Raw genomic sequence first — 80,959 nt, 5'->3', positions numbered from 1 at the left:
CCTCCCGCTCCCGATTCCCCCGTCGCCTGAAGGCGACGGTCCCCTCGGGAGGATCTGATGGACCGGAACCGGCTGCTGGTGGTCGACGACGAGCCCGTGGTGCGGGAGCTGCTCTCGGCCACCCTGCGCTTCGCCGGATACACGGTCGGCTCCGCCGCCACCGGATCCGAGGCGCTGGACGCCGCCCGGCACGCCCCCCCGACCTGGTGCTGCTGGACGTGATGCTGCCGGACATGGACGGCTTCGAGGTCGTCCGCCGCCTCCGGGAGCTCCCCAGACCGCTGGGCGCCGGTCACCCGGGCCGGATCCCCGTACTGTTCCTCACCGCCCGCGACGCCGCGGCGGACAAGGTCAACGGGCTGCGGCTGGGCGGCGACGACTACGTGACCAAGCCGTTCGACCTGGAGGAGCTGCTCGCCCGGATCCAGGCCGTGCTCCGCCGAACCGGGCTCGCGCCCGACGACCGGACGCTGAGAGCGGGCGACCTGGAGGTCGACCCCGACGGCCACCAGGTCCTCAAGGCCGGCCGGCCGGTACGGCTGTCGCCCACGGAGTTCAGGCTGCTGCACTATCTGGTCCTGAACACCGGGAGGGTGGTCACCAAGGCCCAGATCCTGGAACACGTCTGGCAGTACGACTTCGCCGGGGACTCCAGCATCGTCGACACCTACGTGAGCTACGTGCGGCGCAAGGCCGACACCACCGAGCCCAAGCTCATCCACACCGTGCACGGCGTCGGATACGTCCTGCGCAGGCCCAGGACGTGAGCGCCTCCACAGACGTGAGCGTCCGCGCGGTCCCCGGCGGGGCGGAACCGGCATGAGCGGCTCCACAGGCTCGGACCAGACCGGGACGAGCGCATCGGCGAACCCCCGGAGAGGGGGGCGGCGCCTCGGGGGCCTCTCGCTCCGCGGCCGCCTCCTGCTGATCACCTCGGTCCTGCTGGCGGCGGGCCTGCTGGTCAGCGGCACGGTCGCGATCGCCACCCTCCGCGCCCACCTGGTCGGCCGCGTGGACGAGCAGCTCAGACCGCTCTCGGCGCTGCTGGCGCGCCTCCCGGCCGCCCTGGTCCGGCGGCCCCTGCCCGGGGAGGGCGGCGGAGACCTGCGGCCGCTTCCCGGTGTGGGCCTGGTCGACCGGGTGCACGTCGCCTACCTCGCGCCGGACGGGACCGTCCTGCACCGGGAGAACCTGTCGGCCCGGGGCCCGGACGGGGGCCCCCGGCTCCCGCCGCTCGACGCCGGAGCCGTCGCCCGGCGCGCCGGACGGCCCTTCGACGCACCGGGACATGCGGGCGGCGCGAACTGGCGGGTGATCGCGGTGCCGTGGACCGGGGTGCAGCCGTCCTCGGAACGCCCGTCCGCAGAACGGCCGTCCTCGGAACGGCCGTCCGCAGAACGGCCGTCCTCGGAACGGCCGCCTCCCTCGGAGAGCGGCGCCGTCGTCGTGGCCGCGTCGCTGAACGGCGTACGGTCCACGATCACCCGGTTGGGCCTGGTCTGCCTGGTCACCGCGGTCGTGCTGCTGACCCTGCTGACCGTCGCCGGCTGGTTCGCCGTGCGCGGAGGACTGCGGCCGCTGCGCGAGATCGAGGAGACCGCGGCGGCCATCGCCGGAGGCGACCTGTCCCGGCGGGTGCCCGGCACGGCCGCGCCGGGCACCGAGATCGGCCGTCTGTCGGCCGCGCTCAACGGCATGCTCGGCCAGCTCGAGACGGCCTTCGCCGAGCGGGAGGCGTCGGAGGCGCGGATGCGGCGCTTCGTCGCGGACGCCAGCCACGAGCTGCGCACACCGCTCTTCGGCATCAAGGGCTTCTCCGAGCTGCACCGGATGGGCGGCCTGTCCGACACCGACCGGGCGATGAGCCGGATCGAGAGCGAGGCGTCCCGTCTGGCCCGGCTGATCGAGGACCTGCTGCTGCTGGCCCGCCTGGACGAGGGCGAGAGCGCCCTGCCGATGGACCTGGCGCCCATGGACCTGCGCACGCTCGCCGCCGACGCCCGCCACGACCTGCACGCGCTGGACCCCACCCGCCCGGTCACGTTGACCGGCCCGGACAACGGCCCTCCGGCGGAGGCCCCGGTCCACGGCGACGAGGCCAGACTGCGGCAGGTGACGAGCAACCTCGTCGGCAACGCGGTCGCCCACACTCCGCCGGGCACCCCGGTGCGGATCGGGGTCGGCACGGCCGGAGACGAGGCCGTGCTCGTGATCGAGGACACCGGCCCCGGGATGACCGCCGAGCAGGCGACCCGCGTGTTCGACCGCTTCCACCGCGCGGACGGCTCGCGCAGCCGCGCCGCGGGCGGCGGAGCGGGCCTGGGCCTGGCCATCGTCCGCTCCATCGTCACCGCCCACGGCGGCCGGGTGGAGGTCCGTACGGCCCCCGGCCGGGGCGCCGCCTTCCGGGTGCTCCTCCCCCTCGCGGGCCCGGGACCGGCGGAACCGCCGCAAACCGGCTGACACGCCGCCGCGAACCGGTACGGCCGCTCCCCGACCCGGTCTCCGGTGAGCCGTGCCCTGGCCGGAGACGGCGGTGAGGGCGCCGGGCGGCACCGTGCCGACCCGCCCTTGTGAAAGTTTCAGTGCCGGTTGACGGATGTGAGGCGACCGTCCACGATCATGTTGCCTCCGGTCAGGGGGGGCGTCGAGTGAATACCGCCGTCCACTATGAGGTGCGCCGATGCCGAGAACCCTGTTACGGACCGCGTCCGCCGTCCTGCTGACGCTGGCCGCCCTGAACGCCCCTCCGGCCCACGCGGACGAGGGCGCCCCGGTCGCGGTGACCGTCAACGCCCGCGCCGCGCTGGCCCCGGTCCCCGAGACCGGCATCGGCACCAACCACGCGATCTGGGACAGCCGGCTGGGCACCGACGAGACCGCCGACCTGCTCAAGGCCGCGGGCATGAAGCTGCTGCGCTATCCGGGCGGCTCGTACTCCGACATCTACCACTGGGCCGACCACACCGCTCCCGGCGGCTACGTGGCGCCCGACACCGACTTCGACGCCTTCATGCGCGGCGTACGGCGCACCGGGGCGCAGCCGATGGTGACCGCCAACTACGGCACCGGGACGGCGGAGGAGGCCGCGGCCTGGGTGCGGCACGCCAACGTCACCAAGGGCTACGGCGTCAAGTACTGGGAGATCGGCAACGAGAACTACGGCAACGGCCGCTACGGCACCGCCTGGGAGGCCGACGAGCACGCCGACAAGAGCCCGGCCGAGTACGCGCGCCACGTCGTCGCCTACTCCGACGCGATGAAGGCCGTCGACCCGACCATCAAGATCGGTGCGGTGCTGACCACCCCGGCCAACTGGCCCGACGGGCTGGTCGCCGAGGGCGACGCCGGAACCTGGAACGAGGTCGTCCTGTCGACCGCCGGATCGAAGATCGACTTCGTGATCCTGCACTGGTATCCCGGCGCCCTCGACAGGACCGCGCACGTCCCCGACATGATCCACCTCACCCGGCAGCAGATCGCGAAGCACGCGGGGCCGGGCTCCGAGCGGATCGGCATCGCGATGACCGAGTTCAACACCGGGTCGAGCAGCAACGGCACGAACACCCAGCCCGGTGCGCTGGCCGCCGCCGACGCCTACGCGACGCTGCTGGCCAACGGGGTGTTCACGGTCGACTGGTGGAACGTCCACAACGGCATCGGCAACGTCACGCAGGTCGAGGGGCACACCGACTACGGCGACTTCGGCCTGCTGTCGAGCGGGACGTGCACCTCCGACGGCAGCGTCTGCGAACCGGAGGCGAACACGCCCTTCGCGCCGTACTACGCGCTCCAGATGGTGAGCAGGTTCGCCCGCCCCGGCGACCGGTTCATCCGGGCCGCGACCGACCAGGAGAAGGTCACCGCGCACGCCGTACGGCGCGCCGACGGCGGTCTGGCCGTCCTGCTGATCAACACCTCGTCCGACACGTCCTACCCCGTCACGATCGACTACTCCGGCTTCAGCCCGGCGTCCGGGGCCCCCACCGTGCTGACCCACACCAACGGCGCCACCGGCATCACGGAGGCGGCCACGGGCGGCGCGACCGGCCGGACGCTGCCCCCGCTCTCGCTGACCACGATCATCCTGCGGCCCGCCGCCGCCCAGACCGGCCTGCCGGGAGCACCGGGGCAGCCGGCGGCCTCGGGCGTGACGGACAGGGCCGCCACGATCTCCTGGCCCGCCGCCTCCGCCGGCGCGCGTCCGATCGTGAAGTACGAGGTCCACCTCCAGAACGGAGCCGTCAGCGAGCAGATCGGCGAGACCACCGGAACCTCGCTCACCGTCGGCAACCTGAGGCCGGGCACCCGCCACACGGTCAACGTGATCGCGCGCGACAGCGGTGGGGGCGCCTCGTCGCCCTCCGCGCCGCTGACGTTCACGACCGGCACGCCCGCCTCCAGTTCGTGCTCGGTACGGCTGGCCAAGCAGTCCGACTGGGCCAGCGGATACGTCGGCGCCATCGACATCACCAACCACGGTGCGCCGATCGACGGCTGGACCCTGGACTTCAGCTGGCCCAGGGCCTGGCAGAGCCTGGGCAGCGGCTGGAGCGCCGTCTGGACGCAGGACGGGCGGGACGTCAGGGTCGTCAACGACTCCGGCAACGGCTCACTGCCCACCGGCGCGTCGACCACGATCGGCTTCGTCGGCAACTACTCCGGCCCGAACGTGCTGCCCGCCGTCTTCACCCTCAACGGGACCGTCTGCACGACCCGGTAGCGGTGACCGGGGGCCGTCCTCCGTACGGACGGCCCCCGAGCCGTGATCGCGGCGGCCCGGTCACCGGCGGTCGCCCCGCGGAGTGATCACGGTGGTCAGGCCGTCGAGCATGGGAACGCCATCCCGGCGGCGGCTCCGGATAATCGATCTCGGCGAACGCGGCGTCGGCGATCAGCTGGGTGAGCTCGGCCTTGGCCTCGAGATGCCGGTAGAGGGCCATGGTGGCGACTCCGAGCTCGGCCGCCACCGCCCGCATGGACAGCGCGGTCAGGCCGTCGGCGTCGGCGATCTCCATGGCCGCGCGGACGACGCGGTCGCGTTCGATCCCCCCGGCCGAACGCGAGGGCAGTCTCCGGGTGGCGACCACGGCGCCGACCCGGGGCACGGACTCGATGGAGCCCGACTGTTTGAGTGCGGCCAGCGCCTTGGTGGCCGTGGCCATGGCGACGCCCCACTCACGCATGACCGCCCTGGTGGTGGGGACGGGATCACCGGGCCGCAGCTCTCCGTCGGCGATGCGCCGCTCGATGTCGGCGACGATCCGGAGGTACGGCGGTTGCGGATCGTTCACGACGTCATGCTGCCACGCCTCAGCGGTCGGGCAGCCAGTTGCCGTGCAGGCCGAGCGGCACCCTGGCGGGGAGGTGGACGCGTGCGACGGGCTCCCCGGTGAAGTCCCGGGCCGAGAGGATCACCAGGTCGCCGGCGCCCCTGGAGGCATCGTGCACGTACGTGAGCAGGTATCCCTCGTCCTCCTCCTGCCCCGTGGCGGCGAACACGGCCTCCCCGACCGCCTCGTCCCGGCCGAACCCGTGCACCTCGGTCGTCCCCCGTTCCAGGTCGTGCTTGACCAGGGCGTTGGTGAAGGCGTCGTCCGGCGGCATGCCCTCGGGCGCGAACGGGATCCCGTACAGGGCGGTCGCGGCCGAGTAGCCGTATCGGTACGGGCGGGTGGCACGCGTCTCGTTCACGCGTGGGAAGTCCTGCGGCCGGTCGTCGATGCGCCGCTGGTGGATCTTGTCCGGCGCTATCGTCCATCGGTCCAGCACGGGCCGGATCGCCCCGGGATCGGCGGGGTCGAACGGCCCCTCGGCCGTGACCAGGTCGACCACGACCGAGTCGCCGTCGTCGTAGGCGTTGAGCGTGTGGCTGACGTGGACCGGGTCGATCTCCAGCCAGCGCACGTCGCCCCCGGTCCGCGGCATGACGCCCACGCGCGTCGGATGCTCCGGCAGCCACCGGCAGTCGAACCCGTCGAAGCCCAGCGGCGTGTCCCACAACACCACGTGCTTCTCGGTGAGCGCGAAATCGTGCATGAACGGCGTCCGCGTCATGGGAACCGAGGTGGTCCGGACGACGCTTCCCCCGGGGTCGGTCACGATGTGCTGGACGAAGTCCCGGCCCACCATGTAAGACAGCGAATGCAGTTCGCCGGTGAGCGGGTCGTGCTTGGAGTGCGCCCCCGCCGTGAACCCCTCCGCGGTCCCTCCCAGGTCGCACACGCCCACGGTGTCCAGTTCCTCGTCCAGTTCGGCGGGCGGCAGGCCGCCCTCCGCCATGGCGAAGGTGCGCCGGGCGTGCTCGATCACATGCACCATGGGCGCGAAGCCCGGTACGCGCACGAAACGGTTGCGATACCACTCGGCCCGGCCGTCACGCAGCCGCACTCCGTGCACCATGCCCTGGCCCATGCCCCAGATGTGCACGACGGGATCCTCCACGCCCAGCGGGTTGGGTCCGTTGCGCAGGTAACGGCCGTTGAGCTCGGCCGGGATCCGCCCGGTGACCGGGAGATCGTAGGCGGTGACCTCTTCGGTGACGGGAGCGAAGCACCCTTCCAGATATCTCATGTGGACACCGTACGCACGAGAACGCCTGCGCCTTATAAAACAGAGGAAAACACCATCCTGTGCACTAGTGCAGCAGATTGGTGACGCCCGGAGGGGAATCTCGCGGCGGCGGCCGCCGCGGACGCCGGAGCACGCATCCCGCACCAGGCGGTGTCCACCGTTCCGCGGACGCGCCGCCGCACTCACCGGCAGTGAACGCGCCACCGCGTTCGCCGCGCGACGGATCCGGTTCTCCTCCGCACGGACGGATCCGGTTCTCCTCCGCACGGACGGAGGCGGACCCGGCCGTCGGCGTCACCACCGGTGCCACCGCCACCAACATCGAAAAAGCCCCGAACGATATTCGTTCGGGGCTTCCGTGCTGCTCAGCTGATGTGGTCAGGGGCGGGGTCGAACCGCCGACCTTCCGCTTTTCAGGCGGACGCTCGTACCGACTGAGCTACCTGACCTCGGTGGTGGATCGAACACCTACCAGAGCGGTCCTGACGGGACTTGAACCCGCGACCTCCACCTTGACAGGGTGGCGAGCACTCCAAACTGCTCTACAGGACCTTGCTTTGACCGGAGACTTTCGTTTCCGTTCTTTCTGCCTCGCTTAGCTTACCAGCTCTTCGGAGGTCTTAGACCTGCCGTTTCCCTGGTGAGCTTTCGCTCGACCGTGCCCCCAACGGGATTCGAACCCGTGTCGCCGCCTTGAAAGGGCGGTGTCCTAGGCCACTAGACGATGGGGGCTCAGGATTCTCATCCCGTTCCGTCGCCGTCTTCCGCTGGAGACCTCTGAAGCATAGGGGACGTTTGCCCCTGATGCCAAAGCGGCTTCCCGGATCACGGCGTCATCACGGCGTCGTGGTGCCGGCGGTCGAACCCGTCGGGGACGGGACGATCGTCGGCTCCGGTGAAATTGTACGCCCCGGGTCGTTCTCGACGTGACGCTGGATCTGCACCGACTGCTCGCCCAGCCCTCCGAGGGTGATGTCGTCCCAGGCCCGCAGGCGGTGCGTCTCCCGGTCGAAGTACAGAACCGAGGCCATGACCGGGGTGGGCTCGTCGTGCTCCAGAGCGCGCAGCCCGGCGCCGCCGGTGGAGCCCTGGACCAGCACCCGGGTGCCCGAGGGCAGCAGCTCGGTGGAGCGGGCGTGGGAGTGGCCGGTCAGGACCATGGGGGCCGAGCCGGAGAATCCCTTGGCGATCGTCGGGTCGTGCACCGCCACCAGGTCCACCGGCTCGAACGCCTGCGTCAGCCGGGCGGCGTGGGCGCGGCCCAGGGCGGCGAGGGACTCCAGGTCGGAGTCGACCGGCACGGACTTGTCGGGGGTGAACCGGGGATCACCCAGACCGTAGATGCGCAGGCCCGCCACCTCCTTGACCGAGTCGTCGAGGACGACCGCGCCCTTCTGCTTCGCCACCGCCCGCTGGGTGGCCTTGGAGTCGTGGTTCCCGCGGACGAAGACGTACGGCACGCCGAGCCGGCCGATCTCCTTGACGAAGTTGTCCTCGGGGCCGCTGCCGTGGTCGGTCAGGTCACCGGTGTCGACCACCGCGTCGATCTTGAACTGGGCGGTGACCGAGCGGACGAGGTTCCACGCGATGGGGTTGAGGTGGATGTCGGAGACGTGCAGGATCCGGATCGAGGTCGGGTCGGCGTCGTAGACCGGCAGGGAGGAGACCGCGTCGTAGAGCTGGGAGACGTTGTCGACCAGCTTGACGAGCTGCCCGCGGTAGGACTCGAACCTGGTCACGATGGACTCGGCGTCGCCGACCAGGGAAGGCGCCCCGGCCAGCAGGCCGGTGTACTCCGGCTCGACCACGGAGCCCGGCCGGAACGTCAGCAGGGCGGTCGTGCCGATGCCGGCGATCATCACGACGCCGGCCAGCAGGCCCGCCAGCGCCGCCCTGAGACCGCGGAAGACGATGAGGGAGAAGATCAGGGCGCCGGCCAGGCCGCAGGCGATGGAGCGCAGCGCCAGGGCGCTCACCCCCTCCTTCAGCTCCTTCTCCAGCAGCGCGGGGAGCCGGTCGGAGAGGCGGGGGTCCTCCAGCATGGCGCGCGCCTGGTTGGAGTCGATGTTCTCCAGGGTGACGCGCAGCCGTACCGGGGCGTCGTGGGTGTCGAACAGCAGGCTGCCCAGCGGGTGGGCGTCGACGACGGTCTCCCCCCGCAGGGACAGCTCCGCGGACATCCCGACGTCCACCGGCCCCACGGTGGCCAGCACGGGGCCGCCCAGGGCCATGCCCAGCCAGACGCCGACGACGGCGACCACCGAGCCCGCCACGGCGCGCGAGATCAACCGCGCCGTCCGCCCGGTGGCGGCGCGGCGGATGCCCTGGGCCCAGCGCGTGAGATCCATGCGTCTCCTGTCTACCCGAAGTCCCGACAAGTCGGTTACCCGGAAACGCAGGGCAGAATGACTGTGTGATCGAGGTCTCGAGGGAGAAGTTCGAGGAGCTCGTGGCCGAGGCTCTGGACACGATCCCCCCGGAGCTGACGAAAGTCATGGACAACGTCGTGGTGGTGGTCGTGGACGACCCCCCGGAGCCTGATCTGCTGGGGCTCTACACGGGCATCCCCCTCACCGAGCGCGGCGACTGGTACGCCGGGGTGCTGCCCGACCGGATCGAGATCTACCGCAATCCCATCTGCGCGATCTGCGAGACCGAGGACGACGTGGTGGAGGAGGTCCAGATCACCGTCGTCCACGAGATCGCCCACCATTTCGGCATCGACGACGACAGGCTGCACGAACTCGGCTGGTGACGCCCGGAGCCTGCACGAACCCGGCTGGTGACGCCCGGAGCCTGCACGAACCCCGCTGGTGACGCCCGGAACCGGGTGATACGGCGGTGCCGTACCGCCGTCGTCCCGGCAGACGGCCGATGGACGACATTTCACAGTTTCCGACACACCCCGGATGCGCTTGGTCGCTTTGGGTTGCGAAGCCGACCCCCAACCGGCACTGTAGGTCACGTAGCAAACACCAACAGTCAGATGCGCCTGCAAGCTCACCGGAGTCCCATGGCGGCCATCAAGCCCGGGCGGCCAGGCGGTCGGCACCGTCGCCCAGCCGAACGTCAAGCCACCTACGGCGAGGTCCTCGCCATCGGCGAGTTCCGCGCGCTCTGGGCCGGGCAGGCGCTCTCCCTCCTCGGCGACCAGCTCTCCCGGGTGGCCCTGTCCGTGCTCGTCTTCGAGCGGACCGAGTCGCCCCTGGCCACCGCGTCGGTCTACGCGCTCACCTACCTGCCGCCGATCGTCGGCGGGCCGCTGCTGTCGGGCCTCGCCGACCACTACGCCCGGCGGCGCATCATGATCGTCTGCGACGTGCTCCGGGCCCTCCTGGTCGCGCTCATGGCGATCCCCGGCACCTCGTTCACGGCCCTGTGCGTGCTGGTCTTCTGCGTGGTGCTGCTCAGCGCGCCGTTCTCGGCCGCCCGGGCGGCGCTCCTGCCGGAGCTCCTCGAAGGCGACCGGTACGTCGCGGGCTCGGCCCTGCAGAACATGACCAACCAGGCCGCCCAGATGCTCGGCTTCGCCATCGGCGGCGCCCTGATCATGGGGATGGGACCGTACCGCGCGCTGGCCCTGGACGCGGCGACGTTCATGGCCTCCGCGCTCATCCTCGTCTCAGGGGTGCGACGGCGTCCGGCCCCCGCCCGCAGCGGCTCCGGCCGGCCCTCGATGTGGAAGATGACGCACGCCGGGGCCAGGCTGGTCTTCGGCGACCCCCGGTTGCGGACCCTGGTGCTCTTCGCCTGGCTGTGCGGGTTCTACGTGCTCCCCGAGGGCATCGCGACCCCCTACGCCGCCGCCCTCACCGACGACCCGCAGCGGGTCTCGTTCGTCGCCGGGCTGCTGATGGGCTCCATCCCGACCGGGACGGTCGTCGGCGCGTTCCTGTTCAGCCGGTACGTCAGCCCCTCCGGGCGGCTGCGCTCCATGGGCTGGATGGCGATGCTGACCTGCGCACCACTGATCCTCTGCGCGCTCCGGCCGCCGCTCGCCGTGGTGCTGGTGCTCTGGTTCGTCTCCGGCGTCGGCGGCGCCTACCAGCTGGCCGCCAACGCCGCCTTCGTGCGGTGCGTGCCCGCCGAGCGGCGGGGCCAGGCCTTCGGGCTCGTCCAGTCGGGCCTGCTGGCCGCTCAGGGCCTCGGCATCCTCGTCGGCGGAGCCGCCGCCGACGAGCTCGGCCCCGAGCCCGTCGTGGCACTGGCCGGCGCGGCGGGACTGCTCGTCGCCGCCGCGCTGGCCATGCTCTGGACCGACTCCCGCAAGGAGATCATCGAGAGGGTGCGCGCCGAGGCGCCCGCCTGACTCACGCCTGCGGCTTGGTCTCGTCGTCGCTCCGCGGCGGCACCGGGGCGGGGTACGGCTGCGCCGGGTCCTGGTGCGTCGGGTACGGCGCCGGGTGCTGCCCCGCGTACGGCGAGGCCTGGGAGTCCTGCGGCGGGACCGGGTAGGTCTGGCCGTGCCCGCCGGCGTGGCCGGTCCTGTCGTTCCAGCTCCGCTCGGCCTTCGCCCAGCCCTGCTCGGCCTTGGCCCTGGCGTCCTGCCAGACCGGGTTGTCCTTGTTGTTGTTCACCAGGTCCTGGAGGATCGAGGTGTCCTTGCCCTCGTCGGGCAGGAGGAGCCAGCCGATCGCGTAGACGCCCAGGCCGAGACCCCCGAAGAGGCAGGAGGCGGCCAGGACCGCGCGGATGATGTTCGGGTCGATCCCGACGTAGCGGCCGAGGCCCGAGGCCACCCCCGCGACGATGCGCCCGTCCCTGGTCCGGCGGAGCTGCTTGATGCCCGAGAAGTCGTTTTCGTTCATGTCTTCAGACTGCCCGCTGAACCTTTCCGGTCACATCGGGATTCCCCCTGGCCGGACCCTGAACTCCCCGCAATACCCTGGCAGGGTCATCACGGACGAGAGGACCTCCCATGGACGATCTCCTGCGCACCGACGACACGCTCTCCGAGGAGCAGCGCCTCATCCGCGACACCGTGAAGGAGTTCGTCGGCGACCGGATCCTCCCCCACGTCGGCGACTGGTTCGAGGAGGCCGTCTTCCCGGCCCGCGAGCTGGCCCCCGTACTCGGCGGGCTCGGCCTGCTCGGCATGCACCTGGAGGGGTACGGCTGCGCGGGACTCGACGCGGTCTCCTACGGGGTGGCCTGCCGCGAGCTGGAGGCCGGCGACTCCGGCCTGCGCTCGTTCGTGTCGGTCCAGGGGTCCCTGGCCATGTTCCCGATCTGGAGGTACGGCTCGGCGGAGCAGAAGGAGGAGTGGCTGCCCCGGATGGCCGCCGGGGAGGCGATCGGCTGCTTCGGCCTGACCGAGCCCGACCACGGTTCCGACCCGGCGGGCATGCGCACCCACGCCAAGCGGGACCCCTCCGGCGACTGGATCCTCAACGGCGCCAAGATGTGGATCACCAACGGCTCGGTGGCCGACGTCGCCGTGGTCTGGGCGCAGACCGAGGACGGCATCCGCGGTTTCGTGGTGCCCACCGGCACGCCCGGCTTCTCCGCCCCCGAGATCCACAAGAAGATGTCCCTGCGCGCCTCGGTGACCTCGTCCCTGTACCTCGACGACGTCCGCCTGCCGGCCTCCGCCGTACTGCCGGAGGTGCGCGGGCTGAAGGGCCCGCTGTCCTGCCTGTCGGAGGCCCGGTTCGGCATCCTGTGGGGCGTCGTCGGCGCGGCCCGCGCCTGCCTGGAGTCCGCCGTCGACTACGCCGGGAGCCGCGTCCAGTTCGACCGGCCCATCGGCGGCTTCCAGCTGACCCAGGAGAAGCTCGCCTGGATGTACGTCGGGCTCGGCCAGTCGCAGCTGACCGCCCTGCACCTGGGCCGGCTGAAGGACGAGGGGAAGATCACCCCGCAGCAGGTCAGCTTCGGCAAGCTGGCCAACGTCCGCGCCGCCCTGGACATCGCCCGCCAGGCCCGATCTATCCTGGGCGGCAACGGGATCACCCTGGAATATCCGGTGATCCGGCACATGAACAACCTGGAGTCGGTGCTGACCTACGAGGGGACGCAGGAGATCCACACGCTCGTCCTCGGCGAGGCCCTGACCGGCATCCCCGCCTACCGCTGACCCGCGTTCCTCCGGCCTTTCCGGCTTCCCGGCCGCGCGGTTCCCGCCGACCCCACGGCCTACCGCCGACCCCTCGGCCTACCGTCGGCGCGGGGCCCGCTGGGGCAGGCCGCACGGCCTCCACTCGGGGGCCTGCGCCGCCCGGCTCAGGTGCTCCTCCCAGGACGCGCCCCGGCTCATGAAGTGGCGGAGCAGCTCGGCGGTCGCCCGGGCGTCCGCCAGCGCGGAGTGGGCGTTCCGGAGCGTGATGCCCGCACGCTCGCAGCAGGCGGCGAGCGTCCACTTCCCGTCCGGGAGGAAGCCGGGGGCGAGCCGCTGCGTGCACAGGGTCTCCGTCACCCAGTGGCTGCCGGGGAGGACCTTGAGGAAGCGGAGGTCGAAAGAGGCGTTGTGGGCGACCAGGACCCGCCCGGCGATCCGCTGCCAGACCTCGTCCAGCACCTCGTCGATCACCGGGGCGTCGGCGACCATCGCGTCGGTGATGCGGTGGACGTGCGAGGCGCCGGTGTTCCGGAGGGGGTTGACCAGTGAGTGCCACTCGTCGGTGGTGGAGCCGTCCTCGTCCAGGGAGACCAGCGCGATCTCGCAGATCCGGTCGCCCTTGGCCGGGGAGAAGCCCGTGGTCTCCACGTCCACCACGACATAGCCGCCCCGCGCGGGCAGGCTGAGGGAGCGGTCCAGCTCCGGTCCTGATCTCGTCACAGATGCCACTGTAGGAACAGACCGGCCGTGCTCGCCCACTCCTGGGAAGAACGGCTTCGCGAACCACCGCCTTCCCTGACGGACGGACGACCTGCCACAGGCCTGGCGACGAACACCAACGGTCACTATCCTCTGTACCCTGTCTCCAGCGGGGCGTTAGCTCAATGGTTAGAGCTGCGGACTTTTAATCCGTAGGTTCTGGGTTCGAGTCCCAGGCGCCCTACCACTCGCACCCCGTCTGACCTGCGCTTTCTCGGGCCAGGCGGGGTTTTCGCATGCAGCAGGCCGCCGATGTTTGCTCCATGTTTGCTCGCGTGTACGGACTGCGCACATAGAAGATCACTTACGGCCGCTTCTTCAGATCAGACCTCCGAGACGATCACCAGAAGACCAAGGCCGAAGACCTCGCCGGACCGTTCTGTCCCAGAAGGACATGCCGACGGTCAACAGGTGACAGGCCTACTGAGCTGCGGCGACGAATAATCCACAGTGGCTCCGATCTGCTCCCTGACAGAACGGAAGCCCTCACATGCGCATCCGGGCCGCCTTCCTGGCCGCAGTCGTACTGCCCCTATGCACCGCCGCTTCTTCCGACACCGCCGCCTCGACACAGGGCTGGTCATTCGAGAGCCGGCAGGGCACCGTCTACGTGATGCCGGACCGCAAGTCGATCAGTGTCTGCGACAGCGACGCCGACAACCTGTACGCCGAGGTCAAGTACGCCACCTCCATGCTCCTGACCCACGCCTTGGCCGACAGCAACGGCGCCGCCGTCGGCTGCGGGGAGGACCGCGTCGTTCTCGGCCACATCGACGCTTTCAAGCTCTGCTACGGCACTCGCCGCATCACGGCGGAAAGATGCCACGACTCCGTCTGGACTCGTTGAACGGAAGTCGGTGGATCACCCTGGAGGAGCGATGGGAACAACTCGTGTTGCACACCGGATGACTGTCATCAGGTCGCATGCAGGCTGCGTCCACGGAACCCGCATCCACCTCGAGCCCGCCGTGACGGGCACCGGCCAGAGCACCGCCAGCAACGTAACACCGATGATCACCCCTTATGTGCGGCCAAGACCCCTGAGCAGCCCAATCACCCCTTCGGATCACATTGCCGACTTTCGAGAGACTTGCCCCGGAAGAGGGGTTTTGTCATAAACTGTCCAAATCAAGTCGACTGCGAGTGGAAAGTGCGCAGAACACTGCTCTCTGCGTAGTAGCTGGTTCCGTTCTCGCACTTCAGGGGGGATCCCTCGGTCCGCAAGTTCGAGCCCTCCGGGTCCGGGGGCAACCGGTTCCGCCGTAGACCGGATCCGGACTTCAGCTTGCGGATATCCCCACACGCCGCAAGCTCTTCGAGAGGACACATGGCCTCAGACAATCGCCGGGTGCAGACCGCGGTACTCGGCAGCTCTCACTCCGATCACCCCCTTTCGCTTCCGACGGACAGGAAGGAGGCGGACTGGTACCTGTCCCGGTATCGCGGGAAGGCGTTCTACTGCGGTGTGTGGCTCGGAGGCTGCGGATGGCGCCTCACCGGCAAGCTCTACGGTGATCGAGTCTGCCATTTCGCGCATCTTCCCGATCCGAAGGGACTGGCCCCCGACTGTGAGCGCCGAGGCGGAATCGATAGCGCGGATCACCTCTTCATCCATCGCGGCCTGGCGTCCCGCATAGGGGAGAATCAGCGCTTCGACGGTCGGATGGACAAGGAGCGCTGCACCGATCTTCTCGTTCGTCGCCACCAGAGCAGGTCCGCCATCAAGGTCCAGTTCGTCAACCTCACACCCGCCGAGTGGGAGGAGCGGGACGAGGTCCTGCATGCTCAGTTCGGGCACGTGGATTGGATCGTCGGTCCCACGGCGACCAGGACCGGCAGGTACCTGATAGAACGCGATGGCTATGCGCTGCGGGTCCGCTGCGAGGAGGGGGTGAACGGCACGCGGGCCGTCAGGATCGGCACAGAGACCAGCGACGGTGACCTCGAGTGGAGCAGCCTTCATGATTGCGAGATCACCGATAAGGGGCTCGTCACCCCGCTCCTGCGCAAGGTCCGCGACAGAGGCCGACCGTTGGCAGGCAAACGCGTTGCGGAGCTGCCCGGGTTTCCACTGGCGGTCAAGGGCATCATCATCCACCCGCAGGAGGCGACCACCAGGCCGGTCTCAGGGCCGAAGCTTCCGCCCCATTCCCATGTCGCGGCGGTCGATGTCGTCATCGGCGAACGCAAGCCGGTCAATGCTCGCCTTATAGTCTCCGACCGCCTTGATCTTGTCATTGGCGAGCCATACTCGCTGGTCGAGCCCGCCTCGGTCGACGCCGGCAGCTGGGAAGGACGACTCGCCCCAGTGTGGACGATCTTCAGCGCGGGAATCACTCCCACCAAGCCGATCGAGACGCCTGAGCGTGGTTCGGTACACGTACCCAAGCTGGCTCCCCCGCCCTCCGAGGAGGCAAGCAGGGCGAAGATCAAGCAAGTCGGTGGGGTCCGCGGGCCAGACGAGCTGATCCGGCACAAGCTGACAACGCTCATCGCTGGGCTGCGCAAGGCTCACAAAGCAGGCGATCGTCCCAAGGTTTTGGCCCTGCTCGAGGCCAACCGGACTCTCCTGAATGAGCTGAACCATCGGGAGTTCCGAGACGAACGCACGAAGGTCACCGAGATCGATCGCTGGGCGCGCGCGAAGACGCAGGCGCAGCAACCACGCGAGGGCTCCACGCACCATCAAGACGCCCCTATTCAGCGAGAGGCGATGATGGCCAGGGGCGGTGCGCCGAAGAGAGAGCCTGTCCGGGGGTCCATGGACCCGGTGCGGCACAAGCTCGCCCTGCTCCTCGCCCAGCTTCGAGGAGCGGGCGGCAAAAGGGACTACAAGCGCATCTCGGAACTACTCGAAGCCAACGCCAAGCTGATGGCGTCCGAAGCGACCGCAAGTCCGGATCTCCAGAAACTGATCAAGGAGATCGAAACGTTCCGACGACTTTGCCGCCAAGGGCCCGATGCCAGCCTTCAGTCGGACTGGAAGGTCATGCGCGCGTGCACCTCCCTCAACAAGCGAATCAACCGAGCCAAGTCAACGAGGGACGTGCCGACGGCGCGGAACGCGATTGAAGAGCTTCGCGCGGTCATTCAGGACGGGCGCAGCCAGAACCGTGATCTCAGGTATGAGGAGCGATTGCTGGCCGAACATGACCGGTGGTTGAGTCGGTTCCCGACACAGGAGCCGGCTCCGTCCTTGACTCCGAATGCGCAGAGTTCGTCGGCGGCGACATCTGCAGCCTCGGGAGAGACCCGTCTCCGGTAGATCATCGATCAGTTGCAGGAAGCACAGCGTGACGACCGAGTCGAAACCGCACAAGCTCTACTGAACGAGGGGATGCGCCTCGTCATGCACCTCGGCGATGCGGTCGACCGTGAACAGCGGCAGGAGTTGGTGGACAGCGGCCAGTGGCTGGCGGAAGTCACCGAACGGGCAAGCGGCCGGGCGTAGCGCTTGACCTCGTAGATGTCGGCCTCTCCTCGGAGTGCTGGGGATCCGACTGTGGCTGCTGCTGGGCTACCCGGCCCTGCCGATCGATCTGATCCACGACTTCATCCCAGCTCTCGGCTGTGCCGACGACCCCATCGCGATCGCCGCGATCTTCCGCGCAGATCATCACCCTATCGACCGAAATCATGATTCTATAGAACAGTCTTATGATTTAGGGCATACATGGCAATATGTCCGAAAAGAGTCTCTAGTGACCTACCAACCACAACCGGTACCGCCCCAACCATCACCCGGCCCTGCAAAGCCGTACGTGAAGGCGCTGGAGCTCGCACCCTTCGTCGCACCCGTGATCATGATCCTGTGCACGTTCCTGCCCTGGGTATCCATCGACTTCATCGTCTCCGCTTCCTTCGCCGGCGTCCGCAGCAACGAGGGGAAAGTCGTCATCGCCTCGGGCATCCTCGCCCTCGTGTGCGTCGTGGCGGCGCGAGCCCTGCAGCAGGCCTGGTTCACCTGGGGCGCAACGGCGTTCGGCCTGGTGGCCACGTTCCTGCACATCCTCTTCGCGATGAAGATGGAAGAAGCGTTCTCCGAGGTGGAGCAAGCCCCGACCACCGAGGCAGCCAACTCCTTCGCCAACGGGCTGGCGGAACTCGCCACCACGGCGGTCGGCGTGGACATCGGATGGTTCCTCGGCCTGATCGCCGCGTTGATCACCGCCGGAACCACCATCTACCACTTCTTCTTCCAGCGCAGGCAGAGCCAGGACATGGCTTGACCTTGCCCATTCGAGGCCTTCAGCCGACCCGGCGCGACCGGCTGAAGGCCTCACGGCTGAACTCGCTGTTCGGGTCGCGCAGGAAGGGCATCCTGTGCGCCCGATCCTTCACACCGGCCGCCACAGCACCGAGTCACCGGTCATGAGAGAGGTCAGCCGCCGCTCCAGCTCTACCCGAACTGGTGGACGGTCGGCGGACCGGATGTAGGCGGCCAACGAGCGCACCTCCCGCGCGGTCCGCAGCACCTCGGCCGCCGGGTCGAGTTCGAGGTCGGGGTCGATGCCGTAGGCCCGGCAGAAGCGGATCCAGTTCGATCGGGGACGGCCGAAGCGGCGGTGGCCCATCATGGTCGGGGTCAGGTCTTGAAGAAGAGGTCCGCGGGCGACCGAGTCCCAGTCGGCCAGTAGCCACCGGTCGTGGTCGCGCAGGAGGTTGCGGGTGTGGGCGTCTCCGTGGAGCAGTCCTTCGCCCAGCGGGTGGCTCATGTGCTGGTAGTCGTGTTCCACCTGCCGGCAGCGTTCCAGCAGCCAGGAGCGCTGCTGCTCGGTGACGACGCCGTTGAGTGCGGCCAGGTCGGCCCGCAGGGTGCCCAGCGGTTCGAGGGCGGGGACCGGTACGGGGGGTGCGGGCAGGGTGTGCAGGTCGCGCAGGAGGTAGGCAAGGTCGGCGGTTTCTGCGGGGTGGCCGGGGGGTCGGTGACGTAGTGCCAGGCGGTGGCGATCCAGCCGTCGAGGATGGCGGGCTGCTCGACGTGGAGCGGGACGACGGCCGGGAAGTCCTGCTCCGCCAGATTGCGGGTGACGGCGATGGCGGCGGTCAGCCGGACGTGCACGGCGGGGTTGCCGGGGGCGTAGCGCAGGCGGACCACGGCGCCGCTGCCGGGTAGGTGGTAGACCGCGTTGGCCCGCACGTGCAGCGTGCGGGCGTCACGGGCGTTCAGGCCGAACAGCGCGCACGCGCGCTCCAGCGGCGGCGCGGGCAGCGGCGGGCGCGTCACCGGTTCAGCTCGCGAGTTCGGTGTGCAGGTAGTCGTCGAAGTCCCGGACCTGCCGCAGGGTGCGGTGGCGCTCCAGCTTGGCCGAGAAGCCGCACACGATCGCGACGCAGCGGGCGGAGGTGAGTTCCTTGGCCGCGGGGACGGCGTCGCGGGCGAAGGTCAGCGCCGCCTCCAGTTCTCCGAGGGCGAGATAGGCCTCGGCGGCATGGACCCGGTTGAACTGCTCGGAGCGGGCGAAGCGCCCGCCGAATCCACGCAGCGCCTCTTCGGCGCATTGCGCCGCGCGCTGGTGTTCGCCGACTCGTTGCCAGCAGTATCCGGCCTCCGCTGCGAGTTCGGCCTCGCCGAAGGGGCCGCTCCAGGCCGGGTCGAGGGCGCTGGTCTCGGCGGCGAACGCTCTGTCCGCCTCGGACAGCAGCGCGGTGACCTGCCGGACGGCGTGCCGGTCGCGCTGGTCGGCGCCGTCGGCCTCCACCGCGACCGCGCGGGCCTGACGGACCAGGAGCTGAGCCATCATCCGAGGCGAAGCCTGAGCTTGGCGGCCCGCGTCTGCGGCAGCGCGGGCCAGCCGCAGCGCCCAGCGGCCCTGCCCAAGGTCGCACGCCTGCTGAGCGAGGGTGGCCAGCACCCACGCCGCGGTCATCGCGTCGTCGGCGGCCTTGGCCAGCCGCAGGGCCTGCCCGAAATGCTGCTGCGCCTGGCCTTGGTGGCCGAGGTCGAAGGCCATCCAGCCGGCCAGCCGGGTCATGCGCGCGGCGGCGGTCAGCAGCTCCGCCCCGACCTGCTCGGTGTAGGAGCCGCGCAGCAGCGGCGCGAGGGTGTAGTTCATGAAGTCCGTGACCGCCGGGCGGACCAGCCCGGCCCCGAACTGGTGGTCCATCTGGGTGAACGCCTGGTGGGCTTCATGGACACGTTGGACGTCGGTCATGCCCACCGCCGGTCCGGGTCCGTGCTGTGCGGCTGAGCCTTCCCGGATGTCGTAGCTCCACGACAGCAGCCACTCTCCGAGCATCGCCGGGACGAACGGCAGTGCCGCCAGCGTGTGACGTCGTGACGCGTCCATCTCCCACCTCCACAACCGCCTGGCCGCCTCCATCGCCGCCGACGGAGGACCGGCTACGTCCTCTCCCAGCGGTGAGACGATCACCGCCTCACGGGGATCGGTCTGCAGCCAGCGCTCCACCTCCTCGGCCGGCACCTGCCACAGCTCGGCGATCCGAGCGCGGTAGACCGCACGGACGCCTTGCTCACCGCGCTCCCAGCGGGCCCAGGTGGTGGCCGATACCCCGATGGCTTCGGCGGCGGCTTCCTGGCTGAGACCGCGCCGCTGCCGTGCCCGGACCAGCTCGGGGCGTCCTCGACCACGTGACTGGTTCACATCGTTCTCCCTCTCTCCATAGGGGAGCACACAGTGTGGGCCGCGCGCCTGTCCATCGTCAGCTCCTCGCCGAAACGACCAGGAAACGACCAGCACGTTCGGCGTGCCGATCGCTGGCGGTAAACGTCCAGCTCACCGCGCTTCCCCTCACGTTGACCAGGCGGTTGTCTAGGGGCTGTGACCGATCGTGATCGACTGGGATGACAATCGCGACAACCCGGCGATCATCAGGCCACTCGCATCGCTCGCACCGCCGCTCACGCAGGCAGTGACGGTGTGAGACATGACCCTCGGAAAGGCCGGCGGGCGCAGCGTCGGCCTTTTCCGAGGCACGTGGCTCCGTCTCCTTTCGGAGGGGAGGAGACGGAGCCACCGTGTGACCGGCCAAACCATGGCTCGGCCGGTCCGATGCCCTTGTAGACGTCCGGCTCGGGATCGCCCCCGTGTTCCGGCCGGACGGCCCCCGATAGCGTCTCCCACCCCTATCGGGGGCCACCCCTCCCCACCGTCCTGTCCTCATCCGACCTGGGCCTCTCTCCTTGGCGAGGTCCCTTGCCGACATCGGAGCCAAGCATGGTCATGCTCACCGGTCCCGCCCTCGTCGATGCCGCCATCACCCATCTGGAGCGGCTCCGTGATCAGCTCGTCCAGCGGGGACTGCAGGCGCGCCTGCACACCAAGGACGGCCGGATGCCGCACCTGGTCGTGATCAACCCGGACGCCGCGGTCCTGTCCGAGAACATCTACGCCGCGCCACTGGAAGGAGATTGGCGGTACTGGTGGTCCTGGGCCGAGCCGATCACGTCCACCGAGCAGATCGGCGTCACCGTCGAGCGGATCCAGTACGTGCTGACCCCGCTGGGACGGAGCGAGTGATTGACCGCGCGGTCGCGTTCGCACGGCTCGTGACCTGCGGAGCTGGCCGCCGGGCTGATGATCGTGGCGACCGGATACGGCTGGTACCGCCCCAGGCGATCGTCTTGTGACGGTGCGAAAGACCGCAGGAAGCGGGAACGGCTTCCGGGCAGACCCTTCCCGCTTCCCACCCGGCCGCAAGCAGCGGCAAGGCCTGCTGGCGTGCCCCCAGCGGGCCTTGTCGCTCACCTGAGCCGATCAGCTGCGTATTCCCCGTGCTGCGGTCGGCAACATGGCCAGCCGCACCTTCGGCATCGCGGGATCGGCGGTGATGAGGGCGGCGGTGGACTCGGCCGCGGCCTGGGCGACCTCCGGATAGACGCTGGTGTAGGTGTCACGGGTGAACGCGCTGGAGACGTGGCCGAGGGTTTCCTGGACCACCTTGAGCTCCACCCCGGCCGCGAGCATCAGCGAGGCGGCGCCATGGCGCAGGTCGTGCAGCCGGACCGGTGGGAGTCCGGCCTGGTAGGCCAGCCAGTAGAACTGGTCGGTGGCATGCTGGGGGTGCAGCGGCTGACCTCGCTCGTCGGTGAAGACGAACCCGCTGTCGATCCACACCTCCCCTGCGGTGAGACGTTCGGCGGCCTGGCGCTTGCGATGAGCCTTGAGCACCTTGAGGGTCTCGGCGTCCAGGGCGATCACCCGGTCGCTGGCGTCGGTCTTGGGTTTGCCCTGGACCGCTTCCCAGCCGAGCTGGGTGATCTGCCAGTGCACCCCGACGGTGCCCGCGGTGAAGTCCACATCCTTCCAGCGCAGCCCGACCGCCTCTCCTCGACGCAGACCGCGCAGAGCGATCAGCCGGTACAGGGCGTGCAGCCGGTGGCGCTGGGCGTAGGTGAGGAAGACCGAGGTCTGGGCCGGGGTCCACACCATGACCGGCGACGGGCGCGGTGTGGCGATGTAGACGCCGATCACGTTGACCCGGTATCCCTCGCATCGCCGCCTCTCGGTCGCGAACTCCTCCTCCGCATCGGTGATCCACTGCGCGACCCGCTCCTCGGTCCACACCAGAGCCTTGGGCCGGACCGCGTCGGGCAGTTCCACGGCGGCAGCGGGGTTGAAGTCGATCAGCCGGTCCTGCTTGATGGCGATGTTGAGGGCATGGCGCAGCGTCGCGCGGATACGGTGCATGGTGGCGGGGCCGACCGGACGCCGATATTTGACCTTGGCCCGCTGCTCGGTGTCCCCACTGGCACGGGCATTGGTGATGACGTCGTTGAACTCCTCGATCGCGTCGAACATGCCCGCGATGTCGGAGACCCTCAGCCGATCCAGCCGGATATGGCCCAGATACGGGTTGAGGTAGAGCCGGATGTGGGACTCATACGCCCGCCGGGTGGTCGCGTCGATCCGGCGCTTGCGCTTGAGGAACTCCTCCAGCCACTCTGCCACGCTGATCTGCTGGTTGAGGTCTTGGCGGGTACGGACCTTGCGCCGCACCTCCTCGGTCGGCGGCAGCGCCCGGGTCTCCTTCAGCGTGACCAGGATCAGCTCGGTGATCTGACGGCGCACCTGCGGGTCCTCATCCAACGCCAGGAGCCCACGGGCGTGGTCAAGTTCGGCCTCAGCCTCTTCCAGCGTGGCGAACCCGCTGCGCCGCAGCGGGGTGCGGCGGCGTCCGTCGGCGTGGGCGGGCAACTCCAGTTGATACGCCCACCGGCCGTGGGTGCTGCTCCACCAATCGCCCCGGCCGCCGGGGCGCCGCAGTTTCGGGCACTGCTTGCCGAGTTGCTTACCGGTGGCCTCATCGCGGCAGCCGCAGGTCTTGTAGGTGGTTCCGTTCGCCACCGTGTCTCACCTTTCCGAAACGTCGGGACGGCGCAGGCCGTCGTGGTATCCCAGCAGCGCCAGCAGCTCGCAGGTGGGCACCAGGTACCGGCGGCCGATCTTCAGAACGCGGCAGGGGAACTGCCCGTCCTTGGCCAGCTGGTAGGCGGTGGTGCGGCTGATGCCCAGGATCTGTCCGGCGGTGATGAGGTCCATCACCACCGGGAGGTTGGCCAGGTCGGCCACCTTCAGCTCCGATGTCACCGGCCGCCTCCGTGCGGGTGACCGGGCGCACCGGAGCCGGTGGAGCGTACGGTCGCCGCGGCCCCGCCCGGCTGGGTGGTCCCGCCCCACCGCGTTCGCGTACGGCGGGGCATATACCACCCGGCCCGGCGGGCCGGGTGGTATCGACGCTCACCTCGGCGGTCCGGGTCAAGCGAAATCCGCTGGTCCGCCGCGTGACGCCGCCCAGGGGCCGAAATGGGAATCCTCACGCCGTCTCTCGCGCGTTGGAGCCTTCAGAGGTGGGGCCCGTGGTGGCCGACGGGGTGCGGAAGATGAGCAGGTCCTCGTGCGCGGTCGCGTGAATCGGCACCCCGCGCGCCCACGCCTTACGGGCCTCGTGCAGCTGGAAGAACGAGGCCCGGTTCAGCAGCCGGTTCTCGCCGATCCCGCACAGCAGGCACACGATCCGGTCGGCCAGCACCAGCCCGGCCTGCTGTCCCGCGGTGATGACCTCGCCGGGCAGGTCGATGAGCTCGCCGCGCTGACGGAACGGCCGGACGGTGACCGCCGCCACCCCGCCGGGCCGCAACAGCCGAGCACAGCCGGCCAGGATCTGGGTGAAGCCCTCCAGCAGAACCGGGAGGCTCTGGTGGGCGAGGTTGCCGCGGTCGCGCGAGTAGCGGTGGTTCCACTTGTGCACGCCCGGCTCGCCGGAGTCGCGGGTGGAGCGCACATGTCCGTGGGTCTGGGACCCGTACGGCGGGGAGGTGAGCACCAGCGCCACGGCCCCGCCCAGGTCCGGCAGCAGGCAGGTGAGGTGGCGGGCGTCCCCGGCCACCACCTTCCCCTGGCCGCTCGCGCCTTGGCGAGTAGCGTGGGCGAGGTTGGCGCTGGCCAGGTGCGCCCAGCCGTCCTCGTACTCCACTCCGGCCGCGTGCCGTCCCTGGTGGACGGCCTCGACCAGGGTGGTGCCGATGCCGCACATCGGGTCGAAGACCAGCTCGCCGGGGCGGGTGTAGGTGGCGATCACTTTCGCGGCGATGGCGGGCAGCATCTTGCCTGGGTGCCGCATCGACTCGGGCAGGTACCGGCCGCGCCGCTGGCTGCGCGAGGGCTTCTGGCCGGTGGCCCACACCGACGGGATCGGTTCGGAGGAGAGCGGCTCGGTCATGCCGGGATGTCCTTTCCTCGCTGGATGGTGATGACTTGGCGGCGAAGGGCGGTCGGCGGGTCGCGCCGCTGCCGGGCGGCGTGGGAGGTCAGCAGGCGGCCCAGCCGAAGAACAGCCAGCCGGCGTGACCGGGGCGGCTTCCGGTGAGGGTGACGGTGACCGAGCCGGAGACGATCCGTTTGCTCTCCTTGCAGGTGACGAAGTGACCGGTGACGTCCCGCAAGGCGTCGGCGATGTGCTCGCCCGGCTGGATGAAGGCAGCCAGCGCGGCCTCGACGGCCTGGGCCCAGGTGCGGTAACCATCGGCAGTGGCGGGAATCGGCGCGGTGATGCGCCGCTTGCTGTCGAGGATCGGGATCGCCCCGCAGGAGCCGCGCTTTTCGATGCGCGAGTCGCCGTCCAGGAGGGCGATGTGCCGGTCGAGGGCCTCCTGCAGCGGGACCGGGGTGTCGCTGAGGACGAGATAGCCGTCGGTGGTGGAGATGGTGCCGTTGTAGCGGCCGTGGCCGTACTCGGCGATAGCGTCGGCCACGGCGCGGTCGTAGGCGTCCTGGACGTCGGTTCCCAGGACGTAGTCAGTGAAGGGATGGGCGCCCACTCATGAAGCCCTTTCAACGTCACAGGCGGTGGTGATGGGCTTGGTGAACAGCAGCACGTCGGAATGCACCCGCACGCTGACCGGGACAGCGCCCGCCCCGGAAGCTCGGGAGGCGGTGCAGCGGGCCAGCGGCGGCACCGTGATCTGCCCGTGCCGGACGGTCGCGTGCAGGGCCACGATGTGCTGCAGGTAGACCAGCCCCACCTGCTGGGCCTGGCGGATCAGCTCCGGGGCCGGGTCGTAGAGGTGGCCGTCCTCGCGGTGCAGGCCGGTGACGACTCCCAGGTGCCCGCCGCTGCGAAGGAGCTCGGCGGCCTTGAGCAGGGATGTCTCCGTGGGTTCATCATCGAGCCTGCGGGCCGGTCCGGCCGTGTGGGCGAGCACGACCAGGGCCGCTCGGCCCCGGTAGTGCGCCAGCACCCGGTCGGTGCTCTCCTCGTGGGTGATGTGCAGCTCGGCGGCGCGCAGGTCTTCGGCGGGATGGGTCAGGGCCAGGCTCCTTCCGATGGTCTGGGTCGGGGTGAGGCCGGTGGTGACGGTCAGGGTGTGGCGGCCCAGCCGCAACGCGCTGGAGGTCAGCACGTGGTCAGCCGGGTACAGGTCGACGACCAGGTCCCCGAGCCGGGTGCAGGCCGTGATCAGCTCGCGGGCCAGCCGGGCGGTCACCGAGGCGCAGCAGCCGCTGCGGCACAGAGCGGGAGTCTCGTGTTCGGCGGTGGCCAGCCAGACGCTGAGCGGCAGGTGCCCGGTCCGGCTGGTGGACGAAGTGGGTGCGGAAGCGGAAGCGGTGGAGCGGGGTGGTGTGGTCACGGTGTGGTGGCCCGATCACCCCGGCCGTCTGATCCCTGTCACTGGAGGAAATACCTGCCGCGAGGTGCTCTTGGGGACACCGGGCCGCCGGAATAATCCGCTGGCCCACCCGGCGGCAACAGACCGTACCTACCACGAACACTCGATGTCTGCGCAGGTCAGCGCGTTTTCGTACAGGTCCCGTACAGGCGGCGGACAGAGTCCGGACGCCGTTACCGAGCAGGCGGTGACCTGTTCAGGCCAGTGGCCGGCCTTCACTCCGTTCCCGCGCTGGGCCTACCGTGGATCGCAGTTCAAGCCCCTGACGGAGCCGCGTGATGTGACCGAAGGGAGTGCGTGCCTGGATGCCCGCCCGTGACGATCTCGCCGATCGCCGGTTCCGCAAGCTGGTCGCTCACCTGCGCGTGCTGATGCAGGCATCACTCAAGCCGCAGTACCGGGGCTTCTACGGGCAGCTGATCCTGGAGGCCGACACAGTCGCTGAGCTCGGTGAGGTTGAGCAGGTGCGCCGGGCAGCTCGCACGGCCGGGCGGGAACTCGGTTGGAAGACCGTGACACACGCCTTCGACGGGCGGCTGCTGGTGGCCGACGACCGCCAGCCGCCCGAGGAGATCCGGCTACTGGCCGATCGCTCGGCGGCCGAGGCGGTAGCGGCGCTTCTGCGCCGGGGAGAGTGACCGAGCCTCCACTGTCCACAGGCTGTGGAAATGCGCCGGGTGTGCAGCACAAGCCCCGAAAGAGCGCTTTGCCGAAACTTGAACCCATCCGAGCCGGCCGGATCGTTTGCGCAGGCCAGACCGTTTCGGAACACCCGCGCCCAGCAGAGCCGCATCCTCGCCGTTTTCCTGCTGCACTCGCGTTTTCGCAGCTCAAATCCTCTTCCGGGGGCCGATAACGGCTTTTCCCGCTCCTTACCTCCTACGGTGTCCGTACCGAAGATGTCCGGTTCCTGTACCGGACCCCTGGCGGCATAGGCGGTGTCCACACCGATCCACCTCTCTGGGGGCCCGCCATGCCGCACACCGACCGCTCCACCCTCACCGCCGACTCCACCACCCGTTCCTCCTTCGTCTCCACCTCGCATCCGAATGACGGCTCGTCGCTCCCGCTGGACGTTGCTGAGAAGGCTTTCCGCCTGCTGGTGGCTGGACCGCGGCCGCTGGCCGTCGACGGGGCCGTACTCGGCCACGGCCTGCCCGCGCGAGCCATCCCGGTCGATGAGCTGCGGGCGATCCTGCTGCACCCCTCCTGCGGACGGACCACCCGGGACGAGGTCTGGCGGCACCTGATCACTCACGCCCGCACCCACCGGGGTGCGTGGATGGTCGCGGCGGTGGCCGTGGCCATGCCGCTGCTGCGCCGCCTGACCAAGACCCTCAGCGAGACGCTCCGCATGGAGCGTGAAGACCTCGAGGCCGAGGTGCTGACGTGCTTCATGGAGGCCCTGGAGCGGGTCAACCTGGCCTGGACGCATCCGCTGCTGCGGCTCGCCCGGCTGACGCAGTGCGCGGTGCTGCGCACGCACCCGGACAGGGAGCCGCAGGCCGCGGCCGAGCCCGACCTTGCCGGGCAACCGCTGTCCTGCCCGGACGGGCATGTGGACCTGCTGCTGGCCGGGGCGATCCGCCAGGGCATCCTCACCGCCGACATGGCGCAGATCCTCGGCGTCACCCGGCTGGAGAACATCCCGCTGAGCCTCTACTGCCGCCGCGAGGGCCTGGACTACGTCACCACCCGCAAGCGCCGCCAGCGCGCCGAGGCACGCCTGGTCGCCGCGCTGATCAGCGGCGAGTTGTCCAGCTTCTGATCAAAATCCCGGCGGCCGATGTCCCCAAACGACTCGGCGACCAAGTCTTTTCACAGATGCAAGGGCAGCGCGCACGCCCCTCACCGTTCCGCCGGGCCGCACTCCGGCCACCGGTCCCTGTCAGCACCGGCACCGGCACCTTTCCCGCACGCGAAGGAGGACGCCCATCCGGCCCCAGCCGAGCCGGAGGGGCGAGCGCGCTCCCTGACCTCCAGCCCTACCCGTCAGCTCATCGGCATTCTTGGGAGGCAGCAGTGACATCCCGCTCCACGACCCCGCGAAAGATCCTGCTGATCGTCGCCGCCGTAGCGGTCGCTATGGCACTCGGCGTGCTCATCGAGGCGGGCTTGGCCCACGCCGCCACCAGTCCCACCGTCCCCGCGGCCGGCGAGGTGCTGGCCGCGCCGTCCTCGCTCAACCAGGTCATCGACAACCTGCGCAACGTGATCGTCGGCCTGCTGGTCGGGCTGGCGACGCTGTTTCTGACCATCGGCGGAATCCGCTACATCCTGGCCGGAGGCGACCCCGGCGAGGTCGAGGCGGCCAAGAAGACCCTGCGCTATGCCGGGATCGGCTACGGCGTCGCCGCCCTCGCCCCGCTGCTGGTCAGCATCCTCCAGGGCATCGTGGGAGCCTGACGGTGACCTGCCACCCGCCGAGCCGGACGCCGAGTCCGACGAGCACGGCCCGCTACCTGGCGGCGATCGCCGCCGTGGTCGCCGTCGTGCTCGGCGGGATCACCGTCCCGGCGTTCGCCGACCCGGCTCCGACGCCGGTGCCGAGCCCGTCGCCGCAGGTGAGCTGGATCGCCCCGTCCCCGCCGCCGCAGGAGGGCGAGTGCGACCTGCTGGATGTCGGCTGCAAGATCAACGAAGCGGTCAACGGCTGGTTCACCGATCTGGTGACCGATGCCATCAGCCCGGCCTTCAGCCTGCTGGCCCAGACCCTGCTGTCGTCTCCGCCGCCCTCGATCCTGTCGCGGGTACGGGAGCTGACCGGACAGGTCACCGTGGTGGCCAACGCGCTGCTCGTGCTGTTCGTGCTGGCGGGCGGGGTCATCGTCATGGCGTACGGCAGCGCGCAGACCTCCACCACCGCCAAGGAGGTCGCTCCGCGCCTGGTGGTGGCGGCGATCCTGCTCAACGGCTCGCTGACCGTGTCGGAGTACGCCGTCCGGCTCGCCAACGGACTCGTTCACGGGCTGCTCGGGGACGGAGTCAACGCCGAGCGGGCCGGGAACCTGCTGGCGAGCAAGGTGCTGGACATCGTGCGCGACCCGGACGGCACCGTGCTCTACCTCGTGGTGATCGCCGGAGTCAGCGTGCTGATGGGCACGATTCTGGTGTTCATCGCGATCATCCGCATCACCCTGCTGCTGTTCCTGATCATCGCCGCGCCGCTGGCCCTGCTGTGTCACGCGCTCCCGCAGACCGAGGGCATCGCGAAGCTGTGGTGGCGTGGGTTCATCGGTGTGCTGGCCATGCAGGTGCTTCAAGCGCTGGTGCTCATTCTCGCCTTCACCGTTCATCTGACCGACTCCCAGGACGCCTTCACCTCCGCCGGCGTCACCACGACAGCGAACCAGACCACGACCACCGACGCCCTGGACGTGCTGATCCTGATCGGCTTGATGTACGTGCTGATCAAGATTCCCGGGTGGGTGGCCCGCAGTATCTGGCAGCAGGCCAAACCGCAGCTGCTGATGCGGATCGTCAAGGCCGTGGTCGTCTACAAGACCCTCGGCGCGATCGGCGGCGCCCTGCGCAAGAGCAGAACCGCGGCCAAGGCATCAGGGCGATTGCCCCATCGTGGCGGCCCTGCGGGTGGTGCGGGTGGGCGCGGTCCGAAGGGCACCGGCCCGCGTCCCTCCTCCCCGTCCTCTCCTTCTCCACGGCCCTCCCCAGGTGGGCCGCATGCTTCTGGAGGAACCCCGACGATGAACCCATCACCTTCGGGCGGATCCGCGAACGCCTCCGGCTCTCCGCGTCCGGCAAGCAACCGCACCGCGCAGCAGCTGCAGCTCCCGCTGGGCATCCCACCGGCCGCCCCGTCATCGGCGTCGGCGCGGCAGGGCCGTCAGTTGGCGTTGCCGTTCCCGGTAACCCGCCTGCCGCGCCCTACGGCCCCCGTGTCGGCCCCACCGCCGCCGACGGGGCCGTGGATCCGGCCGCGCCCGCCGTACCGGCAGGACCGGCTGCCAGGCATGCCGACCCGTCCGGCCCGGCCCCGCCAGCTGCACCTGCGGCTCGATCCCCCGCCCCGCCGCATCCTGAGGAACCGAGGTGAGCGATGAACGACGCTGAGCCGCTGGTCGCCCGGATTCCCGCTGATATCGCCCGGCCGGACAAGGTCGCCTACGGGATGACCTGGCGGCAGATCATCATCCTCACCGTCACCGGCGCGCTCGCCTCGGCCGTTTACTACGCCTTCCACCAGGTGCTGCCGATTGTGGTCCTGGCGGCGGTGCTGCTGCCGCTGCTCGCGCTCGGGGCTGTGCTCGCTCTCGGACGACGGGACGGGCTCACCCTGGACCGGTTCGGCCTGGCCGCCCTGCTCTTCCTGCGCTCAGGCAAGAATCTGGTCTCCGCGCCTGAGGGTGTCCTGCCTCCGCCTCGGTGGTGTCGCCTGCGCGGCAAGCTGCCCAGCCCGCTGCGCCTGCCGGTGCGGGCGATCCGCACCGATGGGGCGCTGGAGCTGGCCGACAGCGGCACGGCGGTGCTGGTGGAGACCTCCACCTTGTCGTTTCACCTGCGCACGGCCGCGGAGCAGGCGGCGCTGGTGGGGGCGTTCGGCCGGTGGCTCAACTCCCTGGACGCGCCCGCGCAGATCCTCATCCGCGCCCGGCCGGTGGACTTGACCGGGTTGATCGAGACGATCGAGCGGCGGATACCGAACCTCCTGCATCCGGCCTTGGAGCAGGCCGCCGCCGAGCACCTGGCCTTCCTGGATCAGCTCAACACTTCCCGGGATCTGCTGTGCCGCCAGGTCCTCATCGTCTTGCGAGATCCGCCGGTGGTCCGAGGCCACCGTGCTCCTTCCCGAGACGCCTCGGCCGCGGTGGTCCTGCGCCGGGCCGCCGAAGCCCAGCGAACCCTGGCCGCGCTCGGGGTGACCGCGACCGTGCTGGATGCCTCCGCCGCCAGCCAGGTGCTGACCGAGTGCCTCGATCCCGGCATCTGGCATCCGGTCGAGGCCGCCCTGCCTGACGAGCTGATCACCTTCAAGGAGGACCAGTGAAACTCCGTCGAACACCACCGGCCGCGAGCACGATGGCGCACCCCGGTGCGCTGCGCATCGGCTCACGGACCCTGGCCTTCCCCGGCGGGGTGGCTACCTCGTTCGCGGTGGTCGGCTACCCGCGAGAGGTGGGCGCGGGCTGGCTGGAGCCGCTGCTGACCTACCCGGGCCGCCTGGACGTCTCCCTGCACATCGAGCCGATCCCGCAGGCCGTGGCGGCGATGCGGCTGCGCCGCCAGCTCGCCCGCCTGGAGTCGGCCAGCCGCTCCGACGCCGAACACGGGCGGCTGGCCGACTTCGCCACCGAGGCCGCCGCCGATGACGCCACCGATCTGGCCGCCAGTCTCGCCCGGGGCCACGGCCGCCTGTTCGCGGTCGGGTTGTATCTCACCGTCCACGCCGCCACCCAAGAGGGCCTCGCTGCCGAGATCGAGCGGGTCCAGGCGCTGGCCGCCTCTCTGCTGCTGGACGCCCAGCCGACGACGTTTCGCGCGCTGCAGGGCTGGGTCACGTCCCTGCCGCTGGCCACCGACGCCCTGCGGCTGCGGCGCAGCTTCGACACCACCGCGCTGGCCGCCGCGTTCCCCTTCACCTCCCCGGATCTGGCCGCACCGGCCGGGGAGACGAGCGTGCTGTACGGCATGAGCGGCTCCGGGGTGGTGCTGTGGGACCGCTTCGCCCAGGACAACCACAACTCCGTCACCCTGGCCCGCTCCGGCGCCGGCAAGAGCTTCTTCACCAAGCTGGAGACGCTGCGGCTGCTGTACCAGGGCGTCGAGGTCGCCGTCGTCGACCCCGAGGACGAGTACGCCCGGCTGGCCCGCGCGGTCGGTGGCACCTACCTGCGGCTCGGGGCCGCCGGGGTGCGGTGGAACCCGCTGGATCTGCCCGCCGGTCACGGCCCGCACGATGACGTACTCGCCCGGCGGGCGCTGTTCCTGCAGACTCTCATCGCCACCATGTTGGGTACTCCGCTCACCGCGCAGTCCCGCGCGGCGTTGGACGCGGCGGTGCTCGCGACCTACGCGACGGTGGGCATCACCCGTGATCCGAAGACGTGGAGTCGGCCCGCGCCGCTGCTGGCTGATCTCGTCGCTCAGCTTGCCGCCAGCGCATCGGGGGCGGAGCTGGCCACGCAGCTCGCCCCGTACGTGACCGGCTCCTATCGGGAGCTGTTCGACGGACCGACCACCACCGCCCCGTCCGGGCATCTGATCGTCTTCTCCCTGCGGGACCTGCCCGAGGAGATCAAGTCGGTCGGCACGCTGCTGGCGCTGGACGCGATATGGCGGCGGGTGGCCAACCCCCGCGATCGCAGGAAGCGCCTCGTAGTGGTGGATGAGGCGTGGCTGCTCATGCGCGAGGCCGAGGGCGCCAGATTCCTGTTCCGGATGGCCAAGGCCGCCCGCAAGCACTGGGCCGGACTCGCCGTCATCACCCAGGATGCCGCCGATCTGCTCGGCTCCGATCTCGGCCAGGCCATCGTGGCGAATGCCGCGAGCCAGATCCTGCTCCGGCAGGCGCCGCAGGCGATCGGTGCGGTCGGGGACGCCTTCAACCTGTCCGAAGGTGAGCGGCAGTTCCTGCTCACCGCGGAGCGAGGCGAGGCGCTCATGGTCGCCGGCCCGGCCAGCCGGGTCGCCTTCCAGGTCACCGCCTCCGACGCCGAAGCCGCGCTCATCACCAGCGACCCCGCCGAACTGGCCCGTCTGGAAGCGACCGAGCCGCCGGTCGGCTTCTTCCCCGGCAGCACAGATGAAGAAGACGGAGACCCGCTGTGAGCCCGTGCCTGCTGTGTGATCTCGATGAGCACGACGTCGAGAACCTCCTCAGGTTTCTTCGGGAGCTTCCGCTACGGCTGCCGGAACTCCTACTCGCGTACGGCTGGCGCGTCGCCGCCACCGTCAGCATCTGCCTGGCCGTACTCGTGCTGGTCCGTCGCCTGATCGGCTGGCTGCGGCACGCCGAGCTGGAGCCGGATGCCCGGCTGATAGAGATCTCCTGCCCGCCCCAGGTCACTCCCGAGGGCGCGGTGGTGTTCTGGAGCCAACTGGTCGGGCTGCTGCGCCCGGCTTGGGCACGTCTCACCACCGGGCAGCCGCATCTGGCCTGGGAGTACGCCGCAGATGACTCCGGCGTCCGCATCCGCCTGTGGGTGCCCGGCACCGTCCCGTCAGGGCTGGTCGAGAAGGCCGTACAAGCGGCCTGGCCCGGTGCCACCGTCACCGCCCAGCCCGCGAGCCCGCCCTTCCCATCCGGTGCCCGGGTGACGGGCGGACGCCTGATCGTGGGCAGGACCGAGCACCTCCCCCTCAAGGCCGATCACCACGCTGACCCTGTGCGCTCGCTGCTGACCGCGATGAGCGGCCTGCGCAGCGGTGAGCAGGTCGTGGTGCAGATCCTGGCCCGACCCACCACCGGACGGCGCCTGCGGCGTGGCCACCGCGCGGCAGCGGCCCTGCGCGGAGCGAGAACCGCCAGCCCGGTCGGGCAGGTGCTGGACGAGCTTGTCCCGATGTCGGGCCATGACCGTCCCAGCGAGCTGGCGCGGATGTTCCCGGAGCGGGCCGAGCAGGTCCGCGCCATCTTGGCCAAGGCGGGCCAGCCCCGCTACCAGGTGGCCATCCGGTATGCGGTCGCCTCCACCGCCACCGGCGAGACGGTGGCCTGGTGGCTGCGCGGCCAGGCCCACACCGTGGCCGGGGCCTTCGCCCTGTTTACCTCCGGCCACCAGTACCTGCGCAGGCGCCGCCTGCTACGGCCCGCCTCACTGGTCGGCTCGCGCCGGTTGGATGCGGGGTTCCTGTTGTCGGTGAGCGAGCTGGCGGCGCTCGCTCACCTGCCCTGGGACATCGACGCCCCCGGTATCACCCGCGCCGGAGCCCGCCCGATCGCCCCGTCCCCGGCCGTGCCGCGCGGGTCGGCCGCCGGGCCGGTCCGCGTCCTGGGGGACGCCGACAGCGGCCCTGCGCGGCCGGTGGTGATGCCCGTCGCCGACGCCCGCCACCACGTGCACATCCTCGGCGGGACCGGGGTCGGCAAATCCACCCTGCTGGCCAACATGGTGCTCGCCGACGCCGAAGCGGGCCGAGGCGCGCTGGTCATCGATCCCAAAGGCGACCTGATCAACGACGTCCTTGCCCGCCTGCCCGCCTCGGCGATCGGCAAGACGGTGGTCTTCGACCCGCAGGACCGCGCCCGCCCCCCGGCGATCAACGTACTGGCCGGACCTGATCCGGCCTTCGCGGTCGACTCGATCGTCACCATCTTCCACCGCTGCTTCTCCTCGGCCTGGGGACCGCGGGTCGACGACCTGCTGCGCTCCACCTGCCTGACCTTGACCAAAGTGCTCGGGCAGCGGGCGACGCTGGCCGAGGTGCCCCGGCTGCTGACCGACTCCGGATTCCGCGCCCGCATCACCGCCCGGCTGGACGACGAGCTGCTGGCCGGCTTCTGGGACTCCTACCAGGCCCTCACCCCGGCCGGGCAGGCGACCGTGATCGGGCCGGTGATGAACAAGCTACGCGCGGTCCTGCTGCGCCCGTTCATCCGCCATGCCCTGGCCAGCCCGAGCACGACCGTGCCGATCGGTCAGCTCCTGAACGATGGCGGCCTGGTCTTGGCCCGCCTGCCCAAGGGCATCCTCGGCGATGACGCCGCCCGCCTGTTCGGCTCGGTGCTGCTCGCGCACACCTGGCAGGCCGCCACCGGCCGTGCTCGCCTCGCCGAGGCCAAGCGAGCCGATGCCGCGCTCTATATCGACGAGTGCCACAACTTCCTCAACCTGCCCGGCCACATCAACGACGTGCTCGCCGAGGCCCGGGGATATCGGCTCTCGTTGATCCTGGCCCACCAGCATCTCGACCAGCTCCCCGCCGACCTGCGCGAGGCGCTGTCCGCCGACGCCCGCAACAAGATCTATTTCGCGGCCTCACCCAAGGACGCGAGCGACCTCAAGGCCCACACCGCCCCCTTGATCACCTCGCACGACCTCACCCACCTGGGCGCGTTCCAGGCCGCCGCCCGGCTTGTGGTCGCCGGTCAGCAAACCCCTGCCTTCACCCTGCGCACCCGGCCGCTACCGCCCATCACCGCCGGACGGGAGAAGGCGATCCGGGAAGCGTCCCGCGAGCGCTTCTCCATCCCGGCCCCGACCGGCGGGACGAGCCGCAAACGCAAGGCCGCCGGGCACGACCCGCGCGCCGCCCACCGGGGCCAGTAACCGCACGCCCTGCACCGATCACTTCGCCGGAAGCAACGGTCCACCGCCCGACGAACAGGAGATGACGCATGCCGGTAACCCGCATCCCGCTCGGACTGCCCCGCCTCGATACCGCCGCGCTGGTCGAGCTGGCCGCACGCCTCACCCCGCGCGACTACGACATCCTCAGCCACCTGCACCAGCACCGCGTGCTGACCACCCACCAGATCCAGAAGATCTTCTTCACGCTGCCCCAACCCACCCGCCGCCGCCTCGGGATCCTGCACAAGCTGCACACCGTGACCCGGTTCCGGCCCTGGACCGCCTACGGCGGCGGCTCGGCCCCCTCTCACTGGATCCTCGGCCGCGCCGGAGCCGCCCTCCTCGCGGCCAAGGACGGCGTCACCGTCAGCCAGCTCGGCTACCACCCCGACGTGGCCATGGCCATCTCGATCTCCAACAGGCTCGGCCACCAGATCGGTGTCAACGACTTCTTCGCCGATCTCCACCACTTCGCCCGCAACTCCCCTGCCGCCGAGGTCCGCGCCTGGTGGCCCGAGCGCCGCTGCGCCCAGCTCTGGGGAGATCTGGCCCGGCCCGACGCCTACGGCCGCTGGGCCGAAAACGGCCGCGAGCTCGACTTCTTCCTCGAACACGACACCGGCAGTGAACCCCTGGCCAAGGTCGCCGCCAAGCTGACCGGCTACGCCGAGCTGGCCGAAGCCACCGCCATCACCACCCCGGTGCTGCTGTGGCTGCCCAGCCGCGCCCGCGAGACCCATCTGCGCGAGCTCATCGGCGAGGCCGACGTGCCGGTCGCCACCGCCGTCCACACCAGCGTCGGCGACGGCCCCGCCGGGCCGGTCTGGGCACCGGTCGGCCCGCCCGGTCCCCGGCTGCGGCTGGCGCAGCTCGCCGATGCCTGGCCCGACCTCACCCTCGGCGCCGCCCCCGACCGTCGCGACGCCAGCGCGTCAGGTGATGCCCTCGACGCGTCCTTCGAATCGGGAGCCGAGTCGAGGTGAAGTCCGCCGCGGCCGGCGCCGCCCTTCTCCTGCTTGTGTTCGCCGTCTTCATCGCAGCAGCCGCCAGCATCTTCACCGGCTCCTCCGGGGGCTTCGGTTGCGTGATGACGACCCCCGGCAGCAGCGGCACGCAGAAGGGCGGCCCGGTCGCGGGCTTGGACGCCGAGCAGGGAGGGAACGCCGCTCTCATCGTGCAGACCGGCCTGGAGCTCGGGCTCCCGGCCCGTGCCGCCGTGATCGCGGTCGCCACCGCCCTGCAGGAATCCCAGCTCCGCAACCTCCCCTACGGGCATCTCGACTCCCTCGGGCTGTTCCAGCAGCGTCCCTCGCAAGGCTGGGGCACACCCGAACAGATCCTCGACCCGCGCTACGCGGCCCGGCAGTTCTACACCCGTCTCATCGCGGTGCCCGGCTGGGAGCAGCTACCCCTGACCCGCGCCGCCCAGGCCGTACAGCGCTCGGCCTTCCCCGACGCCTACGCCCGCTGGGAGCCGCTCGCTCAGCAGACGGTCGACGCCCTCACCGCCTCCTGCGTCGCGCTCATCCCCGGCGAGCAGGCTGCCGCCGTCATCGCCTACGCCCAGGCCCAGCTCGGCAAGCCGTACCTGTGGGGAGCCGAGGGACCCGCCTCCTTCGACTGCTCGGGGCTGACCATGCGCGCCTACCAGGCGGCCGGAATCACCATCCCCCGCGTCGCCGCCGACCAGTGGCGGCACGGGCTACCCGTCCCGCCCGGCCAGGAGCAGCCCGGAGATCTGGTCTTCTTCCGGATGGAGGCGAGCGGGCCCGGCCACGTGGGCATCGTGATCGGCGGCGGCCGGATGATCCACGCGCCCCGCACCGGCGACTTCGTGAAGATCGCCCCGTATCAGCGGCCCGACCTGGTCGGCTTCACCCGGCCCGCAGCAGAGCGGGTGGGGCATCCGTCAGGCTGAGCTGGCGAAGAACTCTCCGGCTTTCGGACAAGATCGGGCAGGCAGCGGATACGCTCCGCAAAGGCATGGATACGGTTCTTGGTCGGAGGGACGGCAAGGTGAAGGACGACCGTGATGTGCTGCCGCTCAAGGTTCTCGTTCCCATCCCCGAGTACGGACCGTCAGAGGTGGTCGTCGAGCACACCGCACTACGGCTGGTCGTCGCCGACCGCCCCCTTCTCCGATCGCTGAACGACTCCTGGGAGGTCCCCGGGGCCTACCTCCTTCTGGACCGGCCGGACGACGGAGGAATCTGGGGCGCGTATGTCGGAAAGGCCTCGCCCGGCAAGCTCCGCTCGCGTGTCCTCGACCACCTCCGCAACAAGGATCACTGGTATCGAGCCGTGCTGATCCGGCGTGACACCGAGTACGGCTTCCACTCGGCGCAGGCGGGCTGGCTCGAAGGGCGGCTCTACGACCTCCTTGATGCCTCTCCCCACGTGCGCCTGCACAACGGGAACCGGCCGAACGACGAGACGCTTCCCCGGCACGAGCAGACCGCGCTGGAGACCAGCATCGAGCCGATCGTCAGTCTTCTCCACCTCCTCGGGCACGGGGTCGCCACCTCAACGAAGCAGAAGACATCGCGCCGACGAAAGTCCAGCTCTAGCGGGAGGGTCGAGCTCATCGACCTCATCACCGAGGGCCTGCTCTCGCCCGGAGCGAGGATCGTCTCCAGGACCCGTCTCGATCTCGGCCATGCGGAGATCAACGCCGACGGCACGATCTCAGTCAAGGACCAGATCTCCGACTCAGTCTCGGACGCAGCGAACAAGCTATGCGGAAAAGGATCTTGGAATGGCTGGGAGTTCTGGTACCTGGTGACCGACGAAGGCCTAGTGCAGCTGTACACCCTGCGTGAACAGGTGCGGCAGCGCCGGACCAGCGCGAGCCAGTGATCCGGCGGCCTGCCCGGTCGCAGTGAAGCTTGCCGGTAGCCTGCTCCAGTTGTCTCTGGGCCGCGAGCCGTGCCGTGTCCGGTGGTGCAGGAGGTGTACCCCAGCCACTTTCCCTGGCTGGGGTACACCACCTGCGTCACCGGGCCGCTATCGCCAGCCGTAGCCCTTCTCGCCGCCGTGGATGCGGCAGGCCAGCTCTTCCTCGGCCGTGAGGAAGATGACCGGGAGCCGCTCGACGCCGGTGGTCAGGGCCTTGTGGATGCGGTGCCAGCCGTCGATGACCAGCGGGCCACCGCCGTCGGGCACGGGTACGGCGATCACCGGTTCGGCCAGGTCAACACCCTCGGCGTGGTGCTCGTCGATGACGATCAAGGACAGCAGGCCCGCCCAGGTGGCGGGGTCGAGCTGCCTGTCCGGAGTACGGCCCGCCGCGTAGGACTTGGCGGTGGTGACGTTCCATCTCCAGGCCAGGAGCTGGAACATCTCCACGTCCGGGCTCACCTTGCCGGGGCTCGTCTGCTCGGGGCTCACTTGGCGGCCTCCTTCTCGGAGGTGCCGGCCGCCGGAGTCTCCGCGAGCAGCAGAAGCCTTCCGGCGTCGGCGAGGAAGTCGCGGGCGGCGACCCGCCGGACGTGACCGAGGCCGTGCTCGAAGAGCGTGTGTGCCAGGACCTGGTCGGTGAGGCGCTCGGGGATCGGCAGGCCGGGGCCGTTGGTGAGATGGCCGCGCACCCAGGAGCGGACCTTCTGGATCGCGCAGGCGGCGTCCAAGCCGTGCTTGCCGGTCTGGACGGCGACCAGGTTCCACCAGGTGCGCAGGGCCTGGGAGTAGGCGGCGGCGTACAAGTGCTGGACGGTGAGCCGCTGTCCCTGGTGGACACGACCGACCAGCTCGGCGGCGGTCGCCTCGTGGGCGTGGCGGGCGGCGGTGACCGCTTGGAGGAGCTGGCCGTCCAACCCGCCGGGGACGGCGGTGGAGGTAGAGGAATCCATGGTGATCCTTTCCTTTCGAGGTTGACGGGGTGGTGAACCCGGCTTGGGGTACCGCCGAGCGGACGGTGCGGTCATCGGAGCCGCGTTCACGAGGCCGGGACCTAAGCCGGGGTGGTCGAGGCCGAGGTCTGGGCCGGGGCCGGTCCCAGCCGCGTGGCGTGCTCGGCGAGAAGCTGTCCGCTGGTGAGCAGGAACTGGCGGGCGGCGGCGCGGGAGGCGTGGGCCAGTGCATGATCGAACAAGGTGCCCGGCTGGGCGGCGGCGGGCTCGCCGGTCAGGTAGTGCCGCGCCCACGAGCGGACCCGGCGCAGCGCGTGATCAGCGAACAGCTCCTGGGCGCTGATCTGCTCGGCGACCCGCTCCCACCAGGTGCGCAGCGCCTGGGAGTAGGAGGCGTCGTACAGCTGCTTGGAGGTCAGCCGGGTACCGCGCTGCTGGAGCTGGTAAGCCACCTCGGCGGCGGCCACGCAGTAGGTGCGCTGGGCTCCGGCCAGTGCCTCCTGCACCTGACGGCCGACTTCCTCGATCGGGTCGGCCGTACCTGAGCTGGCGGGGGCGGGCTCGGAGGTCGGCTGGCCGGTGATGGCCGTACGTATCGCGGGATAGGGAGCCGTGTGGCGGCCGGTAGGGGTGTCATCCATTGTGATCGTTTCCTTCCTGGTGAGGATGGGTTGCGAGCTGCCCGGTGGCGCGATCGCCCCAGGCGGGGAGACGCAGTGGGATGGGCGGCGGGGTGACGGGGCCGGTGGGGCGCGGGCCAGGCAGGTCCCTCGGCCCGGCCTGCGGGCCGTCACCGCGTCGCCGCTCACGGCCGGTGACCGGTGCCCGCTGGACCAGGGTTCACGTCCGGGCCGGGACCGTGGGCTGGGGCGGCTGCGTGCCCGGCACGGGCGTCGTGCGCCCGCTGGGCGGGGCCGGTGAGGGCCTCGGCGAGTTTCTGCGTGGTGGCCAGGAACTGCTGGGCGGCCTGCCGCCGGGCCTGGGCCATGGCCTGGACGAACAGGTCGCCGTAGCAGACCGGCTGAGAGCGGATGAGATGCTGCTCGGCCCGGTGCCGGGTCTGCAGGATCGCCTCGGCGCCGTCGAGCTCGTCGCCGTGGATCAGGTCCATAACCTGCTGCCACCACAGGCGGACGTTCTGGGCGACGGCGGCGCGGGCGATCTCCTCGGCGGTGAAGCCCTCACCTTCGCCCTCGTCGGCATAAGCGATCTTGCCGAGTGCCTCGCTCCACTCCTGGCTGGCCTGGCTGTGGTGGTCGGCGGCGAGGGTTTCGAGCTGTCCCATGATCTTCTCCTTCGAGAGTCAATAGCGGTGGAATGTCCGGCCCCATCCGCGCCTGTGGGCAGGGGCGGGGCCGTCTGGTACGTGCGGGGTCCGGTACGGCCCGGCGGTGGGCCGTACCGGACGCGGGGCGGTCAGGCGGCGAGGAGGTAGAACGCGCGGGCCTTGAGCTTGCTGTTGGCGTGGTCGTCCAGCAGGGCGCGCTCGGCGCGGACGATGGCGGCCTCGCGGCGGCCGACCACCGGGCTGCGGTGGTCCAGTCGCTCGGTGACGGCGTTGTAGGCGGCCCAGCGGGTGCCCCGGATGGGCTCGTTGGTGGGGGCGTCGGTGAACAGCCACTCCAGCTCGCGCATCGCCGTCTCGTGGTTCTTGCGGGTGAGGTCCTTGGCCTCGGGGTCCAAAGGCAGGAGCGTCGCGGTGAACTGGCGGAACTCCTTGAGGTCCATCGGGGTGGCCAGGAGCTTCTCGGCCTCGGCGGCGAAGGCCTCGCCGTGCCGCCAGGTCAGCTTGAGCGCCTCGCGGGCCTCGTTGATCCGCCCGGCGATGTGGCCGGTGTGGCGGACCTTGAACATGGAGGCGAAGTTGCGCAGCGCGGCGCGCTCGGTGTTGGCGCACACGACCCGGACCGGGGTGGCGACCGTGGTGAAGGAGCCCCAGCCGTCGTGCCGGGAGAAGGCCGCCAGGTACAGGTCGACCTGGTCGAACCCGCCGACCATCAGCGGCTCGGGGAGCTTCATGGTGACGAAGACCCTCCGTCCGCCGTTCAGGGAGCCGCCGGTGTCGAAGATCGCGCCGGACTCGTCGACGAGGGTCTGAAGGAAGTCGGCGACCTCCTCGTTCTGGACGATCTTGTAGTCCTTGCCGACCATGCCGAGCCGCTCCGGGGCTCCGGAGACAGGGTTGGTACGGACGATCAGGAAGTCCTCGTCGGCGGTGACGGGCTGGCCGGTGTCGGGGTCGGTGACCGTGCCGACCGGCACCTTGCGGACGTTCCATCCGGCGAGCTGGGCGTTGGACAGGAGTTCCTCGGCGGTCATCGGGCCGGGGGCGGTGTAGCCGAGCCGGTGCCAGCCGGGCTTTCCGGCGGCGGCGAATCCGGCGGAGCCGTCAGCGAAGATCTCGATCTCGTGGGCCATGACAGGTGCCTCCTTGGGCGTGATGAAACGGACAACATGAGGAGCGGTGGTTGGGGGTCGGGGGTGTTCGGCGAGCCGGACCGGTCCCGGAGTAGGCAAGGACCATCGGTTCGGGGGCGGGCGGGCCGTGTGGCGGCCCGCCCGCGCCGGGGTGTCAGTTGCCGGGGGCCGGGTCGGCGGTGAGGGCGAAGCGGCGGGGACGCTCGCAGGTCAGCTCGGCCTGGCCGAGGTTGACCAGCCGGTCGAGGGCGTTGGCCACCGCGCCGGAGGAACTCTCCAGGACCCGGCCGATCTCGTAGGGGGTGAAGTCCTTGCCCGGGTGGGCGGCCAGGTGGGCCAGGATCCGGTCGCGGAGCTGACCGGGACGGACCACCGCGCCCTCGGCACCGTTCCGGCCGTTGGTGCGGCCGGTGGCGGTGCGGGCCGGGCTGGTACCGGTCAGCACCGCGCGGGCGGTGCGGTGCGCCTGCGCGGTCTTGGCGGTGAACATCTCCAGCCGCCCGAGCGCCAGGATGGGCTCGCCGGTGTCCATCGCGGTGACCGTGCCGAGGATCAGGTCCGCGAGTTCGAGCAGCTCGGCGCGGGCCTGGGCATGGGCCGGGTCCTCGGGCTGGGCGGACTCCTCCTCCGCGATATCCGACCCGTCCTCCTCGGGGACGTCCGGGCCGTCGTCGGCCGGGCCGGGCTCACCAGTGGCCTCGGCCTCGCCGGTCGGCTCGGAGGCAAGATCGGGCTCGTCGTCCCCGGGCGGGGCAACCGGCTCGGCGGAGGTGTCCTGGGCCGGGTCCGCCGAGGTGACATCTCCCGGAACAGGGGCGGCGGTCGGCTCGGGGGTGGGCTCGTGCTCGGTGTCCCCGGACGAGGCAACCGGCTCCGCCTCGGATACCTCGGCCGGGCCGGGCCGGTCAGCGTCGGGCTCACCGGTGGCCTCGGCCTCGCCGGTCGGCTCGGGGGCAAGGTCGGGCTCGTCGTTCCCTGCAGGAGTGATCGGGGCGGCCGGGTCCGGCTCGGTGGAGGCGTCCTGGGCCGGGTCAGCGGGGGCATCGTCACGCGGGGCGGGTGCGGGCGTGTCGGCGATGACGGGGTGCCAACGGTCCGGGGTCCGGCCGCGCCCGTCGTGGCCGCCGGGGACACGGGTGGCACGACCCTCGGCCTCGAGCTGGTTGAGGATCTTGGAGGCGGCTGCGCGGCTCATTCCGGCCACGGCACCGATCATGATGGCGGTTCCGCCGGGGGTGGCCGTCAGGGCGGCCCACAGGGCCTCGGCGCGGGAGTTCGGGCCGGAGGTGGAGTCGCTGTCCGGGTCGGGGCCGTGGGGGGCGTCAGTAGCGGTTTCCGGGGTGATGATGGCGGCCATTGGTAGGGGTCCTTTCCTGTTGGGTTCCGGTAGCTGTTTTGCCGGTCCGGTTTTTGTTGGAGCTCGACCATGTCTCTGGTCGGGGGGCTTTTCAAGCGGTCGGGGAATGTTTTTTCATTACCGCAGCGGCTGGAGAGGCTTGCCTAACAAGACCTCGCCTGAGCTGCGGTTATTCTTCTCAGAAGAGTCGCGAGCTGCAGCTTGACTTCGGATGACCGGTGAGCTCGCCCGTTATTTACGCGAATGCAATCGGCTTCCATGGAGTGGAGGCGGATTGAGGTGGAGGGGAATGGTCGGCGGGCATGTCCGGATGAGGGGAAGCAGCCCGGTGCATCCGACAGGAGGGCACACTCGGCCGGTTGTACCGGTGGCGCGGCGCATTTCCCGGACGTGCGGCGGGGCACGCCCTGTCGCCGCTCCGACCCTGCCCCGGCGAGTAGGTCGGCGGATGGGTCCGGCCCGGCTCCCCGGCAACCCGTCCGCCGGGCCGGGGTGCCGGACGGCGGCCCCGGCCCGTGATCGGGCGGGGCACCGTCCGGCCCCCGGTTTGGGGCGGTCAGCGAAACGCCGGAACGGGGGCGGCGGGCACGTACCCGCCCACGCCCATGACCGGGCAGAGCGGCTCGCCGTCGAGGTGGTGCCAGTGCTGCGGCGGCATGCCCGGTGTGATCGTCCACGGCTGGCCGCGCCGCACCTGCTCCCAGCAAATCGGGCACCGGTAGATCACGTGCGGTTCCGGCCCCTCGGGGATCACCTCGGCGACGTGGCTGGTCATCAACTGACCATGGAGGGCCGGGTGGAGGCCGGGCGTGTCCGCGTCAATGGCGTCCAGGTCCTCGCGAGACATGATGACGAATGCGCCCGCTAGGTGTTTTTCATAATAGTCACCGTCCACGATCCATCCGCACCCGGAAACGGCCACGAGTAGCGTTCCGGCAGCGGCATCGGTGAATTCCTTGACGCATTGTTCCGATACGGTAGGCGCGTACGCCATACCTGCCTCCTTTCGCGTAGGGGAACCCACGTTTTTGCTGGTCAACGCGGGTTTTCGGGGTGTTCGGCTCGGACCGTATCTCGATCTGCCGCCAGCAGGCAACCCGAATCCGCTAACCGCAACGGATGGACCGACTTACCTTTTTGGCCGCCGAAAAGAATCATGGAAAGAAACGGCGGATCAGGTTGACACGAAACGGCCGGTCGAGCGTCCATGGAAGCGCACCGGGAAGCCCCGGAACGTTAATCAGGAAACGAAAGGACGAAACAATGCAGGCACGCAACGCGGTAGACGTGGCCCACATCCGGGAACTGTGGCTCTACGGCACCGGATCGGCGCTGATGTGGAACGGCACCAGCACCGTCATCAGGCCCTGCGCGGCGGGCAATGACGGCAAGCTGCTGGAAATCGCTACGTACGAGGACATACAGAACCTGCGGAAGTTTCGGGTCGAGGCGGGCCTGCCGTCCAACGATGAGGCGATCACCTACGACCTCGCGGACATCCTCGGCGACTACGAGAGGTCATGGGAAAAGATCAAGGAGTTGATGCCGCTGACCGTGCCCTACACCAAGGCTCTCGCCGCTCACGGGTTCCGCCGGTGGGGCCAAGGTGACGGCACCGTCGGGCCGAAGTTCACCCAGCGCTATGGGGTAGGGAACTCCCGCGACTTCACGATCACGGTTTCGGCCACCCCGGACGCCCCCGTGATCATCGAGCGGGACATCAGGGATACGGACGGGCGACTGGTCCGGACGGTTCCCGTGGCCACCGCGCCCCGTGACATGCCGCCCGCCGAGGTGGCCGCCCTGATCGCCGCCGCTGCGCAAACCCCGCCTACCGGTCCCGCTGACGCGCCCATGACCGCCTGACCCCGGACCGGCCTACCGGCCCCGGTGCGCCCCCTACAGGCGCACCGGGGCCGTACCGGCTTCTACCCCGTTTCCCGGCACCGGTTCCCCGGCCGCACTGAGGGACGGGCGCGCCCGTGCCCCTGACCGCCCCACCCGCGCCCCGCCCGTCCGCCCGTCCGGCGGGACAGCGGGACAGCGGGACAGCGGGACAGCGGGACAGCGGGACAGCCGTGCCCCGTCAGGGCCGGGCGCGCAACGAGTCGAACGGGATTCGGCTCGGCCGAGGCTGAACGCGGTTCGGCTCCGGGCAGCCTCGACAGGCCATCGAGGGCGGCCGGCGGGCCGCGCCGGGTGGGGTAGGAGCAGGCGGGCGAGAGAGGGGAAGCAGCGGACGGCGAGCAGCACCGCGAGGAAAACACAGGACCGCATGAGGACGTGCCCGCACATATTCACCGATCGCCCTTAGGCGAGTCGGGCGGCGCAACGCATCGTACGAAAGCAGCCCAGCCTGCAGGAACTTCGCTTTCCCGTCGATGCGGTCTAAGTGGCACCGCCGAACGCCACAGCAAAACACAACACCGGACGCGACACGCAAAATCACCGGGTGAGCAGGCCGAGCCGGGGTGGAGTCTCGAGGCCGGGCACCCCTGGGAAGCAACCTCCCCTTGGTGACGAAGTCCTCGGGCCGGGGCGGTCTGGGGAAGCGTGAGGAAGGCGCTGCTTCCTGCTGATCTCCGCAGCCGGTGCGCGGTCCCTGCCACGCCCCCTCAGCAGCGGGAACCCCGCACCGGCCACGACGATGGGCACCCGTCTCCGCAATGGGTGTCAAGCCCGCCCCGATGATCGGTGACACCAAGACCACAGCAACCGCCCCAGACGCGTTACGGCTGGTGAACGCCCCACGACGGCCCACGTGCCGGTACGGGTGGCCTGGGCGGGCAACACTCCGGCCGGGCCGGGTACAGCCGCCAGCGGGCGCGTCGTGGCCAGCGGGTACGCCACCGGCGGGTCGGCGGGGGCGGGTGGCAACGCGGCGCGCAGCTCCCTCGGCGTGGAGGCCACGACCACGATGTTCTTCCCCCGGACCGCGACCCAGACGTAGCTCAGGACCAGGAAACCCCAGTTGGGATAGTCCCGGCGCAGCCGCTGCAGCTCCTGGCGGGTCGCTTCTTCGAGGTTGTAGGCCAGCACCGATCCCGTGTAGCCGCCGTGACCGTTCATGAAGCGCTGCGCAGGGCGTCGCGCGGGTTCAGGGTGAGTCGCGCCCAGACCGCGTGTCCGACGACCGGGTCACCGGAGACTCCGGTCTTGTCTGCCAGTTCCGCCACTCCGCGCAGCCCGTGCCCGTGCTCGCCGACCTCCGGCCCGCGCGGGACCGCATTGAAGGCCGGGACGCCTTCGCCACCGAGGTCGTGGACGGTGATGCGCGCCGAGCGCGAACCACGCTGCACCTCTACTACGAAGGAGCCGTCCGGCTGGCCGGAACGGGTGTGCAGCAGGGCGTTGCTGACGAACTCTGCCGTGATCCACTCAGCGTCCTCGGCTCGAGGGGTGTCATCCAGCAGCAGCCGGACCAGCCGCCGGGCCGACGCCGCCTGATCGCCCCGGCCGGGGAAGCGCCTGCGCCACAGCAGCGGGCCGAAGCCGCGCCACAGCCGAGAACGGGTGATCAGGCCGGGGCGAGGTTCGGTGAACCTGCTGGTGTCGTCATGGTCGTTCATGGTGGGCCGCCTTCGCGTCGTCCCGGGGATCCGGGAGGGGCCAGCACCATGAATCGACTCGGCGTCCGAATCGAACCCCCACCACTACCCCGCCGACCCTCCACGAGCACCCTCGGCGGCCTGCGGAAACACCCGTCATCGGCGTACCGGCACCCAGCACCGCTGGAATCGATCACCCCATGCAGGCTCGATCAGCTTCGAGAGGCGACATACGATCCGCCCGCCGTTGACCAGCACGAACACCGGAAGGACGAATCGATCATGTCAGGGAAGGGCTACCAGACCCTGCTGGAGTGCCGCCGCCGCGGCTTCCTGCTGCGCGCCCACGGCTTCACCGTCGACCAGATCGCCATCGTGCTCTCGCTCGATCACCCGGTGAGCCCGCTGCGGCTGTACCGCTACGCCGCCGGGCTCACCGCCACCCAGACCGTCACCGCGTTCAACACCTTGGACTCCTCCGGGGCGGCATCTCTACGCGAGAGCAGGCTCTATGACTACGAGCTCTGGCCGGAGGCCGGACGACGTCCTCCGGTCTGGGCGCTTCGGCTCCTGGCCCGCATCTACGGCACCGCCCCCGGCCAACTCCTGTCCGGCGAGGCGCTCGCCGGGTACTCCGGTCGCGACCGGGACGCCCTGCGGGCAGCGCCTGGCCGGGAGGTCCTGACCGGTTCCGCAGATCAGGACCTCCCGGTCTTCAGTTGACGATGCGCTCGTAGGTCCGCCGCGCCTGCCGGCCAGGCTGCTCGTCGATCTCGTTGAGCCGGTCGGTGAGCCGCCGGAACGTCTTATGCACCGCGGCCAGACGGCCCAGCTCACCCTGGATGGTCATGATCTGGCACCACACGACCTCGTCGTACGGGTCGATCCGCTCGACCGCCAACGTCAGCAGATCCAGTGCATGCTCCGGCTCCGTCCGGCGCTCCAGATCAGCCAGGCGCATGATGGCGTTCATCGCCTGGCTGGCGGCGGACTGCCGTAGCGGCAGGCACCACAGATCCTCCCTGTCGGCGAACAGCGGCCCCCGGTACAAGGCGACCATCTGCCGGAGCGCCTGCACCCGCGCCTGGTCATCGATCGCTGTACTGGCCTGCAGGTGCGCCTCCTCAAACCGCCACAGGTCGATGTCGAAGTAGGCCGCGGGCAGGTGGCGGCGTCGACCGGTCTTCACCACGAACTTCATTCCGGCCGACAGTCCCGTCGCCTGCCGCAGCGCGGCGTTGATGTCACGCACCCCGGTCTCCAAGTGCCGGACCCCGCGCTCTCCGGCCTCGTCCGGCCACAACCGCTCGATCACGGTCTCCTGCAGTTCCCCGTCCTTGGAGGCGGCCAGCAGCGCGAACAGGTCCCGGCCCTCGGCTCGGCTGAAGGAGACCGGCCTGCCATCCACCTGCAACTGGGTCACGCCGAACAGCTGACCGGCGGCACGAGCGGTCGGCGCGGTGACGACCAGCTGGCGCTCGGCGGTCGCGACTCCGGCCTCGTGGAGTGGCTCGGCTGCAGCGCCCTCAGCCGGTGCGGGCTCCGGGAAGAACTCGGCGTCCATCTTCAGCGGAGCGGCCGACGGCACCTCGGCGTCGTCAGGCGCATCCCGGGGCGCAGGAGCTGCTGGCGTCTCGCGGCCAGGGATGGTCTTGCCCGTCCGGCCAGCCCCGGTGGAATCCACCGGGACCGCCGCTGGCGCCTCAGCGGGACCGGCCGCCAGCGCCCTGGCCATCGAGAACGTCCGGGCCCGGCGGATGAGCAGCGCGCTCACCAGCGCGACCGCGACACCGAACACCAGCGCCGTGCTTATCGGGGCCGGGGCTGAAGGGGTCTGCAGCGCCGTTTCCCCGAGATTCCCTATGGGCGGCTCGAACACCTTCTGGGGCTCAGGCAGCGCGTGCGCGGATTTCACCGGAGCCGGGCGGAGGCTGGGTGCAAGACGCCACCACGGGTGAGCTGTCGCGTTCGCGCTGGGAGAAAGCATCGGGGCCGGGAACGTGCCCGGTGTCTCTTCCCTGCCTTTACCGATGTCCAAGGCAGGTGCCTCACCCCGATCCGACCGCCCTCTCCCGGGGAAGGGCCACCGCCTGGCTGCTTCCTCGCCGTTGCCCGTCCAGTGAGCGATTCCATCCTTGGCCCGCTCCAGCGGTGCTTCCGTCCTCGGCAGTCTCGGAACGTTGGTGAGCTCTCTGATCCGCGAGCCGCTGTCTTGCCCGCCTTTGACGGCCGGTGGCCTCACCTGAGCTACCGGCCGTCTGGGCGTCTTCTTCTGCGCGGCTGGCACCGTCGTGGCAGGACGACGCCGGAACTCCTCCAGCCTTCCGGCGAAGTCCGGCATCCGGCCGCTGGCGAGATCCTGGTTGACCGCGGCGCACCACTGGTCGATGTCGTAGACCTGGTGAGCCCGCTCGGATACGGGCGGGCAGTAGGGCTCCTGGGCGCCCGCGAGGGCTGCCCCGCCCGAGCAGGCGACCGCTATGGCCCCTCCGGCAACACCGGCTCGAATCAGAAACGAGAGAAACCCAAAGCTTCTTTCTAGTGGAACGACCTTCCCTACGACCACTCGTCACCCCCGGCACCATCGATGTCGTCGAAGCCGACGCTCAATAGAGGTTTATCCGGCGATGATTACTTTCAGGATTCTAGATAACCAAGTTTCCACAAGAAAATAAATCAAGGAAGCAAAAACCTGCGCGCCGCGCGAATCAAGCATCCCCATCCAACAAAAATGGGTCACCGAGAATATAGGCCATCAAGGGACACGCATCCTGCCATCTCAAAGATAAGCCGCGAAGCGTTCGTCAGCGCCTCGCGCGCTAGTCCTGCCAGACGGGAATCATCGCGCTCGCGGCAAGAGCCCCGACCGGCGGAGCCGAGCCCCCCAGCCGCCAGGACCCGTCGGAGGCTCCGATCGCGCATCACACCTGTGCTTCTTGGCCAGCGATCAGACCGAGGTGCTCCTTGAAGGAGCGGCTGAGCGAGCCAAGGAGCATGCGCCCTTTCTCAGGCGTTCCCGCAGATGGGCGGCCGATGATTCCGCTCGGGGTATAGACAGGCATCCCCATGGTCAGCAGGTGCGGACGCGGGCCGGAGTCGTGATCGTCGCTCTCGTTCACCTGACCGACAAGCTCAGGGTAGGCGTGCAGGAGCAGTGATACCTCGAGTTCGCCGGCGTGCATGTCCTCACTCGCGCTCGTCACCAGCCCGGCATCTTGTCGCGCTGCCTCCCAGTCCTGCCGAGCGGGAAACAAGATCATCTCCGGGACAGAGACGTTAGCCTCCTGAACGATGTTAGACAGTACGTAGTTACCGCCGTGTCCGTTGACCAGGACCAGCCGTGTGATTCCCGACTGGCGCAGCGACCGTCGAATATCCGTGATGATCGCGGTCAGTGTGCTGTGGGAGATGCTGACCGTACCGGGGTAGGCCGCGTGCTCGTGGGAGCACGAGATCGTGACCGGCGGCAGGAGGAAGAGCCCGTAGTCGTCGGCGAGGCGCGCGGCGATGACGGCCGCGACCATGGTGTCGGTGGCCAGGGGGAGGATCCGGCCGTGCTGTTCGAAGCTTCCGACCGGGAGGACCGCGACGGTCGGCTGCGCCGCCGCGACGTCGGCGCTCGTGGCAGTGGGCAGCAGATGGCGAGGCCCATCAGGTCTGGCGGTCATGGCAACTCCCGCAGGGCGTGGTCGAACTCGGCGACACCGTGATCCGTCGTCAAGCCTACGAGCAGTCCGCGGACCCGCCGTAGTTCCCTGGTGATCCGTCCGGAGCCGGTGGCGCTCGCGATGGCGAGCGAGCGGTTCGCGACATCGCAGGCGTGTTCGGCGTCTCCGCGGGCCGCGAGCGCTTCGGCGAAATGGGCCAGATACCAGCCCCGATCCCTGAGCTGCCGCTGCGGCAGCGACGGGAGGGCCTGCTCGAACATGGCGACGGCCCGGAGCGGCCTGCCCATCTCCAGCTCGCAGAGGGCACTCTCCAGAGCGACGAACGCCGGTGTGCAGTAGTCGGCATCGGTGTAGTCGGCGTCCGCCTGGTCCGCGTCGGCGAGGGCCCGCTCCAGGTCCCGGGCGCAGGCGACACCGTCTCCGCGTAGCGCGTGCCCTCTGGCGCGTTGGCGGAGTACCACCGCGCGAAGCCGAGGAGGGAGAGAGCCCGCATCAAGGAGGGCGCCCTCCGCCAGCTCCAGCGTCAGAGCGGCGTCGCGGTCCTCCGCCGCCTGGTTGCTCTTGCGCATCAGGGTGTAGGCGGTCATGAGCCTGTCGTCGCTCTCCCGAGCCCACTTCAACGCCATGTCGGTCCAGTACGACGCCGCGATCACGTCCCCGAGGTCCTGGGAGAGCCAGCCGGCGAACTCGGCGAACCGCGCCCCGACCAGCAACAGGTCCGCACGCGTGTCGCCCTGCGCTCGGGGGATCACCCTGCGGAGGTGGGAGAGGTGCCCGCTGACGGCATCGATCACCTGGAGCGGCCCGAGTTCGTTCTCGGCGGCGGCGTACTGGCGGAAGACCGCGTCGAGGAAACCGGCGGTCCGGGCCGGCACGAGCGGTGTCACCAGATCCGGGGACAAGGCAGCCCATGCGGGAGGCTTCCGTCCGTAGGGAATCGTCCCCGTGCGGTCCGGCCCCATTACCGGAGACGGGTCAGAGCCGGGCCGGACCACCCGGACCACTCGGCGGGCGGGAACGAGCGGCTCAGAGAACGCGCCACCGTCCGTCACCGCGGCGTGGTACTCGCCTCTGTCCGCCTCCGGCATCGCCGCCAGATCCTCGAGGTCGACCAGCTCCACCCACGCCACCCCGTAGATGCGCGCCAGGATCCGCAGTGTCCGGACGGTCGGACGGGCACCGCGCGAAGGCCACTTCTCGTAGTCCCAGATCCGCCCCTTGCGCATCGGCGCCCTCGGATCGTCCAGCAGCGTGTTGAAGCGGGCGGCGACTTCGTCCAGGGACAGTCCGCACGCCAGCCGCCACGCTTCCCGAGGTCGGCACCCGCACTCGCGTACCAGTTCCTCATAGAGCTTCCGGGTGAGCCGCTCTCCGCTGAAGCCCAGCACCGCCAGCCGGGCGCGGAGCCGGTCCCGGTGGAGCTTGCTACCCGGCTTGGGTCCAACCCCCACGACGACCTCTCTGTCGATCGGAGACCTGTAAGCGTCCAAGTCTTCCCGGAAAGCCATCGGGACGCATCCTGTGGTCCGACCGATGCATACGGATACGGACAGCCGATGAGTACTTTTCTCGATCTCGCCGGAGAAACCCCTGCTCAGATCCGCGAGAACACCGGACAAAACGCCTGCGCCACCGGGGACGATCACGAGCACCCCGGCCGGGATGCTTGAGGCGGGACGGAACCGTGAACGGAGCCGGGAGGAGGCACAGCGGTGCGACGACGCGAACTCGAACTCCGCGCGGCCGAGTCACTGGGATGCGAACGCGCCGCGGTCGCGGCCAGCGGTTGCGCGGCGGTACTCGCGTTGACCTCCTGCCTCGCAGCCCCGGGCCGTACGGTCTTGATGCCGGGATGGATCTGCTCCGGTGTCGTGCACGCCGTACTTCTCGCCGGTATGCGGCCGGCTCTGGTGGACGTTGACGAGGCGTTCCTCATGTCCACCGCCCACGCCGACATGATCGCGGCGTCCACGGACGTCGGACTGGTCCTCTACGCACCGTACGGCGGGCACGCCCCCGACATGGAGACGTGGCGCGACTGGTCGGCTCGGCACGGGGTGTCCCTGGTGATCGATCTGGCGCAGACACCGGACACCGAGGTGTGGCGGCAGGCGGCCGTCCACTCGACGGTGCTGGTCTCCTCGTTCCGGAGCGGCAAGCCTCTTGGCGGGGCCGGAGGAGGAGTCGTCGCGGGCGGCGCCGACATCGTCGAAGACGTGCGGACCTTCCTCAACGGGGGGAAGGACGACCACGGCCGGAAGATCGCCTTCGGTCTCGAGCTGCACCTCCATGACGGGGCCGTCCGAGCCGCCCTGTCCGCTCTGACCCTCCACGGGCGGAGGATGGACGCCTGGCGGACGGCCACACGCGAGGCACTCCGCGACGCCGGGAGCGCCCTGCCTCCGGGATGGCGGAAGGCGGCGGTCGCCCTGTCGCGGTTCCCGCGGCTGGACGGTCGCGGAAAGCGACTCCACCCGGATACCACCTTCGGAGATCGAGCATGGCGGAGGACCGCCGCTGACAGGCTGGGACCGTGGTCTGACCCGCCGTTGCCCAGGCTCGGGAAGCTCTACGACCGCGTGACGGTCACCAAGATCCAGCCCCACAGGGACGGCGGTGACGACGTGACGTCCGCGACCAGTGAGGAAGTCCAGACATGACACAGCGACTCACCCCGAGCGACCTCGACTCACTCGCCCGTGACCTGAGCAACAAGCACTGGGGGCTTACCGAGCCTGCCGAACGGGTGGACATCGGCGTCAACAAGACGACCTGGCGCGTCGGCGACGCGTGGTTGTCCAGCGCTCCGCCCTCGATGCGGGAGTCCATCGACCGGCTCCGGGCGGTATGCGCCGCGGTGGCCCAGGAAACAGGTGGTGCCTACGCCGTTCCGGCGTTCCTGCGGACCAGGTCGGGAGAGCACTCCGTCGAGACGGCCGGATGGATCTGGTGGATGACCGAACATGTTCCCGGCCGCGCGCCGGTGGCGTCCTCCCCCGCTGACATGGAGGCGGTGGCGGCGGGCATGGCACGCCTGCACCGGCTGCTGAGGACGCTCCCGCCGACGCTCACCGTCTCGGACACGGACATGGTGACGCTGTTCGAGCGGGGAACCGCACTGGCCGCCGACCCCCGCCTCGGCTACGGCGCCGAGCAGAGGGACATCGTCGCCACGGCGGAGGCGCGGGTCCGCGAACGACTGGAGATCCTGACCCGGCAGCCGACGCAACTCGTGCACGGCGACCCTTCGAATCCCAACCTCCGGATGGCCGCGGACGGCGAGCCCGTGCTGACCGGACTTCTCGACTGGGACCACGCCAGGAGAGACCTCGTCCTAGCAGACCTGGCGACCATCGCCCAGACGATCGTGCTCCGCTCCGGCGCACCGGAACCGACCGTGCTCCTGGAACGGATGCTCGGGGCCTACCAGACCGAGGGGGGCATCTCCTGCTCCGTCGAGGACGTGCTGACCGGGCTGCTCATGGCCAAATTCGAGAGCGTCGCCCACCACGGCGGCCGTTATCTGCGAGGCGAGTGCTCACTGGAAATCGTCGCGAGCCAACCCGGAAAGATCCGGGAGATTCTCCGGCTCGTCGACGATCCGAAGACTTCCGGAGGGTGACGACGGATGAAGACGGCGCACCGGTTATGGCCGCCCGATCCAGAGCGGGAGGCACGTGCCGACAAGCTTCCGGGGCTTGTAGGAGAGCTGTTCAAGGCGGCGGGCGAGATGCCACACCAGCACCCGGAGACGCTGACGGCGAGGCTGGAGCAGACGAATGAGACCAGCGTGGTCTACGGCTGGCCGGCGGGGAGCCCACGCTGCGTCCTGGCCTTCCGGCAGACCGGCCGCGGGTGGCGGTCCCTCTTCCCCGGCGCGCCGGTCCTCGCCGCCTCCGACCTCGACCCCGGCATCCTGGAGCGCCTGCTCGGGGAGATCGCAGCCGATCTCGGCACCGGCCTCCTCTACTTCCCGCTGGCCTACCCCGAGAGTGCCGCCGCTGATCGGCTCGCGGCCGTCCCTCGCATGGCCGTCTGGCGGCGGAGCCCTTCCCCAGTCGTCCGTTGGGACGACGGAGGACACGGGGTCATGGAACGGTTCCGGGAGCGCCACGGCTCACAGGCCACCCGCAAGACACGGCGCTGGAATTCCTCGCTGCGCGCGGCCACGATGACCGGCACGGCAGCCTGCGCGGCGCTAGCGGAGATCGAACGCCACTCCTGGAAGGCCTCCGCACGACTCGACCTCGACAGCGAGGGACAGCTGGGGTACTACCAGCGGCTTCTCCGTCGACGGCTCGTCACCATGTCTGCCGCCGTACTCGGTGACCGCCCGGTCGCCTACCGGCTCGACGCTCGGCACCAGGACACGGTCTACGCGCTGGAATGGTCCTACGACGCCAGGTTCGGCGGCCACGCGCCCGGGATGTTCCTCATGGTCGACGGTCTCCGGCGGCGCTGGGGCGGCGTGCCACTGAAACGCATCGACCTGTTCGGTGGACCGGACATGCTGAAGCTGCTGGTGGCGACCGGTGACCGGGAGCGGATCGACTTCGCCTGGCCTGCGGGTCCCGCGGCGGATCGGCTCCGCCGGGAACGCCACGCCCACGATGCGCGACTCCGCCGGTGTCTCGACGCGGGTGTCGGCGTCCGCGCGGCTTACTCCGCTCCGGAGCCGTCATGACCCGCCGAAGCCGCGTCTCGGACGTCCCGCCCAGCGTGTGGGCACGGGAGAGCTGCCCCGGCGCCCTGTTCAACTCCGCCGACTGGTTCGGCCTGGCCGAGGCCAGCGGAACGCGCCTGACCTACCTGACGGTTCCGGGACGGTCTCCGGTGATGCTGCCCGTCCACCTGGAGGCCGTACGGCCCGGCGGGGGCTACGACCACGAGGGGAGCGTGCTCCGTCCGGCCCTGGGCCGGGCGGCCGATGATTGGGCCCCGTGCCTGACCGTCGGCTCGTGGAACAGCACGCTGTCCACCGGTCCCGTCAGACCGGAACCCGGTGCTGAGACGGACCCGGACACCGTCGGCGAACTGGTGGAGGAGGCCCTGCGCCTGGCGGACGAGCGCGGAGCCCGCTCGGTGGCCTGGCCCTTCCTCACCGGAGAGGCCGCCGCGTCCCTCACCGGCCTGCTGCCCGAACGTGTCCTGGCGCTGCGCTGCCGACCCTCGACCCTGCTGACCATCACCGCGCCGACCTTTGAGGATCATCTGGCGTCGTTGTCGCCGAGGAAGCGGCAGAACCTCCTCTACGAGGAACGCCGCCTCACCCGCGAGCCCTTCACACTCGGCGCCGAAAAACTCTCCGGCATCGTGGACGAAGTGGCCGACCTCATCACCCTCGGCCGGGAGAGACGCGACGGCCATGCCGACCGCGACCGGACCGCCTCGCTCCTCAATGCGCAGAGCACGGTCCTGGGCGAGCGGATGCTGGTCTTCACCGCCAGACTGCGTGGCCGGTTGGCGGCCGTGACCACCGCCGCGGCGAGCCACGGAGGGCTCTACATCCGCTCGTACGGCGCGTGTGACGAGCTGGTGGAAAGGAGCGGCGTCTACTTCACGCTCACCTGCCACCTTCCGCTGCGGTACGCCTTCGACCACGGCCTGCGCTGGCTCCACTCCGGTATCGGCGCCTACGAGGCCAAGGCAAGGCGCGGGTTCCAGCTCGTGCCGCTGTGGACGGTCTTCATCCGGCCCGGTCCCGTCACGGCCGGGCAGCGGGTCCGGGCCGAAACCTGGAACTCCACTTCGGACGCGGACTGGCGCGGCTGGTACGCGGCGAAGCTGAACACTGATCTCCCCGACGACTGGAGGTGGCCCGGTGGGGCAGGATGAACGGCTTCTGGTGTTCGTACGGCACGGCGAGGCGGCGAGCACCACGGACGTCTGGGACGCGGACGATCAACGCCCCCTCACCCCTGCGGGCGACGCCGCGGCCCGCCGGGCCGCTGAGGAGATGGCGGCGTTCGCGCCCGACCGGCTCTACTGCTCCCCTTCCCTGCGGGCTAGGATGACCGCCGAGCGGATCTCCGCACAGGTCGGCCTGAGCCCCGGCCTCGAACCGGGACTCGTCGAACGCACCTTCCGCACGTTGGAAGGACGGTCGCTGACCGAGATCGCCGCACGTCACGGTTCGGCGGTCATGGAGCTGATCGACCGGCGAAACACCGACACCCTGGAGCTCGACGGGGACGAACCGTTCACCGACGCCGTCCGGCGGGCCGCGGGGACCGTCGAACGCCTGATGGCCGGTCCCCACCGCCGCGTCGTCGCCGTCTCCCACGGCGGCCCGCATTGCTGGATGCTCAGCGCGTTCTGCGGCGTCCCACCCGAGGACAGGCTGTTCACGCTGGCCGAGGCCCACTTCACCGTGCTCGGCTTCCGGACGGTGGGGAACCGGGTCAGGCTGTCCAGGATCATCGCCATCAACACGGCCACGATCCCCTTGTCGGTGAGGCGTTAACGGGGCTCGGTGAGGAGCCGGACCTTCCCCGAGGGGCGAGGCTCGGCCTTCTCCGCGACCACGCGGACGGCCTCGTCGGGATCGGTGATCTCGAAGATCCTGCCGTCGTGCTGCAGGTAGAGGAACCAGTCGAGCGTTCTGAGAAACGCGCGGTCGTGGGAGACCGCCAGGACGGTCCCCTCGAACCCGTCGAGGGCGCGTTCCAGCGCGACCGAGGAGGCGATGTCGAGGTTGTCCGTCGGCTCGTCCAGAAGCAGCAGGTTGTCGCCCTCCAGTTCCAGGCAGAGCACCTCCAGACGTGCCTTCTGACCTCCGGAGAGGGTGTCGTAGGAGCGCTGCGCGGCGCCCTGCAGTCCGTAGCGCGCCAGGGCCGACATCGCGGCCTCGTGGTTGCCGATCCAGCGGCGGACGATGTCGAGGACCACCGCCCCCTGGAAGTCTCCGCGCGCGTTCACCTGGGTGAAGTGGCCGGGCCGGACCCGGCTGCCGAGGATGAACGAACCCTCGGCCTGGACGTCCTCACCCGCGAAGAACCGGATGAGGTGGGACTTGCCCGAGCCGTTGGGGCCGATCAGCCCGACGCGTTCACCGAAGCGCAGTTCGACGTTGAACGGCCGTACCAGGCCGTCCAGGGCGAGACGCTCACAGCTGAGCACCCTGCGTCCTGACCCCGATCCGCGGAGCCGTACGTGGATCTTCTGCTCGGGCACGGGCGGCGGGGGCGGGCCCGCGTCGGCGAACTTGCGCCACCGGGTCTCGGCGGCGTCCGCCTTGGGCGCGTTCCGGGAGTTAAGGGCCGCCCGCTGCTTCATGGTCTTGTAGTACTGGAAGAGTCGGCGCTCTTCGTCCTTCCACCGTTTGAGCTCGTCACCGAGCGCCTGCTGGCGCTTCTCCCGTGCCTCCTCGTAGGTGGCGTAGGAGTCCGGATGGATCCAGCAGCCCGTGGCCTCCAAGGTCATGACCTTGGAGGCCGCCGCGCTGAGCAGCTCGCGGTCGTGGCTGATCAGCAGCACCGTCTTCGGCGTGCTCCGGATCAGCTCTTCCAGCCAGCGCTTCGCGGGGATGTCGAGGTAGTTGTCCGGCTCGTCGAGCAGGAGGACGGCCGCGTCCGATCGGAAGAGCAGGTCGAGCACCACCTGCTTGCGTTCACCGCCGGACAGCTGCGTGACCGCGCGGTCCCCGATCTCCTCCAGACCTCCACGCACGACACGCCGTACGGTGGAGTCCCACCGGGCCTCAAGTTCGTAGCCCCCGAGGTCGGACCACTCGCCGATGGCGGCGCCCAATTCCATGCCGGCCGCCTCGTCCCCACCGGCGAGACGCCGCTCGGCCTCGATGACGCGGCGACCCACGGCGTCCAGCGGGCGCGGAGCGAACCGCAGCAGCATCTCGCGGACGGTCTGGTCCGGCCGGTCGAACCCGACGTCCTGCGGCATGTGGAGGAACCGGCCGCCGACCGCGATCTCTCCCTCGTCGGGGCTGAGCTCACCGGCGAGGATGCGCATCAGCGTCGACTTGCCGGCCCCGTTGTCGCCGATCAGAGCGACGTGGTCTCCCGGGGAGATGAGGAAGGTGACTCCGAAGAAGAGGTTCTCTCCGCCGGGATGGGCATAGGACAGTTCCGTGGTGGATACGTGGCTCATGGCACTCCCGTGCTCAACCGCTGCGCCACCGCTCCCGCGACCACGTCCCGGAGGATGGCCGTGACTTCGGCGGCGCCGGTCCCGTGCAGGCCGCTGAGGCCCGCCTCCGTACGGACACCTCTGACATGAGCGATAGCCATGACCACATCGGTCTCCAGCTCAGAAGCGATCTTATCGGGGTCGGTCTTTCTGAGGGCGCCGTCGATGACTCTGAGCGCCGCTTCCTCCCCCGCCGCGCGGGCCCGCTCGACGGCGTCGCGGTCGAGGACCTCTCCGCTCCAGCGGACGCACGCCCGCGAGTCGGTCAGATCCGCGAACCGGTCGGCGTTGAAGATCTGGCTCAGATTCTGCGGAGGAAGGCAGACGGTCGGCGTGCCGGTGTCGAGAGCCTCCAGCAGCGTGGTCAGCCCCGGGGAGGTGACGAGCAGTTCGGCGCCGGCCAGCAGGTCAAGGAACTCTCCGTGGCCCCTCGGCCCAGTGGACATCACGCGGGGGAGGTCGCCGACGATCGACCGGATCTGAGCCGCCTCCGCGTTTCCGCAGATGTGGATCTCACGGATCCCGCACTGGGCCAGGGCCCGCATCACGGGCCGCAGGACAAGCCGGAGATAGACGGGATTGCCGGTGGGGTTGCTCGGCGAGTGCAGCCCGCCCAGGTTCACGACCGCCCGGCCGGGGGCGCGGTCGTGGTGGGCGGCTCTTCTGATCACGGGTCCCACCCAGTGCAGCCGGGTGATGCGCCGCAGCGGCCCCCACGCGGCGCTCGGCAGCACGGGGCACATCTGGGCGCAGTAGGCGGCCACATCGCTGGGAACCGCATCGGCGTCGGTCCACAGGTAGGGGAGGCTGTCGACGTAGACCGTGGGGCGGCCGACGGCCTCCAGTGCCACCGCCAGCTCCGGATCCAGGACCACCAGCCCCGCGGCCACGGCATGCCTGTCGAGCAGGGCTCCCAGGTCGGCCGGGTCACGGGGCCACCGTTCGTACCAAGCCTCCACCGCGAGACCGGAGAGGACACGGCGGCCCAGCCGGGTGCCCAGAACGACGAGGCGGTGGTCGCCGCCGTTCTCCCGGAGCGCCCCGATGATCGCGCTGAGCTTTCCGGAGCTCCCCCACCCGAAGTCCACCGCGCCGAGGGCGAGGCCGGGAGCCGCGCTCATGCGCCGGCCGCCGTGACATATCCGGGACCGGGGTCGCCCGTCCGGTACGGCGCGCCGCCGCCGTCCCGCACCAACGCGAGGGTCGCGTCGATCACCGTGTCCGCGAACGCGTCCGTCCAGTCCGGCCCGGCCGTGACGAACGCGGCCCGGGTGACGGTGTGGATCCCCCGGATCATCGGCGTGCAGGCGCCGCCTTCGTCGGTGACGACGAGGATCGGCTTGCCGAGCGCGGACGCCCACCCGAGTTCGACGGCGACGCCTCCGGAAGGCGGCGAGCCGATCACCGCGCAGACCACATCGGCGACCCGCATGGCCTGGAAATCGGCGGGTGTGCACTCCTCGGCGGGGAGCCAGCCGGCGCCCCACTGCTCGTTGTGGTGGGCGCTGAAGACCTGGGCGCCACGGTCGAGGAAGCCTCGGCGGAGCCGGTCTAGGCGCTCGCGGAACCGGGTCTCGACCAGCCCGGTCGAGGGATCCATCCACTGCGAGTAGGGCGCCGCCAGGAAGACGCGGGAACCGGTCGGAGTCACGGAACCATCCCTTCTGCACGAGATCGTCGGTGGAGATCGCGGGTTATGAGCCAGAAGGCCCGGACGTCGGGGCCGACGCCCTCCAGCACGCCCATCGGGTCGTCCAGGAAGGCGTCGAGGGGGACACCGTCCCGGCGACCGCTCCGGGTGGCGCGGGTGCGGCCGGTCCGGTCGGGCGCGGGCAGGGTCGCGAGATGCTCGGTCGGCCAGTCCCCGTTCAGTCGCCGGGCGACGGCGACGGCCTTCACCTGCTGGAGGTTCTCGACGACGAGGATCCCTCCCGGCGCGGGGCCCATGAGGTGCTCGACCACCGGCCGCCGGTAGTGCGCGATGTTCGCCCGGTAGTAGGCGTAGAAGTAGCGGAACGGGGTGCCGCGTGGGAAGCACGAGCCGTCCAGCAGGTGGTAGAGGCCACCGAGCTCGTCGTCCGGCAACCGCACGCGGTCGGCCTCGACCACGTCGTTCAGGGCCCGCCAGAGGTCCGCGTCGGCGGTGCTGACGATCCGGGATCCCGGCGGTACGGCGAGGCCGCGGAAGAGATCCGCGACGCGGTCCGCCGTCTCGTGCCACCGGGCGGCCAGATCCCCGCCGCCCGGCACCAGGTGGATCTCCTCACCGATCCCGATGAAGGAGAGCAGCGGCCGTCCGAGGAGACCGGCGACCGCGGCTCCGTGGACGAGGTCAGCGAGGACCGTCGCGGCCAGCCGCCCCGGATCGGCGTCGCAGTGGTCGACGCAGGTCGAGGCCACCACCACGTCCGGGCGAGGGCCGTCCGCCGCCGCCGGAGTGGCCGCGACGACCCCGGCCTCCATCCCCCGCAGCCACGGCGGGGGCTCGGTGAGGGTATTGATGCCGTACGCGGCCGTAGCGGTCTCGGCCTGCGGGCCGTACATGGCGGTGGCGAGCCGGGAGAGGTACGGCCTCATCTGCCGCCTCCGCCCGTGGCGGCCAGAGCCCAGCGTTCCAGGCCGAGTCCCGCGCAGCCGGTGGTCCATTCCGGCGGCAGGGACTTTCGCACGGCGAAGTGGTCCCCGTGCCGGTTGACGGACGCGACCGCGATCTCGCCGCCGGGCGTTCTGACCCGCAGCTCGTGTTTGCCGCCTCCGGTTCCGTCTGCCAGGAAGAACGGATCCTCGGCGCGGACCCAGCGGTGCCGGAGCCCGAACCGGTCCGCCAGCCGCGTGAGGAACGCGCCCACCGCCTCGGCGACCGCGTCGGAGTAGGCGGCGTCCCCGCCCCAGAGAATCTCCCTGCAGGTGAACGCGGGTAGGCGGCCGAGCTCCGGCATGTAGCGGGTCTCCCGCCGGAAGACGGTCGCGGTGAAGGTGACCAGGACCGATCCGCCGGCCTGCCATAGGTGCTCGAACGAGTTGAGGCAGGCGGCGGGCAGCAGAGCGGTCTCTCCGTCCAGCCGGACGAGCTGCTCCGGGTGGGCATCGAGGTAACCCAGCTCCCGCAGTTCACCGACCGCGATCATCGGGTTGGCATGGGGCCATGAACGTCCACCTCGTTCGAGGACGAACTCGCGTACCTCGGACTCGACCGTCTCGATCACCGGGCCCGATTCGGCTCCGTGGAAGGCCGGAACGCTGAGAGCGGGCGCCGGCGACGGCTCGGCGGGTTCCCGCGCGCCGATCGGCAGAGCCGACAGGCTCGCCGGATCGAGGGGCAGATCCAGGGGGTCGTCGGCGATAGCGACGATCCGCAGCGGCCCGCGCCTGCTGACCGCGAGTCTCAGATCCCGATGCGCGAGTGAGAGCCGGTATTCGAGGCGGCGCCGCTCCCGCTCGCCAACGCTCCCGGATCCGCTCAGATGCTCCGGAAGATCGATCGACAGCCGGGCCCCCGGCCTCCTCCGCGTGCCGTGGCCAGCGATCGCGTCGACGAGCGCCTCCCGGCTGCGGAGCCGCCTCGGATGGGCGGCGCTCGGGTCGAGCACGATGCCGAGGCCGTCCTCCAGGACGGTGAGAGCGCAGGCGACGTCGAGGCTGTCCCACTCGGCCTCGGAGTCCAGGCCCGCGTGTCCGAGCGCGTCGCACAACCGGACGTGCTCCTCCGGTGAGAGCACCAAGCCGGCGGGCTCGCCCGCCATCAGATCTCCACGGCGGCGGAGGACGCCCGCTGGAAGTAGGCCATGACCTTGCGTACGGCTGCGCCGGCGGCCTCGATGTCGTCCCCGTCGAGACCGGGGCCGAGTTCAATGCAGAGCTGGCGGGCAAGCAGGTCGTCGGCTACCGGCACCGCGCTGGGCCGGTAGTCCGGCCGCCGTTCTTCGGGGAGGACGGCCAGCAGGGACGGACGCCGGTCACGGAGCCACGCGATGTCGCTCAGGCAGGGGTGGCTCGGGTCGCATCCGACTCCTTCGGCGCGGATCGCATCGACGATCTCGTTCCGGCGGGGCGCCGTCTCCTCCGGAACGAGGGCGTGGAGCTTGAAGTACGCGTGCGTGCTGTCGGCCCGGATCGTGGGAAAGCTCAGCCCGACGTCGGCGAGCTCCTCCCGGAGCAGGTCCGCCCAGCGGGACCGCGTGCACAGCTCGTCGTCCAGGCGGAGCGTCTGGTGCAGGCCGAGAACCGCCTGGATCTCCGTCAGGTTGTAGCTGTAACCCATCTCGCGGTAGTCGAACCAGCCCTCGCCCTTGCCCTTGTGGGCCAGCGAGCGGACGGTCTCGGCGAAAACGTCGTCGTCGGTGACGACCATCCCGCCCTCGCCGATCGCCACGTGTTTGCGGCAGCACAGGCTGAACGCGGCGGCCCGGCCGAAGGTCCCCGTCGGCTGCCCGGCGGACAGGGCGCCGTGAGACTGGCCGCAGTCCTCGACGAGCACCAGGTCGTGCCGGGCCGCGAACTCGACCAGTTCGGGCATCGGGCACGGCTGGCCGTACATGTGGACCGGCACGATCATCCGTGTCCGCCCGGTGAGCTTCCGCTCGCAGTCCGCGGGGTCCATCGCCCAGGTGAGCGGATCGATGTCGACGAGCACGGGCACGATCTCGGCCTGGATCAGCGCCGACACGGCGGAGACGTAGGCGTTGGCGGGGACCAGCGCCTCGCTTCCCGCCGGAAGTCGGGCGGCCAGGTAGGCCAAGTGCAGCGCCGCGGTGCCCGAACTGACGGCGATCGCGTGCCGCCGGCCGAAGTAGGCGGCGAAGACCTGCTCGAACCGCCGGACCTGGGCGCCGCCGTAGAACCGCGCGAGCGCGCCGCTCTCCAGCACCGCCATGACGTCGGCCACGGCGGCGTCACTGATCACAGGGTTGGCCTGCCGTCGTCCGGGCCTCACGGGTTTCCCGCCGTGGATGGCGAGAGATCCATCCGTCACCGTCATCGGTACGCACCTTCCTGGATGGTTTCGTCAGCGAGACGTCTGAGCAGGTGGTTCATCGCTCGGGAGGCCGGGTCGCAGCGCGAGCACGCCGTGTTGGTCCCGGCGGCGCAGCGTGTACGGAGCTCATCCGCGCGAGGGCTGGGCCAGTGGCCGTCCGGCGGAACGTCGTGGAGGCTGCCGACGACACCGTCGGCGTACGCCAGCATGTTGCAGCCGTAGATCTCGCCGGTCTCGGCCCTGACGTACGCGGTGAAGCTCGGGACGTCGCACGGCACCGGCCCGTGAGCGTCGAACATCCCCGGGTCCGCGACCATCTCCACGCCCTGGACGGCGGCCTGGCCGACCAGGACGGGGATCGTCTCCCGCAACCGGTCGAGCTGCCGTCCCGTGGGCGTCAGCGCGCCGTTGTCCCTGATCGGGATGAGATGCCACCAGGCAGGACGGTCGGGGCGGTCCAGCAGCAGGTTCGCCAGGCGGGGGAGGTCGTCGGCGCCGAGTCGTTGGACCACGGTGTTCACGCCGTACGACATCCCGCTCCTGACCACGGAGTCGATGCCGGCGACGCACCGCTCGAAGAGGCCGTGCGTCCGGCGGATCTGATCGTGGACGAGACCGAACGCGTCCAGGCTCACCACGATCTCGGCGCATCCGGCCTCCGCCAGCGGCATGGCCTTCGGTCCGAGAAGCCTGCCGTTGGTGATGACCGAGACCCGGACCCCCGCGGCGGAGACCCGGCGTACGAGGTCGGGAAGATCGCGCAGCAGCAGGGGCTCGCCACCGGTGAACCTGATCGCGTCAGGCGACAGTTCGAGGACGTGTTCCAGTGCTTCTCTGTAGTGCTCGGTGGTCCGCCGCGTCCGGGGCTTCTCCCAGCACTCGCACATGTTGCAGCGCGCGTTGCAGTCGTCGAAGAGATTGAAGTAGACGATCCGCGGACGCCCGGCCGTACGGACGCGCTGGTCCAGGGGGCCTTCCCCGGGTTCCCCGGGCAGTACGGCCATCGTTTGGTCCCTTCTGTGGTCGGCTGAGCAGCGACGGCGTGTCAACGGCCAAGTGCGCGTCGCCAGCAGCACCGAGCCGAAGATCGTGCATCTCATGCTCCCCGCAGAGGTCCGCTCAGGTCGTCCCCGCAGGGACGGCCGATCCGTTCCGCCTCTTCCATTGGCTGAGCTGCACTGACAGCCAGAGAAGATGCATGAAGTACTCACGAATGCCGGCTACCGGTACTCGCGCAGCGCTGCCGCTCACCGAGCTGGACCGGGTCCCGGTTCCATCTCGGTCCTGCTCAAGGTGTTGGCGGGGAACTACGCTCGGACACTCGAGATGTGAAGGGATGTGAGCGTGGGCGCACGGATCGCGGTGTTCACCCTTGGCGGCACCATCGCCATGGTCGCGCAGCCCTCGGAATCCCCCGCAGGGGTGGTCCCCGCCCTGACCGGCGAGCAGCTCATCGCCTCCGTCCCCGGACTCTCCGAGCTAGGTGTAGATCTGCACATGTACGGCTTCCGGCAGCTTCCCGGGGCGTCACTGTCGCCAGCAGACCTGCGCGAGCTCGCCGACGCGATCCGCGAGCAGGACGTCGACGGCGTGGTGGTCACCCAGGGCACCGACACCATCGAAGAAAGCGCCTATCTCCTGGACCTGCTGCACGAGGGCGACCTGCCGGTCGTCGTCACCGGGGCGATGCGCAACCCGACGATGGCCGGGGCGGACGGCCCGGCGAACATCCTGGCCGCGATCCGCGTGGCCGCCAGCCCGCGAGCGCGCGGCCTGGGCTGCCTGGTGGTGTTCAACGACGAGATCCACACCGCCCGGCAGGTACGCAAGGTCCACAGCGTCAGCACCGGCGCGTTCGCCTCACCGGACACCGGACCGCTGGGCCGCGTGGTCGAAGACGAGATCCGCATCCACGGGCGGCCGTCGCAGCGGCTTACCGTCAGCGGCTCCTGGGAGGGCCGGGAGGTGCGGATCGCGCTGGTGACCGTGACGCTGGGCGATGACGGCGAGCTGTTGAAGGGCATCGACGCCCGGTTCGACGGCCTGGTCCTCGCCGCGTTCGGCGCCGGTCACGTGCCCGCGCGGACGGTGCCGATCCTGGCCGAGCTGGCTCGGCGCATGCCGGTGGTGCTGACCACGCGGACCGGCGCGGGACCGTTGCTCAGCCGTACCTACGGGTTCCCCGGGTCAGAGCAGGATCTGCTGGGTCATGGTCTGATCAGCGGCGGCTCGCTCGGCCCGTTCAAGGCGCGGATCCTGCTACAGGTGCTGCTCAACGCGGGCACACCACAAGAACAGATCCCTGGGTTCTTCGAGCAGGCGGGGAGCTGACCCGATGCGTAGCCACGAGCTGACGACTGGGCGGACCTTCGCGGTGACCTTCGCGCCTGGTGAGGACTTCTTCGAGACGCTGGACGCGTTCTGCCGGGAGAACGAGATCCGGCAGGGCTACATCCCGATGTTCATCGCGGCCTTCCGGGACGTCCAGATCGTCGGCACCTGCGAGAAGCCGACCGACCCCGAGGCACCGGTCTGGTCGCACGTACACCTGGAGAATGTCGAGGCCTTCGGCGGTGGCACCCTCGCCTATGACGCGGCCTCGGGCAGGGTCCTGCCGCACATCCACGTCAGCGTGGGCGTCAAGGCCGACGCGGCGAACGGCCGCACCAGCCACCTGCTGAGTGCCAAAGTCCAGTTCCTGGTGGAGATGGTGGTCGTCGAGATCCTCGCGCCAACCATGACGAGGGTGCCCGACCCCGGCATGTACAACGTGCCCCTGCTCACCTTCCTGCCTTCTGAGTGACCGGCGAGCGGTAGACACCCGACCACAGCGGCAGCTCCCTCTTCGAGCTTGATCCGCACCGGCAGCGAACGAGGCGGATTCTCTTCCTGTCCCGTAAGCCGGAAGCTGCAAGGATGATCGCATGGAGTTGAACGGGCGGCCGGTCACACCTGACGAGCTCAGCGCGCTCGGGCTGTACAACTACGGGCACTTCACCTCGATGCGAGTGGAGGAGGGCGGGCGGGTCCGTGGCCTCTCGCTGCACCTGGACAGGCTCCATCGTGACTGCCGGATCCTCCACAGCATCGACCTCGACCTGGAGCTGGTACGACGCCTCGCCCGGCGCGCCGCCACGGCCGTGGCACTCCCCCGGATCGTGAGGGTCACCGTGTTCGACCCAGCACTCGACCTGGCCCATCCGGGCACTGATACGCACCCGAGCATCCTGATCTCCACCCGGCCGGCCTCAACCGAGGTGTTGCCGCCGTTGAAGCTGCGCTCTGTTCACTACGAGCGCGAGCTTCCAGAGGTCAAGCACGTCGGCCTCTTCGGCACCATGCACCACCGGCGGGCCGCACAACGTGACGGCTATGACGACGTCCTGTTCGTGGACGGCAAGTCACGGATCTCCGAGGGTGCGACGTGGAACGTCGCCTTGCTTCGGGACGGGAAGGTCCTGTGGCCGCGGTCCGACTGGCTGCCGGGAGTCACCATGCGGCTGGTCACCGAGGTGATGGAGCGCGGCGGCATCGAGTTCGAGACCGTCGAGGTGGCGCTTCAAGAGATAGGGGCGATGGAGGCTGCCTTCGTCACCAACGCTGCCATCGGCATCCGAGCCATCCGGTCGATCGACGGAACCCGCTTCGCGACGGGCCTCCCTGCCGTCGACCGTCTGCAAGACGAGTACATGGCGATTCCTGGAGAGGCCCTGTAGCAATCATTTGTCCTCTCTACGAGACCCGGCGTAGTTCAATATTGCCTGGTCAATCTCACCAATCCAGTCGCCTGTCATGGGCACCTGGGGAGCCTTGATATTCGAATCGCCCGGTTGCGGGCCCGCGCTGTCTCCGAACGGTCTGATCTGCAGGGCTCCACGAACACGAGGGAGGAACTGTGAGGGGATGCCTCAAGATCCCGAGTAAGGTTGACCTGCCTCCTTGTCGATCGCGGCCTCGTAGAACGCGTCGGCGAGCGCCACGATGATCCCTTTGATCGCAGGTCCGTCGGTGAAGAAGTAGTCGGCCATGGTGTTGTGCGCCTCCTGGTTGTCGGCGACGGCCTCGGTGACGGCGGACTGGAAGTCCTGCGACTCCATGAACTGCTTCTTCGAGTTCACCCGGGTCTGCTTGACCAGGTCCTGGTCGGCGAGCAGCCGCTGCACGAGCCCCTGCACGAACTCCCGGATCTGGGACTCGGTGAACGACTCGGCGCCGAAGAGGTCGTTCATCTTGTCGATGACGACCTGGAGCGCGACGTACTTCGGCTCCTTCTTGGCGCCGGTGCCCGCTGCGCTGATCCCCTTCAGCTCGCCGTCCCCGGTCAGCGAGATGTCGATGGCGATCTTCTTGGTGTGCTTCACCCCGACCAGGACCACGTCCGAAAGGTCAACATCGGCGCTCCAGGAGGACTCGGCGATGACCTTCTCCAGCAGCCGGAGGAAGATCGAGAGCATCTCCATGTACGGGTCGCCGTAGTCGACGATCTGGCTCATGAAGTCATAGAGCCGCACGTAGGTGGAGACGTCCTTGCGGAAGAGATCGAGGGTGTTGAGCGTGACCCGGTCCTCGGCCTCGATCGCCGCCGCGTAGCGACGCCGGAAGTCATGCTGGGCCGGGCTGATCGCCGCCGAGAGCGCGTTGTTGCCCTTGCGGGCGACCCACAGCCCGGCGACCTGGCGGACCTGCTCCCCGGTGTAGATCCCCGCCTGGGCGAGCTTGTTCGCAAGGTGGACGACGACGTACGGGTCGGTCTCGGCCTCCAGGGTGGCGTTGGTGAAGTACGGCTCGAAGGCGGCCCTGATGTCGTCGGGCTTGTTGGCGAAGTCGATGACGAACGTCTTGGCCTTCTGCTCCCCGCCGACGGTGCGGTGGGTCCGGTTGAGCCGGGAGAGCGTCTGCACGGCGGCGACCCCGGAGAGCTTCTTGTCGACGTACATCGCCGACAGCAGCGGCTGGTCGAAGCCGGTCTGGAACTTGTTGGCGACCAGCATGATCTTGTACGTCTCGCCCTTGAATGCCGCGGCCAGGTCGGCGCCCGCTCCGGGGTTCATCTTGGCCTCGGTGAACTCGTCGTCCTTCGACGGCGTCGGCCCCCAGTCCTGGCCCCACTCCTCGTCCTCGGTCATCGACACCGACCCGGAGAACGCGACCAGGGTCCGGTAGTTGTACGACGCGTCCTCGGCGGCCCGCTTGGCGATGTAGGCGTCGATCGCCTTCCTGTACTTCACCGCGGCCTTGCGCGAGTCGGTGACGACCATCGCTTTGGCCTTGCCCTCCAGCAGGTGAGCGACGTTGGCGTGGAAGTGCTCGACGATGATCTGCACCTTCTGGCTGATGTTGGTCGGGTGCAGCTGCACCCACCGCATCAGCCCCTTGCGCGCGGCCGACTCCTCGACCTCGCCGCCGCCGTCGCCGCTGCCACCGCTCACGGCCCTGTCGGCGATCTTCAGCGCGGTCTCGTACGCCTGGTAGCCCTTGAGCACGTCGAGGATGTAGCCCTCCTCGATCGCCTGCTTCATCGAGTACAGGTGGAACTCGCGCGGCCTGCCGTCCGGCCCCTTGCGGCCAAACAGCTCCAGGGTCTTGTTCTTCGGCGTCGCGGTGAAGGCGAAGTAGGAGATGTTCTCCGACTCGGCCCGCTCGGCCATCTCCGCGGCCAGGATCGCCTCGACGTCGACCGAGCCGCCCTCCTCGATCTCCTTGATCTCCTCGGCGGTCAGGACCTGCTTCAGCTTCGAGGAGATCTGCCCCGACTGCGAGGAGTGCGCCTCGTCGGCGATGACGGCGAACCGCTTGCCCTTCAGGCCGGAGTCGGCCCGGATCTCGTCGAGCGCGTGCGGGAAGGTCTGCACCGTCACCGCGATGATCAGCTCGCCGTTCTTCAGCGCCTGGGCCAGCAGGCCGGACTTCGACTTCGCGCCGGCCTTGCGCACGTCCTCGGGGCTGATCGTCGCGACGATCTTCCCGCTGCCGTCGAGCTGCCGGATCGCGTCCTGAAGCTGCCCGTCGAGCACCGTGCGGTCGACGACCACGATGACCGAGTCGAAGACCTTCGCATCGTCGACGTGCAGCCGCGCGAGGCGGTGCGCCGTCCAGGCGATCGTGTTCGTCTTCCCCGACCCCGCGGAGTGCTCGATCAGGTACCGCCGGCCGACACCCTCCTCGGCCACGGCGGCCACGATCTTCGTGACCGCCTCCCACTGGTGGAACCGGGGGAACAGCATGTTCGTACGGCGCACCGACGTGCCGGTCGCCACGTCCCACTCCGTCCTGGTCTCCACGATCATCAGCCGGCCGATGATGTTGAGCCAGGCGTGCTTCTCCCAGACCCGCTCCCACAGGTACGCCGTCGCCGACCGCCCGTCGGTGCCGGGCGGGTTCCCGGCGCCGTCGTCGCAGCCGGTGTCGAACGGCAGGAAGTGCGTCGGCTCGCCCTCCAGCCGGGTCGTCATCGCGGCCCGGTCGTTGGAGACCGCGAAGTGCACCAGCGCCCGGTGCCCGAACGACAGCAGCGGCTCGCGCCGGCCGTTGGTCATCGGGTTGCGGTGCTTGCGGTACTGCTGGATGGCCTCGTCCAGCGACTGGGTGAAGTCGGTCTTCAGCTCCACCGTCGCGACCGGGAGCCCGTTGACGAAGAACACCAGGTCGATGCTGCGCTGGTCGGCGGTCGAGAAGTGCACCTGCCGCATCACCCGGACCCGCATCGCCGCATAGTGCGCGTTCGTCGTCGCGTTCAGCGATGTGTCAGGCCGGAACTGCGCCATCTTCAACCGGCCGCCGCTGATGTACTGCACCCCGGTCCGCAGGATGTTCAGCATCCCGCCGCCGTGCTCCAGCGACTTGTCCAGCGCCGTGGCCAGCACGTCGAGGAACTTCTCCCGCGACCCGGCCGCCTTCAACGCCTTCTCGTACGCCGGCTTCTGGGTCACCTCCAGCCACGCGAACAGATCCTCGGGGAACAGCGCCCGCTCACGGTCATAGCCGGTGTCATCGGCCGAGTACAGCCAGCCGTGGGCCGCGAGGTGCTCGCAGATCTCGGTCTCGAAGACAACCTCGTTGTGGTCGGCCATCACGCGGCCTCGCGTACGTCGATCTGACCCGTCACGGCCGCCGTGATCAGGACTGACCGGCGTTCACGGGCGAGCTCGATGAGCCGCTTGGTCTCCGCAATGAGCGATCCGATCGCGGCTGTCTGCTCGTCGAGGGCAGCGATGGTTCGTTTCTGGTCTTCGATAGGTGGCAGCGCTACAGGGAGGTTGCCGACCGTCCACTTGTTGGTAGCAGCAAGGTTCGTCGTCTGCTTTGCCGTAGTACGGAAATAGGTCCGGGCGACCGGACCGTCGAGCCAATAGACCAGGAACTCCGAGTCGAGACTTCCGTTCGGCCTGACTGCGAAGATGTGGTTTTGATGCAGCATGTTGGGCAGGTCACCGTGCCACAGTGCCCCTCGCCCCAGCTTGTCGATGTCCCCGCCCTCGGTCATCAGGACGTCCCCACGCTGGAGCATGGAGCGAACAGCGCGCTCCGAAGGAACGCGGACCGTCTTGATCTCACCGAGATTCACGTATCCAACCTGGACGTTTGCGACGCGCAGGTATGGCCATTCTGGGTCAACCGGGTCACCCTCGCCGCTCAATGTGATCCCTGTCTGGATCGTCGAGACGTACTTCAGCCTGGTCATGGCGGCGCGCAGGTCAGTCAAAGTGCTCGCGATTGCAGCGGCACGTCGCTCGCGGAGCATCTCGATCAGGCGATGCTGCTCCTCAATGAGCGTGTCGATGCGGGCGGTCTCGCGGTCGAGGTAGTCGGCGATCGCGCGCTGCTCCTCGGAGGACGGAATGAAGGCGTCGATCGTCTTCAACGCAGAGAATGGAACCTCTGTAGTTCGAACGTTCGCCTGGTCGCCAGCACCAATCCCACGCTCGCGCTTGATGAGCTCCTCAGTGAACCAAGATGACTTCATCAGGTAGGAAATGAAGTGGGCGTCAGTTCCTGGACGCGGTCGCATGACCTCGTAATGGTAGGTGACCAGTCCGTCCTCATGGGCGACGCCCATTGCGCCCGCTCGAATGCTCATCTTGTTGAACACGATGTCGTTCCGACGACAGACCTTGTACGCGTCGAGAGATTCTGCCCGTTGAGGCGCATCCGTCAGTTCGCTCCGCCGGATCACCCCGCGGGTCTGCGAAACCGACATCAGCGGAAGATCGATGCCTGGGATGCGTTCATCAATCTTCTCCATTGCGTGCCCGAATCGCGTCACCCCTCCACCTCCCTCAGCAGGTCGAGGATCTTGGCGACCTGCTTCTCCAGGTCGGCGTCGATCTCGGCGAGCGGCCGGGGCGGGACGTACTTGTAGAAGTGGCGGGTGAAGGGAATCTCGTAGCCGACCTTGACCTTGGCCCAGTCGATCCAGGCGTCGGGGACGTGCGGCTTCACCTCGGTGTCGAAATACGCCTGGATGACCTCGATCCTGCCTGCGGGTCCGGCGGTCGAGCCGCCGTAGGTGAACGGCACGTTCTCGGTGTCGCGCTTCTTGGAGTCGGGCTTCGGCTTGCCCTTGCGGTCGACGACGGGCTTGCCGTCCTCGTCGAGCAGTGGCCGCTCGACGGTGATGGTCCAGTAGCCGAACTCGTCGCTGCGCAGCACCTTGGAGAAGTCCGGGTCGGCGTCGGTGAAGTCGGCGTACAGACCGACGACCTTGGCGCGGTCGGCATCGCTGATTTCGCGGCCCTTGCTGCCGAGGTTCTTACGCATCTTGGTCCAGAATGACGTGCCGTCGATGAGCTGGACCAGGCCCTTGCGGTCGGGATGCTTGGTGTTGTCGAGGATCCAGATGTAGGTGGCGATGCCGGTGTTGAAGAACATGTTGGTCGGCAGCGCGACGATCGCGTCGACCAGGTCGTTCTCCAGCAGCCACCTGCGGATGTTCGATGGGCCGGACTCGGCGGCGCCGGTGAAGAGCGGCGAGCCGTTCATGACGATCCCGACCCGGCCGCCGCCGTCCTCGGGGGCGCGCATCTTATGCGCCAGGTGCAGCAGGAACAGCATCTGGCCGTCCGAGGTGGCGGGCAGGCCCGGCGCGAACCGGCCGTACGGGCCGGCCTCGTCGCGCTCCTTCGTGACGGCCTTGGCGTACTGCTTCCAGTCGACGCCGTACGGCGGGTTGGACATGCAGAAGTCGAACTGGCGGCCCTTGAAGGCGTCGTCGGTGAGCGTGTTGCCGAAGGCGATGTTGGACGCGTCGTGGCCCTTGGCGAGCAGGTCGGACTTGCAGATCGCGTACGACTGCGGGTTGTACTCCTGGCCGTACAGGCTCAGCCGGGCGTCCGGGTTCTGCGCGAGCAGGTGCTCCTCGGCCAGGGAGAGCATGCCGCCGGTGCCGGCGGTGGGGTCGTAGAGCGTGCGGATGATCCCGGCCTCGGTCAGGGCGGCGTCTTTTTCGGCGAAGAGCAGGTCGACTAGGAGCCGGATCGCGTCACGCGGAGTGTAGTGGTCACCGGAGGTCTCGTTCGCGGCCTCGTTGAACTTGCGGATGATGTACTCGAACGCGTCCCCCATGTCGGCGTTGGACACGACATCGGGGTGCAGGTCGACGGCGCCGAAGGACTTCACGATCTCGCGCAGGAGACCGGCCTTCTCCAGGGCGATGATCTCCTTCTTGAAGTCGAAGTACTCGAACACGTCGACATCGGCGGAGAACCGGTCGATGTAGTCGACGAGGTTGTCCTCGAGCCCGTCCGCGTCCTGCAGCAGGTTGGCGAAGCCGTACTCCGAGGTGTTGTAGAACGGTCGACCGGTCTTCTTCTTGACCTCGATCCGGAGCCGGTTCGGGTTCTCGTGTGCCGCGGCCAGCTCCCGGACGGTCTGGCGGTCCGGCTCCAGGATGCAGTCGAGGCGCCGAAGGATCGTGAACGGGAGGATCACGTTCCCGTACTGGTTGGGGCGGTAGGGGCCCCGAAGCTGGTCGGCGATCGACCAGATGAAACTACCGAGCGTGCTCACAAGGCTCCTCAGGAATCACTCAACGTGCATGGCTGCGTCGGCACATGGGTTAGTCGCGCCCACGCAAGGCAACGCACGTCCGCTGACGGGGGCGTCATGAAGCCATCTTCGTGCACTTCGGCCTCCTGTGTACGGGGAGAGTCAGGCAGAACCCAGGCCCACCCGCACCGTAGCGAAGGGGGCCGACACAAAGCACGAGCAACGAGAGATCAGTCATGGGGCACCCCAGGTTTGACAGATACCGGCACGATGGCACGCCGTACGCTTTCGGCAGTGACCACACCACGTCGGTAATCCACGCAGGCAGTATCGGCCAGGAGAGTGACATCTTGAGCCAGGGGCAGAGGATCGTCCACGGTAAGCTGATCCGTGACCGGATTCCGGAGATCATCGAAGCCGCCGGCCGGACGGCCACAGTCCGCGTCCTCGACGAGGCGGAGCTGGCCTCCGCGCTGACCGCCAAGCTCGCCGAGAAGGCCGAAGAGCTGCGCCAAGCCGGTCCCCAGGGCCCCGGCAAAGTCGGCTGAGTATCTTGTGATCATGTGAACCCGAGGATCGGCAGGACCCGGGTGGCGTCCCGGCCGAGGTGGCGGATCGTCTTGGCGAGGTTGCCGGATCCGGACCGGCAGAGCACGCCGATGACGAGATTGCGCAGCCCGGCCGTCACCCGGGGCGCGTTGGCGGTGCGAACCTGGCAGTGGTCTTCACCGAAGGTCACATCGCGGACCCAGTGCAGCCGGTTCTCGATCGGCCAGTGGCCGCGGACCCAGCCGGCCAGTTCGTCAGCAGTGGCCTGCCAGACCGGCACGCTGGTGACGGCTAGACGATGGCGGTCCGCCACCGGCCCCCGCACAGGCTCCTGACCTGGCGTTTGATCTGCAGGGCCTGGACTGCGTGCGGAAAGCCCAGACCGGCCTTGACCGTGACCGTCTTGAGCGTGCGCTGCTCTTCACGGCCATGACCCCGCTCGCGCCGCCGGGAACCTTGCGCCACAGCAGTCCTTTGACCTGCGCGTACAGGCTCGGCTGGTTCTTCACCCGCGATCACGATGTAGTGGGCGTTCTTCTCACCGGCCAGGAAGTCGGCGTGATCGCGCTGGGTGTGCAGCGCATCGGCGGTGACCACGCAGCCGGTCAGGTCCAGGCTCTCCAGCAGTGGCCGGAACCGGGTGATCTCGTTGGTCTTGCCGTCCGCGCCGGTCTGGGCCAGCACGAGGCCGTCGGCCTGGTCTACGGCCGACAGCAGGTGCACCGCTTCACCGCCTGCGGTGCGGGCGCCGCGCAGGCTTTTGCCGTCCACCGCCACTGCCCGGGGCGCGGTCGATCATTGGACGGTGCGGCGGGTGTGCGGTCAGCCGGTCTTGGCGGACGCCGAGCGCGGCTAGGACGGTTGCGGGGGCGTCGGCGATCCACTCACCGATCGCGGTGAAGGAGCGTGCTCCGGTCAGTATCGCCGCCGTGGTTACGGCCAGCAGCGAACCGAGCGTATGGCGCACTCCGCGAGGGTCACGGGGGTCGGGGATGCGGGCCAGGTGTTCCAGCAGGCCGGCGTAGTCGATGGGTTCGGGGTCAGTGGTCGGGCAGGTCAGGGCCGCGAGTTGGCCCAAGACGGGGGTGATCGGCGATGATGTGGAGGCAGGCACGGTCTTCTCTGGTGATTACTAGGCTTCGACAACCACATGATCCCGAAGGCCGTGCCTGTTCGCGTGTCCCGCTCCTCACCGTGTGACCCCCGCGGCGGGCTGTCAACGCCGCCTCTCACGCCCATTCGAATCGGACATCCAGGCATCCGACTCCACTACGCCGGGACCCTGGCTCTCGAGCACCGTCGGCGGAAGACTCAAGATCTCAGTTGCTTGCGCCGGGACCCCACATCGACCAAGCGATCAACTTCCCGCACTCCCGCCTTCGAGAATGAAAACAATTCGACTCCGATTACCGAAATGTCCCAAACCTCCCATAAGTGGAGCGAGGTGCACATGGGTAGGAAATATGATATAGAACTCCAAGCAATAAATACACCGGTTACGGTACAGAAGGAGGATGCATGGCCAAGGTCGGCTACGTCGTCTATGAGGTTACGGCGCACGTTTTGAGGCGGAAAGACGAGTATCGACCGCTAGATGACCTGGACGGCAATGGTGCTGACACGCTCCAAGACACAGAAGCAATCCTTAAAGCCCTTAGCGACGAACTCAGCCCTCAGATTGAGGAGCGCTACGAACAGGCGTTCGATGTGCAGGGATTTCATCGCTCCGGGAGAGCAATCACCATCCAAGGCTCCGCGGGACCGTATGGCACTGCCGGAAATCTAACAAATGTCGATTCGGGGGATAGGCGCCGTTACGGTGCTCGCGACGCGACAATGATCGACCTCCGGGCGATGCTGATCATCCCGACAGGAGAAAGGGTGGGACTACTTTTCTGCGAGCGGAAGGGCGCTCGACACCTAAAAAACATAATCGAGAGGCACGTATTGAAGAAAATTGGCGTTCAACAGAATGTCCGCTTCGACGTTCTCCCCTTCGTTGATCCAAAGGCGTGGGAGAAATTCCTTGATTCTGCGCAGACTTATGAAATTTCCTATATCTATCGCTCTACCAGGCTAGAAGACCTTGCACCTGAGCGACGTAGCGCGGGAGATCTCCGAATGACAGTTACTGGAGGCGTTGCGCGACGAATAGGGAGAGCCTTCCGGTCAGTTCTTTCGCAGATGACAGAGGGACGTGACAGGGCAGCGGACGGTCATAGCGGTGTAGTAGTCCGAGAGGTACCTCATCCGGCAGAGCTTACACCTCGCGACGAAGAACACTTCGATCATGAGCGGGTTGAGATGCAGGTTGGTCATGATAATACTAAGCGAACAATCGTCATAGAGAGAGGCCAGCTACCTCAGTTCATATATGAGCTCGAAAAAGATTTGGTCGATGATGCATTGTGGGGAAGGTTTCGAGATCACGCTGCTAATATTTTGTCGGACCTAGGTAGTACCCTTGGGTAGAAAAGGCAAGGAAGCCACCTTAGCTGCTCAGCAGGCAGCTGACCGGAGGTGTCTACCAGGTGAGTCCCCACATGCGCCGCTACTTCGGGCGTCTCGGTATCCGCGATCTCGTCAAAGATCATTTCAACACTCTCTACGAGTTTGACCGCGACAATAAAAGTCATACCAGTTGGCCCGATATTGTCTTATTTTATGCCATCCCCACGGGCATCGGAATATTCTGCTGGATCAGGGATGTAAAACTTTACATAAGCGATGTGATGCTAGGCGGCGTCGCCATCCTTACGGGATTCCTGTTCGGTCTAATGCTGCACATATTTAGCATTGGAGTGAAGATAGCCGACGATCCTCGCTATAAGTCGGGGGATAAGCTGCCAACACTGGTCGACGAACTCCGCGCAAATGTTTCATATTCATGCGGAATCGGACTCCTCGTTACAGTTATTCTTGTTATTCCAGTAGCCTTTATAAGCCCCTCCACTTTAGAGGCCGGGCTCAACTCTGACATGGCCGGGTTATTTTCTACACTGTTTACCCATCTAGTTTTAACGCTTCTAATGGTGATTCGACGAGTTAGGTCCGCTTATAAGGCCATGTCCAAATAAAGAGATTAATTCACAGAGCCTGGGTCTGAATCATAGGTTACGGAGGACGGAACTCAGACAAAGGCACTGGCCGACGCATGTCTGAGCGTCTGCAGGGGCTGCAAGATCTACCGGCGGTAACCTCGCCAACCCGGTAGCCAAGCCGCACCAACCCTGTACCGCTTCAAAATTCATCGCGTAGGGCTTGAACTGGGCGTTCTCCGGGGCGGTTACGCGGCTCGGTGGTACTCGTTGATCAACCCGCCGAGCACCTTCCGGTGTTCGAGCCGACCTTCCAGCGGCATCACGGTCGGCTCGTCGTGATCGGGTGGCCGTTGGGAGCGGGACTGGTGCGGCCGGCGGCCGTTGTAGTGAGCGGCATACTCGATCAGCGCTGAGCGCAGGTGCCGGGTGGCGTCCTCGGGGCGGTGTAAAAAGCTCGACGAGGTAGGTGCCGTGGGTGGATCTTAGGCCGCCTCGACAGCCGCTGCCAAGGCCGGCTGGTCGGCGGGGTGAAGCTGGGCCGGTGGGTGCAGCAGCGCGCGCCGCAGGTCCTGCAGGACGCGCAGTCCGGCCGGGGCCATGGTGAAACCGCGCCAGCCCCGGGAGGCCCGGTCCAGCACGGCCCACACGAGGGACACGCAGGAGGTCTCGCCGGGGAAGCGGCCGATGACGGCTCTTCGAAGTTAAGCGGGGTTGAGGCATCCGCGGCTTCGTCGGGTGGTGGCGCAGCGGGTGCGTAGACGCTGGTTTTCGGGGTTTCGGAAACCGTAGGCGTCTCGGGCGACCGTCTTGATCACTCGGTTGGTGCCCTCGGAGCCGGCGTTGGTGACGCCGGTCTGGATGAACGCGAGGATCTCGGGCCACCAGGTCTCGACCGTGCCCGCCAAGCGGTGGAGCTCGGGCAGGCCGGAGGCGGCGCACCGGTCATGGAAGCGAAACAGCCGGTCGGCGATGACCGTGCGATCGGGGTGCGTGCGGGCCAGTGCGAGCAGGTCGAGCAGGTCTTCCTTGGCGTTCCACGCGGCCAGGATCGGCACACCGATCCGCTTCGGCAGCGCCATCAGGTCATCGACCATCGGATCGAGCTGCGAGCCGTGCATCCGGGCGGCCGAGCGGGTCAGCCGGTTGCGCAGCTCCCATTCCCGGTTGCCCTTGCGCCCGCGCCGGCCCCGCACCTGGACGGTGACGCGGCGGCGGACCTCGGTGACCGCGGCGTTGGCCAGCTGCACGATATGGAAGTGGTCGATCACCAGCCTGGCCTGCGGTAACACTGCCCGGACCGCGGACTTGAAGATGGTGCACATGTCGATCGCGACGAAGGCCACGCCATCGCGCCATGCCTGGCTGCGCTCGCCGAGCCAGCCGGTGACGGCGGCGCTGGTACGGCCTTCGACCTGGCCGAGCAGCCCTTGCCCGCCGGAGATGTCGACGAAGCCGACATGCCAGCGGTCCACGGCGGTCTGCCAGGTGCCGGTGGTCTCATCCCAGGTCCAGCGGGGACGGCCACGGCGGATCTCGTCGATCCCCAGCACCGTGACGGGGACGGGCTGATCGGGCAGGACGCGGGCGGCGTGCGCGGTGAACGCCGCACAGGCCACCGGCCAGGACACGCCATGGTCGCGAGCCGACTGCACGATCGTCCTTCCGCCGTCGGCGACCGCCGCCCCGGCGGTCTGGCGTAATCGCGCCGTCAGCCGGGCCCGGGCCGGGACCTGGGCGACGTGCTCGGTGAACGTCCCGCGCGGGCAGTCCTGCTCGTCGCAGTACCAGCGGCGTTTACGCCAGCGCAGGTCACAGCGGCGTCCGGCGACCGGCAGGTCACGTGGGCGGGTGGTCACCCACTCCTTGACCCGGGCCGCCACCACTCCGCACTCGGGGCAGGCCCGGGTGGCCTCGTCGGCGGTGACCAGATGCACGATCGGCCCCTGCCCGCCCTCATCCCCGTTCTGACCTGCTGCGACGACGTCGACGACGGCCAGGCCCTCCAGGCCCAGCAGCCGGGTCGTATCGTTGACCATGCTCGCGGCTCTTCTGTTATGATCTTCTGCCTAGACAACAGAAATGATCAACGAGAGCCGCGGGCTCCCTCAAGAGGCGATCTCAGCTCCGAACGGTCCGGTGGGTGCTCGGACCCCGGCTAAGTTCGATGAGCCCCGATGACCTTGACGCGGCGGCGGGTCTCGCCGAAGGTCCGCTCGATGAAGTTGGAGTGGCGCACGCGCTTGTGGTGCTCGATCGGGAAGCGCAGGTAGGTGGTCAGGCTGTGGCGGTCGGTCAGCAGGCTCTTGACCGCCGCCGGGTAGGAGCGGCCCCAGGTTTCGGCGAAGGCGTCGATGCGGTCCTGGATGAGCTCGACCAGCCGCTGGCCGGGCGCGACAGCCGCCTCGTCGAGGCCGGCCAGGTCGAAGAGGCTCCAGTAGGCGGCCTTGACCGCGGCCTGGTCGGCGGTCGAGACCTTGGCGGCGATGTTGCGCAGGCGGTGGATGAGGCAGCGCTGGCGCAGCGAGGCGGGGAAGACCTGCTCGACCGCGCTGATCAGGCCGGGTGCGCCGTCGGAGACGACCAGCAGCGGCGGACGCAGACCGCGGCCGACGAGATCGGCCAGGAAGTCGCCCCAGGCGTCGGTGGATTCGGATCCGGCGGCGGCCAGGCCGACGAAGACGGGCTTGCCGCCGGTGGTGATGCCCCAGGCGGCCAGCACCGGCTCGGCGCGGGCGCCGTCGTGCATCTTGAAGTGCGAGGCGTCGACGAACAGGTAGTCCAGCTCGATGGCGGTCAGGTCGCGCCGGCACCAGGTGTCGTACTCGGCGACGATGGCCTGGCAGATCGCCGAGACCGTGGACTTGGACAGGGCCGCTTCGGGGCCGAGGGCGTCGGCGAGGGTCGCTTCGACGTCGCGGACCGACAGGCCGCGCACGAAGGAGGCGATGACGAGGGTCTCCAGGGCGTGGGTGCGGGTGACGCCGGTGCCGAACAGGCGGGAGGCGAACGCCTCGGTGGTGCCGCGCAGCTTGGGGCGGGCGATGGTGACCGGTCCGGAAGTGGTCTTGATGGTGGTGGGGCAGTGGCCGTTGCGGTGGCCGGGCCGCACGGTCGTCTCCTCGCCGACCGCTGCGGTGCGCTGGTAGCGGGCGCGGCCGAGGAAGGCCTCGACCTCGGCTTCGACGGCGGTCTGGATGATCAGGCGGGCGCCCAGGCGGGCGACGTCCTCAAGGATCTCGACGAGGTCGCGGCCGTCGGTGAACAGGGCGTCGATCTCGGCGCGGATGGCCTGGGTGGGCGATAGTCTGCGTGCCACGGGCGTAGGTCTCCTGCTGTGCGAACTTTGGTCGGTTCAACACGGCAACCTACGCCCGCTGTTTTTACACCGCATCCGGGACGCCACCGTGCCGTTCGTTGTAGATCAGCATGCGGTCGGTGCACTCGGCCCGTACGGTGCGCACCCTGTACCGCGTCAAAACTCGTCACATGAGGCTTGACCTGGAACTTCACCGAAGCAGGCGCCCTTGGCGGCCGACAGTGAATAATGGTCAAAGGCCCTATGTTTGCTCGGTGTTTGCTCGTGTGTCCTGATACGGCGCGGCACTCGGTGTCACGGCCCGGCAGAACGGCAAGGACGCTTCCGGACAGGACGGCGCAAGACAGCACGCCGTGACACCGGACGGCATTCGGGCTGCTGACTTTTAATCCGTAGGTTCTGGGTTCGAGTCCCAGGCGCCCTACCACTCGCACCCCGTCTGACCTGCGATTTCTCGGGCCAGGCGGGGTCTTCGCGAGCCGGAGAACGGCGATGTTTGCTCCATGTTTGCTCGCGGGCACGGACCGGGCACACAGTAGATCGTTTAGGTGCGTTTCTTCGGGTCAGACCCCACAGACGGCCACCGGAAGAGCACGACAGAAGACCTCGCCGGGCCGCTATGCCTCCGAAGACCATTCCAGCGGTCAACAGACAGCAAGCCCACCGAGCTGCGGCGACGGATAACCCACAGGAGCTCTGAGCTTGTGGACGAATTCCCGAATCGCTCCGCCGAACAGGGTGGGTGCCAGAAACCCGGCCACCCTATGCGACCTGCGCATACTCGTGGATCAGCCCGCCGAGACGATCACGGCGGATGACCTCGATATCGGCCTCGACCGGGTCGGGCAGGGCTCGAAGGGGAGCGGCTTGACCCAGGGATCGGTGCGGGCGGTGCTCGTTGAAGTGAGCCTCGTACGCGGCCAGTACGCGTCGCAGGTGACGGGCGTTGACGATCAGCATCCGGTCAAGGACCTCCCGGCGCAGCCCGCCGATCCACCGCTCGACGCAGGCGTTCGCCTGCGGAGCCCCCGGAGGCGTCTTCAGAATCCGGATGCCCGTGCCGGTGAACACCTCATCGAACGCGGTGGTGAACTTCGCATCCCGGTCCCGGATGAGGAAGCGGAAGCCTTCGGCCCGATCTCCCAGCTCGATCATCAGGTTCCGGGCCTGCTGAGCGACCCACTCCCCGGTGGGGTGATCGGTGACGTCGAGCAGGTGCACTCGTCGGGTGGCGACCTCCATGACGACCAGCCTGAGCGTTTCACCAGCGCCGTCGGCAGTGGTGACGGAATGTGAGATCACAAGGAAAGGTGCCTTCCAGCCTGCTTGGATGCGACTTGTC

At 69.1% G+C, this 80,959-nt stretch carries 75 protein-coding genes, 4 tRNA genes and 2 pseudogenes; 36 read left to right on the top strand and 45 right to left on the bottom strand.

Translation table 11 applies throughout. The features are described from left to right. Window positions 1-57 precede the first annotated feature (57 nt). The 4 genes from IEZ06_RS37715 to IEZ06_RS24815 all read left to right on the top strand — a co-directional run bounded on the left by IEZ06_RS37715 (window position 58) and on the right by IEZ06_RS24815 (window position 4,723). A complete protein-coding gene (locus IEZ06_RS37715; RefSeq protein WP_373293927.1) occupies window positions 58-222 on the top strand; it encodes a response regulator in 165 nt (54 codons plus the stop codon). A gap of 11 nt (window positions 223-233) precedes the next feature. Continuing rightward, window positions 234-767: a response regulator transcription factor gene (locus IEZ06_RS24825; protein WP_373293926.1), complete on the top strand. Its 534-nt coding sequence runs from the start codon at window positions 234-236 to the stop codon at window positions 765-767. A 52-nt stretch (window positions 768-819) separates the two neighbouring features. Next, complete coding sequence (locus IEZ06_RS24820) at window positions 820-2,463, top strand: sensor histidine kinase (RefSeq protein ID WP_189239082.1); 1,644 nt, start codon at window positions 820-822, stop codon at window positions 2,461-2,463. 220 nt (window positions 2,464-2,683) lie between these two features. Then, the gene (locus IEZ06_RS24815) at window positions 2,684-4,723 is read left to right on the top strand and encodes a cellulose binding domain-containing protein (protein WP_189239081.1); all 2,040 of its coding nucleotides are present in this window, start codon (window positions 2,684-2,686) and stop codon (window positions 4,721-4,723) included. Here IEZ06_RS24815 and IEZ06_RS24810 read toward each other — a convergent pair. The 6 genes from IEZ06_RS24810 to IEZ06_RS24785 all read right to left on the bottom strand — a co-directional run bounded on the left by IEZ06_RS24810 (window position 4,695) and on the right by IEZ06_RS24785 (window position 8,921). Beyond that, a complete protein-coding gene (locus IEZ06_RS24810; RefSeq protein ID WP_307811749.1) occupies window positions 4,695-5,294 on the bottom strand; it encodes a GntR family transcriptional regulator in 600 nt (199 codons plus the stop codon). The two genes, IEZ06_RS24815 and IEZ06_RS24810, sit on opposite strands and share 29 nt — an antisense overlap. Window positions 5,295-5,313: 19 nt before the next feature. After that, window positions 5,314-6,573: a carotenoid oxygenase family protein gene (locus tag IEZ06_RS24805; RefSeq protein WP_189239080.1), complete on the bottom strand. Its 1,260-nt coding sequence runs from the start codon at window positions 6,571-6,573 to the stop codon at window positions 5,314-5,316. Window positions 6,574-6,948: 375 nt separating this feature from the next. Beyond that, a tRNA-Phe gene (locus IEZ06_RS24800) sits at window positions 6,949-7,022 on the bottom strand. Between the two features lie 28 nt (window positions 7,023-7,050). Further along, window positions 7,051-7,125, bottom strand: a tRNA-Asp gene (locus IEZ06_RS24795). Between the two features lie 107 nt (window positions 7,126-7,232). Further along, window positions 7,233-7,305 (bottom strand) — tRNA-Glu (locus tag IEZ06_RS24790). 104 nt (window positions 7,306-7,409) lie between these two features. Next, entirely contained in the window at window positions 7,410-8,921 is a 1,512-nt protein-coding gene (locus IEZ06_RS24785; RefSeq protein WP_189239079.1) for a metallophosphoesterase family protein, read from the bottom strand. A 65-nt stretch (window positions 8,922-8,986) separates the two neighbouring features. On the opposite strand from IEZ06_RS24785, the gene IEZ06_RS24780 reads away from it, so the two are divergent. Both IEZ06_RS24780 and IEZ06_RS24775 read left to right on the top strand, forming a co-directional pair. Further along, window positions 8,987-9,328: a metallopeptidase family protein gene (locus IEZ06_RS24780; RefSeq protein ID WP_068902932.1), complete on the top strand. Its 342-nt coding sequence runs from the start codon at window positions 8,987-8,989 to the stop codon at window positions 9,326-9,328. A gap of 258 nt (window positions 9,329-9,586) precedes the next feature. Beyond that, window positions 9,587-10,882, top strand: a complete 1,296-nt coding sequence (locus IEZ06_RS24775; protein ID WP_189239078.1) for an MFS transporter — start codon at window positions 9,587-9,589, stop codon at window positions 10,880-10,882. A gap of 1 nt (window position 10,883) precedes the next feature. Here the strand turns inward: IEZ06_RS24775 and IEZ06_RS24770 are convergent, their stop codons facing one another. Then, a complete protein-coding gene (locus tag IEZ06_RS24770) occupies window positions 10,884-11,381 on the bottom strand; it encodes a PspC domain-containing protein (protein WP_189239077.1) in 498 nt (165 codons plus the stop codon). Between the two features lie 110 nt (window positions 11,382-11,491). Here IEZ06_RS24770 and IEZ06_RS24765 point away from each other — a divergent pair, with 110 nt between their 5' ends. Further along, window positions 11,492-12,649 carry an acyl-CoA dehydrogenase family protein gene (locus tag IEZ06_RS24765; protein WP_189239076.1) on the top strand — a complete coding sequence of 386 codons (1,158 nt, stop codon included), beginning with the start codon at window positions 11,492-11,494 and terminating at the stop codon, window positions 12,647-12,649. Between the two features lie 78 nt (window positions 12,650-12,727). On the opposite strand, the gene IEZ06_RS24760 is transcribed toward IEZ06_RS24765, so the two are convergent. Next, complete coding sequence (locus tag IEZ06_RS24760; protein WP_189239075.1) at window positions 12,728-13,351, bottom strand: 3'-5' exonuclease; 624 nt, start codon at window positions 13,349-13,351, stop codon at window positions 12,728-12,730. Between the two features lie 150 nt (window positions 13,352-13,501). Here IEZ06_RS24760 and IEZ06_RS24755 point away from each other — a divergent pair. From IEZ06_RS24755 to IEZ06_RS36615, 5 genes are all read left to right on the top strand, one after another. Then, window positions 13,502-13,577 (top strand) — tRNA-Lys (locus IEZ06_RS24755). A gap of 303 nt (window positions 13,578-13,880) precedes the next feature. Then, window positions 13,881-14,237, top strand: coding sequence for a hypothetical protein (locus IEZ06_RS24750; RefSeq protein WP_189239074.1), 357 nt, complete (start codon window positions 13,881-13,883; stop codon window positions 14,235-14,237). A gap of 501 nt (window positions 14,238-14,738) precedes the next feature. After that, on the top strand, window positions 14,739-16,655 hold the full coding sequence (locus tag IEZ06_RS24745) for a hypothetical protein (RefSeq protein WP_189239073.1): 1,917 nt from the start codon (window positions 14,739-14,741) through the stop codon (window positions 16,653-16,655). 12 nt (window positions 16,656-16,667) lie between these two features. After that, complete coding sequence (locus IEZ06_RS24740; RefSeq protein WP_189239072.1) at window positions 16,668-16,841, top strand: hypothetical protein; 174 nt, start codon at window positions 16,668-16,670, stop codon at window positions 16,839-16,841. 34 nt (window positions 16,842-16,875) lie between these two features. After that, window positions 16,876-17,619 carry a DUF1232 domain-containing protein gene (locus tag IEZ06_RS36615; RefSeq protein WP_203872158.1) on the top strand — a complete coding sequence of 248 codons (744 nt, stop codon included), beginning with the start codon at window positions 16,876-16,878 and terminating at the stop codon, window positions 17,617-17,619. A gap of 108 nt (window positions 17,620-17,727) precedes the next feature. Here the strand turns inward: IEZ06_RS36615 and IEZ06_RS24730 are convergent, their stop codons facing one another. From IEZ06_RS24730 to IEZ06_RS24720, 3 genes are read right to left on the bottom strand one after another with little or no spacing between them, the layout of a single operon-like run. After that, entirely contained in the window at window positions 17,728-18,126 is a 399-nt protein-coding gene (locus IEZ06_RS24730; RefSeq protein WP_189239071.1) for a phosphotransferase, read from the bottom strand. Next, window positions 18,102-18,617: a hypothetical protein gene (locus tag IEZ06_RS24725; RefSeq protein ID WP_189239070.1), complete on the bottom strand. Its 516-nt coding sequence runs from the start codon at window positions 18,615-18,617 to the stop codon at window positions 18,102-18,104. Before IEZ06_RS24725 ends, IEZ06_RS24730 begins: the two co-directional genes overlap by 25 nt. 4 nt (window positions 18,618-18,621) lie before the next feature. After that, on the bottom strand, window positions 18,622-19,995 hold the full coding sequence (locus tag IEZ06_RS24720; protein ID WP_189239069.1) for a helix-turn-helix transcriptional regulator: 1,374 nt from the start codon (window positions 19,993-19,995) through the stop codon (window positions 18,622-18,624). A gap of 573 nt (window positions 19,996-20,568) precedes the next feature. Here IEZ06_RS24720 and IEZ06_RS24715 point away from each other — a divergent pair. Next, a complete protein-coding gene (locus IEZ06_RS24715) occupies window positions 20,569-20,871 on the top strand; it encodes a hypothetical protein (RefSeq protein ID WP_189239068.1) in 303 nt (100 codons plus the stop codon). A gap of 237 nt (window positions 20,872-21,108) precedes the next feature. Here IEZ06_RS24715 and IEZ06_RS24710 read toward each other — a convergent pair whose 3' ends face one another. The 5 genes from IEZ06_RS24710 to IEZ06_RS24690 all read right to left on the bottom strand — a co-directional run bounded on the left by IEZ06_RS24710 (window position 21,109) and on the right by IEZ06_RS24690 (window position 25,481). Further along, on the bottom strand, window positions 21,109-22,698 hold the full coding sequence (locus IEZ06_RS24710) for a tyrosine-type recombinase/integrase (protein ID WP_189239067.1): 1,590 nt from the start codon (window positions 22,696-22,698) through the stop codon (window positions 21,109-21,111). A gap of 6 nt (window positions 22,699-22,704) precedes the next feature. Beyond that, the gene (locus IEZ06_RS24705) at window positions 22,705-22,941 is read right to left on the bottom strand and encodes a helix-turn-helix transcriptional regulator (protein ID WP_229798632.1); all 237 of its coding nucleotides are present in this window, start codon (window positions 22,939-22,941) and stop codon (window positions 22,705-22,707) included. Window positions 22,942-23,167: 226 nt separating this feature from the next. Beyond that, the gene (locus tag IEZ06_RS24700) at window positions 23,168-24,073 is read right to left on the bottom strand and encodes a TRM11 family SAM-dependent methyltransferase (protein WP_189239066.1); all 906 of its coding nucleotides are present in this window, start codon (window positions 24,071-24,073) and stop codon (window positions 23,168-23,170) included. Window positions 24,074-24,161: 88 nt separating this feature from the next. Then, window positions 24,162-24,671 carry a hypothetical protein gene (locus IEZ06_RS24695; protein ID WP_189239065.1) on the bottom strand — a complete coding sequence of 170 codons (510 nt, stop codon included), beginning with the start codon at window positions 24,669-24,671 and terminating at the stop codon, window positions 24,162-24,164. Then, the gene (locus tag IEZ06_RS24690) at window positions 24,672-25,481 is read right to left on the bottom strand and encodes a hypothetical protein (RefSeq protein ID WP_189239064.1); all 810 of its coding nucleotides are present in this window, start codon (window positions 25,479-25,481) and stop codon (window positions 24,672-24,674) included. It abuts the gene before it with no gap. Window positions 25,482-25,825: 344 nt separating this feature from the next. Here IEZ06_RS24690 and IEZ06_RS24685 point away from each other — a divergent pair, with 344 nt between their 5' ends. From IEZ06_RS24685 to IEZ06_RS24640, 10 genes are all read left to right on the top strand, one after another. Beyond that, on the top strand, window positions 25,826-26,158 hold the full coding sequence (locus IEZ06_RS24685) for a hypothetical protein (RefSeq protein ID WP_189239063.1): 333 nt from the start codon (window positions 25,826-25,828) through the stop codon (window positions 26,156-26,158). A 335-nt stretch (window positions 26,159-26,493) separates the two neighbouring features. Beyond that, complete coding sequence (locus tag IEZ06_RS24680) at window positions 26,494-27,288, top strand: hypothetical protein (protein ID WP_189239062.1); 795 nt, start codon at window positions 26,494-26,496, stop codon at window positions 27,286-27,288. Between the two features lie 254 nt (window positions 27,289-27,542). Beyond that, entirely contained in the window at window positions 27,543-27,926 is a 384-nt protein-coding gene (locus IEZ06_RS24675) for a pilin (protein ID WP_229798630.1), read from the top strand. A gap of 2 nt (window positions 27,927-27,928) precedes the next feature. Then, window positions 27,929-29,581, top strand: coding sequence for a TrbL/VirB6 family protein (locus IEZ06_RS24670; protein WP_189239061.1), 1,653 nt, complete (start codon window positions 27,929-27,931; stop codon window positions 29,579-29,581). Further along, complete coding sequence (locus IEZ06_RS24665; RefSeq protein WP_189239060.1) at window positions 29,578-30,525, top strand: PrgI family protein; 948 nt, start codon at window positions 29,578-29,580, stop codon at window positions 30,523-30,525. The genes IEZ06_RS24670 and IEZ06_RS24665 overlap by 4 nt, the downstream gene beginning before the upstream one ends. Continuing rightward, the gene (locus IEZ06_RS24660) at window positions 30,522-32,306 is read left to right on the top strand and encodes a VirB4 family type IV secretion system protein (RefSeq protein ID WP_229798628.1); all 1,785 of its coding nucleotides are present in this window, start codon (window positions 30,522-30,524) and stop codon (window positions 32,304-32,306) included. The genes IEZ06_RS24665 and IEZ06_RS24660 overlap by 4 nt, the downstream gene beginning before the upstream one ends. Continuing rightward, window positions 32,303-34,747 carry a type IV secretory system conjugative DNA transfer family protein gene (locus IEZ06_RS24655; RefSeq protein WP_189239059.1) on the top strand — a complete coding sequence of 815 codons (2,445 nt, stop codon included), beginning with the start codon at window positions 32,303-32,305 and terminating at the stop codon, window positions 34,745-34,747. The genes IEZ06_RS24660 and IEZ06_RS24655 overlap by 4 nt, the downstream gene beginning before the upstream one ends. Window positions 34,748-34,815: 68 nt before the next feature. Continuing rightward, window positions 34,816-35,751 carry a replication-relaxation family protein gene (locus tag IEZ06_RS24650; RefSeq protein WP_189239058.1) on the top strand — a complete coding sequence of 312 codons (936 nt, stop codon included), beginning with the start codon at window positions 34,816-34,818 and terminating at the stop codon, window positions 35,749-35,751. Then, the gene (locus IEZ06_RS24645) at window positions 35,748-36,686 is read left to right on the top strand and encodes a C40 family peptidase (RefSeq protein WP_229798627.1); all 939 of its coding nucleotides are present in this window, start codon (window positions 35,748-35,750) and stop codon (window positions 36,684-36,686) included. Before IEZ06_RS24650 ends, IEZ06_RS24645 begins: the two co-directional genes overlap by 4 nt. 65 nt (window positions 36,687-36,751) lie before the next feature. Beyond that, window positions 36,752-37,624: a restriction system modified-DNA reader domain-containing protein gene (locus tag IEZ06_RS24640; RefSeq protein WP_189239057.1), complete on the top strand. Its 873-nt coding sequence runs from the start codon at window positions 36,752-36,754 to the stop codon at window positions 37,622-37,624. A 147-nt stretch (window positions 37,625-37,771) separates the two neighbouring features. On the opposite strand, the gene IEZ06_RS24635 is transcribed toward IEZ06_RS24640, so the two are convergent. The 7 genes from IEZ06_RS24635 to IEZ06_RS24605 form a co-directional block, all read right to left on the bottom strand. Continuing rightward, window positions 37,772-38,155, bottom strand: a complete 384-nt coding sequence (locus IEZ06_RS24635) for a hypothetical protein (protein ID WP_189239056.1) — start codon at window positions 38,153-38,155, stop codon at window positions 37,772-37,774. After that, window positions 38,152-38,616 (bottom strand): hypothetical protein, encoded by a 465-nt coding sequence (locus IEZ06_RS24630; protein WP_189239055.1) that lies wholly within the window; start codon window positions 38,614-38,616, stop codon window positions 38,152-38,154. Before IEZ06_RS24630 ends, IEZ06_RS24635 begins: the two co-directional genes overlap by 4 nt. A 101-nt stretch (window positions 38,617-38,717) precedes the next feature. Continuing rightward, complete coding sequence (locus tag IEZ06_RS24625; RefSeq protein ID WP_189239054.1) at window positions 38,718-39,257, bottom strand: hypothetical protein; 540 nt, start codon at window positions 39,255-39,257, stop codon at window positions 38,718-38,720. Between the two features lie 164 nt (window positions 39,258-39,421). Beyond that, window positions 39,422-39,901: a hypothetical protein gene (locus IEZ06_RS24620; protein ID WP_189239053.1), complete on the bottom strand. Its 480-nt coding sequence runs from the start codon at window positions 39,899-39,901 to the stop codon at window positions 39,422-39,424. 131 nt (window positions 39,902-40,032) lie between these two features. Beyond that, a complete protein-coding gene (locus tag IEZ06_RS24615) occupies window positions 40,033-41,034 on the bottom strand; it encodes a DUF932 domain-containing protein (protein WP_189239052.1) in 1,002 nt (333 codons plus the stop codon). A 154-nt stretch (window positions 41,035-41,188) separates the two neighbouring features. Continuing rightward, a complete protein-coding gene (locus tag IEZ06_RS24610) occupies window positions 41,189-42,391 on the bottom strand; it encodes a hypothetical protein (protein WP_189239051.1) in 1,203 nt (400 codons plus the stop codon). A 556-nt stretch (window positions 42,392-42,947) separates the two neighbouring features. Further along, the gene (locus IEZ06_RS24605; RefSeq protein WP_189239050.1) at window positions 42,948-43,385 is read right to left on the bottom strand and encodes a hypothetical protein; all 438 of its coding nucleotides are present in this window, start codon (window positions 43,383-43,385) and stop codon (window positions 42,948-42,950) included. 269 nt (window positions 43,386-43,654) lie between these two features. Between IEZ06_RS24605 and IEZ06_RS24600 the strand changes: the two genes are divergently transcribed. Next, window positions 43,655-44,257 (top strand): hypothetical protein, encoded by a 603-nt coding sequence (locus tag IEZ06_RS24600; RefSeq protein ID WP_189239049.1) that lies wholly within the window; start codon window positions 43,655-43,657, stop codon window positions 44,255-44,257. An 807-nt stretch (window positions 44,258-45,064) separates the two neighbouring features. Here IEZ06_RS24600 and IEZ06_RS24595 read toward each other — a convergent pair. Both IEZ06_RS24595 and IEZ06_RS24590 read right to left on the bottom strand, forming a co-directional pair. After that, window positions 45,065-45,460, bottom strand: coding sequence for a hypothetical protein (locus IEZ06_RS24595; protein WP_189239048.1), 396 nt, complete (start codon window positions 45,458-45,460; stop codon window positions 45,065-45,067). Then, window positions 45,457-45,960, bottom strand: a complete 504-nt coding sequence (locus IEZ06_RS24590) for an ATP-binding protein (RefSeq protein WP_189239047.1) — start codon at window positions 45,958-45,960, stop codon at window positions 45,457-45,459. The genes IEZ06_RS24595 and IEZ06_RS24590 overlap by 4 nt, the downstream gene beginning before the upstream one ends. Window positions 45,961-46,221: 261 nt before the next feature. Between IEZ06_RS24590 and IEZ06_RS24585 the strand changes: the two genes are divergently transcribed. Further along, complete coding sequence (locus IEZ06_RS24585) at window positions 46,222-46,662, top strand: hypothetical protein (protein WP_189239046.1); 441 nt, start codon at window positions 46,222-46,224, stop codon at window positions 46,660-46,662. Here the strand turns inward: IEZ06_RS24585 and IEZ06_RS24580 are convergent. From IEZ06_RS24580 to IEZ06_RS24570, 3 genes are all read right to left on the bottom strand, one after another. Further along, window positions 46,655-47,818 (bottom strand): AfsR/SARP family transcriptional regulator, encoded by a 1,164-nt coding sequence (locus tag IEZ06_RS24580; protein ID WP_189239045.1) that lies wholly within the window; start codon window positions 47,816-47,818, stop codon window positions 46,655-46,657. The genes IEZ06_RS24585 and IEZ06_RS24580 overlap by 8 nt on opposite strands. A gap of 1,042 nt (window positions 47,819-48,860) precedes the next feature. Continuing rightward, window positions 48,861-49,607: a creatininase family protein gene (locus tag IEZ06_RS24575; protein WP_189239044.1), complete on the bottom strand. Its 747-nt coding sequence runs from the start codon at window positions 49,605-49,607 to the stop codon at window positions 48,861-48,863. Then, the gene (locus IEZ06_RS24570; protein ID WP_189239043.1) at window positions 49,604-51,259 is read right to left on the bottom strand and encodes an NsdA family TPR-like regulatory protein; all 1,656 of its coding nucleotides are present in this window, start codon (window positions 51,257-51,259) and stop codon (window positions 49,604-49,606) included. Before IEZ06_RS24570 ends, IEZ06_RS24575 begins: the two co-directional genes overlap by 4 nt. 60 nt (window positions 51,260-51,319) lie before the next feature. Between IEZ06_RS24570 and IEZ06_RS24565 the strand changes: the two genes are divergently transcribed. The 5 genes from IEZ06_RS24565 (at window position 51,320) to IEZ06_RS24545 (ending at window position 56,070) form a co-directional block, all read left to right on the top strand. Beyond that, window positions 51,320-52,267 (top strand): DegT/DnrJ/EryC1/StrS family aminotransferase, encoded by a 948-nt coding sequence (locus IEZ06_RS24565; protein ID WP_189239042.1) that lies wholly within the window; start codon window positions 51,320-51,322, stop codon window positions 52,265-52,267. Beyond that, complete coding sequence (locus IEZ06_RS24560; RefSeq protein WP_189239041.1) at window positions 52,264-53,229, top strand: phosphotransferase enzyme family protein; 966 nt, start codon at window positions 52,264-52,266, stop codon at window positions 53,227-53,229. Before IEZ06_RS24565 ends, IEZ06_RS24560 begins: the two co-directional genes overlap by 4 nt. A gap of 108 nt (window positions 53,230-53,337) precedes the next feature. Continuing rightward, complete coding sequence (locus tag IEZ06_RS24555; protein ID WP_189239040.1) at window positions 53,338-54,291, top strand: GNAT family N-acetyltransferase; 954 nt, start codon at window positions 53,338-53,340, stop codon at window positions 54,289-54,291. Beyond that, the gene (locus IEZ06_RS24550; RefSeq protein WP_189239039.1) at window positions 54,288-55,442 is read left to right on the top strand and encodes a GNAT family N-acetyltransferase; all 1,155 of its coding nucleotides are present in this window, start codon (window positions 54,288-54,290) and stop codon (window positions 55,440-55,442) included. Before IEZ06_RS24555 ends, IEZ06_RS24550 begins: the two co-directional genes overlap by 4 nt. Next, window positions 55,429-56,070 carry a histidine phosphatase family protein gene (locus IEZ06_RS24545; RefSeq protein ID WP_189239038.1) on the top strand — a complete coding sequence of 214 codons (642 nt, stop codon included), beginning with the start codon at window positions 55,429-55,431 and terminating at the stop codon, window positions 56,068-56,070. The genes IEZ06_RS24550 and IEZ06_RS24545 overlap by 14 nt, the downstream gene beginning before the upstream one ends. On the opposite strand, the gene IEZ06_RS24540 is transcribed toward IEZ06_RS24545, so the two are convergent. The 7 genes from IEZ06_RS24540 to IEZ06_RS24510 all read right to left on the bottom strand — a co-directional run bounded on the left by IEZ06_RS24540 (window position 56,067) and on the right by IEZ06_RS24510 (window position 63,731). Next, entirely contained in the window at window positions 56,067-57,713 is a 1,647-nt protein-coding gene (locus tag IEZ06_RS24540; RefSeq protein ID WP_189239037.1) for an ABC-F family ATP-binding cassette domain-containing protein, read from the bottom strand. The two genes, IEZ06_RS24545 and IEZ06_RS24540, sit on opposite strands and share 4 nt — an antisense overlap. Beyond that, window positions 57,710-58,873: a hydroxymethylcytosylglucuronate/cytosylglucuronate synthase gene (locus IEZ06_RS24535; protein WP_189239036.1), complete on the bottom strand. Its 1,164-nt coding sequence runs from the start codon at window positions 58,871-58,873 to the stop codon at window positions 57,710-57,712. Before IEZ06_RS24535 ends, IEZ06_RS24540 begins: the two co-directional genes overlap by 4 nt. Next, window positions 58,870-59,403 (bottom strand): nucleoside 2-deoxyribosyltransferase, encoded by a 534-nt coding sequence (locus IEZ06_RS24530; RefSeq protein WP_189239035.1) that lies wholly within the window; start codon window positions 59,401-59,403, stop codon window positions 58,870-58,872. Before IEZ06_RS24530 ends, IEZ06_RS24535 begins: the two co-directional genes overlap by 4 nt. After that, on the bottom strand, window positions 59,400-60,329 hold the full coding sequence (locus tag IEZ06_RS24525; protein WP_189239034.1) for a hypothetical protein: 930 nt from the start codon (window positions 60,327-60,329) through the stop codon (window positions 59,400-59,402). The genes IEZ06_RS24530 and IEZ06_RS24525 overlap by 4 nt, the downstream gene beginning before the upstream one ends. After that, window positions 60,326-61,495 (bottom strand): class-II aminoacyl-tRNA synthetase family protein, encoded by a 1,170-nt coding sequence (locus tag IEZ06_RS24520; RefSeq protein WP_189239033.1) that lies wholly within the window; start codon window positions 61,493-61,495, stop codon window positions 60,326-60,328. The genes IEZ06_RS24525 and IEZ06_RS24520 overlap by 4 nt, the downstream gene beginning before the upstream one ends. Next, window positions 61,495-62,655: a DegT/DnrJ/EryC1/StrS family aminotransferase gene (locus IEZ06_RS24515; RefSeq protein WP_189239032.1), complete on the bottom strand. Its 1,161-nt coding sequence runs from the start codon at window positions 62,653-62,655 to the stop codon at window positions 61,495-61,497. The genes IEZ06_RS24520 and IEZ06_RS24515 overlap by 1 nt, the downstream gene beginning before the upstream one ends. A gap of 71 nt (window positions 62,656-62,726) precedes the next feature. After that, window positions 62,727-63,731, bottom strand: coding sequence for a radical SAM protein (locus tag IEZ06_RS24510; RefSeq protein ID WP_189239031.1), 1,005 nt, complete (start codon window positions 63,729-63,731; stop codon window positions 62,727-62,729). A gap of 340 nt (window positions 63,732-64,071) precedes the next feature. Here IEZ06_RS24510 and IEZ06_RS24505 point away from each other — a divergent pair, with 340 nt between their 5' ends. The 3 genes from IEZ06_RS24505 to IEZ06_RS24495 all read left to right on the top strand — a co-directional run bounded on the left by IEZ06_RS24505 (window position 64,072) and on the right by IEZ06_RS24495 (window position 66,443). After that, window positions 64,072-65,058 (top strand): asparaginase, encoded by a 987-nt coding sequence (locus tag IEZ06_RS24505; protein ID WP_229798625.1) that lies wholly within the window; start codon window positions 64,072-64,074, stop codon window positions 65,056-65,058. A gap of 4 nt (window positions 65,059-65,062) precedes the next feature. Beyond that, window positions 65,063-65,530: a PPC domain-containing DNA-binding protein gene (locus IEZ06_RS24500; protein WP_189239030.1), complete on the top strand. Its 468-nt coding sequence runs from the start codon at window positions 65,063-65,065 to the stop codon at window positions 65,528-65,530. A 121-nt stretch (window positions 65,531-65,651) separates the two neighbouring features. Continuing rightward, window positions 65,652-66,443 carry an aminotransferase class IV family protein gene (locus tag IEZ06_RS24495; protein WP_189239029.1) on the top strand — a complete coding sequence of 264 codons (792 nt, stop codon included), beginning with the start codon at window positions 65,652-65,654 and terminating at the stop codon, window positions 66,441-66,443. A gap of 192 nt (window positions 66,444-66,635) precedes the next feature. On the opposite strand, the gene IEZ06_RS24490 is transcribed toward IEZ06_RS24495, so the two are convergent. Genes IEZ06_RS24490 through IEZ06_RS24480 form a run of 3 tightly spaced genes read right to left on the bottom strand, consistent with a single transcriptional unit; the run spans window position 66,636 to window position 72,732 of the window. Then, window positions 66,636-69,797, bottom strand: coding sequence for a type I restriction endonuclease subunit R (locus IEZ06_RS24490; RefSeq protein WP_189239083.1), 3,162 nt, complete (start codon window positions 69,795-69,797; stop codon window positions 66,636-66,638). Continuing rightward, window positions 69,797-70,990 (bottom strand): restriction endonuclease subunit S, encoded by a 1,194-nt coding sequence (locus tag IEZ06_RS24485; RefSeq protein ID WP_189239028.1) that lies wholly within the window; start codon window positions 70,988-70,990, stop codon window positions 69,797-69,799. Before IEZ06_RS24485 ends, IEZ06_RS24490 begins: the two co-directional genes overlap by 1 nt. After that, the gene (locus tag IEZ06_RS24480; protein WP_189239027.1) at window positions 70,987-72,732 is read right to left on the bottom strand and encodes an HsdM family class I SAM-dependent methyltransferase; all 1,746 of its coding nucleotides are present in this window, start codon (window positions 72,730-72,732) and stop codon (window positions 70,987-70,989) included. Before IEZ06_RS24480 ends, IEZ06_RS24485 begins: the two co-directional genes overlap by 4 nt. A gap of 329 nt (window positions 72,733-73,061) precedes the next feature. Between IEZ06_RS24480 and IEZ06_RS24475 the strand changes: the two genes are divergently transcribed. Continuing rightward, on the top strand, window positions 73,062-73,259 hold the full coding sequence (locus IEZ06_RS24475) for a nucleoside triphosphate pyrophosphohydrolase (protein ID WP_189239026.1): 198 nt from the start codon (window positions 73,062-73,064) through the stop codon (window positions 73,257-73,259). An 11-nt stretch (window positions 73,260-73,270) separates the two neighbouring features. On the opposite strand, the gene IEZ06_RS37710 is transcribed toward IEZ06_RS24475, so the two are convergent. From IEZ06_RS37710 to IEZ06_RS37705, 3 genes are read right to left on the bottom strand one after another with little or no spacing between them, the layout of a single operon-like run. After that, window positions 73,271-73,540 carry a transposase gene (locus IEZ06_RS37710; RefSeq protein WP_203872160.1) on the bottom strand — a complete coding sequence of 90 codons (270 nt, stop codon included), beginning with the start codon at window positions 73,538-73,540 and terminating at the stop codon, window positions 73,271-73,273. Window positions 73,541-73,551: 11 nt separating this feature from the next. Beyond that, window positions 73,552-74,037, bottom strand: a complete 486-nt coding sequence (locus IEZ06_RS36610; RefSeq protein WP_268245625.1) for an ISAs1 family transposase — start codon at window positions 74,035-74,037, stop codon at window positions 73,552-73,554. Beyond that, a complete protein-coding gene (locus IEZ06_RS37705; protein WP_373293925.1) occupies window positions 73,988-74,374 on the bottom strand; it encodes a transposase family protein in 387 nt (128 codons plus the stop codon). The genes IEZ06_RS36610 and IEZ06_RS37705 overlap by 50 nt, the downstream gene beginning before the upstream one ends. A gap of 404 nt (window positions 74,375-74,778) precedes the next feature. On the opposite strand from IEZ06_RS37705, the gene IEZ06_RS24465 reads away from it, so the two are divergent. Both IEZ06_RS24465 and IEZ06_RS24460 read left to right on the top strand, forming a co-directional pair. Then, window positions 74,779-75,732 (top strand): hypothetical protein, encoded by a 954-nt coding sequence (locus tag IEZ06_RS24465; protein ID WP_189239025.1) that lies wholly within the window; start codon window positions 74,779-74,781, stop codon window positions 75,730-75,732. Between the two features lie 71 nt (window positions 75,733-75,803). After that, window positions 75,804-76,337 (top strand): hypothetical protein, encoded by a 534-nt coding sequence (locus IEZ06_RS24460; RefSeq protein WP_189239024.1) that lies wholly within the window; start codon window positions 75,804-75,806, stop codon window positions 76,335-76,337. A gap of 446 nt (window positions 76,338-76,783) precedes the next feature. Here IEZ06_RS24460 and IEZ06_RS24455 read toward each other — a convergent pair. The 4 genes and pseudogenes from IEZ06_RS24455 to IEZ06_RS24440 all read right to left on the bottom strand — a co-directional run. Continuing rightward, a pseudogene (locus IEZ06_RS24455) lies at window positions 76,784-76,999 on the bottom strand (IS256 family transposase); the annotation flags it as partial. Between the two features lie 3 nt (window positions 77,000-77,002). Beyond that, window positions 77,003-78,337, bottom strand: a complete 1,335-nt coding sequence (locus tag IEZ06_RS24450; RefSeq protein ID WP_189239023.1) for an ISL3 family transposase — start codon at window positions 78,335-78,337, stop codon at window positions 77,003-77,005. Between the two features lie 134 nt (window positions 78,338-78,471). Next, a pseudogene (locus IEZ06_RS24445) lies at window positions 78,472-79,617 on the bottom strand (IS256 family transposase); the annotation flags it as partial. A gap of 762 nt (window positions 79,618-80,379) precedes the next feature. After that, the coding region (locus IEZ06_RS24440; protein WP_229798623.1) for an integrase core domain-containing protein at window positions 80,380-80,959 on the bottom strand (580 nt) is incomplete at its 5' end.

Source organism: Planomonospora antibiotica, from assembly GCF_014647955.1.
In the GTDB taxonomy this organism is placed as follows: Bacteria; Actinomycetota; Actinomycetes; order Streptosporangiales; family Streptosporangiaceae; genus Planomonospora; species Planomonospora parontospora.
This window is presented reverse-complemented; position numbering and strand designations above follow the sequence as displayed.

Excerpts from the sequence above, each read along its gene's own strand:
- IEZ06_RS37715 (WP_373293927.1), top strand. The coding sequence starts at position 58 with ATGGACCGGAACCGGCTGCTGGTGGTCGACGACGAGCCCGTGGTGCGG.
- IEZ06_RS24460 (WP_189239024.1), top strand. The coding sequence starts at position 75,804 with ATGCGCCGCTACTTCGGGCGTCTCGGTATCCGCGATCTCGTCAAAGAT.
- IEZ06_RS24665 (WP_189239060.1), top strand. The coding sequence starts at position 29,578 with ATGAACGACGCTGAGCCGCTGGTCGCCCGGATTCCCGCTGATATCGCC.
- IEZ06_RS24825 (WP_373293926.1), top strand. The coding sequence starts at position 234 with ATGGACGGCTTCGAGGTCGTCCGCCGCCTCCGGGAGCTCCCCAGACCG.
- IEZ06_RS24770 (WP_189239077.1), bottom strand. The coding sequence starts at position 11,381 with ATGAACGAAAACGACTTCTCGGGCATCAAGCAGCTCCGCCGGACCAGG.
- IEZ06_RS24815 (WP_189239081.1), top strand. The coding sequence starts at position 2,684 with ATGCCGAGAACCCTGTTACGGACCGCGTCCGCCGTCCTGCTGACGCTG.
- IEZ06_RS24520 (WP_189239033.1), bottom strand. The coding sequence starts at position 61,495 with ATGGCGGGCGAGCCCGCCGGCTTGGTGCTCTCACCGGAGGAGCACGTC.
- IEZ06_RS24495 (WP_189239029.1), top strand. The coding sequence starts at position 65,652 with ATGGAGTTGAACGGGCGGCCGGTCACACCTGACGAGCTCAGCGCGCTC.
- IEZ06_RS24680 (WP_189239062.1), top strand. The coding sequence starts at position 26,494 with ATGCCGCACACCGACCGCTCCACCCTCACCGCCGACTCCACCACCCGT.
- IEZ06_RS24775 (WP_189239078.1), top strand. The coding sequence starts at position 9,587 with ATGGCGGCCATCAAGCCCGGGCGGCCAGGCGGTCGGCACCGTCGCCCA.
- IEZ06_RS24785 (WP_189239079.1), bottom strand. The coding sequence starts at position 8,921 with ATGGATCTCACGCGCTGGGCCCAGGGCATCCGCCGCGCCGCCACCGGG.
- IEZ06_RS24615 (WP_189239052.1), bottom strand. The coding sequence starts at position 41,034 with ATGGCCCACGAGATCGAGATCTTCGCTGACGGCTCCGCCGGATTCGCC.
- IEZ06_RS24620 (WP_189239053.1), bottom strand. The coding sequence starts at position 39,901 with ATGGGACAGCTCGAAACCCTCGCCGCCGACCACCACAGCCAGGCCAGC.
- IEZ06_RS24640 (WP_189239057.1), top strand. The coding sequence starts at position 36,752 with ATGGATACGGTTCTTGGTCGGAGGGACGGCAAGGTGAAGGACGACCGT.
- IEZ06_RS24540 (WP_189239037.1), bottom strand. The coding sequence starts at position 57,713 with ATGAGCCACGTATCCACCACGGAACTGTCCTATGCCCATCCCGGCGGA.
- IEZ06_RS24585 (WP_189239046.1), top strand. The coding sequence starts at position 46,222 with ATGTCAGGGAAGGGCTACCAGACCCTGCTGGAGTGCCGCCGCCGCGGC.
- IEZ06_RS24525 (WP_189239034.1), bottom strand. The coding sequence starts at position 60,329 with ATGAGGCCGTACCTCTCCCGGCTCGCCACCGCCATGTACGGCCCGCAG.
- IEZ06_RS24650 (WP_189239058.1), top strand. The coding sequence starts at position 34,816 with ATGCCGGTAACCCGCATCCCGCTCGGACTGCCCCGCCTCGATACCGCC.
- IEZ06_RS24610 (WP_189239051.1), bottom strand. The coding sequence starts at position 42,391 with ATGGCCGCCATCATCACCCCGGAAACCGCTACTGACGCCCCCCACGGC.
- IEZ06_RS24750 (WP_189239074.1), top strand. The coding sequence starts at position 13,881 with ATGCGCATCCGGGCCGCCTTCCTGGCCGCAGTCGTACTGCCCCTATGC.
- IEZ06_RS24715 (WP_189239068.1), top strand. The coding sequence starts at position 20,569 with ATGGTCATGCTCACCGGTCCCGCCCTCGTCGATGCCGCCATCACCCAT.
- IEZ06_RS24550 (WP_189239039.1), top strand. The coding sequence starts at position 54,288 with ATGACCCGCCGAAGCCGCGTCTCGGACGTCCCGCCCAGCGTGTGGGCA.
- IEZ06_RS24590 (WP_189239047.1), bottom strand. The coding sequence starts at position 45,960 with ATGAACGACCATGACGACACCAGCAGGTTCACCGAACCTCGCCCCGGC.
- IEZ06_RS24805 (WP_189239080.1), bottom strand. The coding sequence starts at position 6,573 with ATGAGATATCTGGAAGGGTGCTTCGCTCCCGTCACCGAAGAGGTCACC.
- IEZ06_RS24685 (WP_189239063.1), top strand. The coding sequence starts at position 25,826 with ATGCCCGCCCGTGACGATCTCGCCGATCGCCGGTTCCGCAAGCTGGTC.
- IEZ06_RS24575 (WP_189239044.1), bottom strand. The coding sequence starts at position 49,607 with ATGACCGCCAGACCTGATGGGCCTCGCCATCTGCTGCCCACTGCCACG.
- IEZ06_RS24630 (WP_189239055.1), bottom strand. The coding sequence starts at position 38,616 with ATGGATTCCTCTACCTCCACCGCCGTCCCCGGCGGGTTGGACGGCCAG.
- IEZ06_RS24700 (WP_189239066.1), bottom strand. The coding sequence starts at position 24,073 with ATGACCGAGCCGCTCTCCTCCGAACCGATCCCGTCGGTGTGGGCCACC.
- IEZ06_RS24450 (WP_189239023.1), bottom strand. The coding sequence starts at position 78,337 with ATGGTCAACGATACGACCCGGCTGCTGGGCCTGGAGGGCCTGGCCGTC.
- IEZ06_RS24765 (WP_189239076.1), top strand. The coding sequence starts at position 11,492 with ATGGACGATCTCCTGCGCACCGACGACACGCTCTCCGAGGAGCAGCGC.
- IEZ06_RS24625 (WP_189239054.1), bottom strand. The coding sequence starts at position 39,257 with ATGGATGACACCCCTACCGGCCGCCACACGGCTCCCTATCCCGCGATA.
- IEZ06_RS24500 (WP_189239030.1), top strand. The coding sequence starts at position 65,063 with ATGCGTAGCCACGAGCTGACGACTGGGCGGACCTTCGCGGTGACCTTC.
- IEZ06_RS24535 (WP_189239036.1), bottom strand. The coding sequence starts at position 58,873 with ATGAGCGCGGCTCCCGGCCTCGCCCTCGGCGCGGTGGACTTCGGGTGG.
- IEZ06_RS24605 (WP_189239050.1), bottom strand. The coding sequence starts at position 43,385 with ATGGCGTACGCGCCTACCGTATCGGAACAATGCGTCAAGGAATTCACC.
- IEZ06_RS24555 (WP_189239040.1), top strand. The coding sequence starts at position 53,338 with ATGCCACACCAGCACCCGGAGACGCTGACGGCGAGGCTGGAGCAGACG.
- IEZ06_RS24560 (WP_189239041.1), top strand. The coding sequence starts at position 52,264 with ATGACACAGCGACTCACCCCGAGCGACCTCGACTCACTCGCCCGTGAC.
- IEZ06_RS24490 (WP_189239083.1), bottom strand. The coding sequence starts at position 69,797 with ATGGCCGACCACAACGAGGTTGTCTTCGAGACCGAGATCTGCGAGCAC.
- IEZ06_RS24510 (WP_189239031.1), bottom strand. The coding sequence starts at position 63,731 with ATGGCCGTACTGCCCGGGGAACCCGGGGAAGGCCCCCTGGACCAGCGC.
- IEZ06_RS24600 (WP_189239049.1), top strand. The coding sequence starts at position 43,655 with ATGCAGGCACGCAACGCGGTAGACGTGGCCCACATCCGGGAACTGTGG.
- IEZ06_RS24820 (WP_189239082.1), top strand. The coding sequence starts at position 820 with ATGAGCGGCTCCACAGGCTCGGACCAGACCGGGACGAGCGCATCGGCG.
- IEZ06_RS24465 (WP_189239025.1), top strand. The coding sequence starts at position 74,779 with ATGGCCAAGGTCGGCTACGTCGTCTATGAGGTTACGGCGCACGTTTTG.
- IEZ06_RS24595 (WP_189239048.1), bottom strand. The coding sequence starts at position 45,460 with ATGAACGGTCACGGCGGCTACACGGGATCGGTGCTGGCCTACAACCTC.